Source organism: Salaquimonas pukyongi, from assembly GCF_001953055.1.
Taxonomy (GTDB): Bacteria; Pseudomonadota; Alphaproteobacteria; order Rhizobiales; family Rhizobiaceae; genus Salaquimonas; species Salaquimonas pukyongi.
This window is the reverse complement of sequence record NZ_CP019044.1, coordinates 339,042-454,384: the sequence shown is the minus strand read 5'-3', so window position 1 is coordinate 454,384 and position 115,343 is coordinate 339,042. Positions and strand designations below refer to the sequence as shown.

General features: G+C 58.5%; 100 protein-coding genes, 3 pseudogenes and 1 riboswitch (2 of these 104 cut by a window edge). Of the genes and pseudogenes, 47 read left to right on the top strand and 56 right to left on the bottom strand.

Annotated features, from left to right (window positions below):
* From BVL55_RS02230 to BVL55_RS02205, 6 genes and pseudogenes are all read right to left on the bottom strand, one after another.
* Positions 1 to 387: the 5' end (the start) of an ABC transporter ATP-binding protein gene (locus BVL55_RS02230; RefSeq protein ID WP_075995538.1), read on the bottom strand. The gene continues 393 nt to the left of window position 1, outside the view; only the first 387 of its 780 coding nucleotides appear in the window; the start codon lies at positions 385 to 387; its stop codon lies beyond the left edge, outside the window.
* Positions 384 to 1,084 (bottom strand): annotated as a pseudogene (locus BVL55_RS02225) (SDR family oxidoreductase). Before BVL55_RS02225 ends, BVL55_RS02230 begins: the two are co-directional and overlap by 4 nt.
* 4 nt (positions 1,085 to 1,088) lie before the next feature.
* Positions 1,089 to 2,546, bottom strand: coding sequence for a dihydropyrimidinase (gene hydA / locus BVL55_RS02220; RefSeq protein ID WP_075995537.1), 1,458 nt, complete (start codon positions 2,544 to 2,546; stop codon positions 1,089 to 1,091).
* 42 nt (positions 2,547 to 2,588) lie between these two features.
* A complete protein-coding gene (locus tag BVL55_RS02215) occupies positions 2,589 to 2,804 on the bottom strand; it encodes a hypothetical protein (protein WP_075995536.1) in 216 nt (71 codons plus the stop codon).
* 4 nt (positions 2,805 to 2,808) lie between these two features.
* A complete protein-coding gene (locus BVL55_RS02210; RefSeq protein WP_075995535.1) occupies positions 2,809 to 4,059 on the bottom strand; it encodes a Zn-dependent hydrolase in 1,251 nt (416 codons plus the stop codon).
* A 10-nt stretch (positions 4,060 to 4,069) separates the two neighbouring features.
* Positions 4,070 to 4,363 (bottom strand): cupin domain-containing protein, encoded by a 294-nt coding sequence (locus tag BVL55_RS02205; RefSeq protein WP_075995534.1) that lies wholly within the window; start codon positions 4,361 to 4,363, stop codon positions 4,070 to 4,072.
* 146 nt (positions 4,364 to 4,509) lie between these two features.
* Here BVL55_RS02205 and BVL55_RS02200 point away from each other — a divergent pair, with 146 nt between their 5' ends.
* A complete protein-coding gene (locus tag BVL55_RS02200; protein ID WP_428977269.1) occupies positions 4,510 to 5,148 on the top strand; it encodes a TetR family transcriptional regulator C-terminal domain-containing protein in 639 nt (212 codons plus the stop codon).
* A 12-nt stretch (positions 5,149 to 5,160) separates the two neighbouring features.
* On the opposite strand, the gene BVL55_RS16950 is transcribed toward BVL55_RS02200, so the two are convergent.
* The 5 genes and pseudogenes from BVL55_RS16950 to BVL55_RS02180 form a co-directional block, all read right to left on the bottom strand.
* Positions 5,161 to 5,532, bottom strand: a complete 372-nt coding sequence (locus BVL55_RS16950) for an EamA family transporter (protein WP_244530567.1) — start codon at positions 5,530 to 5,532, stop codon at positions 5,161 to 5,163.
* Positions 5,457 to 6,116 (bottom strand): DMT family transporter, encoded by a 660-nt coding sequence (locus BVL55_RS16945; protein ID WP_244530566.1) that lies wholly within the window; start codon positions 6,114 to 6,116, stop codon positions 5,457 to 5,459. Before BVL55_RS16945 ends, BVL55_RS16950 begins: the two co-directional genes overlap by 76 nt.
* 112 nt (positions 6,117 to 6,228) lie before the next feature.
* Positions 6,229 to 7,539, bottom strand: coding sequence for an NAD-dependent dihydropyrimidine dehydrogenase subunit PreA (gene preA / locus BVL55_RS02190; protein WP_075995533.1), 1,311 nt, complete (start codon positions 7,537 to 7,539; stop codon positions 6,229 to 6,231).
* 11 nt (positions 7,540 to 7,550) lie between these two features.
* Positions 7,551 to 8,917: pseudogene (locus tag BVL55_RS02185) on the bottom strand (NAD(P)-dependent oxidoreductase).
* 142 nt (positions 8,918 to 9,059) lie between these two features.
* Positions 9,060 to 10,016 (bottom strand): glycosyltransferase, encoded by a 957-nt coding sequence (locus BVL55_RS02180; RefSeq protein ID WP_156892382.1) that lies wholly within the window; start codon positions 10,014 to 10,016, stop codon positions 9,060 to 9,062.
* 374 nt (positions 10,017 to 10,390) lie between these two features.
* Here BVL55_RS02180 and BVL55_RS02175 point away from each other — a divergent pair, with 374 nt between their 5' ends.
* On the top strand, positions 10,391 to 12,385 hold the full coding sequence (locus BVL55_RS02175; RefSeq protein ID WP_156892381.1) for a serine/threonine-protein kinase: 1,995 nt from the start codon (positions 10,391 to 10,393) through the stop codon (positions 12,383 to 12,385).
* A gap of 191 nt (positions 12,386 to 12,576) precedes the next feature.
* On the opposite strand, the gene BVL55_RS02170 is transcribed toward BVL55_RS02175, so the two are convergent.
* Positions 12,577 to 13,005, bottom strand: a complete 429-nt coding sequence (locus BVL55_RS02170; protein WP_075995530.1) for a MerR family transcriptional regulator — start codon at positions 13,003 to 13,005, stop codon at positions 12,577 to 12,579.
* 614 nt (positions 13,006 to 13,619) lie between these two features.
* Here BVL55_RS02170 and BVL55_RS02165 point away from each other — a divergent pair.
* Both BVL55_RS02165 and BVL55_RS02160 read left to right on the top strand, forming a co-directional pair.
* Positions 13,620 to 17,009, top strand: coding sequence for an SEL1-like repeat protein (locus BVL55_RS02165; protein ID WP_075995529.1), 3,390 nt, complete (start codon positions 13,620 to 13,622; stop codon positions 17,007 to 17,009).
* Positions 17,010 to 17,083: 74 nt separating this feature from the next.
* Positions 17,084 to 17,554 carry a DUF3429 domain-containing protein gene (locus BVL55_RS02160; protein ID WP_075995528.1) on the top strand — a complete coding sequence of 157 codons (471 nt, stop codon included), beginning with the start codon at positions 17,084 to 17,086 and terminating at the stop codon, positions 17,552 to 17,554.
* Between the two features lie 17 nt (positions 17,555 to 17,571).
* Here BVL55_RS02160 and BVL55_RS02155 read toward each other — a convergent pair whose 3' ends face one another.
* Entirely contained in the window at positions 17,572 to 17,823 is a 252-nt protein-coding gene (locus BVL55_RS02155) for a YMGG-like glycine zipper-containing protein (RefSeq protein ID WP_075995527.1), read from the bottom strand.
* Between the two features lie 187 nt (positions 17,824 to 18,010).
* Here BVL55_RS02155 and BVL55_RS02150 point away from each other — a divergent pair, with 187 nt between their 5' ends.
* The 6 genes from BVL55_RS02150 to BVL55_RS02125 all read left to right on the top strand — a co-directional run bounded on the left by BVL55_RS02150 (position 18,011) and on the right by BVL55_RS02125 (position 25,040).
* Positions 18,011 to 20,557: a ligase-associated DNA damage response DEXH box helicase gene (locus tag BVL55_RS02150; protein ID WP_075997827.1), complete on the top strand. Its 2,547-nt coding sequence runs from the start codon at positions 18,011 to 18,013 to the stop codon at positions 20,555 to 20,557.
* Positions 20,558 to 20,650: 93 nt separating this feature from the next.
* Positions 20,651 to 21,316 (top strand): ligase-associated DNA damage response endonuclease PdeM, encoded by a 666-nt coding sequence (gene pdeM / locus BVL55_RS02145; RefSeq protein WP_075995526.1) that lies wholly within the window; start codon positions 20,651 to 20,653, stop codon positions 21,314 to 21,316.
* Positions 21,317 to 21,320: 4 nt separating this feature from the next.
* The gene (locus tag BVL55_RS02140; protein WP_075995525.1) at positions 21,321 to 22,046 is read left to right on the top strand and encodes a ribonuclease T2 family protein; all 726 of its coding nucleotides are present in this window, start codon (positions 21,321 to 21,323) and stop codon (positions 22,044 to 22,046) included.
* 31 nt (positions 22,047 to 22,077) lie between these two features.
* Positions 22,078 to 23,091, top strand: coding sequence for a ligase-associated DNA damage response exonuclease (locus BVL55_RS02135; protein WP_075995524.1), 1,014 nt, complete (start codon positions 22,078 to 22,080; stop codon positions 23,089 to 23,091).
* Complete coding sequence (locus BVL55_RS02130; RefSeq protein WP_075995523.1) at positions 23,088 to 24,704, top strand: cisplatin damage response ATP-dependent DNA ligase; 1,617 nt, start codon at positions 23,088 to 23,090, stop codon at positions 24,702 to 24,704. The genes BVL55_RS02135 and BVL55_RS02130 overlap by 4 nt, the downstream gene beginning before the upstream one ends.
* A 69-nt stretch (positions 24,705 to 24,773) precedes the next feature.
* Entirely contained in the window at positions 24,774 to 25,040 is a 267-nt protein-coding gene (locus BVL55_RS02125) for a DUF6460 domain-containing protein (RefSeq protein ID WP_075995522.1), read from the top strand.
* Between the two features lie 3 nt (positions 25,041 to 25,043).
* Here the strand turns inward: BVL55_RS02125 and BVL55_RS02120 are convergent, their stop codons facing one another.
* A complete protein-coding gene (locus BVL55_RS02120) occupies positions 25,044 to 25,946 on the bottom strand; it encodes a histone deacetylase family protein (RefSeq protein ID WP_075995521.1) in 903 nt (300 codons plus the stop codon).
* Positions 25,947 to 26,091: 145 nt separating this feature from the next.
* Between BVL55_RS02120 and BVL55_RS02115 the strand changes: the two genes are divergently transcribed.
* The 7 genes from BVL55_RS02115 to BVL55_RS02085 all read left to right on the top strand — a co-directional run bounded on the left by BVL55_RS02115 (position 26,092) and on the right by BVL55_RS02085 (position 35,103).
* Positions 26,092 to 27,441 (top strand): MATE family efflux transporter, encoded by a 1,350-nt coding sequence (locus BVL55_RS02115; RefSeq protein WP_075995520.1) that lies wholly within the window; start codon positions 26,092 to 26,094, stop codon positions 27,439 to 27,441.
* Between the two features lie 248 nt (positions 27,442 to 27,689).
* The gene (locus BVL55_RS02110; protein ID WP_075997826.1) at positions 27,690 to 29,486 is read left to right on the top strand and encodes an acyl-CoA dehydrogenase C-terminal domain-containing protein; all 1,797 of its coding nucleotides are present in this window, start codon (positions 27,690 to 27,692) and stop codon (positions 29,484 to 29,486) included.
* Between the two features lie 32 nt (positions 29,487 to 29,518).
* The gene (locus tag BVL55_RS02105) at positions 29,519 to 30,685 is read left to right on the top strand and encodes an acyl-CoA dehydrogenase family protein (RefSeq protein WP_075995519.1); all 1,167 of its coding nucleotides are present in this window, start codon (positions 29,519 to 29,521) and stop codon (positions 30,683 to 30,685) included.
* Between the two features lie 12 nt (positions 30,686 to 30,697).
* Entirely contained in the window at positions 30,698 to 30,991 is a 294-nt protein-coding gene (locus BVL55_RS02100) for a DUF1330 domain-containing protein (protein ID WP_075995518.1), read from the top strand.
* On the top strand, positions 30,991 to 31,629 hold the full coding sequence (locus BVL55_RS02095) for a glutathione S-transferase family protein (protein WP_075997825.1): 639 nt from the start codon (positions 30,991 to 30,993) through the stop codon (positions 31,627 to 31,629). The genes BVL55_RS02100 and BVL55_RS02095 overlap by 1 nt, the downstream gene beginning before the upstream one ends.
* Before the next feature lie 19 nt (positions 31,630 to 31,648).
* Positions 31,649 to 32,857, top strand: a complete 1,209-nt coding sequence (locus BVL55_RS02090; RefSeq protein WP_075995517.1) for an acetyl-CoA C-acetyltransferase — start codon at positions 31,649 to 31,651, stop codon at positions 32,855 to 32,857.
* A 23-nt stretch (positions 32,858 to 32,880) separates the two neighbouring features.
* The gene (locus tag BVL55_RS02085; protein ID WP_075995516.1) at positions 32,881 to 35,103 is read left to right on the top strand and encodes a 3-hydroxyacyl-CoA dehydrogenase NAD-binding domain-containing protein; all 2,223 of its coding nucleotides are present in this window, start codon (positions 32,881 to 32,883) and stop codon (positions 35,101 to 35,103) included.
* Between the two features lie 72 nt (positions 35,104 to 35,175).
* Here the strand turns inward: BVL55_RS02085 and BVL55_RS02080 are convergent, their stop codons facing one another.
* Positions 35,176 to 36,132, bottom strand: coding sequence for a LysR family transcriptional regulator (locus BVL55_RS02080; protein WP_075995515.1), 957 nt, complete (start codon positions 36,130 to 36,132; stop codon positions 35,176 to 35,178).
* A gap of 177 nt (positions 36,133 to 36,309) precedes the next feature.
* Here BVL55_RS02080 and BVL55_RS02075 point away from each other — a divergent pair, with 177 nt between their 5' ends.
* A complete protein-coding gene (locus BVL55_RS02075; protein WP_075995514.1) occupies positions 36,310 to 36,684 on the top strand; it encodes a hypothetical protein in 375 nt (124 codons plus the stop codon).
* Positions 36,685 to 36,862: 178 nt separating this feature from the next.
* Here the strand turns inward: BVL55_RS02075 and BVL55_RS02070 are convergent, their stop codons facing one another.
* Complete coding sequence (locus BVL55_RS02070; RefSeq protein ID WP_075995513.1) at positions 36,863 to 37,624, bottom strand: SDR family NAD(P)-dependent oxidoreductase; 762 nt, start codon at positions 37,622 to 37,624, stop codon at positions 36,863 to 36,865.
* 34 nt (positions 37,625 to 37,658) lie between these two features.
* Entirely contained in the window at positions 37,659 to 38,312 is a 654-nt protein-coding gene (locus BVL55_RS02065) for a class I SAM-dependent DNA methyltransferase (RefSeq protein ID WP_075995512.1), read from the bottom strand.
* Between the two features lie 89 nt (positions 38,313 to 38,401).
* Here BVL55_RS02065 and BVL55_RS02060 point away from each other — a divergent pair, with 89 nt between their 5' ends.
* From BVL55_RS02060 to BVL55_RS02050, 3 genes are all read left to right on the top strand, one after another.
* Positions 38,402 to 39,040, top strand: coding sequence for a hypothetical protein (locus BVL55_RS02060; RefSeq protein ID WP_075995511.1), 639 nt, complete (start codon positions 38,402 to 38,404; stop codon positions 39,038 to 39,040).
* A 191-nt stretch (positions 39,041 to 39,231) separates the two neighbouring features.
* A complete protein-coding gene (locus BVL55_RS02055; RefSeq protein WP_075995510.1) occupies positions 39,232 to 39,894 on the top strand; it encodes a S24 family peptidase in 663 nt (220 codons plus the stop codon).
* A 14-nt stretch (positions 39,895 to 39,908) separates the two neighbouring features.
* Positions 39,909 to 40,628 carry a thermonuclease family protein gene (locus BVL55_RS02050; RefSeq protein WP_075995509.1) on the top strand — a complete coding sequence of 240 codons (720 nt, stop codon included), beginning with the start codon at positions 39,909 to 39,911 and terminating at the stop codon, positions 40,626 to 40,628.
* A gap of 10 nt (positions 40,629 to 40,638) precedes the next feature.
* Here BVL55_RS02050 and BVL55_RS02045 read toward each other — a convergent pair whose 3' ends face one another.
* The gene (locus BVL55_RS02045; RefSeq protein WP_075995508.1) at positions 40,639 to 42,261 is read right to left on the bottom strand and encodes a lysine--tRNA ligase; all 1,623 of its coding nucleotides are present in this window, start codon (positions 42,259 to 42,261) and stop codon (positions 40,639 to 40,641) included.
* Positions 42,262 to 42,528: 267 nt separating this feature from the next.
* Between BVL55_RS02045 and BVL55_RS02040 the strand changes: the two genes are divergently transcribed.
* Entirely contained in the window at positions 42,529 to 43,317 is a 789-nt protein-coding gene (locus BVL55_RS02040) for a sterol desaturase family protein (RefSeq protein WP_075997824.1), read from the top strand.
* Between the two features lie 17 nt (positions 43,318 to 43,334).
* Here BVL55_RS02040 and BVL55_RS02035 read toward each other — a convergent pair whose 3' ends face one another.
* Positions 43,335 to 44,180, bottom strand: a complete 846-nt coding sequence (locus tag BVL55_RS02035; protein ID WP_075995507.1) for a transporter substrate-binding domain-containing protein — start codon at positions 44,178 to 44,180, stop codon at positions 43,335 to 43,337.
* 105 nt (positions 44,181 to 44,285) lie between these two features.
* Complete coding sequence (locus BVL55_RS16940) at positions 44,286 to 44,795, bottom strand: hypothetical protein (protein ID WP_244530666.1); 510 nt, start codon at positions 44,793 to 44,795, stop codon at positions 44,286 to 44,288.
* Here BVL55_RS16940 and BVL55_RS02030 point away from each other — a divergent pair.
* On the top strand, positions 44,685 to 45,869 hold the full coding sequence (locus BVL55_RS02030; RefSeq protein ID WP_244530610.1) for a glycosyltransferase family 2 protein: 1,185 nt from the start codon (positions 44,685 to 44,687) through the stop codon (positions 45,867 to 45,869). The two genes, BVL55_RS16940 and BVL55_RS02030, sit on opposite strands and share 111 nt — an antisense overlap.
* Positions 45,870 to 45,871: 2 nt before the next feature.
* Here the strand turns inward: BVL55_RS02030 and BVL55_RS02025 are convergent, their stop codons facing one another.
* Positions 45,872 to 46,981 carry a 2'-deoxycytidine 5'-triphosphate deaminase gene (locus BVL55_RS02025; RefSeq protein WP_075995505.1) on the bottom strand — a complete coding sequence of 370 codons (1,110 nt, stop codon included), beginning with the start codon at positions 46,979 to 46,981 and terminating at the stop codon, positions 45,872 to 45,874.
* 98 nt (positions 46,982 to 47,079) lie between these two features.
* A riboswitch (SAM riboswitch) is annotated at positions 47,080 to 47,159 on the top strand.
* Positions 47,160 to 47,236: 77 nt separating this feature from the next.
* Between BVL55_RS02025 and BVL55_RS02020 the strand changes: the two genes are divergently transcribed.
* Positions 47,237 to 48,433 (top strand): O-succinylhomoserine sulfhydrylase, encoded by a 1,197-nt coding sequence (locus tag BVL55_RS02020; protein WP_075995504.1) that lies wholly within the window; start codon positions 47,237 to 47,239, stop codon positions 48,431 to 48,433.
* Here BVL55_RS02020 and BVL55_RS02015 read toward each other — a convergent pair whose 3' ends face one another.
* A complete protein-coding gene (locus BVL55_RS02015; RefSeq protein WP_075995503.1) occupies positions 48,434 to 49,045 on the bottom strand; it encodes a CDP-alcohol phosphatidyltransferase family protein in 612 nt (203 codons plus the stop codon).
* A 109-nt stretch (positions 49,046 to 49,154) separates the two neighbouring features.
* Here BVL55_RS02015 and apaG point away from each other — a divergent pair, with 109 nt between their 5' ends.
* Together apaG and BVL55_RS02005 are read left to right on the top strand one after the other, a co-directional pair.
* Entirely contained in the window at positions 49,155 to 49,547 is a 393-nt protein-coding gene (gene apaG, locus BVL55_RS02010) for a Co2+/Mg2+ efflux protein ApaG (protein ID WP_075997823.1), read from the top strand.
* Positions 49,525 to 51,009, top strand: a complete 1,485-nt coding sequence (locus tag BVL55_RS02005) for a TrkH family potassium uptake protein (protein ID WP_244530565.1) — start codon at positions 49,525 to 49,527, stop codon at positions 51,007 to 51,009. Before apaG ends, BVL55_RS02005 begins: the two co-directional genes overlap by 23 nt.
* A 256-nt stretch (positions 51,010 to 51,265) precedes the next feature.
* Here BVL55_RS02005 and BVL55_RS02000 read toward each other — a convergent pair whose 3' ends face one another.
* From BVL55_RS02000 to BVL55_RS01990, 3 genes are read right to left on the bottom strand one after another with little or no spacing between them, the layout of a single operon-like run.
* Positions 51,266 to 52,255 carry an Hsp33 family molecular chaperone gene (locus tag BVL55_RS02000; protein WP_075995501.1) on the bottom strand — a complete coding sequence of 330 codons (990 nt, stop codon included), beginning with the start codon at positions 52,253 to 52,255 and terminating at the stop codon, positions 51,266 to 51,268.
* Between the two features lie 34 nt (positions 52,256 to 52,289).
* The gene (gene argF, locus BVL55_RS01995) at positions 52,290 to 53,207 is read right to left on the bottom strand and encodes an ornithine carbamoyltransferase (RefSeq protein WP_075995500.1); all 918 of its coding nucleotides are present in this window, start codon (positions 53,205 to 53,207) and stop codon (positions 52,290 to 52,292) included.
* A gap of 22 nt (positions 53,208 to 53,229) precedes the next feature.
* On the bottom strand, positions 53,230 to 54,420 hold the full coding sequence (locus BVL55_RS01990) for an aspartate aminotransferase family protein (RefSeq protein WP_075995499.1): 1,191 nt from the start codon (positions 54,418 to 54,420) through the stop codon (positions 53,230 to 53,232).
* Between the two features lie 518 nt (positions 54,421 to 54,938).
* Between BVL55_RS01990 and BVL55_RS01985 the strand changes: the two genes are divergently transcribed.
* Positions 54,939 to 55,475 (top strand): GcrA family cell cycle regulator, encoded by a 537-nt coding sequence (locus BVL55_RS01985; protein WP_075995498.1) that lies wholly within the window; start codon positions 54,939 to 54,941, stop codon positions 55,473 to 55,475.
* Positions 55,476 to 55,623: 148 nt separating this feature from the next.
* The gene (gene ppk2, locus BVL55_RS01980) at positions 55,624 to 56,487 is read left to right on the top strand and encodes a polyphosphate kinase 2 (RefSeq protein ID WP_428977268.1); all 864 of its coding nucleotides are present in this window, start codon (positions 55,624 to 55,626) and stop codon (positions 56,485 to 56,487) included.
* 328 nt (positions 56,488 to 56,815) lie between these two features.
* Here ppk2 and BVL55_RS01975 read toward each other — a convergent pair whose 3' ends face one another.
* Positions 56,816 to 57,448: a TetR/AcrR family transcriptional regulator gene (locus BVL55_RS01975; RefSeq protein ID WP_162841430.1), complete on the bottom strand. Its 633-nt coding sequence runs from the start codon at positions 57,446 to 57,448 to the stop codon at positions 56,816 to 56,818.
* A 137-nt stretch (positions 57,449 to 57,585) separates the two neighbouring features.
* On the opposite strand from BVL55_RS01975, the gene BVL55_RS01970 reads away from it, so the two are divergent.
* The gene (locus tag BVL55_RS01970) at positions 57,586 to 58,824 is read left to right on the top strand and encodes a parallel beta-helix domain-containing protein (protein WP_075995496.1); all 1,239 of its coding nucleotides are present in this window, start codon (positions 57,586 to 57,588) and stop codon (positions 58,822 to 58,824) included.
* A 7-nt stretch (positions 58,825 to 58,831) separates the two neighbouring features.
* Positions 58,832 to 59,893, top strand: coding sequence for an SO2930 family diheme c-type cytochrome (locus BVL55_RS01965; protein ID WP_205410833.1), 1,062 nt, complete (start codon positions 58,832 to 58,834; stop codon positions 59,891 to 59,893).
* A gap of 18 nt (positions 59,894 to 59,911) precedes the next feature.
* On the opposite strand, the gene BVL55_RS01960 is transcribed toward BVL55_RS01965, so the two are convergent.
* Positions 59,912 to 61,420 carry a hypothetical protein gene (locus BVL55_RS01960; protein WP_075995495.1) on the bottom strand — a complete coding sequence of 503 codons (1,509 nt, stop codon included), beginning with the start codon at positions 61,418 to 61,420 and terminating at the stop codon, positions 59,912 to 59,914.
* A gap of 232 nt (positions 61,421 to 61,652) precedes the next feature.
* On the opposite strand from BVL55_RS01960, the gene BVL55_RS01955 reads away from it, so the two are divergent.
* From BVL55_RS01955 to BVL55_RS01945, 3 genes are all read left to right on the top strand, one after another.
* Positions 61,653 to 62,615, top strand: coding sequence for an NAD(P)H-dependent flavin oxidoreductase (locus tag BVL55_RS01955; protein WP_075995494.1), 963 nt, complete (start codon positions 61,653 to 61,655; stop codon positions 62,613 to 62,615).
* A 120-nt stretch (positions 62,616 to 62,735) separates the two neighbouring features.
* On the top strand, positions 62,736 to 63,137 hold the full coding sequence (locus tag BVL55_RS01950; RefSeq protein WP_156892379.1) for a hypothetical protein: 402 nt from the start codon (positions 62,736 to 62,738) through the stop codon (positions 63,135 to 63,137).
* A gap of 107 nt (positions 63,138 to 63,244) precedes the next feature.
* Positions 63,245 to 63,739, top strand: coding sequence for a copper chaperone PCu(A)C (locus BVL55_RS01945; protein ID WP_083649313.1), 495 nt, complete (start codon positions 63,245 to 63,247; stop codon positions 63,737 to 63,739).
* A gap of 99 nt (positions 63,740 to 63,838) precedes the next feature.
* Here the strand turns inward: BVL55_RS01945 and BVL55_RS01940 are convergent, their stop codons facing one another.
* From BVL55_RS01940 to BVL55_RS01925, 4 genes are all read right to left on the bottom strand, one after another.
* Positions 63,839 to 64,639 (bottom strand): FAD binding domain-containing protein, encoded by an 801-nt coding sequence (locus BVL55_RS01940; RefSeq protein ID WP_075995491.1) that lies wholly within the window; start codon positions 64,637 to 64,639, stop codon positions 63,839 to 63,841.
* A gap of 16 nt (positions 64,640 to 64,655) precedes the next feature.
* Complete coding sequence (locus BVL55_RS01935) at positions 64,656 to 66,995, bottom strand: xanthine dehydrogenase family protein molybdopterin-binding subunit (protein ID WP_075995490.1); 2,340 nt, start codon at positions 66,993 to 66,995, stop codon at positions 64,656 to 64,658.
* A gap of 160 nt (positions 66,996 to 67,155) precedes the next feature.
* Positions 67,156 to 67,647 (bottom strand): (2Fe-2S)-binding protein, encoded by a 492-nt coding sequence (locus BVL55_RS01930; RefSeq protein ID WP_075997820.1) that lies wholly within the window; start codon positions 67,645 to 67,647, stop codon positions 67,156 to 67,158.
* A gap of 196 nt (positions 67,648 to 67,843) precedes the next feature.
* Positions 67,844 to 69,091, bottom strand: a complete 1,248-nt coding sequence (locus BVL55_RS01925) for a lytic murein transglycosylase (RefSeq protein ID WP_075995489.1) — start codon at positions 69,089 to 69,091, stop codon at positions 67,844 to 67,846.
* A gap of 151 nt (positions 69,092 to 69,242) precedes the next feature.
* On the opposite strand from BVL55_RS01925, the gene xdhC reads away from it, so the two are divergent.
* The gene (gene xdhC, locus BVL55_RS01920; protein ID WP_075995488.1) at positions 69,243 to 70,073 is read left to right on the top strand and encodes a xanthine dehydrogenase accessory protein XdhC; all 831 of its coding nucleotides are present in this window, start codon (positions 69,243 to 69,245) and stop codon (positions 70,071 to 70,073) included.
* 6 nt (positions 70,074 to 70,079) lie between these two features.
* On the opposite strand, the gene BVL55_RS16205 is transcribed toward xdhC, so the two are convergent.
* The 16 genes from BVL55_RS16205 to BVL55_RS01855 form a co-directional block, all read right to left on the bottom strand.
* A complete protein-coding gene (locus tag BVL55_RS16205) occupies positions 70,080 to 70,334 on the bottom strand; it encodes a hypothetical protein (protein WP_083649312.1) in 255 nt (84 codons plus the stop codon).
* Entirely contained in the window at positions 70,331 to 71,425 is a 1,095-nt protein-coding gene (locus BVL55_RS01915; RefSeq protein ID WP_162841429.1) for an HlyD family secretion protein, read from the bottom strand. The genes BVL55_RS16205 and BVL55_RS01915 overlap by 4 nt, the downstream gene beginning before the upstream one ends.
* A complete protein-coding gene (locus BVL55_RS16680) occupies positions 71,374 to 72,270 on the bottom strand; it encodes a hypothetical protein (protein ID WP_162841428.1) in 897 nt (298 codons plus the stop codon). Before BVL55_RS16680 ends, BVL55_RS01915 begins: the two co-directional genes overlap by 52 nt.
* Entirely contained in the window at positions 72,264 to 73,736 is a 1,473-nt protein-coding gene (locus BVL55_RS01910) for an efflux RND transporter periplasmic adaptor subunit (RefSeq protein ID WP_075995487.1), read from the bottom strand. Before BVL55_RS01910 ends, BVL55_RS16680 begins: the two co-directional genes overlap by 7 nt.
* Positions 73,736 to 74,563, bottom strand: coding sequence for an efflux RND transporter periplasmic adaptor subunit (locus BVL55_RS01905; protein ID WP_075995486.1), 828 nt, complete (start codon positions 74,561 to 74,563; stop codon positions 73,736 to 73,738). The genes BVL55_RS01910 and BVL55_RS01905 overlap by 1 nt, the downstream gene beginning before the upstream one ends.
* A gap of 28 nt (positions 74,564 to 74,591) precedes the next feature.
* Positions 74,592 to 75,962 carry a TolC family protein gene (locus tag BVL55_RS01900; RefSeq protein ID WP_205410832.1) on the bottom strand — a complete coding sequence of 457 codons (1,371 nt, stop codon included), beginning with the start codon at positions 75,960 to 75,962 and terminating at the stop codon, positions 74,592 to 74,594.
* Positions 75,963 to 76,182: 220 nt separating this feature from the next.
* Positions 76,183 to 78,948, bottom strand: coding sequence for a putative Ig domain-containing protein (locus BVL55_RS01895; RefSeq protein ID WP_075995484.1), 2,766 nt, complete (start codon positions 78,946 to 78,948; stop codon positions 76,183 to 76,185).
* Positions 78,949 to 78,968: 20 nt separating this feature from the next.
* On the bottom strand, positions 78,969 to 85,295 hold the full coding sequence (locus BVL55_RS01890; RefSeq protein WP_075995483.1) for a DUF4347 domain-containing protein: 6,327 nt from the start codon (positions 85,293 to 85,295) through the stop codon (positions 78,969 to 78,971).
* A gap of 226 nt (positions 85,296 to 85,521) precedes the next feature.
* Positions 85,522 to 85,941: a hotdog domain-containing protein gene (locus BVL55_RS01885; RefSeq protein ID WP_075997819.1), complete on the bottom strand. Its 420-nt coding sequence runs from the start codon at positions 85,939 to 85,941 to the stop codon at positions 85,522 to 85,524.
* A 31-nt stretch (positions 85,942 to 85,972) separates the two neighbouring features.
* Complete coding sequence (locus BVL55_RS01880; protein ID WP_075995482.1) at positions 85,973 to 86,824, bottom strand: hydroxymethylglutaryl-CoA lyase; 852 nt, start codon at positions 86,822 to 86,824, stop codon at positions 85,973 to 85,975.
* Between the two features lie 14 nt (positions 86,825 to 86,838).
* Complete coding sequence (locus tag BVL55_RS01875; protein WP_342098036.1) at positions 86,839 to 87,342, bottom strand: glutathione S-transferase family protein; 504 nt, start codon at positions 87,340 to 87,342, stop codon at positions 86,839 to 86,841.
* Positions 87,324 to 87,500: a thioredoxin domain-containing protein gene (locus BVL55_RS17250; RefSeq protein ID WP_342097861.1), complete on the bottom strand. Its 177-nt coding sequence runs from the start codon at positions 87,498 to 87,500 to the stop codon at positions 87,324 to 87,326. Before BVL55_RS17250 ends, BVL55_RS01875 begins: the two co-directional genes overlap by 19 nt.
* A gap of 1 nt (position 87,501) precedes the next feature.
* Positions 87,502 to 89,526, bottom strand: a complete 2,025-nt coding sequence (locus tag BVL55_RS01870; protein ID WP_075995481.1) for an acetyl/propionyl/methylcrotonyl-CoA carboxylase subunit alpha — start codon at positions 89,524 to 89,526, stop codon at positions 87,502 to 87,504.
* Between the two features lie 3 nt (positions 89,527 to 89,529).
* The gene (locus BVL55_RS01865; protein WP_075995480.1) at positions 89,530 to 90,150 is read right to left on the bottom strand and encodes a LysE family translocator; all 621 of its coding nucleotides are present in this window, start codon (positions 90,148 to 90,150) and stop codon (positions 89,530 to 89,532) included.
* Between the two features lie 4 nt (positions 90,151 to 90,154).
* Positions 90,155 to 91,762 carry a carboxyl transferase domain-containing protein gene (locus tag BVL55_RS01860; RefSeq protein ID WP_075995479.1) on the bottom strand — a complete coding sequence of 536 codons (1,608 nt, stop codon included), beginning with the start codon at positions 91,760 to 91,762 and terminating at the stop codon, positions 90,155 to 90,157.
* Positions 91,763 to 91,764: 2 nt separating this feature from the next.
* On the bottom strand, positions 91,765 to 93,390 hold the full coding sequence (locus BVL55_RS01855) for an AMP-binding protein (RefSeq protein ID WP_075997818.1): 1,626 nt from the start codon (positions 93,388 to 93,390) through the stop codon (positions 91,765 to 91,767).
* Positions 93,391 to 93,516: 126 nt separating this feature from the next.
* On the opposite strand from BVL55_RS01855, the gene BVL55_RS01850 reads away from it, so the two are divergent.
* Both BVL55_RS01850 and BVL55_RS01845 read left to right on the top strand, forming a co-directional pair.
* Positions 93,517 to 93,768 carry a type II toxin-antitoxin system HicA family toxin gene (locus tag BVL55_RS01850; protein ID WP_075997817.1) on the top strand — a complete coding sequence of 84 codons (252 nt, stop codon included), beginning with the start codon at positions 93,517 to 93,519 and terminating at the stop codon, positions 93,766 to 93,768.
* On the top strand, positions 93,765 to 94,130 hold the full coding sequence (locus tag BVL55_RS01845) for a type II toxin-antitoxin system HicB family antitoxin (protein ID WP_075995478.1): 366 nt from the start codon (positions 93,765 to 93,767) through the stop codon (positions 94,128 to 94,130). Before BVL55_RS01850 ends, BVL55_RS01845 begins: the two co-directional genes overlap by 4 nt.
* 8 nt (positions 94,131 to 94,138) lie before the next feature.
* Here BVL55_RS01845 and BVL55_RS01840 read toward each other — a convergent pair whose 3' ends face one another.
* Genes BVL55_RS01840 through BVL55_RS01825 form a run of 5 tightly spaced genes read right to left on the bottom strand, consistent with a single transcriptional unit; the run spans position 94,139 to position 97,311 of the window.
* A complete protein-coding gene (locus BVL55_RS01840) occupies positions 94,139 to 94,684 on the bottom strand; it encodes a lysozyme inhibitor LprI family protein (protein WP_083649308.1) in 546 nt (181 codons plus the stop codon).
* On the bottom strand, positions 94,674 to 95,009 hold the full coding sequence (locus BVL55_RS16930) for a hypothetical protein (RefSeq protein ID WP_244530564.1): 336 nt from the start codon (positions 95,007 to 95,009) through the stop codon (positions 94,674 to 94,676). Before BVL55_RS16930 ends, BVL55_RS01840 begins: the two co-directional genes overlap by 11 nt.
* On the bottom strand, positions 95,006 to 95,431 hold the full coding sequence (locus BVL55_RS16925) for a flavodoxin family protein (protein WP_244530563.1): 426 nt from the start codon (positions 95,429 to 95,431) through the stop codon (positions 95,006 to 95,008). Before BVL55_RS16925 ends, BVL55_RS16930 begins: the two co-directional genes overlap by 4 nt.
* Before the next feature lie 41 nt (positions 95,432 to 95,472).
* Complete coding sequence (locus tag BVL55_RS01830; protein ID WP_075995476.1) at positions 95,473 to 96,636, bottom strand: isovaleryl-CoA dehydrogenase; 1,164 nt, start codon at positions 96,634 to 96,636, stop codon at positions 95,473 to 95,475.
* Between the two features lie 33 nt (positions 96,637 to 96,669).
* On the bottom strand, positions 96,670 to 97,311 hold the full coding sequence (locus BVL55_RS01825; protein ID WP_075995475.1) for a TetR/AcrR family transcriptional regulator: 642 nt from the start codon (positions 97,309 to 97,311) through the stop codon (positions 96,670 to 96,672).
* Between the two features lie 237 nt (positions 97,312 to 97,548).
* On the opposite strand from BVL55_RS01825, the gene BVL55_RS01820 reads away from it, so the two are divergent.
* The 9 genes from BVL55_RS01820 (at position 97,549) to BVL55_RS01780 (ending at position 107,983) form a co-directional block, all read left to right on the top strand.
* Positions 97,549 to 98,883, top strand: a complete 1,335-nt coding sequence (locus BVL55_RS01820) for a L,D-transpeptidase family protein (RefSeq protein WP_205410830.1) — start codon at positions 97,549 to 97,551, stop codon at positions 98,881 to 98,883.
* Between the two features lie 150 nt (positions 98,884 to 99,033).
* Positions 99,034 to 100,011: a dihydroorotase gene (gene pyrC, locus BVL55_RS01815; RefSeq protein WP_244530607.1), complete on the top strand. Its 978-nt coding sequence runs from the start codon at positions 99,034 to 99,036 to the stop codon at positions 100,009 to 100,011.
* A gap of 9 nt (positions 100,012 to 100,020) precedes the next feature.
* On the top strand, positions 100,021 to 100,869 hold the full coding sequence (locus tag BVL55_RS01810) for a D-amino-acid transaminase (RefSeq protein ID WP_075995472.1): 849 nt from the start codon (positions 100,021 to 100,023) through the stop codon (positions 100,867 to 100,869).
* A gap of 116 nt (positions 100,870 to 100,985) precedes the next feature.
* Positions 100,986 to 102,386 (top strand): L-serine ammonia-lyase, encoded by a 1,401-nt coding sequence (locus BVL55_RS01805; RefSeq protein ID WP_075995471.1) that lies wholly within the window; start codon positions 100,986 to 100,988, stop codon positions 102,384 to 102,386.
* A gap of 91 nt (positions 102,387 to 102,477) precedes the next feature.
* Entirely contained in the window at positions 102,478 to 103,485 is a 1,008-nt protein-coding gene (eutB, locus tag BVL55_RS01800) for a hydroxyectoine utilization dehydratase EutB (protein ID WP_075995470.1), read from the top strand.
* A gap of 30 nt (positions 103,486 to 103,515) precedes the next feature.
* On the top strand, positions 103,516 to 104,508 hold the full coding sequence (locus BVL55_RS01795; protein WP_075995469.1) for a cyclodeaminase: 993 nt from the start codon (positions 103,516 to 103,518) through the stop codon (positions 104,506 to 104,508).
* A complete protein-coding gene (locus BVL55_RS01790) occupies positions 104,509 to 104,991 on the top strand; it encodes an Lrp/AsnC family transcriptional regulator (protein WP_075995468.1) in 483 nt (160 codons plus the stop codon).
* 126 nt (positions 104,992 to 105,117) lie between these two features.
* Positions 105,118 to 106,593: an NAD-dependent succinate-semialdehyde dehydrogenase gene (locus BVL55_RS01785; RefSeq protein WP_075997816.1), complete on the top strand. Its 1,476-nt coding sequence runs from the start codon at positions 105,118 to 105,120 to the stop codon at positions 106,591 to 106,593.
* Between the two features lie 19 nt (positions 106,594 to 106,612).
* Positions 106,613 to 107,983: an aspartate aminotransferase family protein gene (locus tag BVL55_RS01780; RefSeq protein ID WP_075995467.1), complete on the top strand. Its 1,371-nt coding sequence runs from the start codon at positions 106,613 to 106,615 to the stop codon at positions 107,981 to 107,983.
* A 6-nt stretch (positions 107,984 to 107,989) separates the two neighbouring features.
* Here the strand turns inward: BVL55_RS01780 and putA are convergent.
* Positions 107,990 to 111,381: pseudogene (gene putA, locus BVL55_RS17305) on the bottom strand (bifunctional proline dehydrogenase/L-glutamate gamma-semialdehyde dehydrogenase PutA).
* 278 nt (positions 111,382 to 111,659) lie between these two features.
* Between putA and BVL55_RS01770 the strand changes: the two are divergent.
* Positions 111,660 to 112,121 (top strand): Lrp/AsnC ligand binding domain-containing protein, encoded by a 462-nt coding sequence (locus BVL55_RS01770; RefSeq protein WP_075995466.1) that lies wholly within the window; start codon positions 111,660 to 111,662, stop codon positions 112,119 to 112,121.
* A gap of 25 nt (positions 112,122 to 112,146) precedes the next feature.
* Positions 112,147 to 112,785 (top strand): cysteine hydrolase family protein, encoded by a 639-nt coding sequence (locus tag BVL55_RS01765; protein WP_075995465.1) that lies wholly within the window; start codon positions 112,147 to 112,149, stop codon positions 112,783 to 112,785.
* A 61-nt stretch (positions 112,786 to 112,846) separates the two neighbouring features.
* Here BVL55_RS01765 and BVL55_RS01760 read toward each other — a convergent pair whose 3' ends face one another.
* The 3 genes in view from BVL55_RS01760 to BVL55_RS01750 are tightly spaced (at most 27 nt apart) and all read right to left on the bottom strand, a layout consistent with a single transcriptional unit that may run on beyond the window.
* Positions 112,847 to 113,701, bottom strand: a complete 855-nt coding sequence (locus BVL55_RS01760; protein ID WP_075995464.1) for an urea carboxylase-associated family protein — start codon at positions 113,699 to 113,701, stop codon at positions 112,847 to 112,849.
* A gap of 10 nt (positions 113,702 to 113,711) precedes the next feature.
* Positions 113,712 to 114,956, bottom strand: a complete 1,245-nt coding sequence (locus BVL55_RS01755; protein ID WP_075995463.1) for a phenylacetate--CoA ligase family protein — start codon at positions 114,954 to 114,956, stop codon at positions 113,712 to 113,714.
* Between the two features lie 27 nt (positions 114,957 to 114,983).
* Positions 114,984 to 115,343: the 3' portion of a zinc metallopeptidase gene (locus BVL55_RS01750; RefSeq protein WP_075995462.1), read on the bottom strand. Its footprint extends 327 nt past the window's final position; the window shows 360 of its 687 coding nt (coding positions 328–687); its start codon lies beyond the right edge, outside the window; its stop codon occupies positions 114,984 to 114,986.

Below are 115,343 nucleotides of genomic sequence, written 5' to 3'. Positions count from 1 at the left end.
ATTCGAAAGATCGACGAGCTCCAGCGTGCGGTTTACCCGCTCAGCCTGCTCGGCCCTTGAATAGCCCATGATCTCAAGCGGCAGGGAGATGTTTCTTTCGATCGTGCGCCACGGAAACAGGGATGCGGCCTGGAAAACATAGCCATAGGCTCTGGACTTGCGCGCTTCCTCCGGCGTCATTGTGTTGACGGTTATTTCGCCGCCCGTCGGCTTTTCCAGATCGGCAATGACGCGCAGAAATGTCGTCTTGCCACAGCCTGACGGCCCGATGAAGGAAACGAATTCACCTTTCTCGATCTCAAGATCGACATTCGACAGGGCATGCACCGGCCCGTCATTGGTTTCAAAGGTGAGCGAAAGGTTGTTTGCGGAAATAACGTTGCTCATACCGACCGTGTTATCCCTCCATCGACGCGGATGTTCTGCCCTGTAATGTATGCGCCTCCCGGCGACGCAAGGAAGGCAATGGTCGCGCCGATTTCTCCACGCGACGATCCGTAGCGCCCCAGCGGGATGCGCGAGAGAAACTCTTCCTTTTCCGGAAGGCTGTCGATGAAGCCCGGCAGCACGTTGTTCATGCGCACATTGTCGGCTGCATAGGCATCGGCAAACAGTTTGGTGTAGGCCGCAAGCCCTGCCCGGAACACACCGGAGGTGGGAAAGACCGGGTCCGGCTCGAAGGCGGCAAAGGTGGAGATGTTGATGATCGCACCCTGCTTTTGTTTGACCATGACCGGAGCAACCAGCCGCGTGGGGCGCACAGCGTTCAGCATGTAAACATCCAGACCGCGGTGCCAGTCCTCATCGGTCAGTTCGAGAATGGGCGCTCGCGGCCCGTGGCCAGCCGAGTTCACCAGAACGTCAATCCTGCCCCAGCGCTCCATGGTACCGTTAACAAGCTGGCGAAGATCATCCATGGACTGGTTGGATCCCGTCACACCGAAACCGCCAAGCTCCTTCGCCAGTGCCTCCCCTTGCCGGAGGAAGACAGAATGGCGACGTTGAACCCGTCATCGTGCAGCGCCCGCGCGGCATCTGCCCCCATGCCGGACCCACCGGCGGTAACGACTGCGACTTTCTCCATACGGTCAGACCCCGCTTGCCGGAATGCCGGTGCGTTCCACCTTGCGTGGTGCGGTCAATTCCTTCCAGGAGGAAAGCGCCTTGTTGACCGGGCCCGACGGTTCACGCTTGACGAACTCGCCATGGCCTTCCCTGGCTTTCACCTCGCCGTCCTCGACAGAAACCAGCCCGCGGGTCAGGGTATAGCGCGGCAAGCCTTTCACATGCTTGCCCTCAAACACGTTGTAGTCGATCGCCGATTGCTGGTTCTTGGCAGCAATCGTTTTTTCCTTACTGGGATCCCAGACCACAATGTCCGCATCGGCCCCGACCAGGATTGCGCCCTTCTTCGGATAGATGTTGAGAATTTTGGCGATGTTGGTGGAGGTAACTGCCACAAACTCGTTGGGAGTCAGCCGCCCGGTATTGACCCCATGGGTCCACAGCATCGGCATGCGGTCCTCGAGCCCGCCGGTGCCGTTGGGTATCTTGGTGAAATCGCCGACACCGAACCGCTTTTGTTCGGTGGTGAAGGCGCAGTGATCGGTCGCCACCACTGAAAGAGAACCGGCCTGCAGGCCTGCCCAGAGCGAATCCTGATGCTGCTTGTTGCGGAAGGGCGGGCTCATCACCCGGCGGGCGGAATGATCCCAGTCCTTGTCGAAATATTCGCTCTCATCAAGGGTCAGGTGCTGGATGAGCGGTTCACCCCACACCCGCATGCCCTTCTGCCGTGCCCGGCGGATTGCTTCATGGGCCTGTTCGCAGGAGGTGTGCACCACATAAAGCGGCACACCCGCCATGTCGGCGATCATGATCGCCCGGTTGGTGGCTTCGCCCTCCACTTCCGGCGGCCGTGAATAGGCGTGGCCTTCCGGCCCGTCATTGCCTTCCTCAAGCAGTTTTGCCTGCATGGTGGCAACCACATCGCCATTTTCGGCATGGACCAGCGGAATGGCCCCCAACTCGCCGCAGCGCTGAAAGGAGGCGAACATTTCATCGTCGTTCACCATCAGCGCGCCCTTGTAGGCCATGAAATGCTTGAAGGTGTTGATGCCTTTTTCGCGGACGACCGTTTCCATCTCGTTGAAAACCTGCTCACCCCACCAGGTGATCGCCATGTGGAAGGAATAGTCGCAATTGGCCCGGGTCGACTTGTTGTCCCACATCTGGATCGCTTCCAGCAGCGACTGGCCAGGGGATGGCAGGGCAAAATCAACCACCATGGTCGTGCCGCCGGAAAGGGCTGCCCGCGTGCCGGATTCAAAATCATCGGTCGAATAAGTGCCCATGAAGGGCATTTCCAGATGGGTGTGCGGATCGATGCCGCCCGGCATCACATAGCAGCCGGTTGCATCCAGCTCCTTGTCACCGGAAAGCTTCGGCCCGATCTCGGTGATGACACCTTTTTCAACCTTCACATCCGCCTTGTAGGTGAGATCGGCGGTAACGATGGTGCCGTTCTTGATAACCGTGCTGGACATGGTTTCCTCCCTTGTCAATCTGTCCGGCGGCAGCGCCGCCTGCTAATCCTTCTTCTGCTTCGCGCGCTGGGCAAACCAACCCGACAATATGGCAAATCCGGCCCCTGCCAGTGCCCAGACCACGACGATCTGAAGTATGGTCAGGGCATCGGCAGCAACGCCGCGATAGCCGAATTCATAGGCGCACCAAAGCGCAATCATCAGCACCGTCCAAACGGCGCCATCCATCCAACGGGCGTTGGCAAGCAAATCCTTCAATCAATTACTCCACGATCTCCGCTGTTTCGACCACCGCGTGGAACAGAACGTCCGCACCGGCGGCTGCCCATTCCTTGGAAATCTCCTCCGCTTCATTGTGGCTCAATCCGTCGACACAGGGGCACATCACCATGGCCGTGGGCGCCACCCGGTTGATCCAGCAGGCATCGTGGCCCGCGCCGGAGATGATGTCCATATGCGAATAGCCAAGCCGTTCTGCAGCATCGCGGATCGCCTTGACACAGCCATGGTCGAATTCCGGCGGATCGAACTGCCCGACGATCGCGCATTCGAAGGAAACCCCAATTCCTTCACACAGGGCCGGCGCCTCCTTCATCAGCCGGTCGACCATGCCGTTGAGGCGGTCCAGTTCGTGGCTGCGCAGATCGACGGTGAAGACCGCCTTGCCCGGAATGATGTTGCGCGAATTGGGATAGATGTCGATATGGCCGATGGCACCCACCGCATTGGGTGCATTATCCATGGCGATCTGATGCACCAGTTCGGTCACCAGGGCCAGGCCGCGCCCGGCATTCTTGCGCATCGGCATGGGCGTTGAACCGGTGTGGCTTTCCTTGCCGGTGACGGTGCATTCGATCCAGCGCAGTCCCTGGCCATGGGTAACAACGCCAATGTCCTTGCCTTCGGCCTCCAGGATCGGCCCCTGCTCGATGTGCAGCTCGAAAAAGGCCTTCATCTTGCGGGCGCCGACTTCTTCCTCTCCCTTCCAGCCGATGCGTTCCAGTTCATCGCCGAACTTCAGGCCGTTGGCATCGGTATGCTGATAGACATCATCCTGCTCAAGGACGCCCGCAAAGACACCCGATGCCATCATGGCCGGGGCAAAGCGCGTGCCTTCCTCATTGGTCCAGTTGGTGACCACAATGGGATGCCTGGTCTTGATGTTGAGGTCGTTGAGCGAGCGGACGATTTCCAGTCCGGCGAGCACGCCCAGCACGCCGTCATAACGTCCGCCGGTCGGCTGGGTGTCGAGGTGTGAGCCGACGTAAACCGGAAGGGCATCGGGATCGGTGCCCGGCCGCGTCATGAACATGGTTCCCATTTCGTCGACGCCCATGGTGCAACCGGCATCCTCGCACCATTTCTGGAACAGTTTGCGCCCCTCGCCGTCTTCGTCTGTCACGGTTTGCCGGTTGTTTCCGCCGGCAATGCCGGGGCCGATCTTTGCCATCTCGTGGATGGAATCCCAAAGCCGGTCACCATTTATCTTCAGGTTTTCGCCAGGCGCTGCCATGGGTTTTCTCCTACTTCAATTCCGTTTCGACAAAGGTCATCGGTTTGCTGCCCGCATTGATGACATTGTGTTCGACGCCCTCCATCCTGCGATAGGCTGCTCCGGCGGGCATTGCCACCTCGCGGCTTGCGCCATCCGGCTCTTCCAGCAGCATGCGGCATTCGGTTACGGGGGTAACGACGTAATCGTATTCGTGGCGGTGCCAGCCGGTTTCTGCGCCCGGAGCAAAGTCGAAGCGGGTGACCCGTACCCGGTCGTCATCCACCAATAGCGTTGCTGTTGCTTTTACTCTGGCCGGCGGCAAATTCCCCTCCTCAAAAAATTGACCGGTTGGTAAAGATTACAGGTTCCGCTTTGACTCTCAAGGTGTAAAATGCCGCTTTGAAGCACTTTCTTTGAATGGATGAAAGCCAGGCGGCAAAAAGGCTGCATGTACAGGGAGACTTGAAATTGCCGGTAGCGGTACCCAGAGCAGCCAAGACACGCCGCAGAACGCGGATTCAGGCCGAACGGGAAGAGTTGATACTCGAAGCTGCCCTGGAAGTTTTTTCCGCTCACGGCTTTCGCGGCGCGACCATTGACCAGATCGCCGAACAGGCCGGCATGTCAAAGCCCAACCTGCTGTACTATTTCCCCAACAAGGAAATCATGCACCGCATGCTGATTGACCGGCTGCTGGAAACCTGGCTTGCTCCCCTAAAAAGGCTGAACCCGGAGGGAGACCCCCTCACGGAGATCCGCAGCTATATCCGCCGCAAGCTTGAAATGGCGCGGGATTTCCCCCGCGAATCGCGTCTGTTCGCCAATGAAATCCTGCAAGGAGCGCCACGGATCCCCGACGAACTCAATGATCTGAAAAAGCTCGTCGATGAGAAGGCAAGCGTCATCAGCGGCTGGATAGAACACGGCAGACTTGCCCGGGTTGACCCCTATCACATGATCTTCTCGATCTGGGCGACCACGCAGCACTATGCTGATTTTGATGTCCAGGTCCGTGCTGTGCTGGGCGCAAAGCGCTCCGGCGAGGGCCGGTTCGAGGATGCGGCGCGTTATCTCGACCAGCTTTTTCTCGGCGGACTGAAGCCATAATCGTGAAATGCCTCAACCGTCTGGCGCGAAGGCCAGCACCAGCAGCGCGGCAGCGGTAACAAGCGCACCGGCAAGAACCGGAAAAGTGGCCCAGCCATGGCCGATCACACCCTCGATGACAATCACGAAGGCTGGTGTCAGATAGCCATAGGCCAGCACTTTGGATGCCGGCAGGCGCAGGGCGGCAAACTGCAGCAGAAAGAAGGTCAGCGCCGTTGTGAAAATGAAAAGGTAGGCAATGGCGATCCACACAATTGCAGGCAGTGCGATCCAGCCGGTTGCCGCGAGGTCGGGAAGTCCTGCCAGCGTTATCCACAGACAGACCGCCGCGAGCGTATAGAAGGAATAGGTAACCGTTGGCTCGCCACGGCTGAATTTGCGCACCAGCGGGGCGTAAGCGGCATGGCAGGCGCAGCCCACAAGAAAGATTGCCTCCCCCGCCCGACCTCAAAACCCAGTATGGCATCAACATCCCCGCGGAAAATCACCCAGATGGCGCCGGCGGCTGCCACCAGCAGGCTGAGCATGACGGTAGGCCGCGTTTTCTGCCGCAGGAACAGCCATCCGAACCCCGCGCTCATCAGCGGGATAAGTGTGAACACGGCACCGGTTGAAACCGGGCCGGTGATCTGAAGCGCCACGAACATCAGCACAAAATAGACCGCCATCAGGCCACCGAGAACGACAAAACGCCACGGCGATTGCGGCCAGCGGGGAATCTTGCCGGTCAGGGCAAATGCCGCAATTCCCATCAGCAGTGCGGCAAGAAAAAAGCGAACCGAATTGAGCGCAGCCGGGGCAATGTGCGGGGCGGCCTGATCGCCGATCGAAAACGATCCGGCAATCAATACGGCAAACAGCAACATGGCCAGATGGCCGAGCCATTTGTCCCTTCCCGTGGCATGGGCAGTGGAATTCGCGTTTGCTGTTGGGTTTGTTTGCGAAGCCGGTTTGGTTTTTTTCAGCAAGGCTGACTCCGGCCTGGTTTTCGACTGTAAGAACCGTGGAGGAGGCGGGCGGCCCGGCACAGACCCGCCAGCACCCGCCCCCTCCCGGGAGGAAACCCAAAACCGGGTTTGATTACTCAGCGGCGACCCTGGACGGGTTGTTGGGATGTTCCGTCCAGTTGGCATATTGCTTTTTCACCTTCTCGCCGGTGCGTTTGTCCACGGTACCGGCATCGAGCGGTTCCATGGTAATGCAGCCCTCGACCGGGCAAACATTGACGCAAAGATTGCAGCCAACACATTCCTCGTCGATCACCTCAAAACGGCGCTCACCATCGACCATGTGTGTGATGGCCTGGTGGGACGTGTCTTCGCAGGCGATGTGGCAACGGCCGCATTTGATGCAAAGGTCCTGATCGATGCTCGCCTTGGTGACATAGTTGAGGTTGAGATACTGCCAGTCGGTAACATTGGGTGTTGCCCGGCCGGTGATGTCATCAAGTGTCTTGTGGCCTTTCGAATCCATCCAGGCCTCAAGCCCGGCAATCATCTCCTCGACGATCTTGAAACCGTAGGTCATGGCCGCCGTGCAGACTTGGACATTGCCTGCCCCCAGTGCAATAAATTCGGCAGCATCACGCCAGGTGGTGACTCCGCCAATGCCCGAAATCGGAAGGCCGGCGGTTTCGGGATCGCGGGCGATCTCGGCCACCATGTTGAGCGCGATGGGCTTGACTGCAGGACCGCAATAGCCGCCATGACTGCCCTTGCCGTCAATTGAGGGCTCGGGCGAAAACGTGTCGAGGTCGACGCCGGTGATCGAGGAGATGGTGTTGATCAGCGAAACCGCATCGGCCCCGCCGGATTTGGCGGCCCGCGCCGGATAGCGGATGTCGGTGATGTTCGGCGTCAGCTTGACGATGACCGGCATGCGGGTATTGGCCTTGCACCAGCGCGCCACCATCTCGATGTATTCGGGCACCTGGCCAACGGCGGACCCCATTCCGCGCTCGCTCATGCCGTGCGGGCAGCCGAAGTTAAGTTCGATGCCGTCAGCGCCGGTGTCCTCCACCAGCGGTAGGATCTTCTTCCAGGCCTGCTCCTCGCAGGGCACCATGATGGAGACCACCACAGCGCGGTCCGGCCAGTTGCGTTTGACTTCCTTGATCTCACGCAGGTTCACGAACAGGTCGCGGTCGGTGATGAGTTCAATGTTGTTGAGGCCAAGCAGCCGCCGGTCCGCGCCCCAGATCGCGCCATAGCGCGGACCATTGACGTTGACGACGGGCGGGCCTTCCTCACCCAAAGTCTTCCATACCACGCCACCCCAGCCCGCTTTGAAAGCGCGCTCCACATTGTACTGTTTGTCGGTTGGCGGGGCGGAAGCAAGCCAGAACGGATTGGGAGACTTGATGCCTACGAAATTGTTGGAAATGTCAGCCATGGCTCTCCTCCTCAGCCCAAAAGTGCCCGGTGAATGCTCTCGGCCGCATCGCGCCCCTGTGCAACAGCCGTCACGGTCAGATCCTCACCCTCGCCGGCACAATCACCACCGGCCCATACCCCCTTCATCGAGGTGCGGCCTTCTCGGTCCACCTTGATGCGGCCGCGTTCAAGCCTGATGCCGGCGCTGCTGCCATTGAGGTGTTTGTCGGTGAGCTTTTGACCGATGGCCCGGAAAACCTGGTCAGCAGCAAGCTTCAGTTTTTCGCCCGTGCCTTCCAGCTTGCCTTTTGCCAGGCGCGTGTATTCAAGTTCGATGCCAGTCACCTTGCCGCCCTTGCTCTTGAGCTTTGCAGGCTGCAGCCAGTGGCGGATGATCACGCCCTTCGAGGTGGCCAGTTCCTGTTCATATTCGGAGGCATTCATCTGCTCCTTTCCACGCCGGTAGCAGATGGTGACATCCTCGGCGCCAAGCAGCTTTGCCTGGATGGCGCAGTCGATGGCCGTCATGCCACCACCAATCACCACCACTCGCCTGCCGACGGGAATCTTCGACTTGTCCTCTGCCTGGCGCAGGGCTGCGATGAAGTCGACAGCATCCTCGACGCCATCAGGTTCCTTGCCCTTGAGTCCCAGGGCGTTGACGCCCGAAAGCCCCATGCCGAGAAACACCGCATCATATTTCGATGCGAGATCGGCGAGATGAATTTGCTGTCCCAGCTTCTTGCCATACTGAATGTCGATGCCGCCAATGGCGGTTACATAATCCACTTCAGCCTGGGCAAAGCCATCCACGGTCTTGTAGGCGGCAATGCCGAATTCGTTGAGCCCGCCCGGTTTTTTCCTGCCTTCGAGGATCGTCACCTCGTGACCATGCATGGCAAGGCGGTGGGCGCAGGCAAGGCCGGCTGGCCCGGCGCCGACAACGGCAACTTTCCTGCCGCTTGCCTTTGCGCGTTTGTAGAACTGTATTCCCTCATGCATGGCATGGTCGGTGGCATAGCGCTGCAACTCGCCGATCTTGACCGGCTTGCCTTCTGCAATTTCCCGCACGCAGACCTGTTCACACAGGGTTTCCGTCGGGCAAACCCGTGCACACATGCCGCCCAGAATGTTCTGGTCGAAGATCGTTTTCGCCGATCCTTTAACATTGCCGGTAGCGATCTGGCGGATAAACATCGGAATATCGATTGAGGTCGGACAGGCTGTCACACAGGGCGCATCGTGGCAGAAATAGCAGCGGTCGGCGGCAACCAGTGCTTCGTGGTGGTCAAGCGGGGGTGCAGATCAGCAAAGTTCTGATCTATCTCGCTGCGCTCTAACCGCGCGGCTGCGATACCATCTTTCGGGGTTCCCGATTTACCTGGGTTGCTTGCCATTGATGCTCCTCCTGACAGGCTGTCTGCCAAGTCCGCCGAAGCGGCTCTCCTCGGGCAAGTATAGGCACAGGTCAAAAAATTTATCAATTGGTAAATTTTTTACCGGGCGGGAAAATATCCACTCCCGGGATTGCGACACAAATCACGGCCTTCCGGCAAGATACCAGACCAGTTTCCTGCGCTCCGGGTCTTCGATGAACGCCCGAATGACAGAGACGATACGCCCAAGGGAAAGATGGCCCTCGTGGTACTGCAGCGCGTTGGCGGACAATTGCTTTATCCGGCTTTCCCGCATCGTCAGAGCTTCTTGCATGACGGTCCCAAAATCACTCTTTCCGGCAAAGGAAAGCGCACAGCCGCCCTGTTGCAGCGCGGGATTGTAAAGATGAGGATATTGCAGAACCGGCACTGTGCCGCAGGCCATTGCCTCATTGAGATTCTGGCACCAGGGATAGCGGGCACCCGGCGTGCACAGGAAAAAGCCTGCCTTGCTGGTCAGATCGAACCATTGCGCGGCGGGAATGCGAAAGTCCCGCGTGTCGACCCAGACAAGTTTCTTCAACGGTTTTTTATTCTTCTCAGCACCGTTGATCAGGTCGGCCAGTTCCTGTGCAGTTTTTGGAAAAACTGTCTTGTCTTCGGGAAGCGCCTGCACCAGCCGGTGCAATTCATGCCGGTTCAGAAGGCCGAATTCACTGTCCATCTGCGGTGTATCATAGGTTGCCGGGTCGCAATTGCCGGCAAAGAGCATGGTGAGCGGGCGCTTTTTGTGCTGTGACAGGGCTGCTGCCCTGACATAGGCCTGATCGTTGATCTGATCGGGATGAAACAGGATCGGATGAAAGACTTCATCCGGCGTGAGCCGGCGTCCGGCCGCACCTGGAAGGTCATAGGAAATCTCGATAACCTTGTCGGCGTTTGCAGCAGCTTTCGGCTGATCGGTGATCAACAGAGAGGGGCTGGAAGGCAGCCGCCAGCCAGCGATACAAAACCTGCTTTCGATGGCAGATCGCTCAAGCCTGCCAAGCTTGAAACGGCGCAGCGCGGGAAATACCGCCCGATGATGGATGCCCGCCGCGCTCAAAACCTTTGAGACCACGGTGAACCGCCGGCCGTTTCGCCGCGCCGGAATGTACACCGTCGGCAAAGCAACAGGCGGATTTGCTCCGCTGGCGAGAGTTTTGCCCGGCTTCATGCGCTTATTCATCGTGCAATGGCATCGTGTACTGGCAGTTGTGCATCAAACACCGTCTACCGCAATTCCACCTCCGGCGAAATCGGCAAAGCCCACAAACCCTCCCGATACCTCCGGCCCAATTCAATCCATCGAGCCGCGCGCTGCATGGAAGGATATGGCCGCTACCCCTTTCAATTCAAAATTCCAGAGTCTATTGCATCGGGAAAAGAAAATCGGCGCCAGACCCAGCGGGAAAGGACGCCGCATCGAGAGACGTAGTGCCCGGGGACGAGCGTTTGCAATCTGAACTGGTTCCAAGGAAGACATGGCTTTCCAAGCGCCAGCAGAAGCTGAACCTTCTGTTGGCGCGTGTCGTCAATCCGGTTCTGCTGAACTTCCGCTATGGTTACGTCTTCAAGGACGGCAAGTGGGGGTTTCGGCGGGTAAAGGGAAAGCCGAAGCGTATTCGCCATACCTTCGAAGATGGCACGCCCAATTGGGACATGAACAATGCTGCGCCGCTGCCGTTCGAGGAGAATACGGTTCGCCGCATGATCGAGCTGAAGCCCCAGGGCAAGGTGGGGAAACGCTCAAAAAAATCGAAGCGCCGCAAACGCCGCTACATTCCGGCCGAGCTGGGCGTGGAAGGCTTCTTCCGGAAACTCAACGAAAACGGCATCTCCTACGCAGCGCTGCGCTGGTTCGACGAACTGCCTTACGTTGCTTCGGGCGAAGACATCGATTTGCTGTTTGCGGATGAGGACATGGAATTCCTCGACACACTCTTCATTCCCCACCGAAAACGCGGGGCAATCAAATGCGATGTCTATTCGGCCGGCGGCCTCCTTGGCAGCAACTTTGAAGGCCTTCCCTATTACGAAAAGCGCCTTGCCACCGACATTCTTGCCCATACCCGGATGGTCAAAGACCTGGTAAAGGCGCCCGATACAGAGCGCCATTTCCTGTCGCTTGCCTATCACGCCGTCTATCACAAGGCGCATGGTTCAGGCCTGCCGCTGGAGGCAGGCGGTGAACCGTTGAAAAGAATCGAGGATCACGACTACGCCGCTGTGCTGGGAGCACTGGCCGATGAACTCGGCTGGAAGGTGGAACTGTCCCTGTTCGGCCTGCACCGCTTCCTGACAGAACGCGATTGGGCGCCGGCCACCGATACGATCCGCAAACTATCGGGAACGAGGCCGGTTCTGAAACTCCTGCTGGGCGATCATGGCGTTGCCGTCGACCGGGAACTCAGTGTCTTCGTGGTGCGCGAGTGGGCGAAAGAGCGCAATCTGCTGCCCTGGATAACCGCCAACCTGCGCTATTACGGTTTCGACGTCAAAATGGTTCATGAACTGAACGAAGAAGAGCGGGAGGCAGCATCGGCCCGCATTCGGGGCGGCAATTGGAACAAGGGGCCGTACCCGGTTTCAGGCGGCAAGCCCTATGCCGTCATTGCTGCCTGCGATTATGCTCCCGAACCCCCCGACGAAGAACTGAAACGGGCCCAGCCCTATGCGCTCAACGCCCGCTCTGTGGCAATAAAGGCACTGTTGAGGAAGGGGATTAACCGGGTACTGCCTTCAAGGCTGAGGACCAACCCGGTTCACAGCGCCGATGACGAGATCGAGGCCTGGGAATATCTCGAAATATGCTGCCCTTCGCGGGTTGAGGAAATCCGTTCCCGTGTCGAACAGGGCTACCGCGGAGATCCGACCATCAAACTGCGCCTTCACCGCGGAAAGCGCGCCGTAAGCTACCTGGTGTTCCGGGATGGAAAGCCCTGCGTGCTGAAACTGTTCAGCGATCATCCCGATGCCAGAAAGGCCTACAATGCGGAGATGCGCGCCGTTGAGCTGTTTGAAGGAAAAGCCTGGGCACCCAATTGGGTGGATACCGGCCCGAACTGGATTTTGGAGAATTTTTACCCGCAGGCACTGCGCCTCGACCGGATAGCGGAAACCCTGGAGCGCAATCAAAGGGTAGAGGTTGCCGCAAAAGCAGTCCGTGTCCTTCGCGATATCTTTGATGCCGGTCATGCCCATCGTGACGTCCACGCAGAAAACTTCTTTCTGGTGGATGGCCAGCTTGTGCTGATCGACTTTGAAACGCTGGGACAACAGGCACCGGATGTGAAGTTCGAAAACTCCTACGACATTACCGGCAAGGGAATGGACACGCCTTTCATGACGGGCACCATGTGCTATTCCAACCGCCGCAGCGACCGTTCGCTTTCAAGGGTTTTGGGAGTCGGCTTCGAAGAGGCGCTTGAAGCCGAAAGGCAAATCTAGAGCGTGCCCGGTTTAAATGGAAGCAGTTTGCATGGATGGATTTTTCGTTTCTGGTGAGGAGAACACCGCAGCGCGGTGCCTTGCCACCTCGCAAGGATTTCGATGAAGCCAGAACGCAAAAGACACCACAGCCGGGCACTTAACATCATGAATGTATCGGGTTTTCTGCAATCGTTTGAGCCGGACACACTCTAGAGGCGGCTTTCCAGATAGCTGATGGTTTCAGCAACCTCATCAAGCGCTTCGTCTATTTCCTTTTTCTGCTCTGTAAGGACGCCAACCTGCCGTTTGAACTTGTTGATCAGCTTTTCCGTGGCCTCACGGGTAAGGTGATCCTGGTCGTTCACTTCGAGAATTTCCTCGATTTCGGCAAGCGAAAATCCTGACCGTTTGGCCAGCAGAATCAGTTTGAGCCGTTCCCTTTCGGCGGCAGAATAAAGCCGCGTCGACCCAACGCGTTTGGGCGACAACAGATTGCGGTCTTCGTAAAACCGCAGCGTACGCAGGGTTACGCTAAATTCACGGGAGAGTTCTCCGATGCGGTACATGGTTTCCGCATCGTCGCCGGTCTCATCTCTCACCAATCCGATCAGGTTGCCGGTTTGGGCATGTGGATGCATTTGCTGTTCCTCACAAAAAGCCGAATTCCGCAGATCCAGACCAACGGGCTGCCTTCCCGTTTCCCCACTTGACCTAACGTACGGGCATTGATGTCGTGGCGCAAGTATTCAAGTGTCATGATGGTGATTAGGTCCTGCTGACAAATAGGTTGAACCAGTCACCTTGCACGAAACCTGTAGCGGGCCTTCAGGCTGAAGATGGTTTATCCTTGATCTGCCTGCCTGTTTTCTGGCCGAGCTCTGAAAAGTGACGGTGACTCAGCCAAAAAAACAGCATGATTACGTTAACGTCCACGTAAACATCGCTGCAAACCGTTTCAACCCATCTTGGCTGCTTCTGTGCAGCGGCACCCCGACACATCAACCGGTTGCGGGAAATTTCCGGTTCGGGTGTGGCTTACGACCTTAATCATCTGATCGTTAACCATTAACGGCTTGTTTACCCTGTTTTGTGAAAGGTGGTGCCTACAGAGGCGTTGCGCGACGTTTTTGATTCGCAAGCCAGTTTAGGACGTATTTTCGGATGAACTTCACGGATCGAAGAAATGCCACCGCAACGGATCTGGAAGATGGATCGGATACGTCACTAGCCAGCAGGGGCCGTTGAACGTAACATGAGTAGAATTCGTTCTCATCTCGACGCGATTATCTCCGGAGACGGCAATCAGGATCAGCCGGCTGGTGGTGAGCCTTCCCCACGCCCCGCGTTTCCGCGCTCTGACGGCAGGGCGCACGCGCAGCCTGCTCCCGCACAGACTTCCTACGGCAGACCGCAATCTGCACCCAACCTTCAGGATATTCACAGGTCCCTCGACCAGCTGTCGCGGCGGATCTCGGCAGCATCCCGCAGCAGCGCTCCCTCCGCGCCACAGGTAACAGCCAGCGCACCGCCACTGGCCGGAGAAATCCAGCAGGAAATTCACCGTGGCATCAGTCAGCTCAAGCAGGAGCTGGGTCATTCCCTTGACCATGATCTCAAGCGTATTGCCGACGGTGTTGCCGCGATCCAGAATGGCCAGAACCTGCACCCTGACTATGCCGACCGGATGCAGGCGGAACTGCAGAACCTGAACAACAGCATTCGCCAGATTGCAGAAATGCAATCGGCGCCTGCTTCCCAGGTCGATCTTTCGGGCGTGTCCCGGTCGATCGAAAACGGTTATTCGGAAATCGTCCAGAAGCTTGATCAGGTGCTGGCCCAGCGCGGCGATGAACTGCCGCAGCTTCCAGACATCAGCGTTCCGGATTACTCAAATGAATTCAAGGCACTGGCCACCCGCATCGAGGAAGTGGCACGCGCCGTCGTCTCCATGTCGGTTTCTGCCGTTGATGGCGAAGAACATCATGCCCTGGAGCGGATTGAAGCGCGCCTTGCAAGTCTGGCAAAGGCCGTGGAGGCTGCACCGGCAGCCATTGCTTCATCACCGGACACCTCCCAGTTTGCCGACATGGCCAGTCATCAGGAAACCGTCGCGGCGGAACTGGCCCGTCTTTCGCAGCATCTTGAGGCGCTGCAGGCCGGCGGGGCAGCGTATGGACAGCCGGGAAGTTCGGGGGAGCCGGCCCATAACATGGCCGGGCTGGAAGAGAGAATTACTGCGCTGGCGGACCGCCTGGACGATCTCGTTTCAGGAGCCGCCCAGAGCCTTGATCGAAACGGCGATGAAGTGCTCGCCGTGTTGCGGGATCTGGTTGGGCGCGTTGAGGCAATTGAACAACTGGCCGTACAGGCCGCACAGGAAGATTATGACGGCGACCCGGCTGCTGCAAATGGCGGCAATGACCGCATTGCCGGTCTTGAATCCCAGATTTCGGCCATCATCTCGCAATTGGGTAGCGCTTCGGTTGATCCTGAAACAGGCGACCCGCAGCCCCCTCTGCCAGGCTCGATTGCCGAACGGCTCGAAAACATCGAAAGCCAGATCGCTGCGAGCCGTGATATCGTGATCGACATGGCGTCTCAGGCCGCACAACAGGGGCCAGAGGACGGCGCAAACGCGGCAAATCTGGATGCTGTTCATGCCTCCCAGCTTGATGAAGTTCTGGCCGAACTCCGCCAGATCCGTGAAGCAAGCGCCGGTGGCGATCGTGGCACTGAAAACCTGGAAGAAATTGCTCAGGCAATCCAGACCATATCCACCAGGCTCGATCAGATAGAGACGGTGCAAACCTGGCCAGCGGCCCAGCAGGAAAACGATGGGTCTTTTGAAGGCCTCGGCGCGGCGCAGGTAGCCGAGACACCTTACACCCCCGATACCCTTCAGGCTGCCCAGGCAGCTCCGCAGGAAGTGTTTTCCCAAAGCGAGCTGCCACAGGTGGATGAGGTTCCGCCACTGGCGCCCGAGCATGATCAGGCACTAGTCGGGGCAGAGCCAACCGGCGCCTTTTCCGAACACCCCGCCCATCCGGCTGATGCGGACCCGATCCATCCAGCCGATGCCCATCCGTCCGATGCCCATCCATCCGTTGCAATGGCACAGGCTGGCGAGGTCACAGCGCCCGAAGCAGAAGATGTTCCCCTGGAGCCAGGTTCGGGCATGCCGGACCTTGAATCCCTCGTGCGCCGCGCCACCAACCGCAAGCGCGCCAAGAACGAGCCCGAGCTGGAAGATTCCAGCGACGACGATGGCATTAACGACCTGATGGCTGCCGCACGCCGTGCGGCCCAGGCAGCTTCCGCACAAGCCCATTCCGCCCGTGAGCGCAATTCAATGGGCGGAGAAAAGACCAGCGGTCTTGAGCGTTTTTCTTCCGGCAAACCTTCCATTTTCAGCCGCAAGGCACTTTTGGCATCGGTTGCCGTGATAGCGCTGGCCTATGCCGGCTGGGCCATCGTCCCGAAGTTTCTCGGCAGTTCGAGCAACACCGAGATTTCACAGATCACACCGCAGGAACGGCCTCTGTCTTCTGAAGAGGCCGGCGAACCTGAAATTGCGGCAGTTGGCGAAGACACCGCTGAAACCGATGAAATCCGGCCGGCAGACGATGCAAGGACGGCCGAAGCGCCGGAAAGCGCGCCCGTTGAAGAAATGCCGGAAGCCAGCATTGATGACGAGGTTTCTGCCACCATGCCCGCATTGCAGGAAGGCAGTGCGGACACGGTACCGGCTATGGCGGCGGGCAATGCCAGGATTTCCATTCCGGACGGCATGCCGAAGGAACTTGCGAATTCCGATCTGGTGCAGGATGCAGCCAATGGCAACGGCAATGCGCTGTTCGAGATTGCCCGGCGCTATACGGAAGGCGATGGCGTTGACCGCGATCTGAAAACCGCGGCGGCATGGTATCAGAAAGCGGCCGATTTGGGCCATGCTCCGTCCCAGTACCGGCTTGGCAACTTCTACGAAAAAGGTCACGGGGTGACTGCAGATACAGGCAAGGCAGCTCAATGGTATTCAAAGGCTGCAGCCTCCGGCAATGCGCTTGCGATGCACAATCTTGCCGTGCTCAATGTTCAGGGTCTGCTGGGAAGCGATCCCGACATGGAAACAGCCATTGGCTGGTTCGAAAAGGCTGCCAATCTCGGCGTCAAGGACAGTCAGGTCAACCTTGGCATTCTCTACACGCGCGGCATGGGCGTCAAAGCCGATCTGGAACAAGCCTACAAGTGGTTCGCCATCGCTGCCAAGGGCGGCGACAACGATGCTGCAGCGAAGCGGGACACGGTTGCCAAGAACATGCGGCCGGAGCAGCTTGAAAAAGCCCGCGGCGAAGCAGAAATCTGGAAACCCAAAACGCTTAACCGCGAAGCCAATACCGTTTCGCTGGAGGAAAGCTGGAAGACCGGCAGCCGTCTGGAGCGCGCAGCGCTGCCCCAAACCGAGCTGATACGAAGAACCCAGGCCATTTTGACCAAACTTGGCTTCGATCCGGGACCGGCAGACGGCATTATGGGAGCCAAGACGGAAGAGGCCATCAGGGATTATCAAAAGAAATTCGGCCTGCCTGTAGACGGGCGCGTCTCTCCCGGCCTGCTTGAAGCCCTGTCGGCCCAGGCTGTCTGAACCCGTTGGCATCCAGAACGGCAAAACACTGACGGATGCCTGGTAAAACCATGCGAACGGTACCTCCCCAAACCATGAACAATATTCTGAAGGATCGCAAATATCTGGCCCATGTGCTGGGTATCGCGGGCCTTCTGCCCTTTGCCGCCTGCGCGGTTTTATTGCTGCTGCTGGGAAGACAAAACGCGCTGGCAGGACCGGTGATTGAAATATTCACCAGCTATTCCATGATCGTTTTATCGTTTCTGGGCGGCATTCGTTGGGGATATGCCCTGCTGCCGGCGCAAGACGGGGAAACGCCGGACCACCCGATGATACTCGCATGGTCCGTGCTTCCGGCAATAGTGGCATGGTCAACGGTGTTTTTCAGCCGCCCCGCCGCACTGGCAATTCTGTTGATCGCCTATTGCGTCCAGGGCGTTTGGGACAGTTTTTCAGCGCATTCCGGCAGCCTGCCGCGCTGGATTGCCCCGCTTCGCATCATGCTGACCGTGGCAGCAGCCGTCTGCCATGCCATCGTATTCCTGATGGCTGCCTATTCCTGATCAGGGTCAGGACTGTTTCAGCGGCACCGCGCAACATAGCGTCTGCCGCGGCGGTCACGATAATAGCAATCGTTAAGCGAATTCGCGACCCTGCCGATCAGAACCCCTGCTCCCGCGCCGACAGCAGCACCGACTGCCGCCCCTTCCAGGCTGCCGCTTGCAATGCCGCCAATGGCTGCACCAGCCGCGCCGCCAATGACTGCGTTGTCACGGTCTACCGACGTGCAGGCTGCCAGTGCGAGAGTCAAAGACAGAGCTGCCGCTTTCATCCAATTTGCCGCCACTTTACTACTCCTTTTGTTTCAATTTGATCCATTGAAAGATCATCTCAACTGAATCAATGCGGCAGGGGTTGAGGCGGTTCAATCACCTTTTGTTACAGGGCCAAAACAGCCCGGGTCACGCACTTGCAAGCAGGTGTCGACCGCAGCACAGCATCTGCCTATGGTGGATGCGATGAACAAGAAGCCGACAGCCAATCCGCCTTTGCCAGAGCTCCCGTTGCCGGAGCGCTTTTCGGCATGGTTTGCGCAGCATGGCTGGCAGCCAAGACCTCATCAAACCGAACTGCTGCAGCGTTCGATGGATGGCCACTCGACCCTGCTGATCGCACCCACCGGCGCCGGCAAGACCCTGGCCGGCTTTCTGCCTTCGCTCGTTGCCCTTGATGCAAGGCCCGGGCGCAAGCCTGGCGAGGCTTTTGCCGGCGTGCACACGCTGTATGTTTCACCGCTCAAGGCACTGGCGGTCGACATTCAGCGCAATCTGGCCATGCCGGTTTCGGAAATGGGTCTGGATATCGCGCTGGAAACGCGCACCGGCGACACGCCGCCCCACCGCCGCCAGCGCCAGAAACTCTCACCGCCGGATATCCTGCTAACCACGCCGGAACAGGTTTCCCTGCTGATCGCCTCCAAAGACTCGGCACGGTTTTTCAAGAATCTGCGCTATGTGATTTTGGACGAACTGCACTCACTGGTAACGTCCAAGCGGGGCCAGTTGCTGTCGCTGGCGCTGGCACGCCTGCATCGCCTCTCGCCACAGCTGCAGACCATCGGGCTTAGCGCCACGGTCGCCGATCCGGCAGAACTCTGCCGCTGGCTCGTGCCACAGGAAAGCAATGGTGAAATCCGTGAAGCCGGGTTGATCGAGGTAACCGGCGGCGCGCAGCCACAGATCACCATTTTGAAGTCGAACGAACGGGTGCCCTGGTCGGGCCATTCGGCCCGCTACGCCATGCCGGAGATTTACCAGGCGATCAAACAGCACAGGACGACGCTTTTGTTCGTCAATACCAGAAGCCAGGCCGAGCTTCTGTTTCAGGAACTGTGGCGCATCAATGAAGCGGTCCTGCCCATTGCGCTGCACCATGGTTCGCTTGATGTGGGCCAGCGCCGAAAGGTCGAAAAGGCGATGTCGGAAAACCGGCTGCGCGCGGTGGTTGCGACTTCCACACTGGACCTTGGTATTGATTGGGGCGATGTCGATCTGGTTGTGCATGTGGGAGCGCCGAAAGGGGCCAGCCGGCTTGCCCAGCGCATCGGCCGGTCCAATCACCGCATGGATGAACCCTCGAAGGCGATCCTTATTCCGGCCAACCGTTTCGAGGTGCTGGAGTGCCAGGCAGCGCTCGATGCCAACTATCTGGGCGCTCAGGACACGCCGCCGCTTCGCGAAGGCGCACTGGACGTTCTTGCCCAGCACATCCTTGGCATGGCGGTTGCAGAACCCTTCGATGCCGACGCCCTGTTTTCGGAAGTAACCTCGGCAGCGCCCTATGCGGCCCTTGACCGGGAGACATTCGACCGGACAGTGGCGTTTGTGGCAACCGGCGGCTATGCGCTGAAGACCTATGAGCGGTACGCGAAAATCCGCAAAACAGCGGATGGCAAATGGCGAATTTCCCATCCCGGTTTTGCCCAGCAATACCGTCTCAATGCCGGTACGATCATCGAGGCCCCCATGCTGGAGGTGCGGCTGACAAGGATGAGCGGAAAGGCGTTGCGCAGTGCCGGAACGTTCCGGGGCGGACGCAAGCTTGGCAAGATCGAGGAAGGGTTTCTTGAATCGCTTGCCTCCGGCGACACCTTCATCTTTGCAGGCAGAACCGTGCGTTTTGAAGGCATTTCGGAAGCAACCTGCTTTGTCAGCGATGCCGAAGGTAGCGATCCCAGAATTCCGGCCTATGCCGGTGGGAAGTTTCCCCTGTCGACCTATCTTGCCGATCAGGTTCGCTCCATGCTTGCAAGTCCCGGCGAATGGGCCCGCCTGCCCGATCAGGTGGCCGACTGGCTGCGTATCCAGAAATCGGCATCCATTCTGCCCGCCAAGGAAGACCTGCTGATCGAAACCTTCCCACGGGGAGGCAAGTTCTACATGATCGCCTATCCTTTTGAAGGCCGGCTGGCGCATCAGACCCTTGGCATGCTGCTGACCCGCCGCCTGGAACGGGAAAAGGCAAGACCGCTCGGCTTTGTGGCAACGGACTATGCTCTCGGCATCTGGGGGTTGCGCGATTTCGGCCGCATGGTCGAAACGGGCGAGATGTCGCTTTCAGCCCTGTTTGACGAGGACATGCTGGGCGACGACCTGGAAGCGTGGCTGGACGAATCCTTCATGCTGAAACGCACCTTCCGCCACTGTGCCACCATCGCCGGGCTGATCGAAAAGCGCCATCCGGGCAAGGAGAAGACGGGCCGGCAGATGACGGTATCCTCCGATCTTATCTACGATGTCCTGCGCGAACATGAACCCGGCCATATTCTCCTGCAGGCCACAAGGCAGGAGGCGGCATATGGCCTGTTGGATGTGCGCCGCCTTGACGATATGCTGAGGCGAATCAAGGGACATCTGGTTCACAAAAGGCTCGACCGTATTTCACCCTTGGCGGTTCCCCTGATGCTGGAGATCGGCAAGGAATCGGTTGCCGGCGATGCGCAGGAAGCGCTGCTTGCCGAAGCTGCCGACGAACTGGAAGAAGAACTGATGGCCGGTCTTGGCTGACCGTCATGACGGAGATGCGGCAAATCAATGGGATCGGCTTCGGGCTCAGCGAAATTGGCGGTACCCTTGGAGGAACGCGCAGCTTGTATTGATATGGTCGTTGCAGGTGAACGGCTGACCTGCGATTGGGCGGGATGTGTCTACTGGGCCGATAAGGAAACGCTCATCGTTTCCGACCTGCATCTTGAAAAGGGTTCTTCCCATGCCAGCCGCGGAATGCTCGTTCCGCCCTACGACACGGCGGCGACGCTTTCGCGGCTTGCCCAGCGTGTCGCTCACTGGAACCCCCAACGCATTATCTCACTGGGCGACAGTTTTCACGACACGACCGCTTTCTTGCGTCTTGGCCAGCGCGACCACGATGCCTTGAGCCATCTGATGAAAGGCCGCGAGTGGGTCTGGATCTGCGGCAATCACGACCCTTCACCGCCGCACACTCTGGGCGGTATCGGTGCGCGGGAGATGCTGGTCGGGGGGCTGACCTTCCGCCACGAGCCGCTTGCCGGAGAGCGGAGCGGAGAAATTGCCGGCCACCTTCACCCCTCGGGGAAAATCATCCGCCGCTCAAAGCACGTTCGCAGACCCTGTTTCGTGACTGACGGAACGCGGATGATCCTGCCGTCCTTCGGCGCGTATACCGGTGGTTTGAACATCCGCGACAGCGCGTTTTCGGGCCTGTTCAATCAGGACCGGTTGAGTGCCATTCTGCTTGGCCGTGGCCGCGTCTTTCACATCGGCGGCCGTAATCTGGTGGCTTGAAGCGATGTTCTGCAGGCTTGTTATCCTGACGCTTGCCGTATGGCTTTCCGCCTGCAGTGACAACCGCTCGCAGGGGCCGGAATACGTGCTGGCTTTCTCCTGGCACCCCGCTTTCTGCGAAACCGCGCCGCGAAAACCGGAGTGCCGCAACACCGCAGACAAGAGCCGTGGCCGCTTCTCGCTGCACGGCCTGTGGCCACAGCCCGGAAACAGGCTTTATTGCGGGGTGAACGGCGCCGAGATGGACAAGGACAAGCGCGGCAACTGGCGGGCGCTTGATGTGCCGCGCATCGCAGAACCGGTCTGGCAGAAGCTGCGGGATGTCATGCCGGGTACCCGCTCTTCCCTGCACAAGCATGAATGGGTCAAGCACGGCACCTGTTACCGCAACAGCGATATCGATGCCTATTATGCCGACTCCATAAAGCTCATGGAGTGGATCAGCGCCTCCAGCCTCACCTACCTGTTCGATGCCAATCTTGGCCGGCAGGTGACGGGCAAGGACATCCGCGATGCCTTTGAACACGATTTCGGCCGCGGCTCCGGCGACAGGCTGCGCATATCCTGCAAACGGGATCCTGATTCAGGCCGCCAGTTGATCGTCGAACTCACCCTCGGCCTTGCCGGCAATATAGCGGAAGCTTCCTCGCTTGCGCCGCTTGTGGAGGCGTCGCCGAAGACCGACCCCGGCTGCCCTGCAGGCATCGTCGATCCGCCGGGATTTCAGTAGGCTTCTTGCGCTAGGCTGTTACATTAGAAAGATGCGACCTGAAGCCCTGCTGCATCCCACTCCCGCTGGGCTTTATTGCCCGCCCGGCGATTTTTACATCGATCCGGTCAAGCCCGTCGAACGGGCGCTGATTACCCACGGCCATGGCGATCATGCCCGTGCCGGCCATGGCCATGTGCTGGCAACCGGCCGCACGCTGGACATCATGGCGATCCGCTATGGCGAAGGGTTCGCCGAGGCGGCACAGACCGCCCGTTTTGGCGAGACCATTACGATCAACGGCGTTGCGGTCAGCTTCTTTCCTGCCGGCCATGTTCTCGGCTCTGCCCAGATCGCGGTGGAAGGCGGCGGCATGCGGATTGTCGTTTCCGGCGATTACAAACGTCTGAAAGACCCGACTGCCGAACATTTCGAACTGGTGCCCTGCGATGTGTTCATCACCGAGGCAACCTTCGGCCTGCCGGTGTTTCGCCATCCCGATCCGGCCAGCGAAATCCGCCGTGTTCTCGACTCCCTTGGCACCAACAAGAACCGTACCCATCTGATCGGCTGCTATGCGCTCGGCAAGGCTCAGCGCCTGATCCGGCTGCTGCGCGACAACGGCCATGACAGGCCCATATACATCCATGGTGCCCTGAAAAGCCTATGCGAATATTATCAGGCACAGGGCATTGACCTGGGTAAATTGCCGGCAGCAACACTCGAAGAAGGAGCCGGTGGCCGTTTTGAGGGCGAGATCGTGCTGGGCCCGCCATCGGCCTTCAACTCGCCCTGGGTGCGGCGGTTTTCCGATCCCGTCATCGCCTTTGCCTCTGGCTGGATGCAGGTTCGCCAGCGGGCCAAACAGCGCGGGGTGGAATTGCCGCTGGTCATCTCCGACCATTGCGACTGGCCGGAGCTTACTCAAACGATCCGTGAAACCGGTGCCGAGGACATATGGGTAACCCATGGCCGGGAGGAAGGGCTGGTGCGCTGGTGCCAGTTGAACCAGATCAGGGCAAAGCCGCTCAATCTGGTCGGCTATGAGGATGAGGTGGAGGAATGAAGGCCTTTTCCCGCCTTTTGGAAACCCTGGTGCTGACGCCTTCGCGCAATCGGAAGATTGCTGCCATAGCCGAATACCTTGATGGGGCTCCCGATCCTGATCGCGGCTATGCGATTGGCGCAATCACCCGCGACCTGAAATTGAAATCCGTGCAGCCGGCGCTGCTGCGCGATCTGATGGCAGAACGCATCGACGGTGAGCTTTTCCGTCTTTCCCATGACTATGTGGGGGATCTGGCGGAAACCATCGCCCTCCTGTGGCGCGACGACGATGTTGGCGGTTATGGCAACGATCTTCCTCTTTCAAAGGTGATTGGGGAACTCTCGGCGGTTTCGAAATTAGATGCGCCGCGCGTGCTTTCCAGCCTGCTGGACCGGTTGGATGCTTCGGCCCGCTATGCGCTTATCAAGCTTGCGACCGGCGGGCTGCGGATCGGCGTTTCGGCCCGGCTTGCAAAACAGGCCCTGGCGGAATTCGGAAAGGTGGATGTGAGCGAGATCGAGGAATTGTGGCACGGGCTTTCGCCGCCCTATCCCGATTTGTTTGCCTGGCTGGAAGGGAGGGCCGAAAAACCCGTTTCGAAGGCCCTTGCCCCCTTCCGACCGGTGATGCTTTCCAACCCGCTGCAGGAACGCGAATATGACAAGATCACACCACAAGACTACCTTGCCGAATGGAAATGGGACGGTATTCGCGTTCAGGTAACCAACGACAAGGGCGTCAAACGTCTTTATTCACGCACCGGCGATGATATCTCCGGTGCTTTCCCGGACCTGATTGAAGCCTTGCAGGTGGAGGGTACGTTTGACGGTGAATTACTGGTGCGCTCGCCCCTCGACAGCACGCTGGCCATCCGAACCTTTTCCGACCTGCAGCAAAGGCTCAACCGCAAAACCGTGTCCAGCGCATTGCTGAAAAGCCATCCTGCCTTCGTCCGGCTTTATGACCTGCTGTTTCACGAGGGCACCGACTGGCGCGGCAAGCCATTGCAAGCGCGGCGCGAACGCCTGCTTGAAACAGCCTCGGACATGGCGCCAGAGCGTTTCGACATTTCCGAAGCGCTTTCGTTTGAAGACTTTGACGATCTGAGGGAGATGCGGGAAAACCCGCCTCACCCGGTGATCGAGGGATTGATGCTGAAGCGCCGTGACTGGGTGTATGAACCAGGCCGTCCCCGCGGCCCCTGGTATAAATGGAAACGCGACCCCATGATGGTCGATGCGGTGCTGATGTATGCCCAGCGCGGACATGGCAAGCGCTCGGGCTATTATTCGGATTTCACATTCGGTTGCTGGCGCGAAGGCGAAGACGGCCTGGAACTGGTGCCCGTGGGGAAAGCCTATTTCGGGTTCACCGACGCTGAACTGAAGCAACTCGACAAGTATGTTCGCAACAATACGGTAGAGCGCTTCGGTCCTGTGCGTTCGGTAAGGGCCACACAGGAGGCCGGTCTGGTTCTCGAAATCGCCTTTGAAGGCGTCAACCGTTCCAGCCGGCACAAATCGGGCGTTGCCATGCGATTTCCGCGCATTTCCCGCATTCGCTGGGACAAGCCTTCTGGTGAGGCGGACAGCGTTTCCAGCCTTGTTTCATTGATTGGCGATGGAGGCTGAAGGGGCTTTCGCCTTGATTTGGGCGGTGTAAGGGCCTACCTGCGTTTGCAGTGCAGGAAAGGGAGCCCCATGGACGACAAACTCACGCAGTTCCTTGGTGATACGCCGGGCCGCACCGCCGTAAAGCTCATCGTTATCTCGCTGGTGGTTGGCATCATCATGAGCGCCATCGGCTATACGCCCCTTGATGTGTGGCATGCCTTTACCGGATTTGTCGAACGCATTTATGAACTGGGCTTCCGCGCTTTCGGGCGTTTTGGCGAGTACCTGCTGTATGGTGCAATGATTGTCGTGCCGGTGTTCCTGCTTGCGCGCCTGCTGAAATTCAAGGGCTGACGCTCACGCAAATTCTGCTGCAACGTGGTGGATGATGGTATGGCGGCGTGCTGCCTGGGCAGCGTCGCTCGAATAACCGCCGCCCTGCACACAGACCACCGGAACCTTGTGCGCCCTGAAGAAGGCAATCACTGTGCGGTCGCGCTGTGCAAGTCCTTCATCACTCAGCGCCAGCCGGCCCAGCCGGTCGTTCTCATGGGGGTCGACCCCGGCGTTGTAATACACCAGGTCCGGCTTGCCGAAGGAAAGGGCTTTCGGGAGCGTATCTTCAACGATCTCAAGATAGGCCTCATCGCCGATATCGTCGGGCAGGCCGACATCGAGATCGGAAGCAACCTTGCGTACCGGGTAGTTCTTTTCGCTGTGGATCGAAACGGTCGCCACGCGATCTTCACCATGAAAGATATCCGCTGTTCCGTCGCCCTGATGCACGTCACAATCAAGGACGAGAATGCGCTTTGCGTCACCAGCCGCCAGCAGGTTGGCAGCTGCGATCCCCACATCATTGAAGACGCAGAAGCCGGCTCCTTGCGCACGCCTGGCATGGTGGGAACCGCCGGCGGTAGAGGTGGCGATGCCCCGTTCAAGCGCGATCCGCCCCGCTAGCAGGCTGGCGCCGGATGAAAGCCGCGCCCGCATGGCAACGGCAGGGCTAATGTCAAATCCGATTTCGCGGGCGATCCTGCCGTCAACAGAGGCTGTGAACACCTGGCGCACATATTCTGCGTCATGGGCGCGGGCTGCCTGATCGAATTCTATCGGTTCAGGCACGATGAACTCGCCAGGCCCCACAAGCCCGTCTTCCGTCAGGAACCTGGCGATCAATCCGTATTTTCCCATGGGAAAGCGGTGGCCCGGCGAAAGGTCCGCCTGAAAGTCGGGATGGTGGAGAATGGCAAGTGGCATTATGCCCCTACATAGCGCCGGATCGCCCGCCCGCAAGATGTCTTTTCAACCAGTTGCCTGGGCCGGCTGGCAGGTGGGGTCAGCAGGGTAAAACATGTGGCAGTTTTCAGTGGTGCCGTTTGAGGATTGCTGATAGCGCAAACCAATGGACATAGCGCATGCCAGCACGCGGCAACCTGCAAGCCGCCCCTTTGCCGTAACCCATCGGATGGTCATCGGCCTCGCCCTGCCGATGACGCTTGCCTATATGACCACCCCGATATTGGGGCTGGTCGATACCGCCGTGGTCGGCAGGCTTGGCAGCGCGGCACTGATCGGCGGGCTTGCCGTCGGTGCCATCATCATCGATGTGGCCTTTACCACGCTGAATTTTCTGCGTTCCGGCACGACGGGCCTGACAGCACAGGCTGTAGGCCGCGAGGACGAGAAGGAAAAACAGGCGATATTGTTTCGTGCGCTGGTGATCGCCCTTGCCGGCGGACTGGCAATGATTGCGCTGATCCCGGGCATTTTGTGGGCAGGTCTCTGGTTCATGGCGCCGGGAGAGGCCGTTGCCGATGCCACCAGCCGGTATTTTACCATTCGCATGCTCGGTGCGCCTTTCGCACTTGCAAACTATGCGCTGCTTGGATGGTTGATCGGGCTTGGAAGGGCGGGGCTTGGCCTGTTGCTTCAGATCGTCCTCAACGGCACCAATATTGTTCTGTCGATCGTGCTGGGTCTGTCATTGGAATACGGCCTTGAAGGAGTCGCCTGGGCAACCGTGGTTGCTGAGGCCCTCGCCTTCGCGGTGGGCAGTGTCATCTGCTGGCGGCTGCTCGACCACACGATCCGTCCCTCGCTTCAGCGGATTTTCGACAAGGCGGCCCTTATCCGGATCGCCAATTTGAACGCTGACATCATGGTGCGTTCCTTCCTGTTGCTGCTGGCCTTTGCCTTCTTCACGGCCCAGGGCGCGAAGTTCGGCGAAACCGTGCTCGCCGCCAATGCCGTACTGATGAATTTCTTCATGGTCGCAGGGTTTTTCCTTGATGGCATGGCCACCGCCGCCGAGCAAATCGTCGGAAGGGCGGTCGGCGCCCATCACCGGGACGGTTTCTGGCGCGGCATCCGGCTCACCCTGTTTTGGAACACGGTGCTGGCTTTGGCCTTGTTCGGAGTTTTCTGGCTGTTCGGCGAAGCGTTGATCAACCTGATCACGACGCTTGAACCCGTTCGCGAGGAAGCCTATCGCTGGATGATTTTCGCTGCCTTGACGGCGCTTACGGGTGTCATCGCCTTCCAGATGGACGGCATCTATATCGGCGCTACCTGGTCGCGCGAGATGAGCGTGATGATGATCCTTTCGTTTCTGGCCTATCTGGCGGTCTGGTGGCTGTTGCGCGATCTGGGCAATCCGGGGCTCTGGATTGCGCTGCATTCCTTCCTGATCTTCCGCGGTATTACGCTGTCGGCGCGCCTGCCGGTCAAGGCGAACCAGACGTTCGGCGATTAAGGTCCGATAAATTTGCACCGTTCCTGCCCTGATTTCAGGCCTTGCTGGTGTTTGAACAGGCCGCTAACCTTGATCCGGCTTCCTCACAAAACTTTGACGTTTACGGAAGCGTAAGAATTTGCTACATGGGCATGGCAGTTTGCCGGTCGCGGTTCCGGTTGAAAGCGATTGCCCGCCGGCCAATCCCGGGCTGGCAGCCCTTTCAGGCCGCGTCCGGATTGCAACAACAGGAAACAAGCGAGGTCGTAATGCCAGTCTACAGTGCTCCGGTGCAGGATACCCTGTTTGTGATCAACGAGGTGCTGAACCTTGAAAAATATCACAACCTACCGGGTTTTGAGGAAGCAACCCCGGACATGATCGAAGCCATTTTGGGCGAAGCGGCAAAGCTGTGTGAGGAAGTTCTCCACCCGGTCAATCAATCGGGCGACCAGGAAGGCTGTGTGCGCCATGAGGACGGCTCGGTGACCACGCCAAAGGGCTTTAAGGAAGCCTATCAGGCTTACAAGGAAGGCGGCTGGATGGGGCTTTCCGCCGATACCGAATATGGTGGCCAGGGGCTACCCTACACGCTGCATTCGGCAGTTGGCGAATATCTCATCTCCTCCAACATGGCGTTTTCCATGTATCCCGGCCTGACCCAGGGCGCGATTGCCGCCATTCAGGTGCATGGTTCGGATGAACAAAAGCAGACTTATCTGCCGAAAATGATCGAGGGGATATGGACCGGCACCATGAACCTGACGGAGCCTCATTGCGGCACCGATCTGGGCATGTTGCGCACCAAGGCGGTCCCTGCAGGCGATGGAAGCTATAAAATCTCCGGTCAGAAGATCTTTATCTCCGCCGGTGAACACGACCTGTCCGACAACATCATCCACCTCGTGCTGGCGCGCATTGAAGGCGCACCGGAAGGAACAAAGGGTATCTCGCTGTTCATCGTGCCGAAATTCGTGCTCGACGGCGATGGCAATCCCGGTGAACGCAACGGGGTGACCTGCGGTTCCATTGAAGAAAAGATGGGCATCCATGCCAATTCGACCTGCGTTCTCAACTATGATGACGCGGTTGGCCATCTGATCGGTGAGGAAAACCGCGGCCTCAACGCCATGTTCGTGATGATGAACGAGGCGCGGCTGGGCGTCGGGCTGCAGGGGCTGGCGATTTCGGAAGCTGCCTATCAGAACGCCGTCACCTACGCCAATGAGCGCATTCAGGGACGGGCGCTGACCGGTCCGAAGTTTCCCGACAAGAAGGCCGATCCGATCATCGTGCACCCCGATGTGCGGCGCATGTTGCTGGACATCAAGGCAATCAATGAGGCCGGACGGGCCTTCATGCTGTGGACGGCGCTGAAGGGAGACATTTCCCACCGCTCCGCCTCGGAGGAGGAGCGCCAGGCAGCCGACGACCTGATGGGGCTTCTTACCCCCATCGTCAAAGGTGTGCTGACCGACAAGGGCTTCGACAATGCCGTCAAGGCACAACAGGTCTATGGCGGGCACGGCTATATCGAGGAATGGGGCATGAGCCAGTTCGTGCGCGATGCCCGCATCGCCATGATCTATGAAGGCGCAAACGGCATTCAGGCGCTCGATCTGGTAGGCCGCAAGCTGCCCAAGGACGGTGGCCGCGCCATGCAGGCCTTCCTTGCCGAGGTCAACGGATTTACCAAGCAGCACATGGAAAACGAGGCCATGCAGGCCTTTACCAAACCGCTGCGCCAGGGCACGAAGGCACTGGAAACAGCCACCATGTGGCTGATGCAAAACGGCATGAAGAACCCCGACAATGCCGGCGCAGCCTCGACCGACTACATGCATCTGATGGGACTGGTGGCGCTTGGCTACATGTGGGGGCTGATCGCCGAAAAGGCGCAGGAAGCACTGGCTGCCGGCGCTGGAGACCGGGCAGAGTTCTACGAAAACAAGCTGGTGACTGCACGGTATTATTTCGAACGCATCATGCCGGAAGCACAGGCCCATCTGGCACGCATCGAATCAGGTGCCGAATCGATGATGGCCCTGAAAGCGGAAGCGTTTTAGGCTTGAATTGCCTGTAAGGCGGAGGATCGAAAATGCGTCCGATCGAAGTGCTCGATGTGGCCAGGCCATCATGGGAAACGGAAGATGTCGCAATGCTGCGCGATATGGCGGTCCGGTTTTGCGAAAACGAGATCATGCCGCGCTACGATGAGTTCGAGAAGGCGGAGATCGTAAGCCGGGACATCTGGGAAGCAGCGGGCGCAAACGGCCTGCTATGCGCTGCCATGCCGGAGGAATATGGCGGTTCGGGCGGCAGCTATGCCCATGAGGCCGCCATTATCGAGGCGCTCGGCCACACCGGTGCAGACGGCTTTGGTGCGGCGCTTCACTCGGCCATTGTCGCACCCTATATCCTGCATTACGGATCGGAAGAGCAGAAAAAAAGTTGGCTGCCGAAGCTCGCCACCGGCGAATTGATCGGTGCCATTGCCATGACCGAACCGGCCGCAGGTTCCGATCTTCAGGGCGTCAAGACTTCCGCCGTTCGTGACGGCAATCAGTACAAGATCAACGGCTCGAAAACCTTCATCACCAATGGTCAGCATGCCAATCTGATTATTGTCGTTACCAAAACCGATCCGTCAAAAGGCGCGAAGGGTACCTCGCTCATTGTTATCGAGACGGATGGCCTTGATGGCTTCGAGCGTGGACGCAATCTGGACAAGGTGGGCCTGAAGGCAAACGATACTTCCGAACTGTTCTTCAACGACATGAAAGTGCCGACTTCCAACTTGCTCGGCACCGATGAGGGCATGGGTTTCGTACAGCTCATGGAGCAATTGCCGCAGGAACGGCTGATCATTGCCAATCAGGCGATTGCGGCCATCGAACGGGCGCTTTCGATCACCATTGACTATGTCAAGGAGCGCAAGGCTTTTGGCAAGGCGGTCATCGAGTTTCAAAACACCCAGTTCAAGCTTGCGGAGCTGAAGTCCGAAGCAACGATGCTGCGGGTTTTTGTCGACCACTGCGTGGCCCGCCATCTGGACGGGAAGCTCGATCCGGCGACTGCCTCAATGGTCAAATATCTCTCGACCGACCTTCAATGCAAAGTGATGGATGAGTGCGTGCAGTTGCATGGCGGCTATGGTTACATGAACGAATACCCCATTGCGCGCATGTTCCGCGATGCCCGCGTGCAGCGCATTTATGGCGGCACGAACGAGATCATGAAACTGCTGATCGCAAGGACGCTTTGAGGAGAACGGCAAATGCCAAAGGCATACTGGATTGCCCATGTGGATGTACGCGACCCCGAACAATACAAACTGTATGTGGATGGGGCAGCACCGGCTTTTGTTGAATACGGTGCGAAGTTTCTTGCCCGGGGCGGCGAAAACCTTTCCGTTGACGGCGATGATCTGGGCGCGCGCCACGTGGTGATCGAGTTCAAGGACCTTGAAACCGCAAAGGCATGTTTTGATTCTGAAACCTACCAGAAGGCCCGCGAGCACCGCCTGCCGGTATCGACCGGCCATATTGTGCTGGTCGAGGGCGTTGAATGATGGCCGACTACACCCTCCACTGTTTCGTTGAATCGGGGAATGCCTACAAGGCTGCGCTGATGCTGCAGCTGACCGGGTGCGACTGGCAGGCCGAATGGGTGGATTTTTTCAATGGCGGCCACCGGACGCCCGAATACCGGGCGCTCAACGAAATGGGCGAGGTTCCGGTGCTCGTGGATCATGGCGAGGATGACCTCGTGTTAAGCCAGTCGGGGGTTATCCTGTATCACCTGGCGAAAAAAACCGGGAAGTTCAAACCGGAAACAGCTCAGGAGGAGCGCGAAGTCCTGCGCTGGATTTTGTTCGACAATCACAAGCTGACGGGCAATCTGAGCATCTGGCGGTTCCTTTCCCGTTTTATGAATAAGGGTGGTGACCCCGAAGCCGAATTTCTGAAAGGCCGCACGATTGCAGCACTGAAAGTTGCCGAACGGCATCTGGCAAGCCATGACTGGCTTGCATCCGACCGCCCGACCATCGCCGATATCTCAGCCTGCGGATATCTGTTCTGGCCGGATCACGTCGATCTCGACTGGTCACAATTTCCATCCATCAACGCATGGCTGAAGCGCATTCAGTCGCTTGAAAACTGGGCCGCGCCGGAGGACATCGTTCCATCCGGACCGCGGTCAGCATGAAGTAACAACGGAGAAGACAATGGCCGACGCCTATATTTACGATCACGTCCGCACCCCGCGCGGCCGCGGCAAGAAAGACGGCTCCCTGCACGAGGTTCCGGCGGTGCGCCTGGCAGCCAAGACGCTTGAGGCTATCCGCGACCGCAACGAAATCGACACCGCTGCCGTGGACGATGTCATCATGGGTTGCGTCGACCCGGTCGGTGAAGCCGGTTCCGACATTGCGCGGGCAGCCGTGTTCGAGGCCGGATACGACAATTCGGTTCCCGGCATGCAGATCAACCGCTTCTGCGCTTCAGGCCTTGATGCGGTAAACTTCGGCGCCTCGAAAATCCAGGCCGGCATGGACGATATCGTCATTGCAGGCGGCGTTGAGAGCATGAGCCGTGTGGGCATGGGCATGTCCGGCGGTGCCTGGCCGATGGACCCGTCGGTTGCCGTGCCGTCCTATTTCATGCCGCAGGGCATTTCCGCCGACCTGATTGCCACGAAATACGGGTTTTCGCGCGATGATGTGGATGCCTATGCGGTGGAGAGCCAGAAACGCTCTGCCCAGTCCTGGGAGGAAGGCCGTTTCAACAAATCGGTCGTTCCGGTGAAGGACCAGAACGGGATTACCATTCTCGATCGTGACGAGCACATGCGGCCGGGCACCGACATGCAGTCGCTTGCCTCGCTCGATCCTTCTTTCGTGATGATGGGCGAAATGGGCGGCTTTGATGCCGTTGCCATTGCCGCCCATCCCGATGTGGAAGCCGTCAACCACGTCCACCATGCGGGCAATTCGTCGGGCATCGTCGATGGCGCCGGTGTCGTGCTGCTCGGCTCCAAGAGAGGCGGCAAGAAGATGGGCCTTACCCCGCGTGCCAAAATCCGGGCTTTCACCAACATCGGTTCCGATCCGGCGCTGATGCTGACCGGACCGATCGACGTTACTGAAAAACTGCTCAAGCAGGCGAAAATGAAGCTTTCCGACATCGACCTGTTCGAGCTTAACGAGGCGTTTGCTTCCGTCGTGTTGCGCTTCATGCAGCATTTCGAGGTCCCACACGACAAGATGAATGTCTGCGGTGGTGCGATCGCCATGGGCCACCCGCTGGGTGCGACCGGTGCGATGATTTTCGGCACGGTGCTCGACGAGTTGGAACGCCGCAATGAGCAGACCGCGCTGGTCACACTGTGCATCGGCGCCGGCATGGGCACCGCCACCATCATCGAACGGGTTTGAGACTTTCAGGATTGAGCAAGATCATGACATACAAGCATTTCACCATTGAAACCGACAGCGACGGCATTGCGCTGATTACCTGGGACTCGCCGGAAAAATCGATGAACGTCATCGACCAGTCGGTGATCGACGAATGGGATAAGATCATCGATCAGGTGGCTGGCGAGGAGGCCATCAAGGGCGCCGTGTTCACCTCCGGCAAGAAGGCATTTGGTGCCGGTGCCGATCTTTCCATGCTCGGCGAGATGATGGGCGAATACGAAAAGCTCAAGGCAAAGGACCCCGAGGGCGCCGCCAAGGTGCTGTTCGAACAGGCTTCCCGTCTCGGGCTGATCCTGCGCAAGCAGGAAACCTGCGGCAAGCCCTTTGTTGCTGCCATCAACGGTCAGGCGCTGGGCGGCGTGTTCGAGATGATTCTTGCCTGTCACGGCCGGGTGCTGGCCAATGACCCAAGCGCCAAGCTTGGCCTGCCGGAAGTAAAGGTCGGCCTGTTTCCGGGCGGTGGCGGCACACAGCGCCTGCCGCGCCTGATCCATACCCAGGAGGCACTGCAGTATCTGTTGCAGGGCAGGAACTTTTCGCCCGACAAGGCGAAGAAGCTTGGCGCTGTGGATGAACTGGTCGAGCCGGGCAGTGAAGTTGAAGCTGCCAAACAGATGATCCGAGACGGCCTCAAGGGCGTTCAGCCCTGGGACGAGAAAGGCTTCAAACTGCCGGGCGGAGCGGTCTATTCGCCTGCCGGCTTCAATCTTTTCCCGCCGGCAAATGCCATTTACCGCCGCGAAACCCAGGACAATTACCCTGGCGCACGGGCCATTATGAAATGCGTTTACGAAGGGCTGCTGGTTCCCATGGACACAGCGCTCAGAATTGAATCGCGCTACTTTGCCCATGTGCTGCAGACGACGGAAGCCAAGCACATGGTGCGCTCCATCTTCCTGTCCCTGCAAGCGCTGAACAAGGGCGCGCGCCGGCCGGAAGGCGTTGCGAAGTCCGAAATCAAAAAGGTCGGCATTCTTGGTGGTGGCGGCTTCATGGGCGCCGGCATCGGTTATGTGACCGCCAAGGCCGGCATCGATGTAGTGCTGCTGGACCGCGACATGGACGCGGCCGAAAAGGGCAAGGCACATTCTGCCGGCATCGAGGACAAGGCCATCGGCAAGGGCCGTTCAACAGCGGAGAAGAAAGAAGCACTGCTGTCGCGCATTCAGCCCACTATCGACTATGGCGATCTTTCCGACTGCGATCTCGTCATCGAGGCGGTGTTCGAGGATTCGGAAGTCAAGAAAGCGGTTACCGAGCAGGCCGAGGCGCATATGCGCAAGGATGCGATCTTCGCTTCCAATACCTCGACCATTCCGATCACCGCGCTGGCGAAGAATTCCAGGCGGCCAAAACAGTTTATCGGCATTCACTTCTTCTCGCCGGTCGACCGCATGATGCTGACGGAAATCATCATGGCCAGGAAAACCGGCGATGAAGCACTCGCCATGGCGCTCGACTATGTGATGGCGATCAAGAAGACCCCCATCGTCGTCAACGATACGCGCGGCTTTTATATCAACCGCATGGTGCTGCGCTATATGAGCGAAGCCTACAACATGCTGATCGAGGGCGTGCCGCCGGCGATGATCGAGAACGTTGCCAAACAGGCCGGCATGCCTGTTGGCCCGCTGGCGCTCAATGACGAAACGGCCATCGACCTGTCGCACAAGATCCTGCATCAGACGATCCGCGATATTGGCGAGAAGGCTGTCGATCCGCGCCATGTGGAACTGGTCAACACCATGGTGGAAAAGCACGGCCGTCTCGGCCGCAAGAACGGCAAGGGGTTTTACGATTATCCCGACAAACCGGCCAAGAAACATCTGTGGCCCGATCTCAAGACGCTGTATCCTCAACAGGATGCGGACACGATCGACGTTCAGGAACTCAAGAACCGCTATCATGCCGTGATTGCGCTGGAAGCAGCACGCTGCGTGGAAGAGGGTGTAGTGACGGATGTGCGCGAGGCCGATGTGGGTTCAATCCTGGGCTTCGGCTTTGCGCCGTTCACCGGCGGCGCCATCTCCTATATAGACGGCATGGGCAGCGCGGCCTTCGTTGCCATGTGCAAGAAACTGCAGAAAAAATACGGCGCACAGTTCAAGCCGAACAAGCTGCTGGTGGAAATGGCGAAGACCGACGAGAAGTTCTACGACCGCTTCAACCCGGAAACCGGCGAGCCGCAAAAACAGGCTGCCTGACGGGTCTGGCGGCTTTTTCGATCACAATGCCGGCCGGGCAACCGGCCGGTTTTTTTGTTTCCGACACCAGGATTATTTGGCTGGCAGGGGCGGTTCACCCTCATTCAGCGGGGCCATGATTTCAGCGACCTGTTCGCGCAACCAGCGATGGGCCGGCGCATGGGTCGAGCGCTTGTGCCAGAAAAGGCAGATGGTGGGCAGTTGGATCGGCATTGGTGGTTCGAAGACTTCCAGCCCCAATGCAGGCGCGAGGCGATGAGCCAATTGCCGCGGCATGAGCGCAATGTACTGGCTTTCGGCCACTGCGCGGCCAACCCCGTAAAAACTTGGCATGGACATGACCACGCGCCGCTTCCGCCCCACCTTGGCAGGTGCCGCATCTCCCATACCCGACAGATTGCCCTGGGGAGAAAAGAGAACGTGGCCCATGTCGCATAGCAGATCCATCGGCAGTGTGTCGCCCGGCTCAACCTCCGCGCCACGGATCCGGGCATGACTGCGGGCGGCGATCACGGCAAAGCTTGAATTGAACAGGGGCTGCCAATCCACCCATTCGGGATGATCAGCCTTCGGGATCATCGCCATGTCCACTTCGTAACTCTGTAGCGTGCCGACATAGTTGTCAGGGACCAGATCGACCATCTGGACCCGAATGCCGGGCGCTTCCACCGCCAGCCTTTCGGCCAGCTGGGGCATCAGCATCTCGGTGAAAAAATCCGAGCCCGACAGTTTTAACGCATCGGTTGCCACGGCTGGTTCGAATGCTTGCGGGCCAGCCAACAAGCCTTCAAGATGATCCAGCACCTCCCGCAGAGGAACCTCAAGGCTCCGCGCGTAGTCGGTCGGCTGTAACCGCTGTCCCTGGCGAACGAAGAGCGGGTCATTGAGCCGGGTGCGCAACCGCCTGAGAGCTGCGGAAACAGCCGGCTGGGAAAGCCCGATGCGGTGAGCAGCCAAGGTAGTGGAATTGTCACGCAGAAGCGCATCCAGCACCAGCAGAAGGTTGAGGTCGAAACCGCGTAAATTCATGAATCAAATAGTTATCATATAAAGAAGTAATTTTTTATATGAATTATTCTGCGGTAATCTGGTCAAGGATTTTCCAAGTGACCGAACCGGACAACCAACAAAGCAGGTTGGCGCGCTGTGCCTGGGCAATCCATTCTGGGGGCAAAAAACAAACTGTACCGCACGGGAGGATTTATAATGCAGGGTACCGCTTTTTGGTTTTTCATCACCGCTGTGGTGTTTGTCATCATCGGCATGGCCTGGGGGATTTTCATGGCGATTACCGGTGATCACCTGCACGCCCCCGCCCACGCCCATCTGAACCTGATCGGCTGGGTTACGATGGCATTGTTCGGCGTTTACTATCATCTCGTTCCGGCGGCAGGAGAAAGCCGGCTGGCAACAATTCACTACGCAGTAGCCACTCTGGGCGTGCTGTTGATCGTTCCCGGCATCGTCATGGTAAATGAAGGGGCCGGCGAGGGACTTGCCAAAGCCGGATCCGTGCTGACGATCCTTTCGATGCTTGTTTTCTTATGGATAGTGATCTCAACGCGTGGCAAGACAGCCTGATACGAGTTCATTTTTCCAGAGAGTTTCCTGAAAGAAAACAGCGGTGGGAAAGGCCGACCGGTTTCTTCGCCGTCGAGTTCGTACACGCCCTTTCCCATGCATGAACAATCAGGCGGGTGTAATGAGGGACTTTGACCGGCTTTCCGTCGCGCTCGTTCCTTTCGCCGTGAAAAAGTAGTTACTTCCTGAGCGCAGGCAGGCCGATTCCCGTGCCTTCAAACCCGCCATCGACCGAAAGCAGCTGGCCGGTGATGTAACTTGCCTCTTGCGAACACAAGAAGAAGATTGCATTGGCAATTTCCTCTTCCGATCCGTACCGGTTAAGCGGGATGGCATCGTGATAGGCATTAATGATGTCCTGGGTGTGTACCGCCATGGCCAGCTTGGTGCGCACAGGCCCCGGAGCAATGACATTACAGCGGATGTTGTGTTCGCCCAGTTCAGCTGCCTGTTGAAGAGTAAGCTGGATGACACCAGCTTTCGAGGTGCCATAGGCCACGCGCAGCGTCGATGCGCGCAAGCCCGAGATCGACGCGATGTTGACGATGGCGGCGCCACCGGTTTCCGTGTGACGCTTCAACAGCGGCATGGCTGCCTGGGACATGAGAAAGACACCGTCGAGATTGGTCTCCATCACCCGCCGCCAGCGCTCGAACGATGTCTCCTCAATCGGACCGAAATCGGCAACGCCTGCATTGTTGACCAGCGCGTTGAGCCCGCCAAATGCCTTCTCCACGCCCTTGTAGAAACCAGGCACCTGATCCGGCTTTGAAACATCGCCTTCAATCAGCAGTGCGCCGGGCAGCTCTGCCTGCGCTTCCTGCAATTGAGGGCCGTCAATGTCGACGACAGCGACGTTCCAGCCTTCCTTCATGAACCGCTTGGCGGCGGCAAGGCCAATACCCCGCGCTGCGCCCGTCACCAGTACTGTTCGTTTCATTCAATTCCCTGCTTCAAACCATGCATCCATGAACCTATCCCTGTTTTTGCCAAACGATGTACCAGCCTTCGGGATCAGTGGATGTTGTATAATAGGTGCCAGCTTCGCAACTGATAAGCCTGAGCATGCCGGCATCGGCAAGCCGGCGCGTTTCCCGCTCGAAGCCAGCTTTCTGCCAGACGTCCTTGTGCACGGTGCAGGCAAAAACACCCTGGGGGCGAAGGATGCGAAAAAGTTCCGGCAGGCATCCTGCCCCCACATGGGCATGGGTGAAGGTGCCGGTGCAGATGAGGGCGGCGTAGGCATTGTCCGGCAGGTCTAGCGTTTCGTTCAGATCGGCTTCGAGGAGCTTGCGATAGACATCGCGTGATTTGGCGACAGCCAGCATTTCAGGTGAATAATCCAGCGCATCCAGGGTGGTGAACCCGCGCACTGCAAGTTCAACCCCGGCCAGTCCGGTACCACTGCCCACATCCAGAACCGGCTCCGTCTTGTCGGCAATGTGCTGCGACAGAAGTTCAGCCGTCGCTTTCGGAGTGCGGTAGCCCAGCCCTTCCAGCATGGTCTTGTCATAGCTTTGCGCCCAATCGCGGTAGAGCGCCCTGGCGTCCTCATCGTTTCCCAGCGAGTAGGCACGTTGCAGCAGCGCCTGGGGCGTCAGGTCTTCCGGTTGCGATTGCTTGCTCATTCCTCTCACACCTCCCGGAAAAAACGGATCGCATGAAAGTGAGCAGCACACAATTGATGTGGCGCAAAATCAGGCGTAGATTCCCCGCTATGAAGACTGGTGTCTGGCTGGCCGGCATGATGTTGACGGTCGGACTGCTCGCGATGAGTGGGAGTACGCAGGCAGACGATGGTCGTATTGGCGTTGGCAACGAAAGAGCTCCACCCGCAGTAAAACACTGGCGGGCAGGACGGTACCTGTTTTCCGACGAGCAGGGCGGCTTTTCCATCGTGGGGGTGCGCGGCAAGGGCACATTTTCCGATCCCGCCATCATTACCCAGCGGGTACACAGCGTCGGGCCAAGCCTGCTGACGGTACACACAACAGCGGGAGTTTCCGGGCTTTTGCGCCATGAGTCGTTCTGGCTGACGCTTTATCTGCAACTGGAAACGCACAATCAGAGCGAAGCGGGCTGGGTTGGATACCGGCTGGAACTGCAGGAAATACCGGGCGAGGCCAGCATTTACGGGGATGGCCTTTCCTTCAATCAGATAACCCGGGACGAGAGCTCCATTCTTTCCGACCGGTTTCACCGATATTCAATCGAACACGAGCCGGGTGACAGGCTGGTTTTTACCGAAGGCACGCTGGACAATCACGAGCAGGCAGTCTTCAGCCTCTTTCTGCTCGACCTTTCTCCCAAGGAAACATTCTACATCGAGCAGCAGCCGCAACTGCCGGCATGGTGACGGGTTTCGGCACCTGCCCTTCGGGATTGGCCTCTGTTGATGCAACACCTTGAAATCCTTCAGCCATTTCAGCACTCGCGGCGCCAACTGGACGAAATGCTCTGGACTCTCATTTCTGCGATTGCTAGAAAGGAATAATTTCCTTTTCGCCAAAGCCGTGACCCGGCGCGGCGTTGGATCGAGGATACCGGATGCTTTCCCACGACCGGATTTGGGCGGCGATTGATGCATTGGCCAAAAGTCATTCGCTTTCGGCTTCCGGCCTGGCGCGCAAGGCTGGGCTTGATCCCACCTCCTTTAACAAATCAAAGCGGGTTACCGGCCAGGGCCGCCCCCGCTGGCCCTCCACGGAAAGCATCTCGAAGGCGCTTCGAGCGACCGGCACATCGCTTTCCGACTTCATGGCGCTGATCGAGAACCGTGCGCCGGATGCCACCGAGATCATGTCGAAATACGGTCTGCCGCAATTGCGCAACGTGCCACTGCTCGGGTTTGCCGAAGCCGGCACTGGCGGGTTTTTCGACGATGGCGGGTTCCCGGTCGGTCAGGGCTGGGATGAAGTCCAGTTCCCCAGTTCGGACCATGACAATGTCTATGCGCTGGAGGTTTCCGGCAGTTCCATGGAGCCGCTGTACCGCGATGGCGATGTCATTATCGTGCAGCCGGGGGCCAGCATCCGCAAGCGGGACCGCGTCGTGGTCAAGACAAAGGAAGGCGAAGTCATGGCCAAGGAGCTGGCACGAAAAACCGCCACCCAGGTTGAACTGGTTTCGCTCAACCCGGAGCATGAGAACCGGGTAATCCCCATGAAGGACGTGGAATGGATCGCCCGCATCGTATGGGCCAGCCAGTAAGGCGAGCCGGTTTGATGGCACTGGTTTTGCTGGCTGCAATCCCGGCTGGCTGCGACAGTGAACAAAACCAGGAACACGATACCGGCCATGCTCCGGTGATCGGGCCGGCGGAAGAAGCCCGCAACGCGGCAAAAGAAGCGTTACCCCCTTCTCAAACTGCAATTTCAGACAAAGCAAAACGGAAAAGCGCCCTGGAGGCTCTTGGGCAGGCAATGCGGGAACCCAAACGCGAAATACGGGTGATCGGGAAAGGCAATCTGCCGGTACCGCCAATACCGGAGGACGGCCTGGTGCGGATATCACCAGCCGAACGGGCTGCTGAAAAGAATGCCCGCCAAAAGGCCAGGCTTCCCAAAAAGCCGGACCTGTTCCCCCGGCCGATCGTCGTGCGAGCCGGTGAGCTGCGCTCGGGGGAAACGCTGATCCGTCTTGCCGGCATCAATCCTGTACCAAGAGAGAGGCGATGCCAAACACCGGACGGGGAATGGCCGTGCGGGAACTTTGCCAGGGCAGCGCTACAGCGCTTCATCCGGACAAGAACAATCGCCTGTACCAACATGACCGGGGATGGCGAACGCTTTTCCGGCGAATGCAGGATCGGGAATACCGACCTGTCCCGGTGGCTGGTAACCCAGGGCTGGGCGACCGCTTCGGACAGCGCTCTCAAAGACATGGAAGAGGCAGCACGGGAGGCAGGAAAGGGGATCTGGAAAAACCGCAAACCCTCGTTCTGACGAGCGTGGTTCAACCCGCCTGCAGCTTTCCGTCCAGTGCCGAAGCAATCAGCCTGCGCGACGCATCGATGCCGTAAAGTGCCACAAACGAGCCGAAGCGCGGCCCCTGATCCTGACCCAAAAGCACCTGATAGAGCGTCTTGAACCATTCCCGCAGATTTTCGTAACCATGCTCCTTGCCGACCGAGAAGATCTCGGTTTGAATGGTTTCCGCATCCGCCGCCTCATCAAGGGCGGCCAGGCGCCGGTCCAGATCCTCAAGGGCAGCGCGTTCCTGCGTGCTGGGTGCACGGAAGGATTTTGCAGGCTTCACGAAATCCTCGAAATAGCGGATGGCATAGCCAACAAGCTCATCCAGTTTGGGATGGTTATCGGGCGATAGTTCCCCATCATAGTTGGAAATGAACCCCCAAAGGGTTTCCTTGTCGTGGGCATTGGAGGCACTGACGAGATTGAGCAGCATGGAGAAACTGAGCGGTATTCCCGAGGCCGGCGGATTGCCGGAATGGATGTGCCAGACCGGGTTTTGCAACCGCTGGCCAGGATCGCTCCGGCCAAGTGCATCCAGTTGCTGAAAATACTCATCAACGGCCCGGGGAATAACGTCAAAGTGAAGCCGCTTTGCCGTGCGTGGTTTCAAGAACATGTAATAGGCAAGGCTCTCGGTTGGCGCATAAGCCAGCCACTCGTCGATGGTAAGCCCGTTGCCCTTGGACTTGGAAATTTTCTGACCCTGATCATCAAGGAACAATTCATAGACGAAATGTTCCGGCGGTCTGCCGCCCAGAACCGAACAGATGCGGTCATAAACTGCCATGTTGGGCCCGTGATCCTTGCCGAACATCTCGAAATCTACCCCGAGGGCGGCCCAGCGCGCGCCGAAGTCGGGCTTCCATTGAAGCTTGCAGTGGCCGCCGGTGACCGGAATGGTGGTTTCGGTACCATCCTCATCCTCAAAGGTGATGGTACCCTCGCGCGCATCGACGTTCAGCATGGGGACGTAGAGGACCCGGCCCGACTTCGGTGAGATCGGCAGAAACGGCGAATAGGTCTCCCGGCGTTCCTCGCCAAGCGTCGGCAGCATCACCTTCATGATGTCGTCATAGCGTTCAGCAGCCAGCATCAGGACATCGTCGAATTTGCCGGACTTGTAATAGTCCGTGGCGCTGGCAAATTCGTAATCGAAACCGAAGGTATCCAGGAACCGCCGCAGCATGGCGTTGTTATGGTGGCCGAAGCTTTCGTGATCGCCGCCAAACGGATTGGGCACTGCGGTTAGCGGCTGGTGCAGGTAGGGTTCGAGTGCGGCCCTGTCCGGCACGCTGTCGGGGATTTTGCGCATCCCGTCCATGTCATCGGAAAAACAAAGCAGCCGGGTGACGACCTTGTCGGCTGTCAGCAGGCGGAAGGCGGTTCGAACCATGGTGGTGCGTGCGACTTCACCGAAGGTGCCAATATGAGGAAGACCAGAAGGGCCGTATCCGGTCTCGAAAAGCACGGTTTGCGGAAAGCCGGATTTTTCATAACGCTTTATGAGTTTGCGAGCCTCTTCAAACGGCCAGGCCTTGGACTTGCTGGCTGCGTCCACCAGTTCATCGGTTATGTCCAGGGCGGGCAGGGTTGCACCGGTCATGGCAGAAATCCTGGCTGTTTGAGATCGAAGAATGTCCGTCAGGCCACGCGTTTGTCATATGCGCGCCCGACCGAATGCGGTTTACTGCAAGCAGCGGGCAATTCCAAGCCTTGGCCGCGGGCCATCTGCCGACCGTGACCGTTTGTACCAGGCAGCCAGCAATCTTTCACCCAGGTTTGACTTGCCTTCCAGCGGGGTACATCAAATATACCTGCCAACGGGCGCAGAATGCATCTGCGCCGGACAGGCAGCGCAGAAAGGAAGATCATGTCGGAGGCCGCCGTCAGACTGGCGATTTTTGCGGGACTTTTTGCCGTCCTGGCCGCCTGCGAATATTTCGTTCCACGACGCGAACTCAAGCCGCTTAAAGCTCGGCGCTGGTTTACAAACTGGACCATCGTGCTCATCGACTCGCTGCTGGTGAGGCTGTTGTTCAAAACCGCTGCGGTCGGCGGTGCGCTATGGGCCACCGAGCACAATGTCGGCCTGTTCAATATGGTCGACGTGCCTTACTGGCTGGCTTTTCTGGTTTCCTTTGCCGTGCTCGATTTCGCTGTCTGGCTGTCGCACCTTGCTTCGCACAAGATTCCAGTATTCTGGCGCATACACCGGATGCACCATTCGGACGTGGATATTGACGTTTCCACCGCGATCCGTTTTCACCCGATCGAAATCATCCTCTCCATGATCTGGAAATATGCCGTTGTGGTGGCTCTGGGGGCGCCAGCAACTTCCGTGCTGGTCTTTGAAATCGTGCTGAACGGCGGCGCGATGTTCAACCATTCAAATTTCAAGCTACCGCTTTGGCTCGACCGCTGGCTGCGCCTTGTCATCGTGACACCGGACATGCACCGGGTGCATCACTCAACACTGCGCCGGGAGACCGACTCCAATTACGGCTTCAACCTGTCGGTCTGGGACCGCATGTTCAAAACCTATATCGACCAGCCGGAACATGGTCATGAAGGCATGACGATCGGTATAGAAGAATGGCAGGATGAGCGCCCGGCCGGACTGGTTTGGACGCTTGGTGTGCCGTTTCGCAGCCAGCGATAGGGTTCGGGCTTGTCTGCTCAGTAGAGGCCGAGGGGAAAATACCGCAGGTACAGTTCCTTGAACTTGCCCTTGTCGTTGATTGCCTTGAGCGCAAAATTGAAGGCTTCGGCGAGTTCCGTGTCCCCTTTCTTTGCCGCGATTGCCAGACCGCGGCCGAAATACTCTTCGGAGATATACGGGCCGCCGGTAAACTCACAGCAGTCTTCTGCACCGGAAGACGCCAGCCAGAATGAAGCCGATACCGCATCAGTAAAGACTGCATCAACCTCCCCGTTCTTGAGGGCGTTGAATGCCATCTGCCGGGTCTGAAATATGCGGGTGGTTCGTGAGGCAAAATTTCTTTCAAAATATGCCTTGTGGCCGGAACTTGCCACGACACCTACCGTCTTGCGGAATAGGGACTCATAAACCGGTTCGACAATTTCGCTGCCGCGCCGGGTAACAAACCGGCCGGGGATTTGAAGATAGGGTCTCGAAAATTCGTACTTTTCGCGGGAGGCCGCGGTAACCGCAAGACCGGCAATGACGGCTTCACCTTCCCCTTCCTCGATTGCCTTGTCCAGTTCGTTCCAGGGCAAGGCCTGTATCTGGCATTTGGCCAGTACATCGAGTTCACGGCATATCTCCCGGGCCAGATCGACATGGAAGCCGGAAAGCCGCTTTTTCCGGTCAACGAAGTTGAAAGGCGGAAAGTCTGTAGTGGTCAAAAAACGCAAGCGGGGGCGCAGCGTCAGGGAGGGTTTTACGAAGCGCTCGTTGGAATCCCAGAAGTTGGGAATAATCAGCGATTGCGCCGGCGAGTGAGAAGGAACGGACAGCGACATCACCGCCGCAAGTGCGGAAATCCACAAATGTTTCAACATGCAACGCCGGACTTTACCCAAGGTGAGAAACCTGTTTACCATCGTGACGGTAGTACCCACCATCGCTACTGACATTTGTTTTGGAGTTGTAGCAGGTTGGGCGATTCAGGGGAACACCGCACCTATCGGCAAAATTCTGGGAATAGAAAGATCGGCGGATTCGGCGAACTTTCGGGCCAACCGGCCTACCTGCTTGCCGGCGCCATGCATGGCGGTGGTGACAACAAGTCGAAATCCCGCGTCGAGCACGGCTTCGTCCTGCTGGATAATACCCGGATTGCGCGGCCGGTTTTGACACGAACCCAACTGGCCGTCCTGTGTTGTCTGCTGGCATTTTTTGCTGTCTTTGCCTTGTTTCACAAAAGTGCTGCAATCCTGGCGGCCTCTGCGCTTTTCAGTTTCTTCTATCTGGCGGTTGCGTTTTTTCGGGCTGCCATTCTTGCCGGAATCGACCGGATCGATACCGATGACTGGCACGGGGACAATGGCGTGAACAGCTACGCCATGCCCCCTGGCGACTACACCATTCTCGTGCCGCTTAACAGGGAAGCTGGCCAGGTGAAAGACCTGATCGCTTCGCTCGATCAGCTTTTCTGGCGCCCAGGCGGAAAGCATGTGTACCTGCTTCTTGAGCACGATGACGTGGAGACCATCGTTGCGGTCACCGCCGAATTGCCGAAGCCCGGCTTTCACCTGATGATCGTGCCGCCGGGCGGTCCGAGAACAAAACCGCGGGCGCTGAACTATGCACTGCGGCATGTGCAGGGCGATTACCTTGTCGTCTACGATGCCGAAGACCGGCCCCATCCGGCACAGCTCCTGGAAGCCGCCACGAAGTTCATGCGCTCAAGCGAAGATGTCGTCTGCCTTCAGGCACCGCTGGTTGTCGACAACGCCCATGCATCCTGGCTCGCCTGCATCTACGCCATGGAATACGACACCCTGTTTCGCGGAATTCTGCCGACACTGGCGCGCTGGCGGGCACCCATTCCGCTTGGCGGTACGTCGAACCACTTCCTGTTCGACAGGCTGCTTGAGGCGGGCGGCTGGGACAGTTTCAACGTTACCGAAGATGCCGATCTCGGCATGCGCCTGGCACGCCACCGAATGCTGTGCGGCACGATCACGCTGCCAACGATGGAAGAGGCCCCCGCCCGGTTGCTACCCTGGCTGCATCAACGCACAAGATGGATCAAGGGGTGGATGCAGACCCTGCTTGTGCATCTGCGCTCACCGGTGAGCACGGCGCGGGAAATGGGGCTGAGAAACTATGCCCTGTTTCACGTTATCCTGATATCGCTGGTGGTTTCCGTTCTGGTGCACCCGGTGTTTCTGGTTGCTTATGTCTATCAGATGTCACGGCTCTTTTCCGGCGTAGCGCTGTCGGCAACCGATATCGCAATGGCCGGCATCAGCAATTTCAATCTTGTAGCCGGGTATACCACGTACTGTCTTCTGGTGATGGCCATCGAACTTGCCGTGGTTCGGCCCCGGGAACGGAGCGGGCGTTCAGTTTTCTGGATTTTGACATTTCCGTTTTACTGGCTGCTGATTTCCGCTGCCGGCTGGCGGGCGCTGCTGCAGTTGATCGTGAAACCGCATATCTGGGAAAAAACCGAACACGGCGGAAGCGTGCGCACCCCGCCCCGCTGGCGGAGCGGGAATTTGTCATCCGGCATTGAAGAGTAAGTTCAGCCGGACCGGAAATGCTTTGAGAGCTTCAACCCCTGAGCCTGATAATTGGAGCCCAGATCCTGCCCGTACAGGGCGCCGGGGTGCTCCAGCATGCGCTCATAGACCAGCCGGCCAATGATCTGACCGTGCTCCAGAATAAACGGCACTTCGTGGCTTCTGACTTCCAACACACCGCGAGCCCCAAGGCCACCTGCGGCCGCGTGGCCGAATCCGGGATCGAAAAAACCCGCATAATGGACGCGGAATTCGCCCACCAGCGGATCGAAGGGAACCATTTCTGCAGCATATAGCGGCGGCACGTGGACGGCTTCCCGGGATACGAGGATATAAAACTCGTTCGGATCCAGCACGATATCCCGGTTTCCGCGATTGTAGATTGGCTCCCAGAAATCGTGAATCTCGAGCACGGCCTTGCGGTCGACGTCCACGACACCCGTATGCCGCTTGCCGCGATAGCCCACCAGTCCATTTTCGTCGCCGGTCAGATCGATGGACAGCCCAATTCCCTGATTGTGGATGTTGGGTTCTGAAGTGGCGACGAGCACTTCCTCTTCATGCAGTTTCGACAATTCGCTGTCGGTAAGCAGCGAAACGCCGGTGCGGAAACGAACCTGGGAAAGGCGTGAGCCGGTGCGCACCACGACGGGAAAGGTGCTCGGACTGATTTCCAGGTATAGCGGTCCGTTGTAACCCGCCGAAATCTGGTCGAAGCCCTGGCAATGGTCGCTGATTACGCGGGTGAAAATGTCCAGACGGCCGGTGGAACTTTTGGGGTTTGCCGAGGCTGAGACCTTTGCAGGAAGCTGTAAACCTTCCAGCAGCGGAACGATATAGACACAGCCTGTCTCCAACACCGCGCCCTGTTCGAGACTGAATTCATGCAGTTTCAGGTTTTCAAGCTTTTCGGCAACCGTCGTCTTGCCGGGAAGGAAGGAGGCGCGAACACGGTACGCCTTCTCCCCCAGCCGCAAATCCAGGCTGGCGGGCTGTATCTGATCGCTATCGAGCGGACGGGTGGCGGTCAGTGCACCGCTTTCAAACAGTTCTGCAATCATCCGGTCCGGCAAAATGCCTGCCGGTGCTTCTTGTTCGCTGTTCCCGCCCATGACTTCCGTTTGTTTGCTTGGCCCGCATGTACGGGCATGCTTCCTGCTCTAATCAATCGCGCCATTGACGCAAAGGGGTTTCGCCATTAAACCACTGATTATTGAACCGTGGTGATTTGGGCCGGCCGGCTTGCAGCCACGTAAAACAACTCGCTAAAAGGGCCGATGCACCCGAAAAGGGCATTCTCGGATCCGGTTAGCGCTTGCAGCCGGATTTTTTGTTTCCGGTTGCGCAGCACCAGGACGCGTAACACGATGACTGATCTTTCCAACCCGGCAAACTGGAATCCTGCCACGGCACTGGTCCATGGCGGTACATTGCGCTCGCCCTTCGGTGAGACATCGGAAGCACTCTATCTGACCCAGGGCTTTGTTTATGACAGCGCAGAATCCGCCGAGGCACGGTTCAAGGGGGATGAAGAGGGCTTCATCTATTCGCGATACGCCAACCCAACGGTACACATGTTCGAACAGCGCATGTGTGTGCTTGAAGGTGCCGAAGACGCGCGGGCCACAGCCTCCGGCATGGCAGCGGTTGCAAGCGCCATCGGCTGCCAGGTCAAAACCGGCGACCACATCGTGGCTGCAAAGGCTCTGTTCGGCTCCTGCCGGTGGGTGATCGAAACGCTGATGCCAGCCTATGGCATCGAGTGTACCCTGGTCGATGGCAAGGATCTTGATGCCTGGAAGCGGGCTGTGCGGCCCGAAACCAGGGTATTCTTTCTGGAAAGCCCAACCAACCCAACCCTTGAATTGTGTGATATTGCGGCCATTGCCGACCTGGCCCATGAGAGTGGCGCAAAGCTGGTGGTCGACAATGTCTTTGCAACGCCGCTACAGCAAAAGCCGCTGGCGCTTGGCGCAGACATCGTCGTTTATTCGGCAACCAAACACATCGACGGTCAGGGCCGGTGCCTTGGCGGCATCGTGCTGTCGGACAAGGCGTGGATTGAGGAAAGCCTGCACGACTATTTCCGCCATACCGGCCCCTCTCTGAGCCCATTTAATGCCTGGGTTCTGCTCAAGGGGCTTGAAACGCTGCCTGTGCGGGTGCGTCAGCAAACGGCAACGGCGCAAAAGCTGTGCCGCTATCTTGCTTCGCATCCCAAAGTTACACGGGCAATCTACCCTGGAGATGCCTCCCATCCCCAGGCTGATCTCGCAAACAGGCAGATGAGCGGTGGCTCCACCCTGCTGGCCTTCGAGGTGGAAGGCGGCAAGGCCGCAGCCTTTGCATTCGAGAATGCGCTCAGAATCGTCCGGATTTCCAACAATCTGGGGGATGCAAAAAGCCTGGTGACTCACCCGGCCACCACCACGCACAAGAACCTGAGCGCGGAAGATCAAATAGAATTGGGTATCTCGCCGGGTCTGCTGCGGCTCTCGGTGGGGCTTGAACATGAAGATGATCTGATTGCCGATCTTGATCAGGCCCTTGCCGCAACCGGCTAATCAGCGACCATAAAACGTTTCGCGCGCCTGCAGAATGCGAACCAGCGCGGTATAAAAACAGACTGCAGCGAACACCCAGGCAAGGGTTGAAAACCAGGCCGGGAATAGACAGGCCAGGACGAAGACCGCCAGGGTTTCGGTTGCCTCTGCCAGCCCGGTGGTAAAAAAAATCGACTTTGTGCCACGGGCATTGCCGGTGAGCTTGCGCTTTTCCGCCAGCGTGGCGAAAGCGAGAAAACTGGCACCGTTTACATAGAAAGAAAAAATCAAAGTCGCGCCGGCAAGAGCGTTTTGCTCAGGATCTGTGAAGATGAACCCAAGGGGTATGATGCCATAAAAGGCGAAATCCAGAACGATATCCAGAAAGCCGCCAAAATCGCTCGTCTTCGTCAGCCTGGCAAGCGATCCATCAAGACCGTCCGCCAGACGGCTTGCCAGCAGCAGAGCAAGGCCGGTCAAAAACCAGCCGGCGGCAATTGCGGCCGCTGCCGCCACCCCGACAAAAAATCCGGCAACGGTAATCTGGTTCGGCGTGATGCCGGTCTTGGCAAGCCTGGATGCGATCGCCATCAAAAGCGGATCGATCTGTTTTCTCGCAATCCCGTCCAGCATGCAATCGACCGTGTTTGAGCTTTCGCGCCGGCTTTCCTCGCCCAGCACAGGCAGTGCTGCGAAGGAAAGCGTCTGGCAGTTCTGGCATGAAGAATGTAGACTTGTCAGCATGTACCGACAATCGACCGATCACATCACCGTCAACGTGCTACCGGTATATATCGACGAGCGCTCGGACCCCGAGCGCAATCTTTATTTCTGGGCTTATCGCGTGCTGATCGAAAACGGCGGCAAGCGTGCCATCCAGTTGATCAACCGCTATTGGCACATCACCGATGCGAATGGTCAGGTTGAAGAGGTTTCCGGCGAAGGCGTTGTGGGTGAACAACCGGTCATCGGCCCCGGTGCAAGTTACGAATATACCAGTGGCTGCCCGCTATCCACGCCGTCCGGCATCATGGTAGGGCACTATGAAATGCGCTATGAGGACGGCAGCTCGCTAACCGTTGCCATTCCCGCCTTTTCGCTGGATATCCCCGATGCAGACCCCGTCTACAACTAAGCCGGCAGACCGCTCCATTTTCGGCATGGTGCGGCCGATCATGCTGGTCAACGGGCTGTTGCTGGCAACCCTTGGCGCTTCCATGCTTTTGCCGGCGGTCGTCGATCTGATGGCCAACAATGACGACTGGCAGGTTTTTGTTACTGCAAGCCTACTGACCAGTCTGGTCGGTGTCGGCCTCTACAGCGGCGCCCGGGGCACGGTAACCGACATGAGCACGCGGCAGGCCTTTCTGCTGGTGACGCTAGCCTGGATCCTGCTGCCGCTGTTCGGTGCCCTGCCCTATATGTGGTCAGGCGTTGTGCCCAGTTTCACCGATGCAATGTTTGAATCGATGTCCGGTATCACGACAACCGGCTCCACCGTCATCACCGGTCTCGATTACGCGCCGCCGGGCATTCTTCTGTGGCGGGGAATCCAGCAATGGCTGGGCGGGCTGGGCATTATTGTCATGGCCGTGGCGGTGTTGCCCATGCTGCAAATCGGCGGCATGCAGCTTTTCAAGATCGAAGCCTTCGACACGGCTGAAAAAATCATGCCCCGGGCAACCCAGATTTCAGGGTCGCTGACCCTGATGTTCATCTTCATAACCGTCTTGTGCACCATGGCCTATCTCCTGGTCGGCATGAAAATTGACGATGCCGTCATTCATGCGATGACAACCGTTGCCACGGGTGGCTTCTCAACCAAGGATGCCTCGCTTGCCTATTTCGACAGCTATCTGGTCGATGGGGTGGCAGCGCTGTTCATGGTGGCCGGGTCGATCCCGTTCATCCTTTATGTCCAGGCCGTTCGAGGGGAACCAAGCGCACTATGGCGCAATTCCCAGGTCCGGGCCTTTCTGTTTATTCTCTTCGCGTTAATCATGATCGGCTGGTGGCTGCATCCCGAACCGGACAACCCGGTGCGCGGGTTGTTTCACTCGCTTCTGAACGTCACATCCCTCGTCACGGGGACCGGATACACAACGACGGATTACAACGGCTGGGGGTTTTCCTCGCAGTTTTTCTTCTTCCTCATCATGTTCATCGGCGGTTGTGCGGGCTCGACATCCTGCGGCATCAAGATTTTCCGCTTCCAGATCCTGTACGAAACCGTCAAACAGCATGTCCGGCGCACCCTGCAGCCCAATGGCATCTTCATCATGCGCTATAATGGCCGGCCGCTGAAGGAAGAGGTTTCTGCAGCCGTCATGAACTTTCTGTTCCTGTTCGCCCTTGCTTTCTGGGTTACGACCGTGGCGCTCAACATGGTGGGGCTGGACTTCATCACCGCCGCTTCAGCCGCCGCAACGGCGCTTGCCAATGTCGGGCCCGGCATGGGTGACATCATCGGACCGGTCGGCAACTTCAAGAGTCTGAATGACAGCGCCAAGTGGATCTTGACGATTGCAATGATGGTCGGCCGGCTGGAACTGCTGACCGTTCTGGTGCTTTTCGTACCGCATTTCTGGCGGAACTGAACGGTGTAACAAACCTTCTGGCCTAGAGCGTGTCCGGTTTAAATGGAAGCAGTTTGAATGGATGGATTTTTCGCCTCCGGCAAGGAGAAGACCACAGCAGGATGTTTATCCATCCTGCGAGGATTTCGACGAAGCCAGGGCGCAAAAGACACCACAGCTAATGCAATACCATGTTGAATAGCTTTTGTTTTCTGCAATCGCCTGAACCTGGTTACCGGCGTTCAAACGATCCCATCAAACCAGGACACGCTCTAGTCTATTCCAGATCGCCGGGCTTGACGGTATAGACCGTGCTGCAGAACTCGCAACTGGTGATAATCTGGCCATCCTGCCAGCTTTCGCCGAGCTCATCCTGGGGCAGCGACTTCAGCACATCCAGTATTTTTTCGCGGTTGCAGCTGCACTTGTCCTCAATGAGACTGGCCTCGTGAACCCGCACGCCCTGTTCGTGGAACAATCGATAAAGCAGCCGCTCGGAACTGATCTCAGGGTCAGTCAGTTCATCGTCGCGGATCGTCTCGGTCAGAATCCGGGCTTCAACCCAGGCTTCATCGGTTTCCTCGGTCTGCGGCTCGTCTGCGTCCTGCGGTGCATCGCCGCCCGGCAAATCGCGGACCGTATACCGTTCCTGTGTTTCCGGTAGAAACTGTACCAGCACGCCCCCGCCCTGCCAGGTCTGCGAGGACCCCTGACCGCCGATATCCGGAATAAGAAGACGGGACACGGCAATGCGCACATGGGTCGGAATCTGCTCGGACTGGCGAAAGTATGCCTGTGCAACCTCCTCCAGGCTGGTGCCAGAGAGTTCGACAATGCCCTGATAGCGCTGGGTGTGGGCACCCTGGTCGATGGTCATGGCCAGGATGCCCTTGCCAAGCAGGTCCTCCGGACTATCGGCAGTTGCCGCCTGCGCCTTGGCCACAGCGTCGGCATCGAAGCTTGCATAGGCACGCACCGCGCCAGGGGTCTTGAAGTCAACCACCAGCAGTGACACAGGCCCGTCGGTCTGGGTCTGGATCGTGAAGCGGCCGTCGAACTTGAGCGAACTTCCCAGCAATACCGTCAGAACGATTACCTCTCCCAACAGGCGCGATACCGGTTCGGGATAATCATGGCGATCAAGAATGGAAGACAGCATCGGGCCAAGCTGTACCGCCCGGCCGCGCACATCCAGCGCCGGCACATGAAACGGCAATACAGAATCGATGCCGGCGAGGCCGGAGGTTTGAGGCGTGTCCTGCGTCATTGACCCTACTCGAGGCTGATGGTGAAGACCGGTGTCAACCGCCAATCCCCATGCACCAGGCAAGAATGCCCTTTTGTGCGTGAAGACGGTTTTCCGCTTCATCGAATACGACCGAATGCGGACCGTCCATGACAGCGTCGGTCACTTCCTCGCCGCGATGGGCGGGAAGACAATGCATAAAGAGGCTGTCGGGCTTTGCTTTCGACATCAAATCCTCATTGACCTGGAATGGCATGAAGACGTTGTGGCCACGGGCACGGTGTTCCTGGTTCATGGACACCCAGCAATCGGTAAAAACACAATCGGCGTCTGCCACCGCTGCTTCCGGGTCATTACCCAGATGGATGCTCCCGCCGTTCTTCCTTGCCCATTCGATATAGCGGGCCTCCGGCTCGGAACCTTCGGGCACGGCAATATGCAGTTCGTACCCAAAGCGGGCGGCGCCCTCGATCAGCGAATGCAATACGTTGTTGCCATCGCCTGTCCAGGTGAATTTGCGTCCTTCAAGCGATCCGCGATGCTGCTGAAAGGTCATCAGATCAGCCATGATCTGGCAGGGATGGGTATCGTCGGTCAAACCGTTGATTACCGGCACCGTGGCATATTCGGCAAGTTCGCGAAGCCGTTCGTGATCCGTCGTGCGGATCATGATGATATCCACATAGCGGGACAAAACCCGGGCCGTATCGGCAATTGTTTCCGAACGGCCAAGCTGCATCTCTGCACCCGACAGAAAGATGGTTTCGCCGCCGAGCTGGCGCATGCCGACATCGAACGACACGCGGGTGCGGGTCGACGGTTTTTCAAAAATCATCGCCAGCACCTTGCCGGCAAGCGGGCGGGCATCCTTGTCCGCACTGCCTTTCATGGCAGCAGAATCGGACAGGATCGAATTGAGGGTGCCAGCTTCCAGTGCGGAAATATTGAGGAAATGTCTGGGCGTATCGGTCATCTTCTTTTCCGTTCTCGCCAGGTCAGGTTTGAATTGTATCCAGGGCAGCAGTCATTCGGCTACGGGCCTCGCGCAGCTCTTCGGGAGTGATGGTAAGTGGCGGCGCAAAGCGTACCACATTGTCGCCGGCGCCAACCGCCAGCAAATGATGCTGGCGGAAGGCTGTAATGATGTCGGTATTGGGAACAACCGCCTTCAACCCGAGCAGCAGCCCCTTGCCGCGGACTTCGGTTACCAGAGCAGGATACTGGTCGGTCATTTCAGCCAGTATCTGTCTGAACAGCAGGGCACTCTGGTTTACCTGATCCAGAAAACCGTCTGCCGTGACAATTTCCAGCACCTTGCCCGCGACTGCCATGGCAAGCGGGTTGCCGCCAAAGGTGGTGCCGTGGGTTCCCGCCGTCAGGGCTTCTGCCACTTCCGCGCGGGCCAGACAGGCACCGACGGGAAAGCCGCCGCCAAGCCCCTTTGCCACAGCCATGATATCGGGTGCCCCCTCGCCCTTGTCGCCTGCCCATTCATGGGCAAAGAGCTTTCCGGTACGGCCAATGCCGGTCTGGACTTCATCATAGATCAGCAGGATGCCATGTTTGTCGCACAGCTCCCGCAGGTCGCGAAGGGTCTGACTGGGCACTTCCCGAATGCCACCCTCACCCTGAATGGGTTCTATCAGAATGGCGGCGGTGGTTTCGTCAATGGCGGCGGCCAGCGCATCTTCATCACCGAATGGCAGGGAGATGAAACCCGGTGTCTTGGGGCCAAAACCTTCCAGATATTTCGGCTGGGCGCCGGCAGCGATGGTAGCCAGTGTCCGTCCGTGGAAGGCGCCCTCGAAGGTAAGAATGTTGATACGGTCCGTTTCACCCCGGTTGTGGTGATATCGCCGCGCCGTCTTGAAACAGCACTCCAGTGCCTCGGCGCCGGAATTGGTGAAGAAGACGCGATCGGCGAAGCTGTGTTCGCAGAGCAGCCTTGCAACCTTCTCCTGCCCCTGAATGGGGAAAAGATTGGAGGTATGCCAGAGCTTTTCGGCCTGATCCTTCAGGGCCGCGACCAGTTCGGGATGGGCATGGCCGAGGGCATTGACGGCAATACCGGCGGTCAGATCCAGATACTCGTTGCCCTGATTGTCATACAGATGAGTACCTTCGCCACGCACGAACTCGATTTCGGGTTGCGCATAGGTGGAGAAGGTGTGTTTTTCAGCGCTCATTGGAGTGCTCCGGAACGTGAAATGCACCAGAGCGCCGGTTTGCGTTCTGGCCATCCAAATTGTTGTCGCATAGGGCCCGCCCAGACCGCTCAAAACTGCCCGGGAAAGCAAACAGCCCGCCCCACCGGGCGAGCTGCACTTGATTACCGGGTTTATATCGCGCTGCCGGTGGCAATTGTCAAATGTCTGCCAGCCGACACCGTCAGAACAAACAGCAGGCACCCGGCAGATCAAATGCTGCTTCACAAATGCCCTGCAAGGCACAAGTCAATCCGTAAATCCGATTCTGCTTTCCACAGGATTGTGAAATTGGATTCCCGAATATGGGGATAAACTGAAAAATCGATTCTTATTGCACCCCTTCGCCTTGTCACCGAGTCAAGCCCTACGCTAGGATTTTCAACGTTCCGGGAAAAGTGGGCATCCGGAAAAACAGAAAATTTGACGAGTATCGGCTCGCGCCGGGTGTATCCGGCGTTGCTATCTCTGATTGCGGCTAAGAACAGGATTTTTCAACCATGTCATGGACGGATGAGCGGGTCGATGTGTTGCGAAAGCTCTGGACAGAAGGCCTGAGTGCAAGCCAGATCGCGGCGGAACTGGGCGGTGTTACCCGAAATGCGGTGATCGGCAAGATTCACCGTCTCGGCCTGTCCGGGCGCAACAAGGGCACGGCTACCGGTGCGCCACGGCGCAAGACAGCCACTGCAAGAACAAATGGCGGAACAAAAGCAAAGTCCGTCAACAATGCAAAAGCCGGATCTGCAAATACCGCCAGTCCGCGCCCGGCTGCCGAGCTGCCGGACATTGAAAAACCCGACCTTCTGATGCTGGATCTACTCCAGCTTACCGAACAGACCTGCAAGTTTCCTGTCGGCGATCCGCAGGAAGCGGATTTCGGCTTTTGCGGCGTGAAAGTGCGCGAAAGCGATCCTTATTGCGAATACCATTGCCGGCTGGCCTATCAGCCGGCGGCCGAGCGGCGGCAAAGAGCTGCCAGCAAGACAGGTGCCCCCAAACAGCTGTCATCATCCTCGGGCTTCAACGCCTTCTAATCCATGGCTTGATCGATCTTTGCCTGGCAGCGTGAGCAGGAAAGTGTGAGTTGGTGTGCGGAATTTGCTTGCACACCAAATCTTTGCCAAACCTGTCAGCGTGTGGCTTACTCCGGGGCTGAAAAACGTTTCAACCCGGGAGTTTTCATTGGACATTCCTGACGCCCCCGTCGTTACGCTCAACATGGAAGGCAAGCGCCGGCGTTTCGATCTCGACAATCCGGTGCTGCCAGACTGGGTAAAGGACAACGCCTTTGCGAGCGATGGGTATCCCCACAAACGAAAGCTGAAGCGCAAGGTATATGAGGAGACGCTGGACGACCTGCAGGCCGAGCTGGTCAAAGTGCTCTACTGGCTGGAGGAAAGCGGCGAGCGGGTTATAGCGCTGTTTGAAGGGCGCGATGCCGCGGGCAAGGGCGGTACGATCGGCGCGATTCGCGAAAATCTCAATCCCCGCCGGGTCCGTGCGGTGGCGCTGTCAAAGCCGTCGGACGTCGAGCAGGGACAATGGTATTACCAGCGATATGTGGACCACTTTCCCACCACGGGAGAAATGGTGCTGTTTGACCGTTCCTGGTACAATCGGGCCGGGGTTGAACCGGTAATGGGCTTTTGCACGCCCGAGCAGCACAAGAAATTCCTTCGCGAAACTCCCGACTTCGAACAGATGATCACCCGGGAAGGAATCCACTTCTTCAAATTCTGGCTCACCATCGGCCAGGAAATGCAGCTCAAGCGCTTTCATGACCGGCGCCACAATCCGGTGAAGGTGTGGAAGCTGTCGCCCATCGACATCAAGGCGCTTACCAAGTGGGATGACTATGCGGATGCCCGCGATCAGATGTTTGCCGCAACCCATTCAAAGCATGCGCCGTGGACAGTCGTGCGCTCAAATGACAAACGCCGCGCGCGGATCAATGTGATCCGGACCATATTGCGTGCCCTGCCCTATACCGGCAAGGATGAGGCAAAGATCGGCAGAATTGACCGGAAAGTCATCGGCAAGCCTTAGGCTGTATCGACATTTAGAGCGTGTCCGGCTTAAATGGAATCGTTTGAGCGCCGGGAGTTTGGTCTTCGGCAAGGAGGAAAATGCGGCGCAGTGCAGGCACTGTCAGTATTTTCCGACACTGCCCGAAGGGCAAGGAGCCAAGTTCAAACGATTGCAGAAAACCCGATACATTCATGATGTTAAGTGCCCGGCTGTGGTGTCTTTTGCGTTCTGGCTTCGTCGAAATCCTCGCGAGGTGGCAAGGCACCGCGCTGCGGTATTCTCCTTGCCGGAGGCGAAAAATCCATCCATGCAAACTGCTTTAATTTAAACCGGACACGCTCTAGGGTCAGGACTTCTTCATCCGTTCCAACGCCAACAGCAGATGGGCTTCCACCTCGCGGCGCATGGCAGCGCGATCTTCCGGCGTTCCGGAAGTGAGAAGATAAAGATCGACAAGGTTGCCGATCAGGGCGGCCATGAAATGCAGCCGTTCGGGGTTTGCCGCCGCTTGCGGCGCGAACTTGCCGAAAAAGGGTTCGAATATGCTGCCCACTACCGACATTTCGCTGGCGCCTGTCTGGTCGGCCTCGATGGTGCGGATGGCCCGCATCGCCTTCAGCAGACCGGCATGGGCCGGAATGGCCTCCGCCGCATCGAGATATACTCCCAACAACGCTCGCGCCGCAGCTTCCATGGAAAGATCGCAAGGCAGTTGCGACAGGGCTTGCCCACAAGCAGCGACAATGCGCTCAACCGTTGCGTCGTAGGCAGCCAGAAGCAGTTCTTCGCGGTCGGTAAAATAGCGGTACAACGTCCCCACGGACACGCCAGCTCGGGCTGCAATTTCGGTCGTTGTCACCGCCGTAGCCCCTCTTTCGGCAACCAGCGCTTCCACGGTTTCCAAAAGCAGGGCACGGGTCTTATAGGCCCGCCGCTGCACGGGCGAAGCCTTGACCGCTGCCGGCTTATGATCCTTCACCGCAACTTTTTCATTTGCTTGCATTTTGGAATCCGTTGCCTTTCAAAAATGAAACTATTTCATTTTTGTTGACAAAGCCAGTTACAGGCAGCAATTTGCCCGCATTCACATTCGGCTTGTGTTGGGAGGTTTATCGGATGAAAACGGCTGTGAAGCCAACCATGTTTGCACTACTGGCTTTGGCCGCCGGTTTGAACCTGTCTCATGCAGCAGAAATCACCGTGTCGCCGTTTGACGGCCCTGAAAAACTGGCCGAGGCGCTCATCCTGGCGGAAGAGGGCGATACGATCATTCTGCAGGCAGGGCGCTGGAACCTGACGGACGGGCTGTCGCTTGATGCCGATGGCGTGACCATCCGCGGCGCCGGGCCGGAGCGCACAGTGCTTTCCTTCAAGCAGCAGGATGGTGCGGGCGAAGGCCTTCTGGTAACTTCTAACCGGGTCACCCTCGAGGACTTTGCGGTGGAAGACACCAGGGGCGACGGTATCAAGGCAAAGGATGGCGACCAGATCACCATGCGCAATCTGCGGGTGGAATGGACCAATGGTCCGGATGAGAAGAACGGTGCCTATGGTCTGTATCCCGTATCCTCAAAAAATGTGCTGATCGAGAATTCGCTGGTGCGCGGCGCGTCGGACGCCGGCATCTATGTCGGCCAGAGCCAGGACATTGTGGTTCGCAACAACCGGGCGGAGTACAATGTTGCCGGTATCGAGATCGAAAACTCGTTCCGCGCCGATGTCCATGGCAATCTGGCAACGCACAATACCGGCGGTATCCTGATTTTCGATCTGCCCAACCTGCCGCAGCAGGGTGGCCATGACATCCGGGTTTTCGATAATGATGTGGTGGACAACGATACGCCCAACTTCGCCCCGGAGGGCAACATCGTCGGCATCGTACCCAAGGGCATGGGCATTATGGTGATGGCAAACCGCAATGTGCATGTATTTGGCAACCGGCTTTCGGGAAACCAGACCACCCACATGCTGATCGCCGCTTATCCTGAAGACTATGACGATGACGAATACATGTTCGTACCCCGCGGGGTTTACATCCACGACAACACCTATGGTGATGGCGGTAACGCACCCGACACGGGCGAAGTGGGCAAGCTTATTTCAGACCTTACCGGAAAACCGGTACCCGATATCGTATGGGATGGCGTCACCCGTATTCCTGAATGGTTCAGCTGGGTATCGGCAGAGAACCGCATCTACATCAAGGAAGCTGAAGATACGACCTTTGCCAATCTGAAGATGATCTCGCAACTGCTGCTGCCCTGGAGCACAAGCCCCAAGCGCAACATCGCCGATCATGCCGGCAGTCTGCCGGAGCCCGCGCCGGTAAAGCTGGCGCAGGAAGCAGGCAGTTGAGGGCGCTGTGGGCAAATCGCTGATGCGCTGTGCAGCTGCATCCGCCATGGTGGCATTTTGCTGCAGCCTGCTGGCGGCAGGAAGTGCCATGGCGGTCGATGATGCCGCCATCCTTGCAAAGCGTCCGCCGAAGCTGCTTTCGGGTTTCGGTTTTTTTGCCGATGCGAGCCGGCAGGTTTCCGCCGAGGGCGTACTGCCCTTTGCCCCGGCAACGCCCCTGTTTACCGACTTCGCGGAAAAACGCCGCTTCGTCTATATGCCGGATGGCAAGGCGGCGGAGTATGACGGCAACGAAGCCTTCCGCTTTCCCGTTGGTTCGGCACTGATCAAGACTTTCGCCTATCCTGACGAGAGCGAAGACGGACTGCATCTGGTGGAAACACGGGTGCTGCTGCATCAAGAAGGCGGCTGGCAGGCATGGGCCTATATCTGGAACGATGCCCAGAGCGATGCTGAATTGAACATTACCGGCGCCAGGATCGACATGGAGATACCCGTGCCGGATGGCGGAATGAAGCAGATCACCTACGCTGTTCCCAACAAGAACCAGTGCAAGGGCTGCCACGCGATTGACGGGAAGATCACGCCGATCGGGCCGAAGGCGCGCAATCTCAACCATGAATTCGGATATGGCGACGGCATTGAAAACCAGCTTGTCCGCTGGGCCAGCGCCGGCATTCTGGCTGGTGCACCCGCCCCTGAAAAGGCACCGTCTGCTCCCGCCTGGCTCGATGAAACCGCTGCGCTCGATGATCGCGCGCGCGCCTGGCTCGACATCAATTGTGCCCATTGCCATCGCCGCGAGGGACCGGCAAGCAATTCGGGCCTGTTTTTGACCTGGGACGAAAGGGACAAAACGGCATATGGCATCTTCAAGCGCCCCGTCGCCGCCGGGCGCGGTTCAGGCGGACTTCAGTTCAGCATCGTTCCTGGTGCGCCGGATAAATCCATCCTGCTTTATCGTGTCAAAAGCACGGAACCTGGCGTCATGATGCCCGAACTGGGACGTTCGCTTACCGATCCGAGAGCTGTAAACCTGCTGCGCAACTGGATTGCCAGCCTGCGCTGAAGCTCTGCCTGACAGGTCTTACGGTTCAAAGCGGAGGCGGGCGTAAATCAGATCGATGATATCACCCTTGCCGCTGGTATCGGCCTCGGTTGTGATGTCGGTATTTACCGCGAGGAAAGCACGGGCGCCGGAATCGGTAACGTTGTTCATGTCCATTGAGAACACGATGCGCTCCGGCTGCTGGCCGACGCGAAAGCGCTTGCGGCCGCACACACTTTCGCCACCAACGCTGCATTCAATGGCGAACTGGGCAGGCCCGGTAAGGCCGGATTTGGCAAACAGCTCGACGGTGACCGGCTTGCCCATGATCTGCTGCAGCACGCCGCGTTCCATCTCCAGCAAAATGGGCTCCGCACTGACGCTGGCCTGGCCATCCTGACGCACAGACTGAAGACGCAGCATCTGCTCGTTCTGTATGGTGGTGAGTTCTGCCGTTCCGCGCCCGGCCGTAACAAGGGCGGAAAGATCGGTCGGCTCAAGCAGGGTGATGGTCGCACTGCCATCATCGGAAAGCTGGGTTTCACCGACTGGCCCGGGATTATCCGCCTGACCGTTGGCCGCATTCTTGTCGCCCATATTGGCGAAAAGCGCATACATTACCCACAGGACAACAAGCAGAATGCCCAGTGCCAGCGCGATTGGCCAGATCCTGCGCAAAATCGGGTGCTTGCGATTGTATACCGGGTATGGTTCGCGCTCGGCCGTCAACTCGTCAAGGTCATTGCGGTGCGGCGCTTCTGCTGCCGCCAAGCCGTTGCCCTGGTCCTCTCCGGTCAACGCGGCGCCGGATTGCGGCTCGCCGACTGCCGGAGGAGGCTCCGGCACGGAAGTCACCGTCGAAGGGTGGGTGGAAGCACCGCTGTCAGAATTTTCCGGTTGCGGCATGACAGGGTCTGACGGTTCCTGCCGAATGCCGCTTGCCGGCAGATCCAGGTTTACAGCCGGCTCGGATTGGGGCAGCGGAAAAAGCGGCTCCGGCGTGTAGTTATCAAGGTTCAGTGACTCATCGGGATATGGGGCATGCGGGTCATTGCCCTCTGCGGCAACCGAAGGGGCTTCATCGATAGAGGGTGCGCTTTGCGCGGTTTCAGGCTGCCGGTCACGTGATTCACCCGGCATCCCGCCGGTTGTGCCCAGACTTGCCTGCTCCAGCATTGCCAGCACGGGATCGGTTTCTTCCGAACGGTCCGGGGCAGCGCCAGGCAGATGGCGTTGCTGCGGCTCTGCTTGAAGATCGGCCGTCTGCTGGCCAGCGGTGTCCGGCATGGCATCCGGGGGGCGGTGAGATGCAGCACCGTCCGGCGGCGCCGGCTGTTCTGCGGCAGCGTAATCGGCCTCAATTGAAGCAATGGATGCTTCAAGACTGTCAACTTGCCGCTTTGCTGCCTCATCGCTCAAATCCGGCGACTTTTGCAGCATCTTGGTCAAGGCATTGCGGGAGGATTGATAAATCCGCTGGCGAACTGCCGGATCGCCGGCATTCTGGTTCTGCAATGCCTGCCGAATGAGCCCCTCGAAATTGGCCAAGGAATGACTTCTCCTGGTCTGTCGTTTCTTTCCTTAGGATCAGGTTTAGCAATTTGCAACCAAGCCCGCTATCCCGTTTTGTGTTTACCGGTCACGACCTGCCGCAAGCGACACAGGACAGGTTATCGGCCGGGCAGTGGTACCGGATGCCTGCCGGCACGATCTGATGGCTTGATTCAGTCAGGCACAGAGGATATTGACGTTTACGGTAACGTAAATGTTGGAGAACCGCATGCTGCCCCCGATACTGAAGGATGATCTTGCACTACCGGTGGTCGGTGCACCGCTGTTCATCATCTCCCACCCGGCACTGGTCATAGCCCAATGCAAGGCGGGCATCGTTGGCGCGTTTCCATCGCTCAACGCCCGCCCGATCGAACAGCTTGACGAGTGGCTTTCCCAGATCAATGAAGAACTCACAAGCCATAAAGAAAAAAACCCGGACAGCAAGACAGCTCCCTTTGCCGTCAACCTGATCGTCCATGGCTCCAATGACCGGCTGATGGAAGACATCAAGCTGGTGGTAAAGCACAAAGTGCCAATTGTGATAACGTCGCTTGGCGCGGTGCCGGAGGTCAATCAGGCCATACAGGCTTATGGCGGGATCACCTTGCACGACATCACAAATCAGCGCCATGCCCATTCTGCCATCAACAAGGGGGCAACGGGGTTGATTGCGGTTGCAGCCGGTGCAGGCGGACATGCCGGGCGGCTTTCGCCTTTCGCACTGGTTCAGGAACTGCGTGAATGGTTTGACGGGCCGTTGCTGCTTGCCGGCTCGATTGCCAATGGCGGTGCTGTACTCGCGGCCGAGGCCATGGGCGCAGATATGGCCTATATCGGTTCACCCTTCATCGGCACAAAGGAAGCGCGCGCCACAGATGATTACAAACAGGCAATCGCCGACTTCGGCGCTGAGGACATCGTCTACACGAACCTGTTTACCGGCGTGCACGGCAACTATCTGAAACAATCGATCATCAATGCCGGCATGGACCCGGACAACCTCCCCGAAAGCGACCCGTCGAAAATGGATTTCGGTTCCGGCGGCGGTTCCAAGGCAAAGGCCTGGCGGGATATCTGGGGATGCGGCCAGGGCATTGGCGCCGTAAAATCGGTGGCCCCGGTGGCAGAACTCGTGGATCGCCTGAAGCGCGAATACGCAGATGCCAGGGCCGCCATGTGCAAGCCATAGAGGTAGCGCCGGGCTTCGGCCTGTTTGGAAAGGGCCGGTCAGGTCAGATGGACGGTGGCCAAATGCCACACCGGTTCGGCAAGCGTTGCCAATTATCTTTCAAGCGCCGTAGATAGCGCCATGACTTGGCTGCAAACCAGACCGGTGAAGGAAGAAACCAGGCACAAGATCTGGCTGGTACTTCCGCTGGTCGTCATTTCCCTGATCATGACCGGCTTCGCCCACCGGGCAATGCCGTTTGATTCAGGGAGTGATCCTGCCGCTGATGTTCGGCAGGCCCTGCCGGATGGCGCTGTTCTTATTTTCTGTATCAATGGCGGCGGTGGCAATGACGACCATGACGATCATGGGGACGCGTGCGAATTTTGCCGGATTGCTTCTTCAAGCCATTCGCTTGACGGCCTTGCAGAGCTTGAAGCGATCCGCCTCAAACCGGTCAGGATCCTGCAACGGAAGAATGAGACTGTGCCTGTCCAACTGGGCAGTTACGGCAATCCGGCCCGCGCACCGCCTATCGCCTGATCACCTCAGATATCCGACCGGAAAAACGCCGATGCAACAAATCCGGCGAGTGACCGGAATGAATGCAATGCGGCAGAGATGAATCTGCAACGCAAGGGAATCAGACAATGAAACACGTTACTCAGGAAATTCTCGCGACCATCGCCATCACCATGCTGCTGGCTGTTTCCGCCTTCGCCGATGAATACAAGCTTGGGCCTCTTGAAATCGATCATCCCCATGCCCGTGCCACCATGCCGGGCGCACCTGTTTCCGGCGGCTACCTCGTGATCCGGAACACCGGCACAGAAGCCGACCGGCTGATCGGTGGTTCGGCAGAGTTTGCCGGCAAGACCGAAATTCATCAAATGAAGATGGAAAATGACATCATGAAGATGCGTGAAGTCGAAGGCGGGCTGGAAATCCCCGCCGGCGGCGAAGTCATTCTCAAGCCGGGCGGCTATCACGTGATGTTCATGAAGCTCGGCGAACAGCTCAAGGAAGGTGAAAAACGCAAGGTAACGCTCAATTTCGAGAAGGCAGGCAAGATTGAAGTCGAATTCAACGTCGAAGTCGTGAAACCCGGTGGCTTGGATCACAGCAAGATGGACCATTCCAACTGAACGCGTTTGGGCAGTTCCCTGCAGCAAGCCTTCACTCAAAAAGCAAAAGGCCGGCGGAACATTCCACCGGCCTTTTCAATTTTCCGGTGCCCTTCGGTGTCAGCCCGCTGCAGCCACTGCCCGCTTGGCCATGACCCGCACCAGGTTGGCACGATAGGCCTCATTGCCGTGGATGTCGGACAGCATGCCGTCTTCATCCACCTTGGCGCTGGCGACCGCTTCCGGCGACCAGTCCGCGGCCAGTGCCTTTTCCATTCCCTTGTGGCGGAAGACGCCATCATTGCCCGCGCCAGTGACCGCCACGCGAACATCTCCCTTGCCGTGATCGGCAACGAAAACACCACACATGGCATAGCGCGAAGCCGGGTTGGGATATTTGCTGTAGGCCGCCTTTTTCGGTGCGGAGAACTCCACTGCCGTGATGATTTCGCCATCCTTCAGCGCCGTCTCGAACATGCCCTTGAAGAACTTGTCTGCGGTAACCTGGCGCTTGTTGGTGTAAATGGTGGCGCCAAGCGCCATCATGGCGGCGGGATAGTCGGCAGCCGGATCGTTGTTTGCAATCGATCCGCCCAGAGTGCCCATGTGGCGCACGGCGGGGTCGCCGATATGCGAAGCCAGCGAACAGATCGCCGGGCAGGCCTTGGCCAGCTTGGCATTGGTTGAAACCTCGGCATGGGTCGTGGCCGCGCCGATGGTCACCTTCTTGCCGGAGACCTTGATCCCCTTGAGCTCCTTGACATGACGCAGATCGATCACGTCGCTGGGGGCTGCCAGCCTCTGCTTCATGGTCGGCAGCAGGGTCTGCCCGCCGGACATGAACTGGCCGTCGCCGGCCTTTTTGAACAGCGATTGTGCATCCTTCAGCGAGGAAGCGCGATGATAGTTGGTAGCATACATTTCTGATTCGCCTCCCTTAACCGTTGATGGCTGCCCATACCCGTGCCGGTGTGGCGGGCATGGCGAGATTGTTGTTACCGATGGCATCGGTGATTGCATTGATCAAAGCCGGCGGCGAGCCGATGGCGCCGGCTTCGCCGCACCCCTTCATGCCGAGCGGGTTGCCCGGACACACGGTTTCATGCGTCGAGAGCTTGTAACTGGGCACATCGTCAGCACGCGGCATGGCATAGTCCATGTAGCTAGCGGTCAGCAACTGACCGTTGTCGTCATAGACCGCGCTTTCCAACAGCGCCTGACCAACGCCCTGAGTGATGCCGCCATGGACCTGACCTTCGACAATCATCGGGTTGATGATCGTGCCGAAATCGTCAGCCGCCACGAACTGGACAATTTCCGTCTTGCCGGTTTCGGGGTCGACTTCCACCTCGCAAACATACGTGCCCGCCGGGAAGGTGAAGTTGGTGGGATCGTAAAACGCCCCTTCCTTCAGGCCCGGCTCCATGCCTTCTGGCAGGTTGTGGCCGGTATAGGCGGCGAGACAGACTTCGTGCCAGCCGAGCTTCTTGTCGGTTCCGGCGACCTTTACTTCACCGTTTTCGATGACAATGTCGCCCTCATCGGCTTCCAGCAGATGGGCGGCGATCTTCTTCGCCTTGCCTTCCACCTTGTCGAGTGCCTTGACGATCGCGGACATGCCGACAGCACCTGAACGCGAACCATATGTACCCATGCCGAACTGAACCTTGTCGGTATCGCCATGGATGATCTGCACATTGTCGGTAGGCAAGCCAAAGCGTTCGGACACCAGTTGGGTAAAGGTCGTCTCGTGGCCCTGGCCATGGCTGTGTGAGCCGGTGAGGATTTCGACCGTGCCGACCGGATTAACGCGCACTTCCGCCGATTCCCATAAGCCGACGCCGGCACCCAGCGAGCCGACAGCGGCCGATGGCGCAATGCCGCATGCCTCGATGTAACAGGAAAGACCGATGCCGCGCAGCTTGCCTTTCTTGGCGGCTGCCGATTTGCGCCTGGCAAAGCCGTCATAATTGGCAGCCTTCAGCGCCGCATCAAGCGTGGCATTATAGTCTCCGGCGTCATAGCACATAATGACCGGGGTCTGATGGGGGAACTCCCCGACAAAGTTCTTGCGCCGCAGATCCGCAGGATCCATGCCCATTTCGCGGGCGGCCGTTTCCATCATCCGCTCGACCACAAAGGTCGCCTCGGGGCGTCCGGCGCCGCGATAGGCATCCACCGGCGCGGTGTTGGTATAGACCGTGCGCACATTGCAGTGGATGTTGGCGATGTTGTACTGGCCCGACAGCAGGGTCGCATACAGATATGTCGGCACCGAAGAGGAAAACAGCGACATATAGGCGCCCAGATTGGCGATGGTATCGACGGAGAAACCGACGATCTTGCCATTCTTGTCGAAACCCATGCGCGCCTTGGTCACGTGGTCGCGGCCATGGGCGTCGGTGAGAAAGCTCTCGGTGCGGTCGCCGGTCCATTTCACCGGAACGCCGGTGCGTTTGGAAGCCCACAGGCACACGATCTCTTCCGGATAGATGTAGATTTTTGAGCCGAAACCGCCGCCCACATCAGGCGCAATCACCCGCAGCTTGTGCTCGGGTGCAACCTGATAGAAAGCTGACAGGACCAACCTGGCAACGTGCGGGTTCTGACTGGTGGTGTACAAGGTGAAGTGGTCGTCCGCCGCATCGTAATGGGCAAGGGCAGCACGCGGTTCCATGGCATTTGGAACCAGCCTGTTGTTGACGATTTCCATCTCGGTGACGTGGGCCGCGCCGGAAATCGCCTTGTCGGTTGCATCCTTCTCGCCGATTTCCCAGTCGTAGATAAGATTGTTCTTGGCTTCGGGATGAAGCTGCGGCGCACCTTTCTTGAGCGCTTCCGGCGCCTCGATCACATGGGGCAGCACCTGGTAGGAAACATCCACCGCTTCAGCGGCCGCCTTGGCGTTTTCGAGCGTATCGGCGACCACCACGGCCACCGCATCCCCCACATAGCGAACGAACTCGGTAGCCAGCGCCGACCAGGCGCCCATGTTCATCGGCGAACCGTCCTTGGAGTGGATCATCCAGCCACAAATGATGTTGCCGATGCCGTCGCCCGTTAGCTGCTTGCCATCGAGAACGCCAACAACGCCAGGCATCTTCTCGGCCTTGGCCTTGCCGATCTTCTTGATCTTCGCATGTGCGTGCGGCGAGCGGACGAAGGCGGCATAATGCATGCCTGCCATTTTGAAATCGTCGGTGTATTTGCCCTTGCCGGTGATAAAGCGCTGGTCTTCCTTGCGAAGTACCCTGGCGCCAATGCCTTCAACTCCCATTAGATTTCTCCTCCTTGGCCGGAAAGTGACAGCAAATAGCCGGTAGCAGACAGGAAGGTCTCACTGACCTTTCATTTGTCCCTTCTTGCTGCCGGTTCGCCTGTCCTTTCCGATGGTATTGCTGATCGTCTGTTCGCTGCCCGCAATTTACCGGGCAGCCCTATCGCATGCCCTTGGCGCCTGCCTCGATGGAGCGGACAATGTTATGATACCCGGTGCAGCGGCAGATATTGCCTTCCAGTTCCGCACGGATCTTGTCTTCCGAAAGCTTGCCGCCACCATTGGCCTTGTGGCGGTTAACCATGTCGACCGCTGTCATGATCATGCCCGGTGTGCAGAAGCCGCATTGCAGACCGTGGTTTTCCTTGAAAGCCTGCTGCATGGGATGGAGCTTGTCGCCCCCCGGACCCTGGGCGGCCAGCCCCTCGATCGTCGTTACCTCGCCGCCGGATGCCTGGGCAGCCAGCATGGTGCAGGCCTTGACCGCCTTGCCATCGACATGCACGACACAGGCGCCACACTGCGAGGTATCGCAGCCGACATGGGTTCCTGTCAGGTTAAGGTGTTCGCGGAGGAAATCGACCAGAAGCGTCCTGTCCTCCACCTCACGCTCAACGGCTTTGCCATTGACCGTCATGCTTACTGTTGACATGAAAATCCTCCACACAAATACAGCAGAATAGCCGGAGAACCGCATTCTGGCCGGATAGCCGTGGCCGGTAACGACCGATCCTCCCTGTAAATCAGTGTGGCGCAGGCCGAAGGTGTCGGCAAGGGGTGTTGGGGAGATTCTTCGAAAAATCCCGAAAGCAGCCGTAATCGCCAAGTCTGACGGCCACTCGAAGCAGTCAGCCGAGGCGGTTCACCAGCTTCCTGCTGGGAAAGCAGGTTGGTGTCATGCCCTGTTTGGCCTGCCAGCCGCCAATCGAACGCCGGGTCCTGAAACCCGGCAGGCCGTCCGCGCCGCCAACGTCATAACCGAGCTTCTCCAAGCCGCGCTGCATGGCGGCAATGTCAGAACGCAACAGATCGTCCACCTGCTGCCAACCGGCCTGGAAGGGCGGGGAACCATATTGCATGCGATCCCCGGCATGTCCGACAAACAGGGCGTAGAGATCGGACTCATTATACTCCTTGAGTACGTAGAAGTTCGGCGTGACGATGAAGGCAGGGCCATAACGCCCGGCGGGCATCATCAGGTAGCCTTGCTGTTTTGCTTCATGGGCGGGAAACGGTTTGCCATTGGCCCGGCGGATGCCAAGCCTGGCCCAATCGGCAATCTTGCGGCCCTGGTCAGGACCTTCCAGGGCACAAGAGACCGATTGCGGAACGGTTACCTCAAATCCCCAGTCGCGGCCTCTTACCCAACCCTTGTCGGAAAGATAGCCGGCAATGGAGGAAAGCGTATCGTTTACCGAATTCCAGATATCGGCCTTGCCATCGCCGTCTCCGTCGCGGGCATGGGCAAGAAAGGAGGACGGCATGAATTGCGGTTGGCCGAGAGCACCAGCCCAGGAACCTTTAAGGCCGCGCGCCGGAGCTCCGCGGCGCTCAACCATTTCAAGGGCAGCGAGCACTTCGGCTCTGAAATAGTCCTTGCGCGTTGCCATAAACGCCTTTGTGCCCAGAACCTCGAAGGCATTGTAGGGGATTTTTGCCTTGCCGAAGGCTGATTCCCGGCCCCAGATTGCCACTACGATGCGCCCCGGCACTCCGGTTTGGCCCTCCAATCTTGCCAACAATGCCGCGTGGCGGGCCAACAGCTTGCTGCCGCCGGATGCGACGGCTCCGATGATGTTCTCAGCGAAATAGGCCGAGGGCGCACGAAACTCGGCTTGCCACTGTTTTCGGTCAAGTTTCTTGCCGCTGCCGGGCAGGATCAGATCCGGCAGTTTGAGATTGGGCGTGACCCCATTGAAGGCCGCCTTGAACGTTGCTGGCGAGATGCCATTCGACCGCGCCTGCGGCCACAGATCATTCTGCAGCCATTGCCGGAACTGGCGGTCGATTGAGGCTTTGTCCATAGCCAGCACGACAGGAGCGGCAACAAGAAGCGCCGCAAGGGCACCTGTCAGAATATGTGAAACCCGCCGCATTCACTCCCGTCCGGTTTGAGTCGGTTCTTTTCGAGGCATATTGCAGCGGTCCGGCAAGAGCAAGGCAGGCCACATGCCGGCACGAATTTCACTTGCCGTTTGCAGCTCCAGGAACCAAGCTCTGGTCCAGGACTGCAAAGAGCACGGCGCTATGACGGATCAACATCAAAACAGGCTGGCAGAACAGGCGCTCGCCCTGCTTGAAAGGGATGAACCGGCGATCCTGGTTTCGGTTACCGGCACCAGAGGCTCGACACCGCGCAACACCGGAACCTGGATGATGGTAACGCGAGGCGCTGTTTTGGGTACGATTGGCGGTGGACAGCTTGAATGGCTGGTCACCGGCAAGGCGCGCGATCTGCTCGAAGCTGAAAAAGCAGGGCCCGTGGAACACCAGGTGCCGCTCGGTCCACAAATCAACCAGTGTTGCGGCGGGCGTGTCACCTTGCGTTTCGAACCGCTTGATTCAAATGCCCTGGCCCGGGTGGCGAGGCAGGACAGCAACAGACGAAATCCTGTCCAGATTCATGGTGCGGGCCATACCGGAACAGCGCTCGTCAGGGCGTTGTCCCTGCTGCCCCTTGACGTTCAATTGGTGGATGTGCGTGCGGAAGCCCTGGAAGACTTGCAAGGGAATGTCGATACCCGGTGTCTTGCCATGCCGGAACAGGCGGTGCGGGAAGCTTCCCCCGGCACGGCGTTTGTCGTGCTTACGCATTCCCACGATCTCGATTTCCTGATTTCAGCCGAGGCACTTTGCCGTGGCGATGCGGCCTATGTCGGAATGATCGGGTCAAAAACCAAGCGCTCTGTTTTTTCCGGCTGGCTTGGCGACAATGGCTATGATGCCGGGCTTGCCAGTCAGTTGGTCTGTCCGATCGGCGCGCAGGCAAGCGGGGTCAAGGTCAACGACAAGCGGCCGGAGGTTATCGCGGCACTGGTTGCAGCGGAACTGGTGACCTTGTTTGCAGCACAGGCCTGAGGCCAGTCAGAATCCGGCCTCCCGGATAAGCACCGATGCCACCCGCCTGAACATGCGCACCGCGAGGCTTTCGGGCGTTGCTTTGAGAACCACCTGACCGCGCACGGGATGGGCATACCAGACGGGCTCCAGTGAGGTGCCGTTGACGGGAGAAAGCCGGACCGGAAACCAGGCCCCGCGGGGTGCAAGCGCCCTTTCTGCAGTGTCCGGGTAAACCGGCACCGTGCCACCCTGGGTTTCAGCAAGCACTGCTTCGGTCAACCTGGCAGCCGACACAGACTGCTTTTCCAGCAGGACAACGGGAAACGGCGAAAGCTGCAGATTGTCCGGCAGAAACCTGCCGCCCGCCCCCTCTTCAATGCGGTGAAACCCTGCTTCGTGGACAACGCCCCTGATCTCCAGACGGACAGGCTCTTCCATTCCGGCAAGGCGCTGACCATGGACGGGCGGCAGCAAAACGGCGAGGCGGTGCCGCGGATTGAGCCACATGCCTGCCGCCAGTGCGGTATCGAGATTGGAAATCCTGCCATCATGGGGGCCAAGATTGTCAGTGCGGCTTTCTGGCGCAGCAAACCTGACCGCTCCTCCCTCAGATAGCCCGCCCTCGTTTCCAGAACGGCACGCAGGGAGCGGTCCCTGACATCGGCAGTCAGCCGGGCAAGGCGGGTGGAAACGAGCCGCATTTCGGCTTCAACCCGAAGCAGTTCGTCCTCCAGTCCTGGTGAATCAAGCCGGAAGAGGATGTCTCCCTGCTGCACCGGTTCGCCTTCTGTCACATCAAAACCTGCAAGACGTGCAGGCACCGGTGCATGGAGTGACGTTGCCCCTTCCATACGAAGGATCGCCGGAATGCCAACATTGCGAGACCAGGGAAAAACAGCCAGCACCACAAGCATCAGCAGTCCGCCAAGGGTAACAATCGTCCGGCGCGAGGCGGCAATTCGCTCGCGTAACTGCCACCACTGGACCAGTTCGCGCCAAACCGGCAAGGCGATGAACCAGGCTATTTCAACTACGAACAGGACAATGCCTATCAGCTTTACAAGAAAGCCGTAGACCAGCAGCGCAATACCGAGAAACAGGAAGAACCGGTAAACCCAGGTGCCCCAGGCATGGAGAACCACCAGCCTGCGCCGGTTTGGCGGCATGGTTTCAGGCGGCGGATCGCCGATGCCGAACAGCAGTTCACGCAGCCGCCAGCGCGCCAGTGCAAAGCCGCGCTGCTGCAGGTTTTCAATTCCCGTGAGATCCGACAGTACGTAGTACCCGTCAAAGCGCATGAAAGGGTTGAGGTTGACCGCTATGCTGGTGACCCAGGAAAGCGTGGCAGTGGAAAAGGCAATGGAGCGCAACGGTCCATCCGGCAGAAACACCCATAGCAAGGTACAAACCGATGCGAGCGCCAGTTCTGAGTAAACACCGGCAAGATCGATGTTGAGCCGTTGGCGGCGAGACTTGAGCGCATGTGCGCCGGTCGTGTCGGTATAGAGGATTGGAAACAGGACGAGAAAGGCAAGCCCGATGACCGGAACATCAACGGCGTATTTTCTCGCCATGAAAGCGTGGCCCAGCTCATGCAGGGTTTTGATAAACACCAGGCTGATGCCGTAAACCAGCAGCCCTTCCAGCGTAAGGAATCCCATAAACGTGGCAACGAACGCCCCCACTGGCGGGAGACGAGATAGAGCGACAGGACGGCGATCACCACAAAGGTGATGGCAGCCTGCCGGGTGAAAAGCGGCGCTACAAGGGGCCATGCCGTGTTCAAAAAGCGTTGCGGGCGGACCAGTGGAATGCGGAAGAAAAGGTAGTTGTGGACGATCTTCTTCCACAACTTTTGGCGGCTGGCTTTGAACTGGCCATACAGCGCCTGCCAGCTTTCTTCACCGCCGGTCTCCACCAGGCAGTTGGTGATCAGAAAACGGGCCGTCATGGACACTTCGTTCTGCGAGACATTTCGATTGAGACTGTTGGTCAATCTCGCTGCAAGCAACGCCGGGGCGATCGCACGCCATTGGCTTAACACTTCCACCGTCTGTTCGCTGATGCGAAAATACCGGTTGCGCAAAGCATCGAAGAGAAGGTAGGTCGCGCGGCCGTCCGGCGCCGCGCCACCGTCGAGGATGATCAGGTCCTGGCGCAAGACCGGCAGATGTTCAGCCGGGGCTGAATTATCCGGCGCCTGCACTTCTACCATCCCGTTTTCTGGCGCAGGAAGGCGAGCGGTTTCCTGAACAGCAAAAACCACAACGGCACGTTGTCGCCATACAGTTGCGCGGTTCCCCGCTGTCCAATGCGCAAGCGGGTACCGTCATTTGACTGCGGCTGCGCACGCAGCGGAAAGGAGAGTATGCCGGTCTCCGACAGTTCCGGCTCATAGGGCCGCCGATCAATTTGCGCTGCCACCGGTGACAGGGGGGTTGAATCGAGAAAGACCTTGGCCGAGGCTTCATCTGACAGGATGATCGTATCGGAAGTCTCAAGATCAATGGCAATGGCAACCTTGGCGGGATCGGCAATCCGCATGACCCGCTCGCCGGTATCCACCGGCCGCCCGGTCCAGTCTTCTATATTGGAAAACAGCAATACACCAGGGCCGCTCGCCCGCACATCAGCAAGGGCTAGACGCCTTCTTGCGGCAGTTCCCTCAGCAAGGGCAAGATCGAGTTCCGCTTTTGCAACAGCAAGTTCACGGCGTCCTTCACCTGAACCGAAAGCCCCCTGATTTGCACGGTGAAGCCGCGCTTCTGCCACCGCAATGTTCTGGACCGCCAAGTCTACATTGTTCTGTAATTCCGTCTTGTCGTAGGAAAACAGAAGATCGCCGGTTTTTACATTGCTGTTTGGCGGCAGATGGACCGTTTTGATGACACCTGAAAGCGGTGCTGCGACCATCTCCGGCTGGTGGGCAACAACCCTGGCCGACGCCAGAACCGTCAATGGGACCGGTATGAACAGTGCCGCAAACAGCGCTCCAGCCATCAACCAGCGCAGCGGACGATTGCGGATGAATGCACCCATCGGCCTGGCAGCGGGAAAAGCATTGAACGCATGGGAAACCGCATCACCAGCGCGCACTGCGAGCGCTTCATTTGCCGGATCATGGGGCCTGTCGGACAGTAATGATATGGCGCCGCATATTGCTCCATCACGTCCGGCAAGCGGCAGTTGCAGGACATAGGGATAGCCGTAGGGCTTTCCTTCCCCTTCCGTTGCAGGCAAGCGAAAGTACCGAAGGGGCGGTGCTTCCGGCGTGGTGATGCCCGATCCAACGGGCATTGCCGGGCTGCCGGCCGGCAATTTGCAGGCAAGCACACGATTCAGCCAGCGGGTGAGCGGCGCGTCACGGTCCGGCATTGCGAGCGCTGAAATCGCCTTAATGCGATATTGCTTACCGCCTGTTCCAACCCGTTGCACGATGACCTGGCGTGCTGGCAGGATCTGCGAGATCTCATTTGCTACAAAAAAGTCGAGTTCCCGGATATCGGCCGGGCGGCGCAAACCGGCCTCGAAGGCAAGCAGCTTCTGCGCAACTGCCGCCTGCTCGCCTCCGTTGTCTTTGGGTGGTTCGGATTTAAGCCCTGAACCGGTGCCGCGCATATCTGAAAAGTTCTGCCGGCGGTGCGTGCCGCCGGAAAAACGGATCGGCTCTGGCGCTGGCATCAGCTGTCACCGTGAAAACGGGCGGTGCCGCTCATGCCGGCCAGGATGCCACCATCCCCATCGATTGGCTCGGCATAAATGACCACCGTCTGACTGACCGGGTCCACCTCCGCACCAATACGGCCAACCCTGCTTTTCAGCGTCTCTCCGGTTTCTTCCACTGTAAAAGAAAAATCCCTGCCGGGTGCCAGCCAGCGGAGCCAGACCGAGGGCACGACCAATTCTATCTCAAGCCTGCTGTCGTCGAGGATCGACATCAACGGTTCGTTTGGCACCGGATATTCTCCCGGCGCGATGTTCAGATCAGCAATCCGGCCAGAGAACGGCGCAATGATAGTGCACTCGCGCGATACGGCTTCATTGACGGACAGTTCTGCGGCGGCCTTGTTGGCCAGTGCGCCCGCGAGGGTTACTTCATCCTTGCCGACGGCACCGTGTTTCAACAGCCGCTTCTTTGACTTGTAACCGATCCATGCCGCGTTGGCGGAGGCTTTGGACGCGTTCATCCGCGCCTGATAGCGCTCACAGTCAAAGGCAATCAGCGTATCATTCTTGTTGAACCGCTCTCCCACCTTGAACGGTATCTGCTTTGCCCGCGCTGTCAGTGCCGTGCCAAGATCAACCCGTGTTGCCGCGCGCAACAGGCCGCGTGCCTCAAACGCCTGATAGTCACTGACTACGCCTGATGCTTGCTGGGCCCAGGCATTTCCCGCGATGCCGGCTGCCAGCAGCAGAACGATGGGCGCCGCAATCCGGCCAGCCCGCAATCGAGAAGGTTTGCGGAAAGAGAAAATCCCCTTCCGCCAGTTTGCAAAGATGTGCCGCATCTTTATCTCCTTTAGTGTTTTACGTCCGTCAGCCTCCAACATCTCCCCGTTCGCGCCATACCTGCTGCAAGGAGGCAGCCAGCGTTTCAACATCTGAAGCCGTATCGAGATGGTCTCCCCACGGATCAACACCGATGGTCGCGTAGATTGCGCCAAAGGCATTTTGCAGGTCGGAATATGCAAGATCATATTCTGCCGATGCGACCAGCGCATTCATCTCCTCGCGGATCAGCGCCTGTTCCGATTCAGCGCCGGACGTTTCCGAAGCGCGCAATTGTTTGAGCAGCTTGTGCTGAACCGAATTGTATTGCGCGGCGGTTTCGGCCGATTTTCTCAGATAATGATACCGGGTACGCGCCACTGACACCTGGGTCATGATGGCCATTGTCATGGCAAGGCTGCGCTGGTCATTCAGGTACAATTCGGCATCCGTCACGGCCTTGCGGGCAGGATACTGAAACAGCTTCATTACATTCCAGCTCGCCTTTGCGCCCCACGATATCCAGTTGTTGTCGAGCAGCAGGTTGTTGGAATCGAAGTTGCTGCCGGCATAAAGCTGAATGCCCGGCAGGAGCTCGAGAAGTGCCGCCTCCGCTTCCTGTTCGCTGATGCGGCCCTGATAGGCCAGTTCGCGCATTTCCGGCCGGTTTTGCAAAGCAAGGCGCATCATCTCGTCGCCTGGAATGCGGATCTTCAGATGCGACAACCGCCGTTTCGGGATCACAAGCTTGTAGTTGTAGTCGGGTGGCAGGTTCATCAGTGCGGCAAGCTGGATCTTTGCGGTCTTCAACTCGCGAAGCATCCGCTGGATGTCCTGCTTGATGTCGATCAGTTCGCGCTGAAAGTTCAAGGCGGCAACCGGCGAGGAAAAACCCGATTCCCCCAGTGAGCGGGAATTGGCCAGGGCACGTTCGACACGGCCTTCCAGACGCTGCAGCCCTGTTGTCAGACGTTGCGCCGATACCGCCCGCCAATAGGCTGTGCGAACGTCCTCGATAATCCGGTTGATGACCTTGCGCTTCTGCTCCTCGGCAAGCATGGCGCGATTGGCTGCCTGCTTTGCACGCACATAGGACAATCCGAAATCCAGAATGTTCCAGGAAAACGAGATGTCCTTGGTAAAGACCGAAGCCTCTGCCGAAGTCGATGCGTTGGCCGAGCGCGGCCCGCCGGGGGGTTTGCTGTAGCTGTATGAGTGCTTGCTGCGAAGTGACTTGTGGGCATTGGCAACCAGCGACGGCAGCATATCGGCACGGGCCGCTTCAAGCTTTGCATCCGCCAATGCGCGCGCCATCATTTCCACACGGTGATCGAGATTGAATTTCAAGGCCCTGGCCATCGCCTCATATAGCGAGATGGCGCGGGTAACCGGTTCCTGTTCCTCCGCGACGCGGGCCATGTTGGTGCTTGCGGTGAGCGCCAATTCGCTCTCGCTGAGCGGCTGGGGTGTAACCACACACCCGGAAAGAACAAACCCTGCAAAGAGGAGACCCGCGGCAGCTGTTTGCCTGAACATCCGGGGCGGACCGGAATCGGTATCTAATTGTATGTGATAACTTCTTCGCCTCATGATTGTATGTCCCCATGTGCTTTGACTGCCGAAGCAGTCCGGTTCCCTGTTATCCCCAAATTGCGAATGGTGATCTGACGGCGGCCTTTTTTGCATCCACCAGCTTTCTGATCTGGTCGCTAAGACCGCGCGAAACGTCCTGTCCGTTGATGGCACGAATCTCGATCAACTGACCGCTAGCAGGCATCACGCCGATTTCGAGCAGAGTTTCGTTTCCGGCCTCATCGGCGCCACGCATAACGATCCGGGCTTGACTGCCGGCAGCCCGGGAAATGGCGAAAAGGTTTGCGCCATAGGCCTGAATCTCGCGGCCCGGCGCCTTGCCATCAACACTCTCCAGTTCCCATTCTAAGCCGCGGTTTGCAGAAGCGATTTCAATGAACAAGACCGGACCCCAAGCAAGCGTGCGGACAACAAAATCGCTGCTGTCGCTCCCTGACAGAGCATCGCCGCCGAGATAGTATTCGGCTACGGCATCGCGCAGGTTCCCGCCCTTAAGCCATGCGGCCTCTCCTGACCGATCAAGCAGGGCGCGGGTTTTCCCGATCCACTCGACCGTCTGGGTAAGCGGCAAGCCATCGGAACCAAGGGATGATGAAACCGCCAACGGGCTGATCTGGTAAAGCGCCTGTGTGACCGGATGATCGAGATTGAAGATGCCGGTATTGCCCCCCAGCGGGAAAATTCCATTCACCATGTCTCCGACAACAGTATCAGACTCCGGCAAGATAATCGGATCGCCGGGCCCGGAAATCGGCGGTAGCGGGTCAAGCGGCGGCACAATGCCCGGGTTGGTGATATCGCCGACCGTAAAGGCGAAGTTGACGGTAACTGTCCCGCCCTGTCCGTCATCGGCCGTGACGGCCACGGAATAAACGCCATTGCCATTTGGCCCGCCGCTGGCGGCAGAACCGGCAATGGTGCCGGTTATCTTGCCGGTTGCCGGATCGATGGAAAGGCCTGTGGGCAATCCGCTCGCAGAGAAGGAAAGCGTGTCCCCATCGGGATCGCTGAAACTGCCTGCCGTTTCCATTGCGAACGGCGCGCCTGCTGTCTCCGACTGATCGGGAAGGCCCGTTGAAACGGGCGGAGGATTGGAAATGGTGTAATCAATCGTTGTCGAGACGCTATCGCCATTGCTGTCTGTCACTGTCACCGTGATGACATGGATGCCATCGCCACCGGGACCGCTGATCGATGCGTCGGAAGGCGGTGTTCCCGTGATAATGCCGGACACGGGATTAATCGAGAGCCAACCCGGCGCCCCAGGCTCCAGACTGAATGTCATCGCATTGCCCTCGAAATCGTGGAAATAGGGCGAAACGTCAAATAACGTCAGTGGCGTGCTGTCGAAACCAGTCTGGTCGGGGAGGAAATTGTTGGGATCGGCCGGCACCGGCGGATCATTGGGATCGATGACCGGTCGGGTTGGATCGATGATGATTGGCGCATTGTTGCTGCCATTGACGGTTACCGTAAGGGTCGCCTGATCCGCTCCGCCATTGCCGTCGTCAATGGTATAGGTGATTGAAGTCGGCCTTGCTTCACCATCGGAAAGATCGCGGAAACCACTGCCGGGCTCGAACATGTAGCCGCCTGTCGCGCCGATGGTGAACGTACCGCCATTGCTGCTGGCAACCGCCATGCCAACATTGGCGGCATCCCCGTTGACCAGCGTGACGGTGAACGTATCACCATCGGGATCGCTGTCGGCGCCGTTTCCGTTGTCGGCAAACACGCTCCCGGTGATGGCAGTGTCCTCGTCTGTTGCAGCATTGTCATCACGGGCATCGGGTGCCGGATTGCTGATAGTATAGGTGATGGTCGTGGTGAAAGTGGCGCCATCCTCGTCGGTTACGGTCAACGGAATGAGATAGCGGCCAGGATTGCCGGAAGGATCGTCCCCACCCACCGATGCGGAAGCAGCAAGCGTGCCTGAAATCACGGTTCCATCAAAACTCAGGCCTGCAGGCAGTTCGGCCGGATCAATGGAAAAGGTCAGCGTATCCGTTGCGTCGGGATCGGACGCATATGCCGTGACGTCGAACGCTGTAATCGTTTCTCCGTCGACAGCAGACTGCGCAGGAATATAATTGTTCGGATCGGCTGGCGGCGTTCCGGGATTGGCCGGATCGAAAGGTACCGGGCCATCGTTCTGGCCGCTGACGGTTACGGTAACCGACGCAGTGCTGAAACCCCCTTCCCCATCGCTCAATTGATAGGTTGCAGTGGTCGCTGCGCTTTCCCCGCCACCCAGATAGTTGAAGTCGCCATTGGGATCGAAGGAAAGGCTGCCATCGCCTGCGATGGTGAACAAGCCACCGCCGGTACCGGCAATCTGCTGTCCGACTTTGGCGGCATCACCATCGGCTTCGCTGACGGTGAGCGGCGTATCGCCATCGGGATCGCTGTCTGCGCCATTGCCATTGGCAGCAAGCACGTTACCGCCACCAATAGTGGTGTTCTGATCTGTGCTGAAGGCATCGTCCTGTGCCACCGGTGCCGGATTGCCTACCGTGATGGAGAAGGTATCGGATACCGTGCCGCCATTGCCATCGCCGGCGGTTACCGCAACCGTATAGACGCCATCGGTTGCAGTGCCGGTATTGCCGTTCTGGGATGCCGATGAATCCATGGTTCCCGAGATGATACCGGTCGTCGGGTTCAGCGAAAGGCCAGCGGGCAGGCCGGTCGCGGTGTAGGTCAGCGTATCGGTGCCGTCCGGATCGTTGAAAGCAGGCTTGACGTCTATCGGAGTAAACGTCTGTGCGTCGGTGCCCGTGGCATCGGCAAGCTCACTGCCGGAAACCACCACGGGCGCATCGTTTGTTCCGGTTATCGTGACGGAAACCGTGGCAACCGACTGTCCCCTTCGCCGTCGCTGAGGGTGTAACTAACGCTCGTTGTGCGTGTTTCGCCGCCGGCCAGGTCATCGAAGTCGCCGTTCTCGGCGAAGGTGAAAGCGCCGTTGGCATTGATGGTGAACAAGCCACCCATGTCGCCTGTCACGGCACTTCCCACATCACCGGAAACGCCATTAACGGCTGCAACCGAAAGCGCGTCACCATCGGGATCGCTGTCAACGCCATGGCCGTTGTCGGCGGTGATCACATTGGCCGCGGCACTGCCCGCGCCCTCGGCAATTGCCAGGACGTCGTTTGTTGCAGAGGGTGCCGGGTTGGCGACCGTGTAGGTAACCGTGGTCTGCCCGGTAGCTCCATCGGGGTCTTCCGCGATTACCAGGACATCGTAGGAACCTGGAACAGCGATATTGGAGTTCTGGCTGGCATTTGCCGGCGGCGTTCCGGTGATAACGCCTGTGGCGGGATTGATCGAAAGCCAGGCTGGTGCGGCGCCACCCAGCGAATAGGTCAGGGTGGCACTGTCAGGATCGTGGAAGTAGGCCGATGCATTCAGGGCCGCCAGCGCAGCACTGTCGACGCCGGACTGATCGGGGATGATATCATTGGGATCGGCCGGCGGCGTGCCGGGATTTCCCGGATCGACAATGCCCGGTGCATCGTTGACCGCCTCAACGGTGATGAAGGCGGTTCGCACTGGCGTAGCGTCCTCGCCATCGGTGGCAGTAACGGTGATTTCACGCACACCGGTGGCTGGATCATCTGAAGCGTTTGCAAAACCGATTGCTGCAATGGCCGACTGGTAATCGGCAGTGCTTGCCGATCCCGTCAGGGTGACGGTGATTGTGCCTGCGGCCGTCAACTCCGCCGGTGCACCACCGGCCAGGGCAATCCCGGCCGGCAGCGTACCGATGCTCAGGGCGTCTCCGGCTTCCCCGTTGGTGAGCACAACCGTCAGCCCCGCAAGATGTGTGTTGTCCAGATCGGTGATCAATGCACCGTCGCTGATCGCCTCGGCAGCCGCCCCTTCCACATAGGTTGCCCGGTAATTGCCGGCATTGATGCCCGATGAATCGTCCGCATCAAGGTCAAGTGTCGGAACATCATTCAGCGGCACAACATGCACAACGGTATTGCGCGCCGTGCTTGCCGCCATGGCGCTGTCCGAGGCCTGTATCATAAAGTGGCGGTCTGCAGGGTCCGGATTGTTCGGGCTGGAGGCTGAAGGTGTAAAGCTGAGGGCCTGCAGGATTGCCGTCCAGTCAGCCACGGTGGTCGATGCATCTCCTGTCAATGTCAGGGTCAGCGTGCCATCCGCCGCCAGGGTGGGAGCAGGCATTGCCGTGGCGGATACATTGCCCGGCAATGTATTGGGGAAATTGATCGTGTCGCCGGCCTTGCCGTCTGTCAGCGTAACCACAATCTCGAGAATGTCGTCATCGGGGTCTGCAATCAGCAGGTCGGTATCGACGATTGGAACCGGTGAATCGTTTTCGTTGAACGTGACCTCAAAACCACCGTCATCGGTACCGTCGTCTGCCGGGTCGCCCGGCGTGCCGGAATCGTTGTCCGTATCGAGATTGAGCTGTGGCGCATCGTTGACTGGGGTCACCGAGATCGTTGCGGTGGCCGTATTGCTGCCGCCATTTCCATCGGACAGGGTATAGGTGAGCGGCGGAACCGCGCCATTGTAATCGGCGGCCGGAACGAAGGTAAGCGCGCCGGATGCCTCAACGGTGATCGTGCCGACCGGATTGGAGGCATTGTCGCTGATCGCGGTGGCATTGCCCAACATCAGCGTGTCCTGGCTGCCATCGCCATTGGTGTCGATCGTCGCCGAGGCAATCGTCAGCGTGTCGCCGCTGTCGGGATCGCTGTCAGCACCATTGCCATTGTCGGCCAGCAGATTGGCGTTGAGCGTGGTGTCCTCCGGCGTGGTCAGCACATCGTCCTGGGCAACGGGATCGTCATTGACCGCGCCGACATCGGAAAAGGAGAGCACCGCCGTGCCGGTCAGCGCACCGTCGGATACGGTATAGGTCGCCGAGGGAACCGGGCCGTTATAGCCGGAGGCCGGGGTGAAGGTGTAAGCGCCATCGGCAGCAATCGTCAGCGTGCCGACGCCGGTAATTGCCGCCGTGTCGCCGGCGCTGAAGGTCCCTGCAACTGTATCAACGGTGAATTGTGTAACGCTCAGTTCGGCAGGCGTGTTGTCGATATCGGTATCATTGGCAAGTACATTGCCGGTGGCGGGGATATCCTCGGTAACGGCAACCGGACCATCGTCGACACCAACCGGGGCGTCGTTGATGGGGGTGACTGTAATCGCCACTGTATCGGTATCGGAAAGCGGTGTACCGTCATTATCGGTGGAAAGAACGGACAGCGTGTCGGAGCCGTTGAAATCTGCATTGCCGTGGTAGGAAAGCGTTGCAAGGGCTGCATTGATCTCGGCTTCGGTGCCTGACAACGTCAGATCATTGGTAGCATTGGTGCCGGCATTGATCGTCGCGCCACCTGACAGATCGACCGCCAACGTTCCGCTCGTCACCGACAATTGTGTGGTGGCAAGATTGCCATCGATATCGGTGACCGAAATCCCGGGGATCGAAAGTGATGTATCCTCTGTGACCATCTGCGCCCCCGGTACCGTGTTTACCGGTGCATCATTAACCGGTGTAATATCAAACTGAATGGTGTTCGGCGACTGATCTGTATCAATGCCGCCATCGGCGGTCCCGCCATCATCTTTCACCTGGAACGTGAACGCGCCGACCCCATTGCCGTTCCGGTCTGTCGCCGGCGTGAATATCAGATTTGGAATATCCGCAACGGCGATCGCCTGACCTGGCGTAACTGGTGTTCCCGATAGCGTAAGTTCACCATCGGCAGCGCTCGGCAACGTCGTGATGATGATTGCATCAAATGAATTAGAGGGCGTGTCATCCGGATCGGCAAAACCGAAATCACCCGCTGAGAACGTATACGAGGTATCTTCAACGATCGTAAATGTATTGTCTGCGCCGGTCGGAGCATCGTTCACGTTTGCGATGATGATGTCGAAGCTATCAAGAATTTCGGCGGTATCGGGTGTTGCCGTAAATCCGTCCACATCGGTTGATCTGGCGCGGACATTCAACGTGACCGTGCCAACAAAGTTAGCGCCCCCGGTGTAAGTAAGCGTAGCAATATTCCAGGAGGCAATGTCTACAATCTGACTTCCGGCCGCGGCTGTGAAGGTGTTCGTACCATCAGATATAGTGTGGCCAACAGGGATGTTCGACAGTTCGAGGAGTGTGATCGTCTCGGACCCGTCGGTGTCGACCAGCGATGCGGCAAAGGCGCCGGAAATGTCGATGGCTGTGTCCTCGTCGCCGCTTTGGTCTGTTGTCGACAGGGTTGGAGCATCGGCGACACGGGAAATGTTGACCGTCACATTGTGCTGGTCGCCATTGTAATCGACGAGCATGGTTGTTGTCTGACCAGAGAAATGTTCGGGCGGAATGAACTCCATGCCGGCTATGTTATCGGCTTCCACTTCCCACTGCCCAGTATTCGGGTTGAGGGAGCCAGCCGAGAACGTTCCACCAGTGGGATAGCCGGAGATCGTCACCGGCTCGCGGCCCGACCATTGCGCCTGCATGACGGTCGACCATTCCTGGCCCGAGTCGTTGTTGCCGTTGGACCGGGCCGTGGCGTGCAGGGTCTGGCTGCCGTCGGGGTTGGTTATCAGGTTGAACCGGAGCGCGCCGACCAGATCGATGGTTGTCTGATTGAGATTGTTGAAGTTGGCTTCGGCATTCGTCCCGATGGCGTCCGTCAGACGCTGTCCAAAAGGCACATCGGTCCACACGATAAGATCGGGATTGTCGGCGCGAATCAGGAAGAACGAGCCGGAAGTTGTGCCATTGACAAGGTCAACAAAGATCCGCGCCGTGGCGCCGTGGTCGTGCTCGCCGCTGCTGGCGCCGCCGAGGTTGACTGCCGTCAAGGTGATGTTCCCGGTTTCGGCGCCGCCGGCAATGTCCAGATCCCACGTCGCAAGCGTGCCATCATCCACATAGGTGCTGACGACCGCGTCGCTGCTGAGCGTTCGGGCGCTGGAACCGATATCATATCGCTCAAAAGACTGGACGCTGATCAGCTCCTCAAAAAGACTGGCATGGTTGCTGCTGCGTTCCAGCACCAGATCGTTGCCCGACATCGAGATGATATAATTCGGCAGCCGATTGAGGCTAGCCGTTGTGTCGCCCACGACTGTCGCACCGCCAGCGGCTGTTGCATTGCGTGTGCCGGGATCGACAATGAAGGCCCCGCTGGTGATGTCATAGCCTGAGAAAGAATAGGCATTGTTATGATTGCTTCCCCGGCCCGTCTGGCCATAGAGCACACCACTGGCGAGCCCGGTCTCCAGATCGACGACGATGCGCCCGCCGCCATTATCCTCCTGCTTGGCGTCATTTGTGCCGCGCCCGTCCTGGATGTTGATCACCAGAAAATTTGCGTTCGGATCAGCAGCAATCGTCGCAGTCGTTTCAGCAGCGGTTGTGCCCTGATCCAGAATTGCGCCGGAGCTGCCAAGATAATCCGAGGAGCTTCCATCCGCGGTCAGGTACTCAACCAGATAGGCCTGGTCCAGGCTGGTCTGGCTCTCGACCAGGGAAAGCGTGTCGCCGCTGCGCGAAACGGTCAGGACGTTGTTATTCTGGGTGCCGGTCAGCGTTCCGCTGGTCGAATCATTGCCGAGTGTCACGCCGGAGAAGGCATAGCTATCATTGGCGTTCGTACCCTGTGCGAGAACGTGCAGGATATGACCGGAATAAGTGCCCTTGATCAGGTCGACCGTTACGGAAACGATCTGACGATGCTCCTGGGTGACGGCGTTGCTGCTGTTGTCTTCGCCACCGAAACCGGAGATGCGGATCGCCGTGGTGCGCGGCGGAATGGTGAAATCGGTGGGCGTGGCGCCGGCCGAGGCGTCGCGGAATGCGGTTTCGGTGGAAATCAGGTCAAGCTGCGATCCACCCGCGGTAAGCGCCGGATCGATGGTAATGCCGAGCGGCACGTTATTGTCTTCCGTACCACTGGCCGTTGCCGGCACGTTGATCAGGCTTCCCTGGGTGCGGTCGAGGGTAACGGTGGCCTGACCGCCGGAACCGGCATCGGTGAAGACATAGTCAAAAGTTTCAAGGCCCTGGCCAAGCGGCGACGTGGTTACATCGAGTGTGCCATCAGCAAGCAGTTCAATGGCCGTGTTGGTTGTCAGTTGCACCGGAACCCCGACGGCGAGTGCCTGTGGATTGCCCGGATCGGATGGATCGATAATCTGGGTCAGAAGCGCTGCGCCGCTGACTGTGTCATTGGCGAGTACGTCGATGTTCTCGGTCACATTGCCGGTAATCGCGATCCCCGAACCGCCGCCATTGTCATCGGCGCCGCCGCCCGAGGCAAGCAGACCATCCCAGGCCTCGGCTGCAAGGGAAGCGGCTTCGATTTCACCGGCGGAAACTTCGAGATCCCAATCGCCACCAAGCACCGCGGCTCCGGTCGTATCGGTGGAGGCTGATACATCGGCGCCGCTTGCTTCCATGAGGGCATTGACTGCCGTCTGGCCGCGGGTTCCGGCGGCAAAGTTGCAGCCATAAATGAGAATGTCCGCATCATCGGAAAGGGCGCCGCGGATCGCCACCATTTCATCGGCGTGTTTACCCTTGATTGAGGCAGCCGTCAGTTTGGCATCGCCCAGTTCGAGCGTGCCGGAACGGCCATGGGCGAAAATGTGGATGGCGGCGACGTCGTTGCGGTCCGCCAGATAGCCTGCAATCTGAGAGACCCCGTCCATGTCTCCGGACAGGTAGACTGCCTCATGTTCAGGGCCGATCCCGGCCATGATGGAATTCAGGTTCTTGATCGAGCCATCGACAAAGACGATTTCCACCGGCGTAGCTGTACCGTCACCGGTGGCGGCAGGATCTTCATCGGTATCAGAATTTGCATCAGCATCCGGAGCGGAGCCAATTGCAGCGGCAGGGCTGTCGGGAAAGCGCTGCGCAACAGCCTCCATTGCCATTTTTTCGGCAAGGTCAATGCCGGTTTCAACTCCGGCAGCATCCAGCAATATGCGCGGCTCCAATGCCCGAAGCAAAAGACCATCGCCACTTTCAAGGAAAACCGCTTCATTACCATTGCCTGGACGCATAGCGCCACCGGCCTGGCGGGTGGCCGGATTGTCAGTGCACTGTATGCCAGACCCGCTTGCAGCGCTGCGCGCCTTTGCGAAAAAACTGCTCTTGATGCCCATGGAAGCCTCTTAATCGTGGCCCCTGCCATGCCTGGGTGCATCCGCCGCACCGCAATTACTAATGGTTGTATATTAACATAAAGTTACTAGTCAAGGTTGTATTTATGATTTACCCCACCAACCAAACCTTTGAATTATATATATTTTTCAATCTGCTGGACTTCAGATGGACAAGCGCAGCCGTGGCCAATGGGCCATATGGCCCTCAGCGGTGTCCGCCGGGGAATCAGCGCGGCGGGATTGAATAGGTGGCGGTTGCCTGGGCCACCATGGCGTCGCTGCCCGGGCCGTAAATGTGAATTTCACACACTGCCAGCCGTTTTCCCAGCTTCACCAACCGGCCATGAGCCTCGAGCGCGCCGGGCTCGGGCTTGCTCAGAAAGTTGATCGACAGGTTGGTGGTGACGGCAAGCGCCACCTTGCCGATATGGGCCAGAATCAACAGATAGGCGGTAATGTCAGCAAGGGCGAACATGGTGGGACCGGAAACCGTTCCACCGGGGCGGATGTGGGCTTCATCCGTTTGCATGGTAACTGCAATGCCACCGGGACGGACTTCCTTGACTTGCCAGTTATAGACATCTGCCTCGCTGAAAACCTCGCGGACATAGGCCGTCACTTCCTCAGCACTCAAAACCGGTTCAATCACTTGCTGCTCCCCAAATTTCCAGCTTTCCTCAATTGCGCAACGATTGGGCAAAACCGGCGGCCTTTTTCAACCTGGCACGGTCGATGCCGGTGTCAAATCCCTTTTCCTCCACCAGTTCGATCACCCGCATGGTATCGACATTGCCGGCAGCGCCCGGCGCATAGGGACAACCGCCCAGCCCTCCGGCACTGGAATCAAAGGTTCGAAGACCGCGGTCCAGGCTAACGGCAATATTGTCCAGCGCCCGGCCTTTCGTGTCGTGGTAGTGGCCCGCAAGCCGCTCAGCCGGCATTTCCTGAAGCACCGCATCCAGCATGGCATCTATGGTTTCCGGTGTGCCGTGGCCAATGGTTTCGCCAAGAGAAACCTCATAACACCCGGCATCGCGCAGATAGGCCACCGAACGGGCCACCATGGCCGGTGGCGTCGGCCCGTCAAACGGGCAGTCGGTCACGCAGGAGACATAGCCGCGCACCGGCATGCCATCGGCTTGTGCCGCTTTGACAATGGGGGCAAAGCGCTCAAGGGATTCAGCGATGGTCGCGTTCACATTGGCCCTGGAAAATCCTTCGGAAGCGGATGCAAAAATGGCCACCTCGTCGGCTTTGGCCGCCTTCGCCGCCTCATAGCCTTTCAGATTGGGGGTAAGCACCGCATAGGATATGCCCGGCTTGCGGGTTATCCCCGCCATCACCTCGGCGTTGTCGGCCATTTGCGGCACCCATTTGGGCGAGACAAACGCCGTCACCTCGATTTTTGTGAAGCCGCAATCCGACAGAAGGTCGACGAGGCGGATCTTTTCTTCTGCCGGAATGAGGCGCTTTTCATTCTGCAATCCGTCGCGAGGCCCGACTTCGAATAGTGTGACTCTTTCTTTCATTGGGAAATTTTCTTTCAACAAACAGGTTCCGGCGGCAGGTCGTAAAAATCCCTGTGATAGATTGCGGGCTTTTCCGGCAGGCTTTTTTTGAAGGCTGGCCGGCTCGACAGACGGTGGTAGTAACCAGCAAGGTGCGGCAAGGCGGAAAGCGGTGTAAAAAAGCCCGCGATGTGAACCGAATAGCCCATATTGGTATCGACCGCAGAAAACCCGCTTTCAAGCAGGTAGTCGCGCCCATCGGAAAGGTGGGAATCAAGCACCTCCAGCGCTTTTTCCAGCCGCCGCCTTTCCAGCTTCATCAGCAGAGGCGAGCGATCCTTGTCTTCATGGATGACGATGTGCTGCTGGGTGAGCGTCGCACCGTGAACGGCAACGGTTTCCGCATAATGCAACCATTGCAGCCATTGCGGGCGCTCCGCACTGCCGGGTGGGCAGGCAAACCCCTTTTCCGGGTATTTTTCAACGAGATATTCCGTGATCGCACCGGTTTCGAACAATGTCAGCCCGCCATCCTGCAGACAGGGTACCCGGCCAAGGGGTGGATTGCCAGATAGTCCGGGTCCCGCAATTCCTTGCCGAAAGGATAGACCTTCAGCTTAAAATCAAGCGCCATTTCATGCAGCAGCCACAGGGTGCGCAGGGAGCGCGATTCGTGGCAGTGGTGCAGGGTGATCACGTTACTTCTCCCCGTCTTCGGCCTTAAGGGAAATCAGCACGGTCCCGTCCACCACCTGGTCGCCCTCGGTGACATTGACGGCGGCCAGAATGCCATCGCGCGGGGCGGAAAGCACATGCTCCATCTTCATCGCTTCCAGCACCAGAAGCGGATCGTCCCTGGCAATCTTTTGCCCGGGCTTTGCTGAAAGCTTTTTCACCAGGCCCGGCATCGGGGCAATAATGGCATCGGCGCCGGCTTCTTCGCCTTTAGTTGCCTCCAGCAGATCCGGCAAGGTGAATTCATACGTCTCGTCTCCAAGAAAAACCGCGAGATGGCCAGGCAATTTTGCAAAGCCGGGCGCGATTTCCTTTCCATCAAAAATTATCTGCATTCTGTTTGCCGGAAGATCGGCGAAAAGCAGCTTCGCCTGCCATGCCGCACCGGATGCCACATCCAGGTTGCGGCATGACCAGGCAATGCCATCTTCCGTTTCAAGCGCCATGGCAAGGCGTTCCCCATTCCACTCCAGATGGATGATTTCGGTTCGCTGACCCCAGAGGGAAAACGCACCGAGCGCATCAAACGGCTCATCCGGCGCTCCTGCAGCCGGCTGCATTGCAAGAAATAAGGCTGCACTAACAATTGCTTGTTCATCATTGCCTGATGGAGGCACCAGGGTTTCCAGATCGCGTTCGATCAGCCCTGTATCGACTTTTCCTTTCGAGAGTTCCTCATGGAGGCAAAGCGCGGAGAGAAACGCCTTGTTGGTCACCGTTCCGGCAACCTGCGTATGCCGCAGCGCAGCATGCAGCATCTGGAGCGCGTCGCTTCTATTATTTCCCTTAGAAATTATTTTCGCGATCATGGGATCATAAAAGGGGGAAATAACGCTTCCCTGCTCGACGCCGGTCTCGATGCGGGCATTGTTGGCAAAGGACAGATGGTGCAGTGTTCCGATGGCCGGCAGGAAGCCCTTTGCGGCATCTTCGGCATAAAGCCGCGCCTCGAAGGCATGGCCTTCCAGCTGGATATCCTTTTGTTCCAGGGGAAGCAATTCGCCGGCTGCAGCCCGCAACTGCCATTCCACCAGATCGACACCGGTCACCTCCTCGGTCACCGGATGCTCGACCTGCAGGCGGGTGTTCATTTCCATGAACCAGAAGCCGTCCGGTTTAAGGCCCTTCGACCCGTCGACGATGAACTCAATGGTACCGGCGCCGGAATAATCGATGGCTTTTGCCGCGGTGACGGCTGCCGAGGTCATGGCGGCGCGCATTTCCTGCGTCATGCCGGGGGCAGGTGCTTCCTCGATCACCTTTTGATGGCGGCGCTGAAGGGAGCAATCGCGCTCGTACAGGTGCACCACATTGCCGTGGTTGTCGCCGAAAACCTGCACCTCGATGTGGCGCGGCGCGGCGATGTATTTTTCAATCAGAACACGGCCATCGCCGAAGCTGGCCTCGCCTTCGCGCTGGGCGCCTTCGAGTGAGGCGGCGAAATCCTTGGGATCATCGACCTTGCGCATGCCCTTGCCGCCACCGCCGGCACGCGCCTTGATCAACACCGGATAGCCGATCTTGTCCGCTTCACCGGCCAGAAACTCCGGTTCCTGCCGCTCGCCGTGATAGCCGGGCACCACAGGTACGCCGGCCTTTTCCATCAGCGCCTTGGCAGCGTCCTTGAGCCCCATGGCGCGGATTGATCTTGCCGAAGGGCCGATGAAGACCAGACCCGCCTTTTCCACTGCCTCGACGAAATCCGGGTTTTCGGAAAGAAAGCCATAGCCCGGGTGGATGGCCTCAGCCCCGGTTGCCAGCGCTGCGTTGATGATGCGGTCGGCAAGCAGATATGGCTCCCGGCCGGTCTTTTCGTCACGCGGGCCGATGGGGACGGCCTCATCCGCCATGCGAACATGCAGGGCCGGACCGTGTTCGCCATCGGCATCGGAATAGATGGCAACTGTCTCTACGCCCATGCGGCTGGCAGTGTGGATGACACGGCAGGCAATCTCACCGCGATTGGCTATCAGGATTTTCGAGAACATCGGTCAGACCTCAATGCGTGTGGTGAGAATTTTGAGACTTGCGCCCCCAAAGAGCGCCGCGAAGGCCAGGTCGAACCAGCGGCGCAAACGCCCGTATCCGGCAGCTATCGGCTGCCAGGAGAACAAGATGGCGTAGCCAAGGAAAACCACCATGGAGGCGGTAATGAGCATGAAAAAGAGCGCGGCCACCTGGTCACCTCCGGCGCCCGCAGGCAGCGCGATGGCATAGATCGATCCCCAGGAGAGGATCGCCTTGGGGTTCGTCAAGTGCAGCAGCAACCCTTTGACAAACAGGTTGCGGGCCTTGACCTTCACCGTTTCCGCAATCTGCGGCGGATGCATCGCGCTCTTTACCGATTTCAGGGCAAGAAACAGCAGATAGGCCGCCCCCAGATAGCGCACCAGTTCGAACAGCCAGGCATGGGCCAGCATTACCGCGCCAATGCCGAGCGCTGCGGCAATGCCCCAGCCTGCCGAACCGGCAACGATGCCCGCGGCGATGGTGAGGCCGGGCCTGCGGCCATGCTGCATGGAGGTCGCGGAAATGGCAAGCGTAGCCGGGCCAGGGCTTCCGCCGGCAATCATCCAGGCCAGAATGATCAAAATCGTTCCGTAAACGGTCATCACATCACATCCTGAATACGCCGAATTTTGTATCTTCAATGGGCGCATTTAGCGCCGCCGAGAGTGAAAGCGCCAGCACCTGCCGCGTCTTGCGCGGGTCGATAATGCCATCATCCCACAACCGCGCGGAAGCATAGAGCGGATGGGACTGCTCCTCGAACATGTCGAGGGTCGGCTGCTTGAAGGCGGCTTCCTCTTCCGCCGACCAGTTGCCGCCCTTGCGCTCGATCGAATCGCGCTTGACGGTGGCCAGCACGCCGGCAGCCTGTTCGCCGCCCATGACTGAGATGCGCGAATTGGGCCAGGTCCACAAAAAGCGCGGAGAATAGGCACGGCCCGCCATGCCGTAATTGCCGGCACCGAAGGAGCCGCCCACCAGAAAGGTGAACTTCGGCACGCTGGTTGTCGCAACCGCGGTGACCAGTTTTGCACCGTCCTTGGCGATGCCACCCTGTTCGTATTTTTTGCCGACCATGAAGCCGGTAATATTCTGCAGGAACACCAGCGGAATTTTGCGCTGGGAACAAAGTTCGACGAAATGGGCTGCCTTCACCGAGCTTTCAGAAAACAGCACGCCATTGTTGGCGATGATGCCGATGGGCATGCCCATGACATGAGCAAAACCGCAGACCAGCGTGGTGCCATAGCGGGCCTTGAACTCATCGAAGCGCGAGCCGTCGACCAGCCGCGCAATCACTTCGCGAATGTCATAGGGCGTTTTCAGGTCGCCGGGCACCACACCGAGAATTTCATCGGGGTCATAGGCCGGGTCCTCCGGCGCGATGCAGTCGAGTTGCCGCGGCTTTGTGGTATTGAGATTGGCGACGATACGCCTCGCCTGCGCCAGGGCGTTGCTGTCATTATCCGCAAGATGGTCGGCGACACCGGAAAGCCGGGTGTGAACATCGCCGCCGCCCAGTTCCTCCGGCTCAACCACTTCGCCGGTCGCCGCCTTGACCAGTGGGGGGCCTGCAAGAAAGATCGTGCCCTGTTCCCTGACGATGATCGCCTCATCGCTCATGGCCGGAACATAGGCGCCGCCCGCCGTGCAGGAACCCATGACGACAGCAATCTGGGCAATCCCCTGGGCTGACAGGTTTGCCTGATTGAAGAAAATCCGCCCAAAGTGGTTTTTGTCGGCAAAGCCTTCGGCCTGATTGGGGAGGTTGGCCCCGCCGCTGTCGACCAGATAGATGCAGGGCAGACGGTTTTCGGTGGCAATCTCCTGGGCGCGCAAGTGTTTCTTGACGGTCATCGGATAATAGGTGCCGCCCTTTACCGTCGCATCGTTGCAAACGACCATCACTTCGCGGCCCTCCACCCGGCCAATGCCTGCAATCATGCTGGCACAGGGAGAAGCCCCATCATACATGCCATGCGCTGCCGTCGCGCCGATTTCCAGAAACGGGGTTCCAGGATCGAGCAGTGCCTGAACGCGATCACGCGGCAGCAGTTTTCCGCGGGAAACATGCCGCTCCCGTGAAGCTTCGCCGCCGCCTGCGCGCGCGGCAAGCGCAGCTTCCTCAACTGTCTTAAGCGCTTCAAGATTGGCCTTGCGATTGGCGCGGTAAGCGTCGGAAGTAACGGAGATACCGGATTTCAGGATAGCCATGGTCAGGCGCTTTCGTGGTTTTCTTTTGTATGGGATTTAGCGGTTTCAGCAGTGGCGCGGGCCCGCAGTTCCTTGCGGATGATCTTGCCGGTTACCGTCATGGGCAAAGCGTCGAGAAACTCGATCTCGCGGGGGTATTCGTAGGCTGCCAAGCTGGTCTTGACGTGTTCCTGCAAGCCCGCGGTGAGCGTCACAGACGGCGCAAAGCCGTCCTTCAGCACAACATAGGCCTTGACGATTTCAGTGCGTTCAGGGTCCGGCTTGCCAACAACCCCTGCCTGGGCAACCGCCTCGTGGGTGATCAGGCAGTCCTCGATTTCTGCCGGGCCGATGCGGTACCCCGCCGAAGTGATGACGTCATCGTCCCGGCCAACGAAACGAATGAAACCGTCTTCCACAATGCCCCGGTCCCCTGTCAGCAACCAGCGCCTGCCATCGGATGCAGTACGGAACTTGTCCTTCGTGGCAGCGGGGTTGTTCCAGTACTCAAGCATCATCACCGGCGTTCCCTCGGCAATGGCGATGTCACCCTCGCCCGAAGCCGGATTTCCAGCTTCATCGATGACCGAAACTTCATGACCCGGTACGGGCCTGCCAATGGCACCAGGCTGCGGCTCGAACAGCCGTGCACAGGAAGAGATCACCATGTTGCATTCGGTCTGGCCGTAGAACTCGTTGATGGTGACGCCGAGCGCCTTTCTGCCCCAGGCCAGCATTTCGGCCCCAAGGGGTTCGCCGCCGCAGGCAACCGTGCGCAGGCCGGGCAGCTGTGTATTTGCCGCCTTGAGAAATCTCAGCGCGGTGGGGGGAAAGAATACATTTTTAATGCCACCCTTTTTGATGATGTCGCTGCAGCCTTCGGCTGAGAACTTCTCCATGCGGGAGGCAACGACCGGCACACCGTGATGAAGACCCGGCATCAGCACGTCCAGCAACCCGCCGATCCACGCCCAGTCAGCCGGTGTCCACAGGCAATCACCATCTTCCGGCAACAGATCGTGGCTCGTTTCCACGCCCGGCAGATGGCCAAGCAATACCCGATGGGCATGCAGCGCCCCTTTGGGGGCGCCAGTGGTGCCGGAGGTATAGATCAAAAGTGCCGGATCATTGACAGCCGTATCGAGCGCCTGCATCGGCGCGCTTTCCGGCAGCGGCGTCTTCTCCGGCGCGATAATGTGAGCAAGGTTTGGCAGTTGGGGCTGAAGCGCGGCTATTGCCGGTGCGCCTTCCGGATCGGTAATCACCGCATTTGCGGCGCTGTCGGCAAGGCGGGACAGCAATGCCTGCTCACCGAACAGTTTGAACAGGGGCATGGAAACCGCGCCGATCTTCCATACTGCAATATGGGCGGCTGCCGTCCAGACCGACTGGGTGCGGTAGACGCCGACACGGTCGCCCCGGCCAATGCCGAGAGACACCAAATGGCGCGCCAGCCTGTCAGCCAGCCCACGCAGGTCACCAAACGTGACATCGCGGCGCTTCCCGCCGGTCAGATCGATGATCGCGGTCCGATCCGGCTCGCTGTCTGCCCATTTATCGCAAACATCGGCCCCCATGTTGTAGCGCTCCGGCACTTCCCAGCGGAAGCGGGCGCTAAGCTCTTCATAGGTTTGGGCGGACGGGAGCATCAAGCACATACCCCACGATTGACGATATCATTTTTTGATATTACACTACTACTTGTTCCGTTAAGGGTATTTCCAATCCAATGAGGTGGTGCCAGCTGCTTCGTTCCATTCAAAGGAATGCCCCGCATGAACGCGAAGTACGAAAAGACCCTTTCAAGGATTTTTGCCAGGCCGACGGCATCGGACATCAAATGGCGGGACGTTGAGAGGATGTTCCGTTCTCTGGGCGCGACAATTGAAGAACGGGCCGGCTCGCGGGTGGTTGTAAAGTTGAACAACGAAGTCCAGGTGTTCCACCGCCCCCATCCACGGCCCGAGATGAAGAAGGGTGCCGTTGAGGCAGTGCGGCGATTTCTGGAAAATGCAGGTATAAAATGATCCGATCCTACAAGGGATATGTACCGGAAATCTGGTATGAGCACGATGACAAGGCGTTCCATGCCATTGCGCAGGGAATTCGCAGCGTCATTCACGCTGAAGCATCGACACTGGAAGAAATTCAGAAGGAATTTGAGCTTAGCGTCGATACCTATCTTGAGTATTGTCGAGAAGAGGGTATCGAGCCTCAAAAACCGAAATCCGGCAATATTGCCGTTCGCATTGCGCCCGAGGTTCATGAGATGGTTGCCGACGCTGCAAATGCCGACGCCAAATCGATTAATCAGTGGATTGCCGAAGTTCTCAAGGAGGCGGCTGAAAAACGGCTCTCTGAGCGCTCGATCAAGATTCGTATCCGCTAAGAGCATTCCTACCGGTCCCTGAGATATTCCAGCTGGTCGGCAAGCACGAAATACTGGCGCGCCGTCTCGCCCATCAGGCAGGAGAGATAGGCCGGGCCCGCGCCCGTACCACCGCCCCACTGCACGGCTTCGTGCTCGCAAAGCGCATCGCGATAGGTAATCCAGGCGCGCTGCATTTCCTTCAGCGCGGGAAGTTTCTTCGGGGCATTCCAGCCACCAGCCTCCGCCTCCTCATCATCGCTGCGCTCTCGCTTGGAAAGATCACGATAGACCTCGTTCAGGCGGGCATCCCACCATGCCAGTTCCTTGTCCAGGCAGGCGCCCATGCCGACGGTGGAACTGCCTCCCTCATTTGCATCCATGCAATGATTGGCCGCATCGCCGGCGCATGACAGACGGTTTGCGCCTTCCTTGCCTGCAAGGCAGGCCTCAATGCGCTCCGGCTCAAACAGAAAGTCATCGGATTGGGAAAGGGCCAGGCCGGAACCTGAGAAAAACATCATTCCGGCGGCCATTGCAGCCATGCATATCCGGTGATTGGTTTTACGTGTCATGCCCTGTGCCCCGGATTGGCAAAGTCGAAACGACAGCCTTCCAGGCCTCACGATTATTGCCGTGATTGGGGATGCCATTGGCATCGCTGATCATCCTGGCAAGGTGCATGAGATTCCAGGTCATGATGGTTGTGTTGCGCTGGGTAAAATCATTGTCGAATCCGGCCCTTGAGCCATCCTCCAATTCATCGCCATAGGATGGGCCGGGGCCTGCTTCACCGATCCAGCCGCAATCGGCCTGCGGCGGTATGGTGCATCCCAGATGGTTAAGCGCAAACGCCAGCGTCATCGCCGCGTGTTTGACGCCGTCCTCGTTGCCGGTCACCACACAACCGCCCACCTTATTGTAAAAAATGCTCTGCCCCGGTTGTTCAGCAAACCGCTCATGGCATAAAGCCTCTCGATCAGAACCCGGCAGATCGAGCTTTCCTCACCCAGCCACAAGGGTGTGCCAATCACGATGATGTCGGCGGCATCGACGCTTGTCCAGATTTCAGGCCATTCGTCGGAGTTGGCACCGTGCTCTGTCATGTCGGGATAAATGCCGAATGCCACATCCCTGGAAGCCATGTGCACATGCTCCACTTCAACGGCGTTCCTTTCCAAGATTTCGCCAACCACGTTAAGAAGCAGCTTTGTGTGGCTTTCTTCCGGATTTGTCTTCAGGGAAGTATTGAAAAGTATCGCCCGCAGCCCATCGAAGCTGCTCGGGGAATTCTCGCACAATGCCGATTGTATCTCGTTCAATGCCATAGTCCATCTTCTCCCGTTATTTGGTGCCGGAAACCCTACCTCATTGCTTTCATCAGTTCGCGGCCGACAAGCATGCGGCGGATTTCCGACGTGCCGGCACCGATTTCCATCAGCTTGGCATCGCGAAGAATGCGGGAGACCGGGCTGTCGTCAAGATAGCCGGCACCGCCCATGGCCTGCACCGCCTGTACGGCCTGGTTCATCGCCTGCTCGGACGCATACAACACACAGGCAGCGGCATCCTGGCGGGTCACCTCGCCCCGATCGCAAGCCCCGGCAACCGCATAGACATAGGCACGGGCAGAATTCATCGCCGCATACATGTCGGCGATCTTTCCCTGCATAAGCTGGAAGTTGCCGATCGGCTCGCCAAACTGTTTGCGCTCGCAAAGATACGGCATGACGTGGTCGAGGCAGGCATGCATGACGCCAATGCCGATGCCGGACAGAACGACACGCTCGTAGTCGAGACCAGACATCAGAACATTGACGCCCTTGCCCTCTTCACCCAGCACGTTGTCGAAGGGCACTTCCACATCCTCGAAGATCAGTTCGCCAGTGTTGGAGCCGCGCATGCCCAGCTTGTGAAAAGGTTCGGAGGTTGAAAACCCTGTCATCGACTTCTCGATGATGAAAGCGGTAATGCCGCGCGAACCGGCTTCAGGATCGGTTTTGGCATAGACCACCAGCGTGTCTGCATCCGGCCCGTTGGTAATCCAGTATTTGGTGCCGTTAAGGCGATAGTGATCGTTGCGCTTTTCAGCACGCAGCTTCATGGAAACCACATCGGACCCTGCCGATGCCTCCGACATGGCCAGTGCCCCGACATGCTCTCCGGAGATGAGGCCAGGCAGGTAGCGCTGCTTCTGCTCCTGGCTGCCGTTCAAACGGATCTGGTTGACGCAGAGATTGGAGTGGGCGCCATAAGATAGCGAGACGGAAGCAGAAGCGCGGGCAAGCTCTTCCACGACCACCGTATGCGCCAGATAGCCCATGCCTGCGCCGCCATATTCTTCCTCCACGGTAACACCGAGCAGGCCGAGTTCTCCCATCTCCTTCCACAGCTCGGGTGGAAATGTGTTCGTTTGGTCGATTTCCGCTGCCCTTGGCGCCAGGCGGTCCTGGGCCCACTTGTGGGTCATTTCGCGCAATGCCTCGACTTCATCGCCCAGCGCGAAATTCATGCTCGCATAAAACATGGCTCCTCCGTTCAGCCGGCATCCTGCCGGCAGTCAGACGCCTTGAAGCGCCGGTTGTTGCACCCTGCCGGCTTGCGGAGCCACAACGTGCCCCAGACTGCCCAGCACCATCTTCACATAGATTTCCTCGATCTCAACCGCCTTCAGCCGGCCGCCGGAGCGAAACCAGGTATTGACCCCGGTCAGCATGGCAATCACCGCCATGGCGGCCACGGGAATATCGGCAACGGCGAAAACCCGCTTTGCGGCACCGATTTGTATTATTTTCCGTAAGAAACCCTCATAGACACGGCGCAATTCCTCGATGCGCTCAAAGCCATCGCGCTCCAGATTGCGCAACTCCATGTAGGAGATGAAGACAGCATCCTGCCGCTCAAGGTGATAGCGGATGTGAAAGCGCACAAACCCGATCAGTGCCTCAACGGGATCGGAGAAGGTATGGCTTCTGCCCTCCCAGGCCGCGATCAGATCGACCATGTGGGTTTCCAGCAGATCAACGAGAATGGCTTGCTTGGTCGGGAAATGATTATACAGCGCACCGGCCTGCAGGCCCACCTCAGCGGCGATCTCCCGCATGGAGACGGCGGCATAGCCCTTGTCCGCAAAGAGCCGCAGGGCAGCCTCGCGCACCCGTAACGCAGTCTCCTCACCCCGTGATCCCGCTGTTCTCGCCAAGATCGAGCCTCCAGCCTCAATAAATGAACGTTTGTTTATTTAATCATGGCGGCAGCGAGCTGTAAAGTGCCATGATGGTTGTTCAGGAGCTTGGAGCTGTCATATTGTAAACATCACCTCCGGGCAGCAAGAATTAAGGTTACGTTAACCATGATTGTTAACGTTTCATCGAAAACCGGAAGCCGGGACAAGGGAAAGCAGATGGGCCCACACACTCGCCAAACCGCCCTTCATTCAATGCCAAAGACACTACAGGCCGGTTTGCTGGCCTTGTCGCTGTTTGGGTTGATGGCCGCAACCTCCCAGGCCGCCAATGTAAGAGGGTTTGCCAACGCACAGGCAATTCAGTGGCGCGGCGGTGTGGTTCAGGTCGACACGGTGATGCCGTTTTACAAGCGCAACGGCTATCGCGGCATCTGGACCAGCGCCAATGGCCTGACCCGGGGCGGCCAGGAACTGGTTGGCGTACTGGAAAATGCGTGGCTCGATGGTCTTGATGCGCTGGACTATATCGGCGGCATGCCGGGCAGCGCATACAAGCTGCGCGGCGATGAACTTGCCGGTCTTGAACTGTTTCTGTCCTCTGCTGCGGTACGCTTTGCCCGTGACATGTATGGCGGGCGAACCACTCCCGCTGTCTCGGAGCCGGACATCGTCATTCCGCGCAAGAAGCTCGATACCATCGCACTGCTTGCATCGATGGAGAAAAACGGGCCGCAAACGGTGCTCGACAGACTGCGCCCGACACATCCGCAATATCATGCTTTGCGCAAGGCGTTGCTGAAAACACCAAACCCGGGCGTGCAGCGAAAGATTATCGTCAACATGGAACGCTGGCGCTGGCTGCCGCGCAAGCTTGGCGATGTGCATGTCTTCGTCAATACCGCCGCTTTCCTGATGTATACGCGGCACAACGGAAGGGATATCGATCGCCGGCGGGTCATCGTCGGCAAGAAATATCACAAGACACCGATGTTTTCCGACAACATAAAATATTCGGAATTCAATCCCACCTGGACCGTGACGCCTTCCATCGCCGGCAATGAAATGCTGCCAAAGCTGCGCAAGGACCCGAACTACCTCAAGAAAAAGGGGTATCATCTTTACGCCAGCTGGAAGGCCGATGCGCCGCGCATGAATGCCACCCAGATCGACTGGCAGTCCGTCAGCGGCAAGCGCTTTCCCTTCAAGATCGTTCAACCGGCCGGGCCCGCCAATGCGCTCGGTCAGGTGAAATTCCTGTTCCCCAACAAGTTCAACGTCTATCTGCATGACACCGCGAACCGGAAGCTGTTTGAGCAATCGAACCGGGCGCTCTCCCATGGCTGCATCCGGGTTCATGAGCCGCTGGCCTTTGCGCAGCTGCTCTACAAGCTGGACGGCAATCCGGCCGCTTCGAAAATCGGCCAGCTCGTGGCGTCCAAACAGACCAAGGGCGTCAATTTCAAGCGACCCATTCCCGTTCATCTGACCTATTTCACCGCCTGGGTGAAGAATGGAAAACTGCAGACTTTCGATGACATTTACGGCCGCGACCGGCTGGTCGGCAATATTCTGTTCGGACGAGTATAGGTCATGAATTGGGCGGCATATGATTGACCGCGGCACCGCTCCGGCTTAAGACCCGGCAGGAAGCCAATACCCTGCCGGAAGCCGTTCGTGACCACCAGCCTGACCCTCCGCAAACCCGATGACTGGCATCTGCATCTGCGTGATGGCGCGATGCTGGAAGGGGTTATTGGGTATTCTTCGCGCCAATTTTGCCGGGCGATCATCATGCCCAATCTGGTGCCGCCGGTCGTTACCACTGCAGATGCCGTCGCTTACCGCGAGCGCATTCTCGCCGCCAAGCCAAGGGCCGATTTCTTCAATCCCCTGATGACGCTCTATCTGACGGAAGAAACCGATCCGAACGATGTTGCGGCGGGATATGGCGACAACATCGTGACCGCTGTCAAACTCTACCCGGCCGGGGCTACCACAAATTCTGCAAGCGGCGTCAAGGACATCGTGAAAGTCTATCCGGTGCTGGAAAAAATGGCGGCGATCGGTATGCCGCTGTGTGTCCATGGCGAGGTCACCGATCCGGATGTGGATATCTTCGATCGCGAAGCCGTGTTCATCGAAACGGTGCTCGACCCGCTACGGCAGAAAATTTCAGGCCTGAAAGTGGTCATGGAACATGTCACCACGCGGCAGGGCGTTGATTACGTGCGTTCACAGGAAGAAAACCTGGCTGCGACGATCACCACCCATCATCTGATCATCAACCGCAACGCCATCCTCGCAGGCGGCATCCGGCCGCACTATTACTGCCTGCCGGTCGCCAAGCGGGAGGAGCACCGCCAGGCGCTGGTTCAGGCGGCAAGTTCCGGCGACAAACGGTTTTTCCTCGGCACGGACTCTGCCCCACACAGTGACCCCAACAAGGAAACGGCCTGCGGCTGTGCCGGCATTTTCACCGCTCCGAACACGCTTTCCTGTCTTGCCCACGTGTTCGAGCAGGAAGCAGCGCTCGACAGGCTGGAGGCCTTCGTTTCGCTCAACGGACCGGCCTTTTACGGGCTTCAACCCAATGAAGAAACCATCACGCTGGTAAAACACAGCGAGCCGGTAACATATCCGCAAAAAATTCACACCGGTGACGGCGATGTCACCGTATTTGATCCCACCTTCCCGCTTTACTGGGACGTTCAGTAAGGAAGCACGATGAGCCGAACTGTTTATGTTAATGGCGAATACTTTCCCGAGGAAGACGCCAAGATCTCCGTTTTCGACCGCGGGTTTCTTTTTGCCGATGGTGTGTATGAAGTCTGCTCGGTGACCGGCGGTAAGCTGATCGACAACCAGGCTCATCTGGAGCGCCTTCAGCGTTCGCTTGACGAACTGAAGATGGATGCGCCCTGCACGCTTGAGGAAATGGGAGCCATCCAGACCGAGATGCTGAAACGCAACGAACTGACCGAAGGATTGCTCTATCTGCAGGTAACGCGCGGAGCAGCGGAACGGGATTTCAACTTTCCGCCAGAAGCCAAGCCGTCGCTCGTCATGTTCACCCAGGCAAAGAAAGTGACCGAAAATCCCGTTGCCGAAAAAGGCCTTTCGGTGATCACCCTGCCGGATCTGAGATGGCACCGCCGCGACATCAAGACCGTCCAGCTTCTCTATCCTTCCATGTGCAAGGAGGAAGCGAAGGCCAAGGGCGCTGATGACGCCTGGCTGGTAGAGGATGGTCAGATAACCGAAGGAACCTCCAACAATGCCTGGATCGTGCTCGAAAACGGTACGCTGGTGACGCGGCAATTGTCGAATGACATACTGCACGGCATCACCCGGCGTGCGGTGATGCGCTTTGCGCGCGAACGCCAGATCAAGGTTGAGGAGCGCCCGTTTACCGTGGAAGAGGCACAAGGTGCCAAAGAGGCCTTTGTTACATCGGCCTCGGCTTTCGTCATGCCGGTCGTCTCGATAGATGGAAAGCCGGTGGGCAGTGGCGCAGTGGGTGAAACGGTAAAGGGTTTGCGGAAAATCTATCTCGAAGAAGCCGGCAAGCTGTAACCGCCGGAGCACAAACACCGCTTCGCCGTATCTTTGCGGCAGACAGATGACGGTCCCAGACTATTTTTGTGCCGGCAATCTGTTTACCTTTCTGCAGTTCAACAGGTCAGGCAGCGATGTTTCTTTCCGTATTCGACATCTACAAGATCGGTATTGGCCCTTCCAGTTCCCACACGATGGGGCCGATGAGTGCCGCTGCTCGCTTTCTTGAGGAAATCAGGAATGGCGACTGGCCGCGCCCGCAGGGTGCCACAGTGGAGCATGTCCAGTGCTCGCTGCACGGCTCGCTTGCCTATACCGGTGTCGGGCATGCAACCGATCGTGCGGTAATCCTCGGGCTGGCCGGTGAATTGCCGGATACGGTCGACCCTGATCAGATGGATGACATCATCGAACAGGTGAAGCGGGACAAGCAGGTTCGCCCGGCCGGCCATGCTGCCTATCGTTTCGATCCTGCAGCCGACCTCATCATGGATCGCAAGACACCGCTCATGGGCCATGCCAACGGGATGCAGTTCAAGGCCTATGCCGCCGGTGACCAGTTGTTGCTGCGGCGGGTCTATTACTCCATTGGCGGGGGTTTCGTGGTGGATGAAGCGGAACTGGAAGCGATGAAAACCGCGAAGCAGGCGCCTGTCGAATCAGGCGTTCCCTATCCCTTCCGCAATGCGAAGGAAATGCTGGAAATGGCCGAAAAATCGGGCCTTTCGATAGCCGCCATGAAGCGGGCAAACGAGGAAACGCATTATTCGCCGGAGGAGCTTGATTACAAGCTCGATCTGATCTGGAGTGCCATGGACCGCTGTGTCGACCGCGGCATCTCGCAGACCGGCATCATGCCGGGCGGCCTGAAGGTGCGCCGCCGCGCCAAGGACATCCACGACAAGCTGCAGCAAGAGTGGCAGTCAAACCGCCGCAATCCGCTGCTCGCCAATGACTGGCTGGCGGTCTATGCGATGGCGGTCAACGAGGAAAATGCGGCAGGCGGCAAGGTGGTCACCTCTCCGACCAACGGCGCGGCGGGCGTCGTGCCGGCGGTGCTGCGATATTATCTTCATTTTCACGAAGATGCCGATGCCAAGGGCATTCGCGACTTCATGCTGGCATCTGCTGCCGTCGGCGGCATCATCAAGCACAATGCCTCGATTTCCGGTGCCGAGGTCGGCTGCCAGGGGGAAGTGGGCTCTGCTTCGGCCATGGCGGCTGCCGGCCTTGCGCAGGTGCTGGGCGGCACACCGGAACAGGTTGAAAACGCCGCAGAGATCGCGCTCGAACACCACCTCGGCATGACCTGCGACCCCGTGGGCGGGCTGGTGCAGGTCCCCTGTATTGAGCGGAACGCGCTTGGCGCTGTAAAGGCGGTTACCGCCGCTTCCCTGGCCCTGAAGGGCGACGGCAAGCATTTCGTACCGCTCGATGCCTGTATCGAGACCATGCGCCAGACCGGCATCGACATGAACGAGCGCTACAAGGAAACCTCCGAAGGCGGGCTGGCCGTCAATGTGGTGGAGTGCTGAGCCAGATTGCTGCCGTGCCGGTTGACTTGGCCCCTCACGCCGTGCTGGCTTGATGCCGATTTCCTGTCTCTTGTCCGGCGGCTCTCCACCCATGTCCGTTACCCTTGCCGATATTCATGAAGCCCGCAAAACGATTGCGGGAACAGCCCTGCGCACCCCGCTGGTTCCATCAATCTATATGAGCGGAATTGCCGGACACGAATTTCTGCTGAAGCTGGAAAATACCCAGCCGATGGGCGCCTTCAAGCTGCGCGGCGCTGCCAGTGCCGTGCTGCGCCTGCCACCAGATACGCCCGGCGTTACCTGCTGCTCGACCGGAAACCATGGACGGGGCGTGGCCTTTGCCGCGAGAAAACGCGGCATTACGGCGGTTATCTGCATGTCCTCTCTGGTGCCGCAAACAAAGGTCGACGGTATCAAGGCGCTGGGAGCAGAGGTCCGCATCATCGGCAAATCCCAGGATGAGGCCTTGGCGGAAAGCCAGCGCCTTGCAGCCGAGGAAGGCTATGTTGAAATCTCTCCGTTTGACGATGCTCACGTCATCGCCGGTCAGGGCACGATCGGACTGGAGCTGATGGAAGATCGCCCGGACCTGATCACGATCCTGGTGCCGCTTTCAGGCGGCGGGCTGGCAGCTGGCATTGCCGTTGCCGCCAAGGCGATCAGGCCTGACATTCGCATCATCGGCATTTCCATGGACCGGGGCGCCGCCATGCACGCCTCGATGCAGGCAGGAAAGCCGGTGGAGGTTGAGGAAGTTGTGAGCCTCGCCGATTCCCTAGGCGGCGGGATCGGCGCCAAAAACAGGCTCTCCTTTCCCCTTTGCAATGCTTTGCTGGATGAGGTGGTGCTGGTGAGGGAGGAGGAAATCTACCAGGCCATGCAGGCGCTGTACTTCGAAGACCGGATTGTTGCTGAAGGCGCAAGCGTGGTCGGTCTTGCCGCCGTACTGTCGGGGAAGGTCAAGCCGGCGGGCGCGGCAGCCACCATCGTTACCGGGCGCAATGTGGACATGGGCGTGTTTACCGACATCATCAGCGGGCGGGATGTGAAACTTGGCGGCATGAACATCCATGGGCGCCCCTGGCGGCAGGCCTAAGCCGGAGTGGGTGGCGGAAAGGAGGATTGAATGGCCAGCGAGATACTGATCGTAACGGAGGCCGAACTGCGCCAAACCGTCCATCTTGATGAAACGGCGATCGCCGTTGTCGAGGAAGCCTTTGTGGCACTGGCAGGCGGCAATGTGGTCATGCCGCCCATCCTATCCATGGAGCTGGCCGAAGCCAATGGCGAGGTTGATGTGAAGACCGCTTACATTCCCGGCTTTGAGGGGTTCGCGATCAAGGTATCGCCCGGCTTTTTCGACAATCCGAAGCTCGGCCTTGCCAGCCTGAACGGTTTGATGATCCTGTTTTCCGCCAAGACCGGACTGGTTCAGGCGCTGTTTCTCGACAACGGGTATTTGACCGATATCCGCACGGCGGCAGCCGGTGCGGTGGCTGCCCGCCATCTTGCGCCCGAGCGGGTGGAAACTGCCGGTGTCATGGGAACGGGTGTTCAGGCACGGCTGCAGATGCAGGCGGCTCATCTGGTGCGGCCGTTCGAAAGGCTGCTTGTGTGGGGGCGCGATCAGGCAAAGGCGGAACACTGTGCCAAGGAGCTGGCGGAATTGCTCGGCATTGATGTCCGCGCCGAAACCAATCCGGAAAAACTGGTTGCGCGAAGCCAGTTGGTGGTGACCACGACACCGGCGCGCGAACCTGTGCTAAAATCGCAATGGCTTCACCCCGGCCTGCATGTGACCGCCATGGGCTCCGATCAGGCCGGAAAGAACGAAATCGATCCCAAGGCAATTTTTGAAGCTGATCTTTATGTTGCCGACCGGGTGAGCCAGACGGAACTGCTGGGCGAGTTGCGCAGCGCCATCGAGGCCGGGTTCTGGAAGAAAGACACCCCGCCGGAACTGGGCGCCATTGCCAGCGGCGCTGTGGCCGGGCGGCGCAGCGAGGACGACATCACCATTTGCGACCTGACCGGCACCGGAGCACAGGACACGGCCATCGCCACGCATGTTTATTTTCTGCTCAAGGACAGCGATGCAGGCACCAGGATCGAGGCATAGATGAAGAAACTCGATGCGCTTGACCTGAAAATCCTGCAGGTGCTGAGCACGGAGGGCCGCATATCCAAGGCGGCATTGGCCGAACGCGTCGGCCTGTCGGCGAGCCCCTGCTGGGAGCGGCTCAAACGGCTGGAACAGGCCGGCGTCATTGAGGGTTACAATGCCCGCATCAGCCTGAAGAAGCTTGGGCCCCATGTGACCGTCTTCGTGGCTGCGGAGCTTGCCGACCACACAGCAGCTTCGTTCCGCACCTTCGAAACCAGCATCAAGCGTTATGATGAGATCACCGCGTGCTGGGCCCTGGGCGGCGGTTATGATTACCTGCTGCAGATCGTGACCAGAGACATTGACAGCTATCAGCGGCTGATCGACGAGATGCTGGATGCAGGGGTGGGACTGGCCCGGTACTTCACCTATGTGGTCACAAAGCCGGTCAAGGGGCATGGCGCACCGCCACTGGATGTACTGCTGGGAGAGCAATAACCGGCAAGGCGGCGAATTGTCTGCAGGCACGGTAATCTGCAGAAGAATCTTCTGCCGCAGCGGGGGTTTTCAGTCTCCAGCCATCGGCTTGAAACGGCACAATGGTCCTCAAAGGAGGACATGTTCATGTCAGACAAGCCGGTATCCTTGCAGGAACAGGTAGAGGACCAACGCCTGGTGCGGGCGTTTTCCTATCTTGGCGGAAAGTGGGTAGCATCCTCTGCTGGCGAAACGTTTCCCGTTCGCGATCCGGCCACGGGTGACATCATTGGTGAAGTAGCCAGCCTTTCGGCTGAAGAAAGCCTTGCTGCCGCTGATGCTGCCCACGCGGCATTTCCTGCATGGGCGATGACGCTTCCCCAGGAGCGTTCGAAAATCCTGCGCCAGTGGTTCGACCTGATCATTCAACATCGCGAAGACCTTGCCCGGATCATGGTATGCGAGCAGGGCAAGCCGCTTTCGGAAGCACGCGGCGAGATCGACTATGCAGCGAGCTTTGTCGAATATTATGCAGAGGAGTCCAAGCGTCCCAATATCGAGGGCGTTACCTCGCACCTGCCGGATGCGGAAGTGGAGCTGTGGCTAGAGCCGGTAGGCGTTGCCGCGCTGGTCACACCATGGAACTTTCCATCTGCCATGCTGACCCGCAAGGCGGCTGCCGCGATGGCCGCGGGCTGCACGGTGGTCGCACACCCTTCCGGTGAGACGCCGTTTTCCGCCCTGGCGCTGGCCGAACTTGCCGAGCGGGCCGGCATTCCTGCCGGGGTGTTCAACGTGGTGACCGGGAAGGCGGCGACCATTGTCGAACCGTGGACGCAGGACACCCGCGTGCGCGCCCTTTCCTTTACCGGATCGACGGAAATAGGCAGGCTGCTCTGCCGCCAGTGCGCCGGCACGGTGAAAAAACTCGTCATGGAACTTGGCGGCCATGCACCGGTCATCATCTTCAAGGGATGCGACCTCGACACGGCCGTCACCGAAACGATCAAGGCCAAGTTTGCCACTTCCGGGCAGGACTGCCTGGGCGCCAACCGGATTTACGTCGAGCGGGAGATCTATGGCGAATTCTGCGAACGCTTCACCAGAGCTGCCGGGGAACTGACCCTTGGCAGGGGGATGGACGATCCCGACATCGGCCCGCTGATGAATGAAGCAGCCATCGCCAAGCAGGAAGCCCATGTTGCCGACGCGCTTGAAAAAGGCGCCACCCTTGCCTGCGGCGGCAAGCGGGCTGATCTCGGCCCGCTGTTTTATCAGCCGACCGTGCTGACCGATGTACCCGATAAGGCAGCGATCATGCAGGAAGAAACCTTCGGCCCCGTGGCGCCCATCGCACCGTTTGACAGTGAGGAGGAAGTGATTGCCAGGGCGAATGCCACCGAATACGGCCTGATTGCCTATCTGCACAGCCACGACCCCCGCCGTATCTACCGATTAAGCCGCGCCCTGCAATTCGGCATGGTTGCCGTAAACCGGACCAAGGTGACCGGCGCGCCGATTCCCTTTGGCGGCGTCAAACAATCGGGCCTTGGCCGTGAGGGGGCACGAAAGGGCATGGAAGAATTCATGGAAATCAAATATGTCTGCCGCGACTGGGCATGACTGGCAAAGGAAAGACAAAATGCTGAGAAACGACCAACTCGATCAGTGGGACCGAGAGAACTTTTTTCACCCTTCGACCCATCTTGCCCAGCATGCGCGCGGCGAGGCGGCAAACCGCATTGTGACAGGCGGTTCGGGCGTCTACATCGAGGACCGGGACGGTAAAAAACTGCTGGATGCCTTTGCCGGACTTTACTGCGTCAATGTGGGCTATGGCAGGCAGGAAATCGCCGAGGCGATTGCTGCCCAGGCAAAGGAACTTTCCTACTACCATGCCTATGTGGGCCATGGGACAGAGGCGTCGATCACGCTTTCAAAAATGGTGGTGGAGCGGGCGCCGGACAACATGTCCAAGGTCTATTTCGGCCTTGGCGGATCGGATGCCAACGAAACCAACATCAAACTGGTCTGGTATTACAACAACATTCTCGGCCGGCCGGAAAAGAAGAAGATCATCTCACGCTGGCGCGGCTATCATGGTTCAGGGCTGATGACCGGCTCGCTTACCGGCCTCACCCTCTTCCACAACAAGTTCGACCTGCCGCTTGACCGGGTGCTGCATACGGTTGCGCCGGACTTCTTCCGACGCGAAGACCTTTCCATGGATGAGGCTGCCTTCACGCAGTATTGCGCCGATGAACTGGAAGCGCTCATCGATAGGGAGGGGGCCGATACGATTGCCGCCTTTATTGGCGAACCTGTCCTGGGCACCGGCGGCATTACACCGCCACCTGCCGGATACTGGGAAGCGATCAAGTCGGTTCTGAACAAACACGACATCCTGCTGATTGCTGATGAAGTGGTGACCGGTTTCGGGCGTCTGGGCACCATGTTCGGTTCAGCGCATTACGGCTTTGAGGCCGACATCATCACCATCGCCAAGGGGCTGACATCGGCCTATGCACCGCTGTCGGGCTCAATCATTTCCGGCAAGGTCTGGAAGGTGCTCGAAGACGGCACGGACGAGCTGGGCCCCATCGGTCATGGCTGGACCTATTCGGCCCATCCCATCGGCGCTGCCGCCGGTGTCGCCAACCTCAAGCTGATTGACGATTTGGGACTGGTAGACAATGCCGGTAAAACCGGCGCCTATTTCAACGAGGCTATGACACAAGCTCTCAGCGATCATTCGCATGTGGGCGATGTGCGCGGTGAAGGCATGCTGTGTGCCGTCGAGTTTGTCGAGGACAGGGAAAAGCGCAAATTCTTCGATCCATCAAAGAAGACCGGGCCGGCCATTGCCGCAGCGCTGCTGAATCGCGGCGTTGTCGCCAGAGCCATGCCGCAGGGCGACATCCTCGGCTTTGCACCACCGCTCTGCCTGACACGGGAAGAAGCCGACATAGTGGTCTCTGCAACCGCCGATGCGGTGAAAGAGGTGCTGGGATAAGCCGCCCTATCCCACACTTGCCAGCAGGCTGGCATTGCCACCGGAGGCGGTGGTGTCTTCGGAGACCACTTTTTCGCCGAACAGCAGTTCGGGGTGTTGCTCCGGGTCGATGACCAAGACGCGCTTGCCTGGCCGGCTGGCAAGGGCCGCGCGCATGGCCGCCAAGTCATCCCCGCCATACAGCACCGCTGAAAGTTCCGGCGTGGCGAGCAGGTCTTTCAGCGCGCCGCCATGCTCTTTCAGGGTAATGGCACGATTTCCCGCTTCGGCCGCCAGGCGCTGTTGCCGGGCAATTTTGTCGTCTCCCGGCCCAAGACAGGCAACAAGGCCGCGCGGTGTCAGCAACCAGGTGTTGCGCTCGCCGGTTGGCCCCGGCATGTCGACGGTTCTCGCCTGCGGCAGGGACGCCGACAAGGGGGTTGTGAACCGCTTTGCATAGAAGGGCCCGCCCGCCTTGGGACCCGTACCCGACAGGCCCTCACCACCGAAGGGCTGCACGCCCACCACCGCGCCGATCTGATTGCGGTTGACGTAGATGTTGCCGACATGGGCAGCGGCACACAGCCGGTCAACGCGGGTGTCGATGCGTGAATGCAGCCCCAGCGTCAGCCCATAGCCGGTAGCATTGATGTCGGCCATAACCTGATCGAGCTCATGAGCCTCATACTCGACCACATGCAGTACGGGGCCGAAGATCTCGCGCTCAAGATCAAGAATTGAATCAAGGCGGAAGGCACAAGGGGCCACGAACGTTCCGTGCTTTGCCGTATCCGGCAGGTCGAGTTCGAACAGCAGGCGCCCTTCACCCTTGAGTTTCTTGCAATGGGCAAGAATGTTCTGGCGCGCTTCCTCATCGATCACCGGGCCGACATCGGTCGCCGGATCCCAGGGATCGCCGATCTGCAGTTCGCGGGCCGCTCCCTCCAGCATTTCCAGCATCTGCGGCGCCACGTCTTTTTGGACGTAGAGCACCCGCAGTGCCGAACAGCGCTGGCCGGCAGATTGAAATGCGGAGGTGACGATGTCGCGCACGGCCTGTTCAGGCAGCGCGGTGGAATCGACGATCATGGCATTAAGCCCGCCGGTTTCGGCTATCAATGCGGCATCGGGATTACCGGCAGCAAGCGACATGTCGATCAGCCGTGCGGTATCGGTGCCACCGGTAAAGGCAACGCCGGCAATATCCGGCGAACCGGTGAGCGCCGGCCCGATTGAGCTCCCCTCGCCCTGCACCAGTTGCAACGCACCCTTTGGAACGCCTGCCTTGTGAAACAGACCGACCAGATATTCTGCAATCAGCGGCGTCTGTTCAGCCGGCTTTGCAATCACTGTGTTGCCTGCCGCCAGCGCACCGGCGATCTGGCCGGTGAAGATTGCTGCCGGAAAATTCCACGGTGAAATGCAGACAACCGGCCCGAGCGGCTTACGATCCTCACCCCATTCACGGATTTCCGCGGCGTAGTAGCGCAGAAAATCAACGGCTTCGCGAATTTCCGCAACCGCATCAAGCCGTGTCTTGCCAGCTTCGCGCACGACAATGGCCATGATCTCGGCATGGTGTTTTTCATAGAGCGCTGCGGTTTTTTCCAGCAGGTGGGCGCGCTTTTCCGCCGCTTTGTTCGCCCAGGTAGAAAGTGCCTTTTTTGCTGCCCCAATGGCTGCTTCGGCATCCTTTGCCGTTGCATGAGTCACTTTGCCAACGCCATCCTTGCGATTGACCGGACTGGTGACGGATTTGCCCTTTGTGCCCCCCCAACGGGTTTTCCGAAACGGCTCCATGGCTTTCGTCAATGGCTCCAGCACGGCGGGGTCGTTGAGGTTCCAGCCGTGAGAGTTGCGCCGCCTTTCGCCATAAATATGGGGGGTAGAGGGATTGCAGGATGGGGGATGGTGTCGAAGGCCTCAAGACCTGCAAGCGGATCAGCGGCGATCACCTCCGGGGCAATAGACTTGTCCATCAGCTGATTGACGAAGGAGGAATTGGCACCGTTCTCCAGCAGGCGGCGCACAAGATAGGCCAGCAGGTCCTTGTGAACCCCGACCGGCGCGTAGATGCGGCGCGGACGCTTGTCGGTACGCCTGCGGATTTCGTGCAGGGCGTCCCCCATGCCGTGAAGGCGCTGGAATTCGAACGCAACGCCTTCCGGCGCCATGTTTTCAATCGCCACGACGGTGTGGGCGTTGTGGGTTGCAAATTGCGGGTAGATGCGATCCGTCATGGAAAGCAGCTTGCGCGCATTGGCAAGATAAGAGACGTCGGTGGCTTCCTTGCGTGTGAAGACGGGATAGCCTTCCAGCCCGAGCACCTGGCCATTCTTGATCTCGGCATCCCAATAGGCGCCCTTGACGAGACGCACGGAGATTTTGCGCCCAAGCACCCTGCACAGTTCATGGAGCCAGTCGAGCACCGCAGGACAGCGCTTGGAATAGGCCTGCACCACAACACCAAATCCCTCCCAGCCGGCAAGATCGGCATTGGCGAGCACTGCCTCGATAACATCCAGTGACAGGTCCAGGCGGTCAGCTTCCTCCGCATCAATGGCGAGGGGGATGTTGGCTGCCTTGGCATGGAGGGCCAGCGCGGTTACCCGCGGTACGAGCTCGCGCATAATGCGCTCGCGGTTGACGGTTTCATAGCGCGGGTGAAGGGCGGAAAGCTTGACGGAAATGCCCGGATTGTCGTGCGGCCAGTCATCTTTTGCGTGTTTGGCGATTTCGGAAATGGCGTCTGAATATGCCAGGAAGTACCGCTTTGCATCGTCCGCCGTTCGGGCAGCTTCCCCCAGCATGTCGAAGGAATGAAGATACCCCTCTTCCATGTCCTTGCCGGCATTGGCCAGTGCTTCCTCGATGGAGCGGCCAAGTACGAATTGCGCGCCCAGAACCTTCATTGCCTCGCCAACGGCGGTGCGGGCCACGGGCTCGCCCAGCCGCTGAACCAGCGAATGCATGACGCTTGCCAAATCATCTGCCTGCGCGGGAATGGTGCGAAAGACCTTGCCGGTCAACATCAAAGCCCAGGTCGAAGCGTTGACCAGCGAGGACTGCGCCCGGCCCAGATGGCGGGCCCAGTCGCTCTCGCCGATCTTGTCGGAGATCAGCGCATCGAGCGTTTCAGCGTCAGGGGTGCGCAGATAGGCTTCCGCCAGACACATCAAGGCCACGCCCTCATCGGTATTGAGGCCATATTCGGCAAGGAACCTGTCCATGATGCCGGGAACTGCCTCACGCCGGATGGTACGTACCGTTTCGGCCGCCTCGGCCGAGATCACCTCGCGCTGGCCTTTTCCCAATGCCAGCAGCGAAATCATGTCCGACACACACTGTGCCTCATCGCGATTGGTCAGCGCACGGATGGCCTTGCGGTTGCTGGAAAGTGCCGGACTGGAAACGAACATGGCCCATTCTCCCTGGAGCAATTCAGCTTTCTTGAAAGCTTGGGGCCTAGACAAAATCATGGAACCAGACCGTCGTCCCGTTTGCGATGAACCGTCAAACGATCCGGGATGTATTGCAGCCCGCCTGTCCTCCACGTGGCGGAGAGGACAGACCGCCCAAGCAAACTTCAATTACCCTATGATAGCACGCACATGTATTCTTTTTTCCTGTATTTTTAATTTTTCTCAGGTTATTTCACTATACACTGACAAATTTCCAGACAAGGGGCGGAAGCACCATGGACCGGATTGACCGGAATATTCTCAAAACCCTGCAGACAAGAGGCCGCATCTCGGTAACGGAACTTTCGGAAACCGTCGGCCTTTCAAAAACGCCCTGTACGGAGCGCATGCGGCGGCTGGAAAAGGAAGGGCTGATCAAGGGTTACCATGCAGAGCTCGATGTGATGGAACTAGGCTATCCCCATATTGCCTTTGTTCAGGTGGCGCTCGAGCGCACCACCACCGATGTGCTCGACCGGTTCAACGCAGCGGCAAGGCGCATTCCGGAAATTGAAAGCTGTCACATGATTGCAGGCGATTTCGATTATCTTCTCAAGGTGCGCACCCGCGACATGGCGCACTACCGCAAAGTGCTCGGCGATCACATCGGCGCATTGCCGGGGGTCGCCTCCACCCACAGTTATGCGGTAATGGAAACGGTGGTTGAAAAGAAGGGGCTTGATCCGGTGTTGATCTGAACCCTGATCTGCCTGGGAAAAATACATGATCCGCCAATTTGATGAACATACTGCGCTGCTTCTGATCGATGTTCAGAAGGGGGTTGATGACGGCGCCTATTACGGCACAGGCAAGGGCGATACGCTCAACAACCCGGCATCAAAAGACAATATCCGTGCCTTGCTTGACAGGGCACGGGTACAAGGCATGACGGTTGCCTTTACCCGCCATGACTCCATTGAGCCCAATTCGCCGTTGAAATTGTCGAAGGAAAGTGGCCAGCAGATTGCCGGCCTTGAGATCGCACCACGGGATATTCAGGTTTCGAAAAGTTCCAATAGTGGATTTATCGGAACTTCGCTGGAACTTGATCTTCGCCGCGCCGGCATTCTGCGGCTGGTCGTCGCCGGCTTCTTCACCAATTTCTGTGTGGAGACGACGGTGCGCATGGCCGGCAATATGGGCTTTGACACCTATCTGGTGCACGACGCCTGCGCGACCATGCCCCGCAAAGGTTTGGACGGCACGCTCTATGATGGCGACCTCGTCCACAACATGGCGCTGGCCTCCATGCATGGCGAATTCTGCACGGCGATAACAACTGCCGAAGCGCTGGCGCTGTTTGATGGCGATGCGCCGCATCTTGAGCGCGTACAGGGAAATGAGACCGGCACCGCCCGCTGAGTATCAAACCATCGCAGCAAGCCGGATTTGATATTGCCGGCATGCCGGTAGTCCGATGCACCTACATGCCATGCCTTCGCGAATAGCCATTGAGCGGCGGCGGGGTCCAGTCACCGAGATCACGCGGTTTCAGGACTTCCACCAGCAATGGGTGGCATTGCGCCGCTTCGCTGGAATGGCTTGCACCGCAATCGCCTCCCGGACATGCGGACAATGCGCCGAGAAGATGGATTTCAGCAAAGAACTCGATGTAGTCCCCCCGCCGCGCCGGACTGGCTTTCATGAAATACTGGCCGGTATCGCGGGTAAATCCGGTGCACATGAAAACATTGAGAACATCGTGCACATGCAGTTCGGCCTGCTTTACCGGCAGGCCGGTCTTCCTTGAAAGGGCGCGGGTCAGGTTGGAATGGCAACAGTGGTGATACTCCCCGCCACCGCTCAGCAGATTGTGGGTATAGGGATCGCACCGCGTGCCGATGACATCGTGCACCCCGCCGCCGAACTCATCAAAACCATACCAGTCCAGGGTATCGTGGGTAATGGTGGCCATGGGCCGCATGAATGGCAGATTGCTCCACAGCCGGTCGCCAGTGGTAACATGGGTGCCGTGCAGTGCCCGGGTCTTGCCGCTGAAGAAGCGTTCGTCAAGATTCTCCGAATTCCACAAATTGAGATCGCCGACCTGTGACCCTTGTGGACAGGAAATGCGGAAGAAATGTCCGGCAGGCACTTCGAATGTCACCGCATCGCGGGGTTGCGCGACGGCTTCATCGATCGCTTCAGCTTCCTTACGCAGAGCCTTGTACCAGCCGATCTGCCTAAGCGGCAGATTTTCCGGCGGATAGCAGATGACCGGCTCAACGGCACGGCGTTTACCGGCATCATCCGGCGGAGCATGTTCACTTGTCCTCATGGCGCCACCCTCACTTGGAATAGTCGCGGGTATCGTCAATCACCTTGCCATCGTTTGGCAGGGTGCCAACCACTTCGACCTTGCCTTTCAGTTTAGTGACGGCAGTTAGGGTCTTGGCGATGGCGGAGGCATCAATGCTTGCGCCGGCTGCAGGTTCGACCTGAAGCGTCATCGCGTCGGAAGCCCCTTCGCGGGCGACGACAAGACGGGCACTGGCAATTCCCTTTGATTTCTTGACCACCTCATCGACCTGTTTGGGATCGACAAACATGCCCTTGACCTTGGTGCGCTGGTCAGCCCGGCCCATCCAGCCCTTGATGCGCATGTTGGTGCGCCCACAGGGCGATGGTTCGTCCAGCACGGCGGAAAGATCGCCGGTACCGAAACGGATCAGCGGGTAGGCCGGGTTGAAATTGGTCACCACAAGTTCGCCCACCTCACCGGGGGCTACCGGATCGTCGGTGCCTGGCCGGACGATCTCCACGATCAGGTCTTCATTGACCAGCATTCCCGGCAGGGGCTTTCCCCGGTGGCTGCTTTCATAGGCGATGACGCCAAGATCGGCGGTGGCATAGCATTGCAGGACCTTGACCCCGCGTTCACGGTATTCATCGCGCATGGAAGGGAAAAGCGCTCCGCCGGAAACCACTGCCCTTTTGATCGAGGAGAGGTCCCTGCCCATCTCCTGCGCCTTGTCGAGAAGGGTTTTCAGATAATCCGGGGTCCCGGCATAGGCGGTGGGGCGGATGGCGCTTGCAGCCTCGACCTGCTGTTCGGTTGCACCGCTGCCGGCAGGAAACACATTGGCGCCCGCCGCCCTTGCGCCGGCATCGAGGATGAAGCCGCCAGGGGTCAGGTGAAAGGAAAGCGAACAATGCACCAAGTCGCCCTTGCTGATGCCTGCAGCATGAAAGGCGCGTGCACCAAGCCAGGGGTCGAGCCCCGACGGCTGCGGCTCCCAGATCGGGCCCGGCGACATGAAGTAACGGGTGCCGGACACCATTGCGGGGTTTGCGAAACCGCCAAACGGCGGCTTGTTCGCCTGGGCTTCCATCAACTCGGTTTTTCGCAACACGGGCAGACCGGCAAGTGCGCTGCGATTTTTGATCGCGCCAGGATCGACTTTCCTCAGCCGCTTTTTCCAGGCAGGACAGGTCTCCTTCACTTCGGCAAGAAAACGCGGCAGCTTGCGGAACAGTGTCCGCTCACGAGCCTTGGCATCCCGTGTTTCCAAATCGTCGAAATATCTGGTCATCAATATGTCCTTTGCGGTTGAGCGGATTTATCGCAGGATGCGTACCCAGCGGGCGAGATCGAGCAGGCTGACCAATGCACCGGCAACATAGGTCAGTGCGGCTGCCTTCAGGACCTGGCGTATAGCGGGCATGTCTTCAGGCTTGAGATAACCGCCCTGTTCCAGGATGGGCAAGGCCTTGTTGAAACTGGCATCATATTCGACCGGCAACGTGACAAGGTGAACCAGCACGCGGATCGACAAGAGCGCGACACCGAAGGCAACCAGACCAAAAAAAGCCAGCGGCGTGCGCACTATCACACCGAGAACGGGCGCTGCAAAAAAGAAGATCGAGGCCACCACATCCGAGGCGGCGGCGAACTTTGCCAGTTGCTGCCGCAAGGCGAG

What these genes read in the sequence shown, in the direction of transcription:
- BVL55_RS02095 (WP_075997825.1), top strand. Translation starts at nt 30,991, where the DNA reads ATGGCCGACTACACCCTCCACTGTTTCGTTGAATCGGGGAATGCCTAC.
- BVL55_RS02155 (WP_075995527.1), bottom strand. Translation starts at nt 17,823, where the DNA reads ATGAAAGCGGCAGCTCTGTCTTTGACTCTCGCACTGGCAGCCTGCACG.
- BVL55_RS01770 (WP_075995466.1), top strand. Translation starts at nt 111,660, where the DNA reads ATGGACCGGATTGACCGGAATATTCTCAAAACCCTGCAGACAAGAGGC.
- BVL55_RS02165 (WP_075995529.1), top strand. Translation starts at nt 13,620, where the DNA reads ATGAGTAGAATTCGTTCTCATCTCGACGCGATTATCTCCGGAGACGGC.
- BVL55_RS01780 (WP_075995467.1), top strand. Translation starts at nt 106,613, where the DNA reads ATGCTGAGAAACGACCAACTCGATCAGTGGGACCGAGAGAACTTTTTT.
- BVL55_RS02045 (WP_075995508.1), bottom strand. Translation starts at nt 42,261, where the DNA reads ATGACCGGTGCAACCCTGCCCGCCCTGGACATAACCGATGAACTGGTG.
- apaG (WP_075997823.1), top strand. Translation starts at nt 49,155, where the DNA reads ATGTACCGACAATCGACCGATCACATCACCGTCAACGTGCTACCGGTA.
- BVL55_RS02005 (WP_244530565.1), top strand. Translation starts at nt 49,525, where the DNA reads ATGCAGACCCCGTCTACAACTAAGCCGGCAGACCGCTCCATTTTCGGC.
- BVL55_RS01945 (WP_083649313.1), top strand. Translation starts at nt 63,245, where the DNA reads ATGAAACACGTTACTCAGGAAATTCTCGCGACCATCGCCATCACCATG.
- BVL55_RS02035 (WP_075995507.1), bottom strand. Translation starts at nt 44,180, where the DNA reads ATGTTGAAACATTTGTGGATTTCCGCACTTGCGGCGGTGATGTCGCTG.
- BVL55_RS02115 (WP_075995520.1), top strand. Translation starts at nt 26,092, where the DNA reads ATGGACATAGCGCATGCCAGCACGCGGCAACCTGCAAGCCGCCCCTTT.
- BVL55_RS01845 (WP_075995478.1), top strand. Translation starts at nt 93,765, where the DNA reads ATGATCCGATCCTACAAGGGATATGTACCGGAAATCTGGTATGAGCAC.
- BVL55_RS01755 (WP_075995463.1), bottom strand. Translation starts at nt 114,956, where the DNA reads ATGACCAGATATTTCGACGATTTGGAAACACGGGATGCCAAGGCTCGT.
- BVL55_RS01785 (WP_075997816.1), top strand. Translation starts at nt 105,118, where the DNA reads ATGTCAGACAAGCCGGTATCCTTGCAGGAACAGGTAGAGGACCAACGC.
- xdhC (WP_075995488.1), top strand. Translation starts at nt 69,243, where the DNA reads ATGACGGATCAACATCAAAACAGGCTGGCAGAACAGGCGCTCGCCCTG.
- BVL55_RS02150 (WP_075997827.1), top strand. Translation starts at nt 18,011, where the DNA reads ATGAACAAGAAGCCGACAGCCAATCCGCCTTTGCCAGAGCTCCCGTTG.
- BVL55_RS01900 (WP_205410832.1), bottom strand. Translation starts at nt 75,962, where the DNA reads ATGGCCCGCGTCGCGGAGGAACAGGAACCGGTTACCCGCGCCATCTCG.
- BVL55_RS01810 (WP_075995472.1), top strand. Translation starts at nt 100,021, where the DNA reads ATGAGCCGAACTGTTTATGTTAATGGCGAATACTTTCCCGAGGAAGAC.
- BVL55_RS01905 (WP_075995486.1), bottom strand. Translation starts at nt 74,563, where the DNA reads ATGCGGCACATCTTTGCAAACTGGCGGAAGGGGATTTTCTCTTTCCGC.
- BVL55_RS02160 (WP_075995528.1), top strand. Translation starts at nt 17,084, where the DNA reads ATGAACAATATTCTGAAGGATCGCAAATATCTGGCCCATGTGCTGGGT.
- BVL55_RS02065 (WP_075995512.1), bottom strand. Translation starts at nt 38,312, where the DNA reads ATGAGCAAGCAATCGCAACCGGAAGACCTGACGCCCCAGGCGCTGCTG.
- BVL55_RS01760 (WP_075995464.1), bottom strand. Translation starts at nt 113,701, where the DNA reads ATGAGGACAAGTGAACATGCTCCGCCGGATGATGCCGGTAAACGCCGT.
- BVL55_RS01935 (WP_075995490.1), bottom strand. Translation starts at nt 66,995, where the DNA reads ATGGGAGTTGAAGGCATTGGCGCCAGGGTACTTCGCAAGGAAGACCAG.
- BVL55_RS02120 (WP_075995521.1), bottom strand. Translation starts at nt 25,946, where the DNA reads ATGCCACTTGCCATTCTCCACCATCCCGACTTTCAGGCGGACCTTTCG.
- BVL55_RS01850 (WP_075997817.1), top strand. Translation starts at nt 93,517, where the DNA reads ATGAACGCGAAGTACGAAAAGACCCTTTCAAGGATTTTTGCCAGGCCG.
- BVL55_RS02100 (WP_075995518.1), top strand. Translation starts at nt 30,698, where the DNA reads ATGCCAAAGGCATACTGGATTGCCCATGTGGATGTACGCGACCCCGAA.
- BVL55_RS02140 (WP_075995525.1), top strand. Translation starts at nt 21,321, where the DNA reads ATGTTCTGCAGGCTTGTTATCCTGACGCTTGCCGTATGGCTTTCCGCC.
- BVL55_RS02055 (WP_075995510.1), top strand. Translation starts at nt 39,232, where the DNA reads ATGCTTTCCCACGACCGGATTTGGGCGGCGATTGATGCATTGGCCAAA.
- BVL55_RS01990 (WP_075995499.1), bottom strand. Translation starts at nt 54,420, where the DNA reads ATGAGCGCTGAAAAACACACCTTCTCCACCTATGCGCAACCCGAAATC.
- BVL55_RS01955 (WP_075995494.1), top strand. Translation starts at nt 61,653, where the DNA reads ATGCTGCCCCCGATACTGAAGGATGATCTTGCACTACCGGTGGTCGGT.
- BVL55_RS01910 (WP_075995487.1), bottom strand. Translation starts at nt 73,736, where the DNA reads ATGCCAGCGCCAGAGCCGATCCGTTTTTCCGGCGGCACGCACCGCCGG.
- BVL55_RS02000 (WP_075995501.1), bottom strand. Translation starts at nt 52,255, where the DNA reads ATGACGCAGGACACGCCTCAAACCTCCGGCCTCGCCGGCATCGATTCT.
- BVL55_RS02050 (WP_075995509.1), top strand. Translation starts at nt 39,909, where the DNA reads ATGGCACTGGTTTTGCTGGCTGCAATCCCGGCTGGCTGCGACAGTGAA.
- BVL55_RS02075 (WP_075995514.1), top strand. Translation starts at nt 36,310, where the DNA reads ATGCAGGGTACCGCTTTTTGGTTTTTCATCACCGCTGTGGTGTTTGTC.
- BVL55_RS02030 (WP_244530610.1), top strand. Translation starts at nt 44,685, where the DNA reads ATGCCCCCTGGCGACTACACCATTCTCGTGCCGCTTAACAGGGAAGCT.
- eutB (WP_075995470.1), top strand. Translation starts at nt 102,478, where the DNA reads ATGTCCGTTACCCTTGCCGATATTCATGAAGCCCGCAAAACGATTGCG.
- BVL55_RS01925 (WP_075995489.1), bottom strand. Translation starts at nt 69,091, where the DNA reads ATGCGGCGGGTTTCACATATTCTGACAGGTGCCCTTGCGGCGCTTCTT.
- hydA (WP_075995537.1), bottom strand. Translation starts at nt 2,546, where the DNA reads ATGTCCAGCACGGTTATCAAGAACGGCACCATCGTTACCGCCGATCTC.
- BVL55_RS01940 (WP_075995491.1), bottom strand. Translation starts at nt 64,639, where the DNA reads ATGTATGCTACCAACTATCATCGCGCTTCCTCGCTGAAGGATGCACAA.
- BVL55_RS01795 (WP_075995469.1), top strand. Translation starts at nt 103,516, where the DNA reads ATGGCCAGCGAGATACTGATCGTAACGGAGGCCGAACTGCGCCAAACC.
- BVL55_RS01805 (WP_075995471.1), top strand. Translation starts at nt 100,986, where the DNA reads ATGTTTCTTTCCGTATTCGACATCTACAAGATCGGTATTGGCCCTTCC.
- BVL55_RS02090 (WP_075995517.1), top strand. Translation starts at nt 31,649, where the DNA reads ATGGCCGACGCCTATATTTACGATCACGTCCGCACCCCGCGCGGCCGC.
- BVL55_RS02125 (WP_075995522.1), top strand. Translation starts at nt 24,774, where the DNA reads ATGGACGACAAACTCACGCAGTTCCTTGGTGATACGCCGGGCCGCACC.
- BVL55_RS02015 (WP_075995503.1), bottom strand. Translation starts at nt 49,045, where the DNA reads ATGCTGGACGGGATTGCGAGAAAACAGATCGATCCGCTTTTGATGGCG.
- BVL55_RS01870 (WP_075995481.1), bottom strand. Translation starts at nt 89,526, where the DNA reads ATGTTCTCGAAAATCCTGATAGCCAATCGCGGTGAGATTGCCTGCCGT.
- pyrC (WP_244530607.1), top strand. Translation starts at nt 99,034, where the DNA reads ATGCTGGAAGGGGTTATTGGGTATTCTTCGCGCCAATTTTGCCGGGCG.
- BVL55_RS02040 (WP_075997824.1), top strand. Translation starts at nt 42,529, where the DNA reads ATGTCGGAGGCCGCCGTCAGACTGGCGATTTTTGCGGGACTTTTTGCC.
- BVL55_RS02060 (WP_075995511.1), top strand. Translation starts at nt 38,402, where the DNA reads ATGAAGACTGGTGTCTGGCTGGCCGGCATGATGTTGACGGTCGGACTG.
- BVL55_RS02025 (WP_075995505.1), bottom strand. Translation starts at nt 46,981, where the DNA reads ATGGGCGGGAACAGCGAACAAGAAGCACCGGCAGGCATTTTGCCGGAC.
- BVL55_RS01890 (WP_075995483.1), bottom strand. Translation starts at nt 85,295, where the DNA reads ATGGGCATCAAGAGCAGTTTTTTCGCAAAGGCGCGCAGCGCTGCAAGC.
- BVL55_RS01880 (WP_075995482.1), bottom strand. Translation starts at nt 86,824, where the DNA reads ATGAAAGAAAGAGTCACACTATTCGAAGTCGGGCCTCGCGACGGATTG.
- argF (WP_075995500.1), bottom strand. Translation starts at nt 53,207, where the DNA reads ATGACCGATACGCCCAGACATTTCCTCAATATTTCCGCACTGGAAGCT.
- BVL55_RS02070 (WP_075995513.1), bottom strand. Translation starts at nt 37,624, where the DNA reads ATGAAACGAACAGTACTGGTGACGGGCGCAGCGCGGGGTATTGGCCTT.
- BVL55_RS01765 (WP_075995465.1), top strand. Translation starts at nt 112,147, where the DNA reads ATGATCCGCCAATTTGATGAACATACTGCGCTGCTTCTGATCGATGTT.
- BVL55_RS01860 (WP_075995479.1), bottom strand. Translation starts at nt 91,762, where the DNA reads ATGGCTATCCTGAAATCCGGTATCTCCGTTACTTCCGACGCTTACCGC.
- BVL55_RS01985 (WP_075995498.1), top strand. Translation starts at nt 54,939, where the DNA reads ATGTCATGGACGGATGAGCGGGTCGATGTGTTGCGAAAGCTCTGGACA.
- BVL55_RS01830 (WP_075995476.1), bottom strand. Translation starts at nt 96,636, where the DNA reads ATGTTTTATGCGAGCATGAATTTCGCGCTGGGCGATGAAGTCGAGGCA.
- preA (WP_075995533.1), bottom strand. Translation starts at nt 7,539, where the DNA reads ATGGCTGACATTTCCAACAATTTCGTAGGCATCAAGTCTCCCAATCCG.
- BVL55_RS02130 (WP_075995523.1), top strand. Translation starts at nt 23,088, where the DNA reads ATGAAGGCCTTTTCCCGCCTTTTGGAAACCCTGGTGCTGACGCCTTCG.
- BVL55_RS01820 (WP_205410830.1), top strand. Translation starts at nt 97,549, where the DNA reads ATGCCAAAGACACTACAGGCCGGTTTGCTGGCCTTGTCGCTGTTTGGG.
- BVL55_RS01790 (WP_075995468.1), top strand. Translation starts at nt 104,509, where the DNA reads ATGAAGAAACTCGATGCGCTTGACCTGAAAATCCTGCAGGTGCTGAGC.
- BVL55_RS01950 (WP_156892379.1), top strand. Translation starts at nt 62,736, where the DNA reads ATGACTTGGCTGCAAACCAGACCGGTGAAGGAAGAAACCAGGCACAAG.
- BVL55_RS02210 (WP_075995535.1), bottom strand. Translation starts at nt 4,059, where the DNA reads ATGGCAGCGCCTGGCGAAAACCTGAAGATAAATGGTGACCGGCTTTGG.
- BVL55_RS02080 (WP_075995515.1), bottom strand. Translation starts at nt 36,132, where the DNA reads ATGAATTTACGCGGTTTCGACCTCAACCTTCTGCTGGTGCTGGATGCG.
- BVL55_RS16680 (WP_162841428.1), bottom strand. Translation starts at nt 72,270, where the DNA reads ATGGTAGAAGTGCAGGCGCCGGATAATTCAGCCCCGGCTGAACATCTG.
- BVL55_RS01855 (WP_075997818.1), bottom strand. Translation starts at nt 93,390, where the DNA reads ATGCTCCCGTCCGCCCAAACCTATGAAGAGCTTAGCGCCCGCTTCCGC.
- BVL55_RS02170 (WP_075995530.1), bottom strand. Translation starts at nt 13,005, where the DNA reads ATGCATCCACATGCCCAAACCGGCAACCTGATCGGATTGGTGAGAGAT.
- BVL55_RS02085 (WP_075995516.1), top strand. Translation starts at nt 32,881, where the DNA reads ATGACATACAAGCATTTCACCATTGAAACCGACAGCGACGGCATTGCG.
- BVL55_RS01840 (WP_083649308.1), bottom strand. Translation starts at nt 94,684, where the DNA reads ATGACACGTAAAACCAATCACCGGATATGCATGGCTGCAATGGCCGCC.
- pdeM (WP_075995526.1), top strand. Translation starts at nt 20,651, where the DNA reads ATGGTCGTTGCAGGTGAACGGCTGACCTGCGATTGGGCGGGATGTGTC.
- BVL55_RS01970 (WP_075995496.1), top strand. Translation starts at nt 57,586, where the DNA reads ATGAAAACGGCTGTGAAGCCAACCATGTTTGCACTACTGGCTTTGGCC.
- BVL55_RS02135 (WP_075995524.1), top strand. Translation starts at nt 22,078, where the DNA reads ATGCGACCTGAAGCCCTGCTGCATCCCACTCCCGCTGGGCTTTATTGC.
- BVL55_RS16940 (WP_244530666.1), bottom strand. Translation starts at nt 44,795, where the DNA reads ATGCTTTCCGCCTGGGCGCCAGAAAAGCTGATCGAGCGAAGCGATCAG.
- BVL55_RS01930 (WP_075997820.1), bottom strand. Translation starts at nt 67,647, where the DNA reads ATGTCAACAGTAAGCATGACGGTCAATGGCAAAGCCGTTGAGCGTGAG.
- BVL55_RS02105 (WP_075995519.1), top strand. Translation starts at nt 29,519, where the DNA reads ATGCGTCCGATCGAAGTGCTCGATGTGGCCAGGCCATCATGGGAAACG.
- BVL55_RS02020 (WP_075995504.1), top strand. Translation starts at nt 47,237, where the DNA reads ATGACTGATCTTTCCAACCCGGCAAACTGGAATCCTGCCACGGCACTG.
- BVL55_RS02110 (WP_075997826.1), top strand. Translation starts at nt 27,690, where the DNA reads ATGCCAGTCTACAGTGCTCCGGTGCAGGATACCCTGTTTGTGATCAAC.
- BVL55_RS01865 (WP_075995480.1), bottom strand. Translation starts at nt 90,150, where the DNA reads ATGACCGTTTACGGAACGATTTTGATCATTCTGGCCTGGATGATTGCC.